We start from the raw sequence: 115343 nt of genomic DNA on the forward strand, positions 1-115343 counted from the left end.
TATTATTTTGCCATTAGGTGTACAACTTCCCCAGCGAGTGGGCATCTGCCTTATGACAACTGAAGATGGACTTACATTATATTTATTAAATCGTTCGATCAATGGTTTAGCTATTTCATGAAATTTTTGAACAGCGTGAGTAAGGTACCAGTCAGTTAATAATTGGGATGCTTTCTCCGGTTTTTCGCAGTAAATATTAATAAACTTCCCTTTTAGTGAAACTGAGGGTAAGATTTCTTTATGCAGCAGTAAACGATATTGACGTCCTAAATATAGATGCGTTTCTCCACCGACGTACCTTCGAACGGGCATTTTGGGGTAATACGCAAGGAACGCGCGCTTTTGCTTTAATATCCAGGGTGCTTTCTTTTTAATTATAGCTGCCACCTTTTCTAATGAGGCGTCAATTGGCGATTTAACTAACACCTCCATATCCGGTGTAACCGTAATGCCTAAGCTTTTACGATCAACATAAAACAATGAATATTCAATTCGCTCAGATCCAAAATCAATATAATGCTTCACTACCCTTTATATTTAATTTTTGCAACTTTAATGCTATCGGTAACCATATGGTCTATTTGATCGAAATCCAAATTTAAATCATATTTGCTCTTAATGTCAAATAATAAATCGTCAATAGAAATTTTTATTCGCCCTTCTATATCCAGATTGTTCATCCAATCAACAACCGGTCGGTCTTGGTCAAAAGCATTTTCCTTAATTGCAGTATCAATAGCTAAAGCAATCTCTGCGGCAATATCTATCCAGTTGGCTTTAGTTTCTAAGGCGTCCTTTAATTCTTCTGTCGCTAAGTTGTAAAATGCAGTTAATGTATCATTCCCACTTACAGCCGTTGGCACATTATCTTTTTTGCCATTTAAAAAGTTATCCTCATATTCCTTAGCCCTGGCTAAATACTCCGCTTCGGTAATTCGCTGTTGATGATATGCATCTATAGTTTCCCTAATCAGTTGAGATAGGCGTTTGAAGAAAACGGGATCTTCATTCATTTTAACATTTATTGCTTTCAGTGTTCTGCTGGCTATGTGATCGGCTTTAGCAGCACTTCCTATAAGCTTTTCTACCTCTTCTTCTCGTTTTTCCTTATCAAAAATGTTTACCAATTCAGTAATCTTTAGCACCTCTCCGTCTGTGGTAATATGTTTGTCTATCAGCTTTTGGACCTGTGCTTCATATTGTCGATAATCTAAGTCATCGAAGTATCTTCGCTGGACAGATACCCTTAAGGCTAAAAAGAATTTAGCATCCGACTTGTATTTTTCAACTTGCTTTTCAGCTGTTGCGTTGATAAAGTCAATGCTGGAAAGTGCCAGCTTTAACAAACGGGCAAAAACCGATAGCTTTTCATAAAAGTTATGCCGTTTGGCTTCATCTGACAATAGCTCTTCATAGGCAGGTTCGTCGTATTTATTTTTTATTTCCTTAAAAATATCCCACAACTCGGAATGAGCCTGAGGTAATTTCTCTACTTCCTTAGCTATGGTTGTTAATGTGCCGGCCAAATCACCCTCTTCGAAAGTGTCTTCATCGCCCGAATACATTTTCAATGCGCCGTCCAGGTTTTCGAGATTGCCATAGTAGTCTATAATGTAACCGTAATCTTTACCCTCGGCTAAACGGTTTACACGTGCTATCGCTTGTAATAAAGTATGCTCTTTTAAATTACGTGTTAAATAAAGCACCTGGTTAACAGGCGCATCAAAACCAGTTAACAACTTGTCTACTACTATTATAATTTCTGGCGTTTCCTGGTATTTAAAGGAATTTATTATGGCTGTTTCATAATTATCTTGCTTGCCATATTTATCTATCATTGCTTTCCAAAAAGCCTTAACTATGTCGTCAGATTCCTCAAAAGCATCTTCATCGCCTTCGCGAGTATCAGGAGCTGATATTAAAAGTTCTACTGACACTTTACCGATTTCCTTTAATAAGTTGCGGTACCTTACGGCTGATAGTTTATTTGGAGCAACCAATTGCCCCTTAAATCCCGTGCCTTTAATATTATCGGCAAAATGCCTTGAAATATCCCAAGCCGTACTTTCAATAAAATTTAAAGATTGAACGATTTTATTTTTGGCGGAAAACTTCTTTTTAAGGTTGGTTTTGCCGTATTCAGATAATGGCTCTGACACCAAATTGAAATAATTATCCATTGGCTTTTCATTCACATCCATCATAATGTGCCTGCCCTCGTATAACAAGGGCACCACGGCTTTATCTTCTACTGCATCCTGAATAGAGTATACGTCTATTAATCCACCAAATTTATTAGCAGTGCTCTTTTCCTTTTTCATTAAAGGGGTTCCAGTAAAGGCAATGAAACACGCATTGGGAAAAATCTTTTGCATTTTCACATTGAAGGTTCCGTATTGGCTGCGGTGGCCTTCATCAACCAAAACAAAAATATCAGGTGACATAAAAGGAGCATCTGCGTGTTTAACGGCAGATTCAAACTTATGGATCAAAGTTGTAATGATCACATCTGAAGCGCTATCCAGCAACTCCAACAAATGCCGGCCTGTAGATGCATTTTCAACTTCTTTGTGGCATTTTTCAAATGTCCGTGTAATCTGATCGTCCAGGTCTGCGCGATCTGTTACTAAAATTATTTTTGGATTTTTTATTGCCGGATTTAAAGCGATAAGCTGAGCAAGCATAACCATGGTTAAAGACTTTCCACTTCCCTGGGTATGCCATATAACACCTCCGGCTCGCTTACCATCAGCTTGTACTTTGGTTATTTTTTGCAATGTGTTTTTAACTGCAAAATATTGCTGGTAACGGCAAAGCTTCTTTTCGCCATTATCATAGACGATAAAATTGTATATTAAATCCAGTAGACGTAAAGGCTGGCATAAATTGTAAATAAGCTTATCCTGCTCTGTAACAGTAAGATTTTCCTTTTCTAACTGGTTGAAAAATTGAAGGACATATTTAAATCGTTCTCTGAAAAGAACCGTTCTGTCATTGTTAGGCAGTGACGCGTCTTTTAGTTGCTGTAATATTTTGTAGTAATTTTCTTCTTGTTCCTTATTACGAAACTGCTCCTTCCAAACACTCCAAAACTCTTTTTTTGTACCTGTTGTAGCATAACGGGCTTCATTAACAGCTGTGCTTATAACGATGTTCGAATATTCATACAGCGCCCGGATGCCGTCAGCCTGTTGATTACGCAAGTGCTGTTCTATTGCCAAATCAGCAGGGTGTTTAAGTTTGGGGCTTTTGCATTCAATGACTACCATTGGGATGCCGTTGATGAACAACACAACATCAGGCCTGTAAGTATCTGCACGTTCTGATCGCAATACTGCAAACTCCTCCGTAACATGAAAAATATTGTTGGCGGGGGTTTCCCAATCAATATATTTTAGCGAGAAACTGCCTTTATCACCTAACACTGCTTGATCAAAGCTTTTGCCTAAAGTTATCAAATCATAAAATGCCTGATTAGCATTTATGAATCCTTCCTGAACGGGCAAATCTCTGATGGCAAGTACCGCTGCACTCAAATTAGCTTCACTAAACTCAAATTCTTTCCCTTTATAGGTAATATGATTAATTTCACTTAACTTTTTCTTTAAAACACCCTCCAGTAATACGTTACCTACACGGCCACTACGCAATTCCAAAGCTTCATCTGGCGTTAGAAAACGGTAGCCCATTTTAATTAGCAATTGCAAAGCCGGTATTTGCGATATATGATCTTCTATAAATGAGGGTGTTTCCATATCTATTTTTGTTTAGACAAATTCATTAGATTGCTGATCTCATAATCAGTAGCGATCGGGATTGTACCTGCCCAATTGTTAATGTCATCTTCCAATGCTTTTATACGGTCGGGATTATCGGTAATGTCTAATCTTTCCATTAACACACTTAAATAGTCGGAGGACGCTTTTGCAGTTTCGGATTTAATTGCATTTGCGCATTTAATGGCGTGTATAACCGAAATTCTTCTAGCTAAAAATATTCTTTCCATAATAACAGTTAATTAATTTTTTACCCTTATTTCACCTGTTAGTAATTTTTGCATCAAGCCTTTCTTTTCTAACTGAAGTTGCGCAAGCTTTTTCTCGTAAAGATTGACCTCATACACTGCTTTTTCAATTATTTCTGCAATTGCTTTTTGTTCTCCCACATCGGGATATGGTAGTTTCAATAGTGAGAAATCCTCATAACTTACTTGCTTTCCATCGCGGATGCCAATAACGGCGACCGCCAAATGACCAATAAAGTCATATGACTTGAAGTAATGTTTATAGAATTCGTCAACAATTGGGAGAATAGGTTTTAATACGGTATAAGCAGGACTAACTAACCCTCGATAATTTGAATATTCAATTCCGCCTTGAAAAGAACGTAAGCTAATAACGAAGTCACTTTTGTTCACAAGTTTAAAAGATCCGGTGTCACCACTCGGCATAGTTACCCTGGCTTCCAACATATTTCGAGGAATTATGCCAAACTCTTGGGTTGCAGATAGTAGTTGTTCCGCGCCATTATTTTTATTAGATACGCTCTTAAAAATAAGATTAGCATTTAATTTGATCCACTCTCGATTTTCGAAACCTAATAGTCGTTTTTTGCCCGTAAATAGTACTTGTATCAATCCTTTGTTGCGTCGTTTTAAAAGATTGATAAGATGTTGGATTCGAGTAATTCCCTCATCCCAGGTGCTAAGTATTGTTGCTATTTTTTTTTGCTCAAAAATAGTTGGCAATGGTATTAGACTACTTTTAACAGTATCTGTGTCAAGCCCAAATCTTGTGATGCCATTAGCTCTCTTTTGAAAATAATGGTTGACATTATATGAACTTAAGGCGAATGATAAGAATAGCCCGTCTAATATGCCTTGGGTTGGACGTATTAATGCCAAGTGATAGCCGCAAATTAGATCTGGTATATCTTCGAGCACGAAAGTACTAATCGCAATATCTCTTTTGTCTTCGGAATCTTTTGTAATTATAACATCCCCTTTTTTAACTTTAAATTTTTCGTATTCGGTTTCATTTACCGTTCCCCGAGAAAAAGTCATTTCAGAAAAAATATAATTATTATAATATACATCTTTGTAATTACAGAGGAAAACTTCCCTTTCTCCTTCAATAATGTGTTTATCGACGTTACTAAATACTGTCAAAGAAATAGACCGTAGTTCTTTTAGCTTCCATTCCTTCGGTATAAAACCTAGAGGAGTATGCTTATAACCCACCTTATTCTCATATATCTCAGTCATATTAAAAGCCTAATTCTTTTAGATAAATGTCCATTTGTTGTTCGATTAACGAGAGGTCACTTTTAAGGCGTACAATTTCAGCTTGAGTTGTGGAGACATCTATCACATCTTCTTCTTCAAATGTGTCCACATATCGAGGTATATTGAGATTATAATCATTTCCCTCTATCTCTTTCACTGAAGCTCGGTATGCATATCTTTCTTTAAGCACAACACCTTCATCGCCTTTTAGCGGGGCTTCACTCTTAAAGCTTTCGTAGGCTTCGACAATTTGTTGTATGTTTTCAGTTGTTAATCGATTCTGATTTTTACCGGCTTCATAGTTTTGGCTGGAATCAATAAACAACACATCCTTATTTTCGCCTTTCCCTTTGTTAAAAATCAAAATAGCTGCAGGTATGCCTGTGCCGAAGAATAAATTAGCTGGCAGCCCTATTACAGCTTCCAATAAGTTTTCTCTGATCAGGCTCTCACGTATTTTACCTTCGCTGCTGCCGCGGAATAGTACACCATGCGGTACAATTACGCCTACCTTACCAGTATCCTCATAAGTAGTTTCAATCATGTGGGTGATAAAAGCATAATCCCCTTTGCTTTTTGGGGGAATTCCTCGGTGAAAACGATTATATTGATCGCCTGCTGCGGTTTCAGCACCCCATTTATCCAAACTAAATGGCGGATTCGCTACCACAATATTATACTTCATTAATTGGTCGCTCTCCAATAGCCGGGGATTATTTAAGGTGTCGCCCCATTCAATAGTTGCATTATCCATTTCATGAAGGAACATATTCATCCGTGCAAGCGCCCAGGTGCTGCCATTATTTTCCTGCCCATATAATGAGAAATTGTTACTCCCTACTTCTCTTGCAACTTTAATTAGGAGCGAGCCCGAACCGCAGGCAGGATCGCAAATGCGATTCCCCGATTGCGGATCCATCAATTTGGCCAAAAGTGTCGAAACTTCACCGGGCGTATAAAATTCGCCCGCTTTTTTACCGGCCTCACTCGCAAACTTTGATATCAGAAATTCATAGGCGTCACCAATAATATCATTCCCTTCTAAATGGGAGGGTTGAAGATCGAGTTCACGAAAATCTACTAATAAGTTTTTCAGTCGCCTGTTGCGGTCTTTTGTTTCACCAAGATTTGATTCGCTGTTGAAATTGATATTCCGGAACACCCGTGCCAGCTTTATACGATTCGCATCTTCCAATTTCTGTAATGCAATATCAATGAGTTCACCCAAGTTTGTCGCGTTTCGCTGCTCAAACAAATAATCAAATGTGCCTTCATCAGGCACTTGGAAACGTTCATGGCGTAAGGCGCGTTCAATGCGTACTTCATCATTTCCGTATTTTTCATTATAGGCAGCTTTTTTATCTTTCCATACATCTGTAATATATTTTACAAATAGCATGGTTAATATGTAGTCCTTATACTGTGTAGGATCAATTGTTCCACGAAAAGTATCGCAAGCCTTCCATACTATATTATTGATTTCCTTTTGAGTTAATTTCTTTTCCATCGTTATTTTATAAGTTTTGAGATAATACCTGTATACAAGTTCTGCTTTTGACTGATTAATTGATTGGTTAATTTCATTTCCTGCTGATGCAATTTGGACAGATTTGCAATTGCCAACTGTTCTTTAATAGGTAATAGTGGGACTTTGAATGCCCCGAGCTCGGATTTTCGAATAGAAAATATACTGGTGCCGGCGCTCATTTGGTTAAAGGTGCTTTTACTTTGTTGAAGATTTAGTATTACAGCTAAATATTGCGGATCGATCTTAGCTCTGTCTGTTCGAAGCACATAAAAAATGGAAGAAGCAATTGCTGGCCCCACTCCAGCACTATAGCACCAGGCAAATAATCTGCTTCCTTTACCAACAAATAAAACATCTCCGTCCATTAATAAATACCCATTTGTTCTTTCATCTGTAGATACAAAGTCCGTCGCATTATACAGTATCTGTCCTTCATCATTAAATTGCCGTATTTGCAGGTATGGTATAGTGCCCCCTTGAGATGGTTGCAAATATGGTCCAAAGCTAATATTACATATATCTTTTAATTCAATTGTCATTTTGTAGAGCAATTCGGATTATTCATATTTTGTTAATTCTTCACAAGTATATAAATATTTTTGTAGAGTAATTCAAATTTAATAAAAAATAATTATGTTTGCATATTGATTGTTGTTTGGCAGTAAGCTAATGCTATGAATGGTGTAATTATAGAAGCTAAATATTAATTTATTAAATGAAGGGAAGCACGAAACAAAAAGAATAAAAAAACGGATGATGCTGATAGCTGGTCATCCGTTTATCGAAAATTTTCAAAAATAACGTCCGGCAAGACAATTAGATAAGGGTTCGTGACCCTTGCAGAAAGATTTTCGTTTTTCAAAAATAGTGATTTTTTATCACAGATAGTTATTAGGTTGAGGTTACCTGCTATAAGCAATAGCCATTTTACTAAAACTTAATAAACAAAACGATGTCAAGACATAGAGTTAGTTGTATTAATAAACGTGGAGGGCATTATAACCCCCATGAAAGAATTTCCCATATTGGTGGTGTTAATGAAAATGGCACCCGTTGGAAATTAACTGAGGACGAGGCTATAAAAGCTATCGAAGACAAAAAGTATGAATTTTACGTATCGGTAAATGGCCGGTCAGTAAATGTAATTGTTGCTGTGCACAATGGCCGGAAATATTTGAAAACGGAAACCGATGGCTACAGCCCAGATAACTTGTTAAGTCTTCCCGAATGTCCGTAATTTATCAAGGAGCCCGAAATTTCGGGCTCCTTTTTTAGTTATCTACTTATACCTTGTCTTTTTCGCCTCTTAGCATCATCCTCATCTTCAGATCCAAAAGCATAACCCATCCCGGAGAGCAAATCGAACCAGCTCGTTGTATTCGGAATTAATACTTTACTTTCATCAAGTTCGCTTGAATATGATTGGTGAGTAGCTTCAGGGGCTTGACCAGCAGCATTAATAGCCGCTCGTAATTGATTTGCCAAGGTATTTTGCTCAATGGTATCATTAAGATTTTTATAGCTGCAACTGCGGTCAATGGCTGAACCTTTCGTTTTTATCTCTCGCTGGCTGAAAGAAACACCTTGAATCTCCTTTGTGCCACTTTTATATTTAAATTCAATTCCAATTCCATTTTGTGCTAAAAGCGTTTCCATCTGTGTCCAGTTGCTGGCCTTTTTAGCAGCTGCTATTATGGCGTCATATAGCTGGTATCGTATTTGCTCTTTCCCCTTAAGCCGGTCGCGATGAACTTCTCTCTTGCTTTCTCCAAAATGGAACCCGTATTTTAAAGTAAGCTCCTTACAAATTTTGACATTCTGTTTGTAATTATTACTGTCGGATATGGTTTTACCTTGATTGTTTACCCTATTATAAACAATATGTATATGCGGATGTTCGCGGTCGGTATGCAGTACAGTAATATACTGGGTATCATTAATTCTCATTTTTTGAAGATATTCTTTCGCGAGATTAGTCACCAGATCGGTATTTAATTTATCAATATCTTCTTTGCTCCAGCTTAATATTAAATGGCCAACGGCTTTGCCAAGATTGGGGTTCATTTTCCGCTGAATGTTTAGGTCCTGAATAATCGTATCTATGCTGAAACTTCTAATTCCCTCGGCATCGAGCACAAATGCTTTATCCCTGTTTAGTAAATAACGAATGCATCCGCCAAAACTTTTACCACTGATCTGCTTCCCTACCATCTTTAAATAGTTTTTCGATAATTAACGCAACCTTTTCCAATAACATAATACAGGCTTGAGCCATATATTGCAATCCTTTACTATGTGCCAGTTTTGTTAGTTGATTCAGATTATTTGCCATTCCGGACAGCATCCGTAGGTACCTGGTTTCTTCAGCCGAAAGACGTGGAACGACCTTAGCTTTTTTCGCCGCAATGCGAAACCATTCACTTGGATTGAGCCCGGCTTTTTCAGCTTTAGCTTCTATCTCTTTTTTTTCAGCCGGGAAAAGCCTGACAGCGATTAGCTCATTTCTAATGATTGTTTTAGGTGGTCGCCCACCCTTATGCTTTATATTTTTCTTTACTATTGCGACCTCACTTTTCATTTTATGTCTTAAAATTCTATTACCTCATGCAACCAGCGGGCGCAGGAGGCGAGTTTTTCCTGGCGAATGCCAGGAAAGTTTCCGTTGCACGGAAACATTAACTCGCTACCTTTCTTTTTCATTAGCTTTTGCGGGGTTAAACATTTCCTTTTATCCTTTTGGCACCATCAAAAATGTATATAGTTCTATTGGAATTTGTTCTTGATGAATAAGTTCTTGAAGAGCCAGATCACTCTGAACAAGCTCTCTACATTATGTCTTTAGTCCAGTAAATAAGACTACCGATTTTAGGATGATGACTTGGCTGATAAACAAGAAATCCAAAAGCATGCAATTCGCTTATACACTTATGGTAGGTTGATATTGATGCAATTTTACTTAGAGACATCAATTCTCGTCGATTAACAGAGAAAGGGACATTAGAATTTCCTTTTTGCCAGCACTGGTATACCGCTGCAAATAGGCTAATGTGACTTGTGAGTATTTTGTTATTACTTGCTGCCTTCGAAAAGAAATTGGAGAGAGAATATTCCTGTTCCATTATTTAACATCCTTTCCATCATTTAGCAACTTATATATCTCTTCGGATTTATAATACATTATGCCGCCAATTTTCGTGTACTTCAAAGTGCCGTTAATACGTAAATTTTGTAACGTGCCAGGAGATATAGTTAACAATTTCCGGACTTCGCTGCTTTTCAACCACTGTTTTCCTTGCCGGTGTTCAGGTTGTATGATGGATTTAATTTCATTAATCAATTCACTTTTAAAATCCCTTAAAACTTCTTTTGTAATTAATTCGTTTGCTGTCATTGGTATAGTTTTTAAATAAATATTAAGCCTCATTATTTAACCGTTCAGATAATCGGGGACTTTTCCTAAATTTATATGAACGGTAAATGAGGATCGCTAAAAGCAAATGTAAAATTATGTTTTGACAATATAAAATATATCAAAACATATTAATATCTTTGACATTCGGAATCAGAAGTCATTACAAAGTGATTTAGTTAGAATTGATAAGAATTGATTTATTAGTCTCGGTTAACTAAAAATGGATAGTATCAAAAGCTATTAAATAGTATCTAAAAATATTTCAAAAAAAAAGTGAAAATAAGTTTCAAGACATACCTAAATAGTCGACTAAAACAGGTTGATTTCCACGGCCAACTTACTCATCCATTATACATACAGGTGACTTATGAACGAAGGACTATCTTTTTTAAAAGTTATTATTTTGAATTATTCTCTAAACCACGATATGCCATGAAAATGCCAGATGGTAGCGTTAAAGGGCCGGATTTAAAACAAATTATTGAGAAGGAAGAGGAGGTTATCTCTTTTGTAATTGAAAAACTTAAGGATGGATTTTCATTAGAGGCATTTAAAAAACTTTATACTCATTTCAGCGCGGATCTTTGCGATGTAACTGAATTTGACTTTATTACTTATCTGTACTTATTTTTTGACGATAAGCAGATGCCGCACATGGCCGAACTAATAAAATGGGGTACGTTACATCTGGTAGCTTATGATCTCATTATGGACTTTCAAAAAACACTTAAGGAATCTTTATTTCACGAAGTTATTGAGCAGTCCTTTCACAAAGCACCACCATATCTGCAACTATATAGCTTTATAATGCATACAAAAAAAGGGGCGATTCGATCTCTTACTGCTATGGAATGGGATAACATTGAAACCATTCGGTCTTTCAAAAAATATTCGGAGCATCATTTTCCTAATTTAGAATCCACCACGTTAATTGCCCAGGTAAACAACTGGCCAAAGTATAGAAGAAAGGTTTTTTAATTGCTTAGTAGCTACGATATATATCTAAAGTCTAATCGCTTAGTAACCTGGTTGTTTATAACAATCTCAAAATGGTAGGCAGGTATTCAATATCACTCTCCTGTATAGGTTTCCATCATGAGCCATTGGAAAACTTTTTACATTGACCAAGACTTTAGCGGTAAACTATCCCCCATTGATAAAGAAGGAAAACGATTAACCCGTCTTTATTATTTCCTTGTGCTTTTACAAACTGCTGTGTCTTTATATTCTCTAAAGACCACCAGCTTATTCCGTACTTTGGCTATCGCCCGGATATCGCTGTCCTGAGACACCATAAAGCCTATGTTTCCGGGGTGATGATAATGTTAGGCGAACATGGATTGATGACGTGTCCCGAAGAGGTGCGGGTCGCTAACCTGGCGGAAGACATTTTAAACGGAGTCGATGATTTATAAAGACAATGATGGATACCTAATCTGCCAAGTTTAAAAGCGCATTAATCTCTATTCGGAAAATAGTTTTTTTAAGAAGATTTGCGTCTCTTATATTCATAATTCCTGCTTCTTAAACCCAGCCAATATTTATATAATTGGGCGAAGTAGAAGATATTCTCACTTGGCTTTATATTTTCATGGATAATTCCATTAGATATTAAAATAGCTTTTAAATCATCGACATTTTTACTTTCCAATTGATTCCCATATTCCTCCAAAATTGCCTCCAACAATTCCTGCAATTCAGATTTGGTTAAAAAGATCTGTTTGAACCGATCTCCTTTTTCTCTAAGATAGTTAAAAATCAAACCAAGATCTTGATTAAAGTCTTCCCTAATCAAGTCATTAAAATGTTGTACTACTGCGTTATCCCTATTTTCCCTTGAAGCATAATATTGATACTTAATTATTGGTGGAATTTCTTTGCTTTGATCAAAGATAGCATCGTCAATTGATCCGTTAATCAAATTTATGAAGGGCCTTAAACTAATAGACTGCTGATCTGCATTTGTTAAATTAAAATAAAACCAGTCAAAAGTTTTTCCAAGTATTCCACCTGAATTGCTTTTTACCTCTTTTCCAAAAAAGGTGGACATGAAGGGTTCAATCTCATTTCGTAATAGCTTTAGCTGATAATTGTTTTTTGAAAGATATTTGGGAGTATTCTTAAAAAAATTGTCCTCATATCGGCTACTCAATTCCATTAGTTCAAACAAGGCGTTGTATGAATTCTGATTTGTGAATACCAATTTGAAAAAATACGAATAAACTTCTTCACGGGACCACTCAATATTAATTATATTATTCTCTAACCTGGTCGTATTAGTACCTGTCAGTCGATTATATAAGTCAGTTCGAATAAATATTTTAGCGGCGATGCTTTTAAACCTATTCAAACTATCCCACCAGTAATCGATTAGCGGCGATACAGCTTCCCGCCAATAAGCTGGCTTAATCAAATTATCTAATTGGTCATAAAGCACAAACGCGATTTTTTTCTTTTCAGTAAGAAACAAATCCAAGCTCACCAAGTCTTTTTCAATGAGTGCTAGTTTATCTTGATCAAAAATCAATTCTTCAAAACGTTGCTTTGTTTCAATCGCAGTTTCATATGGTTTTATGTATGAATGAAGAGTTGATTTTTTCGAGTAACCAAGTCTTTTATCGGCATCTAAGAAAATGGAATTCCAAGTATAAACCAACCAAAAGTTCTTAAAATAATAAGACTTATCCTGGATTTTTGAAAGTTGAATTTGATCAAAATCAAATGATTTTGGCTCACCTTTTCCTTTTAATGAAATTATATCAATAAACTCAAAGTCTTGCTGATCATTTCTATGAGCCAATCTTAATAGCTCATTTTTAACGGACACCAATTTAGGATCTCTTAATGCTTTATACAGATATGTTTTACCAGTTCCTTTAAACCCTTGAATCAGAAATTTATTTTTTTCAAATAATTGATTCATCTGTTCCCTATAAAAAAATGTATTGGGATTTATGTCTGCATCCTCAGCAAACAAGACAGGATTGCCATTTTCATTCCTTAGTGACGATCTTAAATTTTTTAAAATGATATTTTTTAGCTCAACTGTTTTTCTCGTATGTTTTACCTCGGGATTTATGAATATTTTGCTGATGGCCTTTGACTCATTTATTGCTGCAAAAATAGCATTAAAATCCCAGAGAGTTTTGGATTTGATTAATGTTAAATGATTGGCAAAGTCAGATGATTTATCGAAAGTATTATTAATTCCTAATTTTTCAAGGCCGGAATTCCTGCTTAATTTATAAAAAGACGGGATCTTTGCTTCTTCTGTTGACGTAATATTTTTGTATTTTCTTTCCTGCAAAAATTGAACATATTGGCCAATTTCTGCTACAAAAGCGTTATGGAAATATTCATTTTCTTTAGGGTTTTTTGGAAGAATTGAGTTAACTAATAATAACTCTGTTTCGTTGTTTACCTCTATATTCAACTCGTAAAACCTGTCTAAAAGGAACCGTAATCCTGGCTTTGTCTGCTCACTACTTCCAAAAAACCCAACGATCAAATTAGAAAGTATCAGCGCTGTTATACCGAAAATATCATTAAACCCAGTTCTTGAATCGATTAAAATAACATCTGGCTTAATTTCATCTTTTATCTTTTGAAATAATGCGGTGAAACCCTCAATTAAGCTAGCCTCATTGGCTAAATCCAATCTCGATAGGCCTTCCAAATACTGGTCTCGGTGCGTAACATAGCCGTCAGCATCTGTTATAGAGGTATCACTTAAGTTTCCGGCAGGAATTATAAAAATATTCTTCAATGCCACCGTGGATTTATGTCGGGGAGAAACAACGTAATCCTTGATGTCAACATTCTTTTTGAAACTGTAATCAACCAAAAATTCAACGACACCATTTTTTTCTCCGGACTTTAAAATATTGTTGTTAGCAAGATCAAAAAAGTTTAGATAACCTGGTGCTTCAAGATCACAGTCTATGATCACCACTTTTTTATTTTTGTGTATTGCTAAATCTAAAGCATAAGACGTCAATGTAGTTGTTCTTCCCATTCCACCTTTGTAAGAATAAAAAGCCACAACCGGTATAGGAAATTTTCTATTTACTTCATAAAATGTATTAGGCTTTTTATCTAAAAGACTGGTGAAGCGGTATTTTAATCCGTAATCAATTAGGTTTTGATCATTAAATGATTCTGTCAGATATGAGTATTGTTGGATCTCACTTTTTTGAAATTGTCTGAAATTAACATTATAGTCAAAGTATTTCTTTTCCAGTGATTTAATAAGTAACTCCGATTCGGTTACGATATAAACATCAATCTCGAGATTTAGACGAATAAAAATTCTAAAGTCTTGCAGCTGAACATTCTTTTTTAATTCGAGATCTTTCTTAAGCTTTTCAGCTACTTCTAATATTTTAATCATCCTACAAGTTTCATTAACCCGTTATAAACTAAATCGGTGGCATCAACAAATTTGGTCACATTTGCCAAATTTATGGGAACCGTTGAATAATTGGCAGCTACCTTATGATATCTTACTTCGACGGTCCAAGCCATAAAAAGTTTCAAGACAGTTGGATCAATAGCTACACTTCTATCGATAAGGGGTATACCGGAACTGGGTAGGGCTTTTGTTAATACTTGAATATTTCTTTGGAATTGGTGTAAAGAAATACAGTAATTATAGGTTCCTCCCGTTTTTCTTTGACAATTAGGAAAAAAACTGAGATCACACTTATTGCTGAAAGAATGATCTGTTTCCTGGACTGATGGTAGTTTCCATTTGAAATGCTTGTAAATCGCGTAATTTATTATGCCTTCCAAGGTATATCCTGAAAGGTAAAAAACATTGCTTAATACCGAACTTACCTTTAGGTCCTTTATTATTAAGGCATTGGGATCTTTCGCTGCTGTAAAAATACTTATTGAATCTAATATGGACTGGCAGGTTGAAAGATGTTTATATGATGCAAGCTGGTAATCTCTGTAGTCCATTTAAGTTTGATAGGTTTAATTATTGCAATTTACATTTTTTACAAAGATTACATAATAAATTGGAATCGACAGATCCTTACCTCTGTAAAAGAATAGTGAAGTGATGTTATTTTTCCGTAATCATTTAATACAATTTGCTATTTCAATTAAGACACCTGCCGGTTGTTTCTATTTCATTTATATTTTAAGAGAAAACTTTAAAAACCGGGCGAATAAAATTGCATCAAAACATACTTTTTCATAACTTTGATGTAACCCATTTGCATTCAATTAGTTGCAAAAAATAGGTGAGCATCTGGTGAGCACCAGGTTTTTAGAAAGTAAAAACATTGATTTTCAAAGATATAGGGGTATGGTTCGAGTCCCGTCCATTCCGCTAAAAAGACCTCAAGTCTTTTAAAACGCTTAAATCATCTGGTTTAAGCGTTTTTTTTGCTCAAAAAATTCGATAACACTAGTGCCGCTCATTATTTATTAACGCTATTTTTTACAAAGGCTCGGATATCTTTCCGCCAAATGCACGTTATCGCAGCTAACGGTGGGCAGTAGAGATGGGCTTATTAACCCCCGAGGCAAAATCTTAGATCTGCTTAGGCGTCTAGTACTGGTAATGTAAAGTAAAATTCTGACCCCGAGGCATCGCTATTTACGCCTACCGTTCCCCCGTGCCGTCTGATGATCTCTGCCGAGATATACAATCCTAACCCCAGGCCTGAAAAGTTTTTTGACGATTCCTGCACCCGATAAAACCTGTCAAATACGTACTGCTGCTTGTCGATTGGTATACCGATACAAAAATCCCTCACCGAGAACTTAACGGTGTTATCGTTTATATCGCTTCTGATGATGACTTTTTCGGCTCCTGGCGAGTATTTGATCGCGTTGGATAAAAAATTATTGATAACCTGTTCCACGCGGTGCTGTTCGCCATTTATTTTGGCAGGAACGTTATGGGCTATAATAATTTGATGAGTTTGTGTGGTAACCTGTACTTGTGCCACTACCTCTTCGATGAGATTTTTTGAATCTATCTCAGCAAAATGGTAGACCATTTGACCAGCATGAATCTTACTTACATCAAGCAGGTCATTAATTAGGGCGGTTAGTTTGCCTAACTGTTTATTGGCTTTAAGAATAAAATCTCCGGCGGTTGTGTTTTCCTGCGGGGGAATCAATTTTTGAAGAATCTGAAGATATGCTTTGGTTATAGTAATGGGCGTTTTGAGTTCGTGGCTGGCGACATTCATAAACTCATCCTTCTTTTGCATTAATTCTTCGATCGCCTTTTTGTCTTTCTTTTGTTCAACGAGGGCATCTTTTAAATGCACCCGCATAATATCAATGGTCGCCGCTAATTTTTCCGCTTTGGTCACTGCTTTATCAGCAAGGTCGATCCGGGCCTGAGTGCTAAATTCAACAAGCTCCCTGGTAAATAGATTTATCAGGATCGGTAAAATTTCTATCAACGGTCTGATTTGCTCGTGTGTTGGCGTTCCGCCCAGGAAAACGATTACTGACTGTTCGGGGCCCAAAATACCGACAGACTCCTGTAAGGTATTAGCATCAGGAAAAGGTAACAAGCCCTGGTGGTGCCCGTTTTTAGAACATCCTAACGTGAAATCCTGCCAAAACTTGCCATTTGGTAAAGTTTGTGGAAAACCTGGCGCAGGCAGCAGTATCCCGATTTCACGATCGACAATAAATACAAACAAATGCAGGCAACCAAAAAAGTGTGCTAACTTGTTTGCTGCCTGAAACCGGTTAGCCGGGTTATTTAAGCCAGCGACAAGTGGTGACAACATTTAATCGGGAATTACACAAACCACCGCGGTACAATTCTGAAAGCCGCTAAATTGTCCGTTTACTCTTGCCACTTGCCCATAGGTATTGCATCCCGCGTAACTTGCCCCTTGTAGCGTCTCGGTAACCTTTTCCAGCTCGAAATCGAACTCTTTCCCCATTCGCAGCCTTGTGGCTACACAGTCAAAAAATAAGGCTACGTTTGGCTTATGATCGCCCAGTTGTTTTATCGCGCCCGTGGCAGCCTGGATAGCCGCTTGTTTTGAGCAGTCGTTATCTGTTTCCATAAAACTAACGTACGCGCCTGTTGGAATATCGCTCGCCATGGCAATGGAACCATCGGGAAGAACAGCTAACGGCACTCTAAGTTTATATTCACCGGCAACCACTATCCCAATAATATTGTGCAGGAAAAAAGAAATAGGCTCATCAGCATTGAAATTTTGCCCGGTGATATCTGTGTGGTCTTTAAATAATTCTACGGCGGAACGACCGTTTAAACTAACAAGCTTCATTCCCTCGGTCGCTGTCACACGCATCTTGGAACCAACAGGTTTCCAGCCATGGGCAGCTCCAACACCAATAGGCTTGTTTGACAATATTTCTAATATAACTGCAGCATCGGTGTAGGCAACCGTGTCATAAAAAACATGGGTCTTCTGAAAATTTGCGTTGTCGCCCGCGCCGCCACCAAAAAATTGGTATTTACCCATCGTCTTTTCAGTTAACAACTCTATCAGTTCATCGGTAAAACCCGATAACGCATCGGCAAATAGCATTGCAGAATAATATTGATATTGATATTCCTGCACCGGGGACAAGACATTTAATAACTCATTAGCTACTTTGTCGCGGCTTGTTGTAATAGTTTCTCCAATGCCGGCCCTGAATTGCAGCTCAGTAGAATACAAGGCTATTGCACAAGCGGAATCAGTGCCGAAATCATCTGAGGTAAACTCGCCGGCTGAAGAACTGCCCACCAGGATTCCCGGGGTGCAGGTTTCCTTTATAGAATGTAGTAACGCAGTATAATCATACACTGAGGAGGCAAAAACAATCACCACATTTGGTGTTTTGTCAATAAGTTTTTCGATAATCTTTTCTCCAAGCTCTTTTCCGGCAGCGCTGCCTTCGTTTTGTTGGGTGAAAACAATTGCGGATTTAGTCATTGTTTTTTAAAATCTGGTTTTGAAAGTATTTAATTAATACAAACATCTATCGGTTTTGATTTAAAAAGCTATGAAAAATTGTATAGCACTATATCTGCCATAAGCTGGTTAACTGTTTCCGGGGTCAGGCCAAGTGCGTCGAACATCTCTTGTATTTTATTGATATTATTTTTGAAAAGTTGAATTGCGGTGCCAAGTCCGCAAAATGGGTTGCGTTATTATTTAATATTCCTAAATTGGTTAAGAATTAATCCCATTATGAGCGATCACCGTGTTATTGTTACCTAGCCTAATGTTTGATCGAAATATGACTTACACTTTCAGAAAAGCAGAATTATCAGACATTATGCCGATATGGGATATACTCCAATCAGCTATTCAACGCAGAAAGAATGACGGAAGCGAACAATGGCAGGACGGTTATCCTAATAAAGAAATCATAACAACGGATATTGAACGCGGCGAGGGCTTCGTTTTGTTGGATGACGAAATGGTTATAGGTTATACTGCTATTATAGCTAATAATGAGCCGGCATATGATGATATTAAAAGCGAGTGGTTAACCAGCGGAGATTATGTGGTGGTGCATCGCGTAGCTCTTTCTGAAAACTATTTGGGTAAAGGCCTTGCCAAAAAAATTCTCGGTTTTGTTGAAGAGGTTGCTATAAGTCTTGGCATTCACAGTATAAAAGCTGATACTAATTTCGACAATATAGCTATGCTGAATATATTTGAAAAGCTAGGCTACGTTTACTGTGGCGAGGTGTTTTTTCGGGGTAGTGCGCGTAAAGCTTTTGAGAAAGTCTTATAAAAGCAAGGCCCGAATTAACGATTCGGCCTTCCTGAATATCATACCTGTTTAAACTTCTTATAGTCATCCTTTGATCTGGCCGGATCATAATTTACTCCCGGAGTTAACCAGTGCAGTAATAAAACCCTAGAGTATCTGAAATTGAAAGGCGACAATATTACGGATATGCCAAGCAACGCAGCAACGTATAACCATGGGTTTTTGCTGCCAGTTAAAATGTACAGGCCTACTGCCATCGTTACCATTTGCGCTATGTTAAAGGCGTAGCTTACAAACATGGCTACATAAAAATATCCCGGCTCAATCTCAAACGTAAACCCGCAGTGCGAACATTGTGTGTTCATTTTCTGCGAAGAAAATCCGTACATGCTGTTTGCAAACAGATCGCCTCGGCGGCATTTTGGGCATTTTGCATTTATGATGGCTGAAGCTGAAGAGAGTTGCATGGCGTGATTATTATAGATGAACTATTCGTGGCTATTGGTTGTTTTTCTAAATTCTTCGGGCGTAAGGCCTGCCTGCTTTTTAAAAAACTTGGTGAAGTAGGAATTGTCTGCAAAATTTAGCTGACCAGCTATTTCTGATATAGACAGGTCGTTATTAATTAGCAGGCGCTTGGCCTCAAGGGCTATGCGGTTTCGTATCACCTCGCCTGCCGAAATACCGAGCACGTCATTACACAATGCATTTAAGTGATTGGGGGTAATGTAAAGTAACCCGGCATAGTCCTTTGGTAGCTTTAAGGTGGCGTAGTTTTTTTCTATCAGTTTTTGAAAACCGCGCAGCAACGTATAGTTATATGACGACACAGTGGCGCTATCAGCATGCTGACCCAAGCGCGCAATGCTGACGAAAATCTGTAACATAATAGCCCGTACCATGTCCAGCTCAAATGGTTTAGGCTGTTCTGTTTCCGCAATTAGCTCTTCAAACAAAAGGGTCAATTTGACCTGTAAATCGGCAGGGATATCAATTACCGCTTCATTGACTATACCCCTGAAAAACGGCAGCTCCTCAAGATAGTTAGCTTTTAATAGAAACGATTGAAATAAGGGTACCGAAAAGTTAATGATATACCCGTCAACATCCCCCTTAAAGGCCCAGTTGTGTACCTGGCCGGGGATCATAAAATAAATTTGGTTCGACTTAACGGGCACTTGCTGAAAGTCGATCGTCTGCGAGCCATTACCCTTGGTAAAATAAACCAAATGATAAAACGAATGCTTGTGCGGCAGATGCAAATTACGGTGGCTTTTTAGGTACGGCGCAAAACGGCTTATCAGCAAATCTTCCCTTTTTTGGGTGAGGCTGCAAATATCATATATAGGTATTACCGCTTTCATTAACACAAAGGTAAGCGCTAATTACCAGCTTTAATGGTATAGTTTGGGGCGCTTGTGGTATTTGTTACCGATTGAGCAATTTATGTGCAATTGCCAATCAACTAAAACATTTTTTGGTTGAGAGAGATTATAATAGTCCATTTAAAATATATGTCAAACCTTAGTAACCGTATAAAAGCCTTTAATGAACCCCTGTTGCCTGATATGGTGCAGTTAAAATATGCCGCTATGGCTCAAAACGCCTTTAGGTTTTATAGGGGAACTTGCCATTTGTTTTATGAGGATCTAGCTACTGCGGAAGGTGTACCGCTTACCCCATTGGCCTGGATATGCGGCGACCTGCACCTGGAAAACTTCGGGAGCTACAAAGGCGATAATAAGCTTGTATATTTTGACCTGAATGATTTTGATGAAGGCCTATTGGCCCCGGCCAGTTATGAACTTATGCGCATGCTCACCAGTATTTTTATCGCGTTCGACTGTTTTAAAATAGGCCACAACAAGGCTATGCGGATGGCGCAGTTGTATTTAAAGACATATTCGGCCACCCTGGCCAACGCTAAAGCCATCAGCCTTGATCCGCGCACGGCAAAGGGGGTTGTATGCGGTTTTTTAAACGCAGTTGAGAAACGCACTTACGGCGATATTATGAAAAAGCGCACTGTAAATAAAAAGGACAAGATCATTCTATCGCTTGAGGATGAGCGGCATTTTAAGGTAGACAAAAAGTTAAAGCAAGAACTAAAGGCACATATCAACGACTGGATTATTAACAGTAGCGATGGCCCTTATAATTACAAAGTTAAAAGCATTGTTTACAGATTGGCCGGCACCGGCAGCCTGGGCTTAAAGCGGTACCTGTTTTTATTAAAAAGTACCAATACTAAAAATAAGTATCTGTTTGTTGATATGAAGCAAAGCCGCGCATCGTCTGTATTGCCCTATACCACGGTGCAACAGCTTAGCTGGCCTACCGAGGCCGAACGGATCATTGCAGTCCAGCATCGTCTGCAAAACGTATCGGCCGCATTGCTGAGCTCCACAACGTTCAGGGAACAAGCTTACGTGATACAAGAGTTGCAACCCGTTAAAGACACCATAAAATTTAAGTTGCTCAAAAGCCATTATCGCAAAATTTACCAGGTGATAGACGACATGGCCGCTATTACGGCATCGGCACAGCTGCGCAGTGGTGGCATGCAAGGATCTGCTAACATTGACGACTTAACTGCTTTTGGTAATGACAAGGGTTGGCAGGAACATTTGATAAATTATGCCTTAAAATATGCCGATAAGGTTAAACAAAACTATGGGCAATATTTGATTGATTACAAAGAGGGCGTGTTTAAAGCGGATAATAACAAGCGTTCATCCGTTAATAGTTAAGTAGATAATTATTGCCGATTAATTAGAACTAAAGCACTCAATGTGCGTTAAATAAAAAAAGCTATCTCATGAAAAATCCATTTGTAAAAGAAAAAAATAACGCGCTGATTGCCGGTATCATTATAGGATCTGTAGCTGCTGCGGCAATAACTTGTTTGTTTGTAACAGAAAAAGGCGCTTCAGTGCGCCAGGAACTTGGGGGCACCTTGTCTCGCCTCCACGACAAAATATTTGGTGGCGGCGCACAACAAAACGGAGAGGCAGAGGAAGACCATCATCAGGATTATTTGAAAAAGCCGCACAAAACCCCAAAGACAGATCGCGAGGCCTTGCTGAAAGACCACATACTTACAGATAGCGGTGCACACGAATAAACGGGTTAAGGTTGTTTGTTCTGCTTTTGTGGCCGTCTGCTCATAGTTTAACTAACATAAGGGGCCTTGGCGGCAACAGCCACGCATTTGCTCCACTCCAGCAACTCAAACATTAAGATAGGGGTGTGTACGTCCATGCACGTACACACCCCCTATCTTAATAACAAGGTTTTATCGCTCTAGTTTGGCCACCCTGGTAGGCGTATCTTTACCCGACACGATTCCTCTTGAGCTTAACGCAATCGCTTTTATGGTAGCAACTATGTTTGAAACATCAAGGCTGCTAAACTCATCCTTCACAGAGTGATATAGTTTATCCGTATCTATTTGATCTGTAGATATAGAGTGAGCCGGCACACCTAAACGGGCCAGCGTAGCGTTGTCACTACGGTAAAAAAGTTGCTGCTCCGGATAGGGATCAGGGTGAAATTTAAAGGCCGTACCCTCCAGATTTTTTTGGAGGATGGCACCGAAGTCGGACCGTTCAAAGCCGGTAATAAAAGCAGAGTTTTGTCCAAATTTGGATGCCTTACCAATCATCTCAATATTAAACATGGCTACGGTTTGATCGGCGCTTAAATTTTTTGAGAAGTACTGCGATCCGTAGCCACCTATCTCTTCTGCTGTAAAGGCTACAAATATTAAGGTGCGCTCGTTATTGTTTAAACGCTTAAAATACCTGGCCAAAGCTATTACAGCGGTAGTGCCTGTAGCATCGTCATCCGCGCCATTAGCAATACTGTCACCATCCATGGAGTTGATGATGCCTAAGTGGTCATAATGCCCCGAGAAGACCACATATTCATTAGCCTTGCTTTTGCCGGGTAACATGCCAGCGACGTTGCTTAACGACATCTCCTCAGTTTTAGTTTCATAGGCGATGCTAAGCGATTTTACTGCATCAGTTTTCAGCAAAACATATACAACCGGCGCTTGCGGCTTTACCTCCGCGTCTTTAAATGCAGGCCTGCCGCCTTTAGCGAATGATTTTAATCGCGCAAAGAATGCAGCATGTTTGGGGTCAACAATTACCAACTGTTTTTTTCCTGCAGTAGCAAATTTTCTATACTCAGTTTGCAAGTCAGCATCTGCCGATACCATAGCTATTTCAGTATCACTTAAACGACTCCAATTGAATGGTGTGTTGGCTATTACAGCCACCTGGTCATCGGCCATGCTTGCACCGTTGATAACCACCTCGCGCGCTACACCGCTGGTTTTAACCATACTGAAAGATTGCTTAAAGCCGGTGCTACCCACCAATGGTTTTAGGCCGATGGTATTAAACTCATTGTCTATAAACTTCGCGGCTTTTTCAATGCCAGGGGTAAATGTGCCGCGGCCCTGCATGTCATCGGCCGATAGGGTTTTAATAATACGCTCTACGTCGTCTCGTTGTATCAGGCGGTCCACATCCTGCGCAAAGCCGCAGGTGGCGGTTGCTACTAAAGCAATAGCGGTTATAATTCTTTTCATTGGTTTACTTAACTTTTGATGATAGCCAGTTGTTTCTAAATGTTATTTGTTCGGCGGTTAATGCTTTGCCGGCTTTTTCTGCGCTTACCACTTCAAACGCAGGGCTTTCTTCAACGGTAAGCTTAGTTGTATGTGTCCCGGTGCGGTTAGTATAAATTAGGGTGATCTGGTCGCCCGGTTTTTTTGTGTTAATGATATTGGTGAATGACACCCCGTCGATTACATCTGTACCATCAGCTTTGATGATCATATCGCCGGCATCGATACCAGCCTTATAAACCGGCGAGCCAATAATGGTACTGGTGACAACAGGAAAGCCCTTATCGCCAACGGTGCCTACCAAGCCCGAACGGTTACGTATCACCTGAGTTGACATTCCAATCCACGGTTTACCAGGGGCTGCTTTACGCAACACAAAACCAGCTTTTTCTAATAAAGAGGCGTAGTCGCTTTTCTCAATTCCGTTCACATATTTCTCAAAAAACTCAGTCGCAAATTTTGGATTGGTCAACTTACCCAGCACATTTTGCAGGTCTTTAAGGGTATATGGTTTCATGGCCTTGCCGTGGGCTTGCCACATCGCACGCATATAATCGTCCAGTGTTGCGTTAAAATCGCTACGCAGGCGCAGATCAAGTGCCAGCGCAATTGCGGCGCCATAATTATAATAGGTCAAAAAGTTATTAGCGTAATTAACCGCGTCGACCGATACACCGGCGTCAACGAATACCGCCTTACGGCTCATTTCGGTAGCGGGGTATTTTGAAGCCCCGGGGATGGTTAGTACCGAACTTACCAGGTAAGCAATAGTGCCTTGGTACCTGTCCAGCGTATGGAAATTTGAACGTTTTAATATCAACTCGCCATAGTATTGGGTAAAGCCCTCGGCAAACCAAAGCTCATTGCTCATGTTGGCGTGCGCGAAATTGAAAGGCTCTAATGATTTTGGCCGGATACGCTCCACATTCCAGGCATGAAAGAACTCGTGCGAGAAAGTGCCTAAAACGTCGAGCTCATTACCGGCTATTTTATCTATGCCGTCAACTATAATGGTTGAGTTGCGATGCTCCATGCCATCGCCCGAGTTGGTTGGGTATACATCATTTATAAAAGTGTACTCGCCATAGTCAAAGATTGGTAGGTCACCAAAGACAGCCTTATGTTCCTGCACCACTTTTTGCACCATTGTACCAAAGCTATTCACCACCGATTGGTCATCATTAGAATGGACAGATACATTGATACGCTGCTTTTTGCCATCGGTGTTAGCCACTTCCCAACTTGCTGTTTTTGATGCCGAAAGCTCTGTAGGGCTGTCCATCATATATTGAAAATCGGGGGCGCTGTAAACATTGGCATTTTCGTGTTTAAGTTGGGTAATAACTTTCCAGCCATATTTCTCTAAATCATTAAACTCAAACATAACAGGGCGGCTTTCTGCTCCCTCAAGCCACATAAAGGTAGCCGGCATGTTGAGGTGTGCATGGCTGGGGTCTATGCCGGCGTAGGTGCCGTCGGTCCAGTTAGCAAACAGGGTATAACTAACTTTAAAAGTTGAGGTATGAAAAGGAATTTCATATACATCGCCCTCTATTTGTGTAACGGTTAACGGTTTGCCATCAACGTTAATGGCTTTGACATTATAAACGTTTTTACCAAACTCATGTGTCGCGTACCTGCCTGGCGACGAGCGGCTCATACGAAAACGCAGGGGTCCGGTAGGCGCTTTCGAAATAGAAATCATAACCTCAGCTTCGTGATGTACGGCGTTTGGAAATGATATTGAATAAAATAGCGGTCTTGAAGGGGGTTGCTTAGCTTGCCCCATAGCAGAAATTGAAAATAAAAAAGCAGCCGCAACGCTTAGTATAATGTTTTTCATGATATCAATTAATTGTGCTCAAATTACAACTAATTGATAGGATTAACAAAATGGCCTGAACAAAGCCCGCTGAGGCATATTAGGCTTAATCATAGCGATGCTTATCCCGGTCGTTATCTCCGCGATTGGCCAGCGTGCGCCGCCTTCGTTTAATATCCTCGTCAAGGTGCTCGTCATAAATACCGTCTATAACAGACATGTCGCGTTGTTTGTCTTTATCAGCATAGTAAACGTTAGCCTCCTGTGTTTTAGCTATAGCCACATCATAAGGCCCTTTTGGCGACATTAACTTAACAAATACCGGCAGGCACTCAAACAGTATAAACAGGTAGCCAATAAATGATATGGCCAGGTAGGTATCCAGATCGCGGGTGCCATTCTCATTATATGTTAGTTGGCCGAGCGCCCAATTACGGTCGGCAAAACCAGCTACGCTTGCAAGGCTGTCCAGTTGCTTTTGGCTAAACATCTTTACATCGTTAACCCCCTCAAAATCTTTGCGTTTGCTAAGGTATTGGTCCATTTTCTCGGCCTTGTCCGTCACCAGTTTAAGGCGATCCTGCTTTTCTTGCAATACGGTTTGTTTTTGCTTGGCGTAAGTACCATAGCCTACCACGCCGGACGTCTGACTGTTTTTTTCGCCAAAAACTTCTTCGTTAAGCTGGGTGCGAGACCGGTTGATATCCTTTTCCAGCGAGTCTTTTTCTTGTTTTAAAGCGACTGTATTTGCAAGCTCGGCCGTATACTTCTCGTTATAAGTTTTTTGCAGGGTGTCGATTTTGCTGTGCTGCCCTTTCAGGTAAGCGGTTTTTAATTTCTGGCGAATTTCTTTATCAAAGATTTTTAACTCCAGGGGGCGAGATATAACAATGCCAATCATTATAGCCAGCAAAATACGGGGCGATGCCTGTATGACCTGCTGCATGGTGGTGCCTTCCTTGTCAATGCTGGATACGATGTACCTATCCATATTAAAAATAGCGGTACCCCATAGCAAACCAAACAATAGGGCAAATACTACAGCGTAAGCATCGCCGTTAAATACAAAGTACATGGCATATCCGCCTGATAGGGCGGCGAACAACGCGGTAAAAAATATAGTGGCCCCAATGCCCACATATTTATTATGTTCAATAGGATACTTTTTTAGGGTATCAATATGCGCGCCCGAGCAAAACCAAAAAAACCGGGTAACTTTATCCATTTAAGAGTGTTGTTTACTAAAACATATATGAAACGCACTTAGGCATTTATTGTTACAAAATTACGACGTAATTATTTATCCATAAAAACTACATTTGATTTGTTAAATAACTTTTACAACCATGCAAGAAATAACCGTACAGGAACTTAAAGAAAAATTAGACAGCGGCGAAGACTTTCAGCTAATTGACGTTAGGGAGGACTTTGAATACGAAACGTCAAACATTGGCGGCCAGCTTATACCACTGGGTGGCATTTTAATTGAGGCTGATAAAATTAGCAAAGACAAACCGGTAGTGGTAATGTGCCGCAGTGGCAAACGCAGTGCGGCAGCCATTATGCAGTTAGAGCAATTGGGTTACGGTAACCTTTCAAACCTGCAGGGTGGTATTTTAGCCTGGGCTGCAGAGATTGATCCGGATATTCAAGTTTACTAAGCGATGGGTAAAAACATAGCCTTAAGTACCTTTTATAACCTGTGCATTATTTTATGTGGCGTGTTGGCTTATAATGGTTTTACAACTAACCATTACTCGTACATATTGGGAGCCGTTTTTTGTGGTGTTATATTTATTATATTAAAAATTAGGCTGTTAAAACAGGTACGCAAAACGTATAGAGGCGATTAAGGAATACTTTACTAGATGAAGAAGGCAAGATGAGCAAATTTACCATACCCGATAACGCCGTTTATATGTGCACCGGCAGCAAGTGCAGCAAACGTGGTGGTAAAGATGCTTACAAGGCGGCCAAATCTTTTTTAAAATATCAGCCCGGGAAAAACGACGTTGAACTGATACGTACGGAATGTACAGACAGGTGTGATTATGCTCCCGTTTGCGCTATACAACCGGGTAATATCTGGCTAAAGGAGTATAAACAAAAGGACTTATTAAAGGTACTTTCTGAAATCATTAATCCGCTTTAATCGCTAAAAATCATATAAAAGCAAAGGCCCTACTGTAAAGTAGGGCCTTGCTTTTATAAGCTATCTTGGTGGGCGGCGTTGACTACGCTTCAGCGTCGTATTTGATATCTTTAACGTGTTTGTCAATTTGCCATCTTCCGATACCTTCTTCGCCAATAACGTCAAACAATTCAAGCGCGCGACGTGCTTTGTATTCTTCTTCGCGTTGCTCTTTCAAGAACCAGTTTAAAAATTCCATCGTCACAAAGTCTTGCTCTTTTAGGCAAGACGCGTAAATATTTTTGATTGATTGCGTTACATTGATCTCTTGTTCCAGCGCTTCTTCAAAAACTTCTCTAAAACCTATAAACTCTTGTTTTATGCCGTTTGCATCCGGGGATACCGCGTTGCCGCCCATATCTAAAACATACTTAAAGAATTTAAGCTGATGCTGTCTTTCTTCTTCGGCTTGTTTAAAAAAGTAGTCGGCCGAGTAATCATAACCGTTACGGTTACACCACGATGCCATTGATAAATATACTGACGAAGAAAATGCTTCCATTTTGATCTGCCTGTTAAGCAGCACTTCGATATTTTCAGAAATAAGGGTTTTTACCCTAACCAGATCTCTCATGATAATCTTGATTAATTACAATAATTGATTTATTGTATATCAAAACTAGTGCTAAGGTTTGTTAATAGCTAAAATATGTCTAATATGAAATGAGTCTAAATCAGGCAGGTAGGCGGTGTAACCTGTCGTAAATGATCTGGTTAAGTTCAAGCATTACAAAAGTGCCTTGTAAAAGCTCTTTCATAGCTATAACTTCCATCAAATTTAAAACATAGCAATGGGCACTGGCACAAATAAAAACGATCTCCACATCCGGCGATTGTGTACTGTCGAGCAGACGCTGCTCAATATCTATTTTGTAAATAGCCTTGCGCAGTTTTAGCAGGTTGCGGTAGTCAAAACGAGCGGAATTACCTGCAAAGTCAACATACCAGCATTTTTCTGCATCGTTTTGATAAACGGCACCACGGGTGGTTTTAAAAACCTCTGTAGTAAGTGTTGGCGCTAGCTTAGTTATTTGCATCTGTGGCACAAAAATGCGCGTTATTTAGAACAAATCCAAATATTGTTTTTAACTATTCTAAATAGCAATGTTGGTTTTTTAAACATTTAATGATGATTTATGTTATTAACAATAACTAAACCTAAGATACTCAACCGTTTTACCAACCGACTGAAATATTTGCCCGGTTAATATTTTTTCTAACAGCGAAAATAGCAGCGACCATCTTGCTTTTTAATTTAAAACCTTTAGATAACGCTATTACTGACTTACTCTAAGGAACGATGCGAAGACATGATAAAATAGCCTCTGCTGCCGCGCAATCAACTACAGATTACGACGCGCGCTTCCGGAAGCTAATGGCACATAGTTATGCCGGGGTAATTTTTTTAGATAAAGATTTGGGCGTGATTTATCGCAATGTGCCGGTAATTGTTGCGCAAATAAACTGCGGACCATCAACAAAAAACTACACTATTTATCATATTGGCGATGCCCGGCTGCTTGACAAGCTTAACCCCAGCCGTCACATTAACCTGTTCATTTTACACGTACAAAATGATATTGATGTGTTTAAATCGGTAGCCCGCGTAAAGCCGGATGTTACTATTTATGACCACGTAATGGAACTTGGCCACGCCGTAAATAAATGGCGCTGGAGCTACCAGTTTACCTACAACAAGATAAAAGATTTAGACCCGGCCAAAAGCTGGGTGCTTACCTGGGGCGAGCGGGTGATGGTGGGTAAATAGTTAAAATTCGTACCTTCGGGTATTAAAATGCTATGGCTATGGAGCAAACCGATATTAAAGAAATCGTCAAAGAATCATTAGATCTTTTAAAGGAGAAAATTGTAGTAGCCTTTGCTAATGATGACACAGAGGATGTAGAAAAGGAGATAAACGCTTCTACCGACGCTATAGCAAAAATGATAGCCAATTTAGAAGGGCTTGCTTTTGATGCCGGCCGTATGCAGGAAGACGACGGTTCATTCTCTTTTAATGATTTCAACGATTTTCAAAACTCCTGATCCCTTATATCTTTTTAAACAGAAGTATTTCGCCCAAAGATCTTTGTACATTAAATCTCCGTACATGGTAATAAATCCAGATGATTAACTCCTGTTTATATAAGGCTACCGTAATGCACCATCGGTTTTCGCCAAAGGTGCACCGTTTCAATTACGATGTCTTTATGTTTTATCTTGATCTGGATGAGATAGACACCTTGTCTAAAAAGCTGCGCCTGATGAGCCGAAACCGGTTCAACCTGTTTAATTTTAGGGATAAAGACCATCTGCAACTACCCAAAGAAAACCCCGACACGTCTAAAAACATTCGTCAGCATATAACAGATTATCTGCACCAAAATAGTGTTGATATTGGCAATGGGCGCATCATGGTGCTTACCAACTTATGTACGCTTGGTTATCAGTTTAATCCCGTGTCATTTTATTACTGTTATGATGAGCAGGACAATGTAGTATGCTCCATAGTAGAGGTCTGCAATACATTTAGAGAAATGAAACCCTATTTTTTGGGGGCCAGCACCCGGCACGGCCATGAATTTAAACTGAATACTGCCAAGTATTTTTATGTATCGCCATTTATTGCGATGGACACCAATTTCGACTTCAACCTTCAAATTCCTGGCGAAAATCTGCAGGTAAGGATTGATGATTACGATAAAGATGGTCAGCGTTTTTTTGTTAGCACTCTGAGTGGTAAACGAAAAACCTTAAATGATGCCAACCTGCTTCTATATTTCATTAGCTTTCCGCTTATAACACTGAAGGTGATTGGGTTGATACATTGGCAGGCTTTAAAGCTCTGGCTTAAAAAGATTCCCTATCATAATAAGGATGCCAATCAAGATTTGCAGCAAGACGTTTTAAGGCCTTATCGCCCCTAGGTCACAGCTCCCTGAAAACCTAACGTCCTATATTTTCCGTAAGTGTTTCATAACCGAATATTATAGAAGATGCTTAATACACTTTCCCTCGTCAAATCAAATAATTTGTATCAAGACTTGGTATTAAAGTACCTGTCGAAAATGGATAAAGGATCGTTATGCCTTACCCTTACCGACGGCTACCAAATTACCATAGGGACAGGCGAAGGTGGCATATCGGCCAACATTAATATCAATAGCGATGAATTTTATAAACGTATCATTCTGTTTGGTGATATTGGCTTTGGCGAAGCTTATACCGATGGCCTTTGGGATACCAACAATATCACGGATGTAATTAAGTGGGTGTTGCTTAATATTGATAAGGCTCCGGGGGTATCGGGTAGCAAAACCCAAACCTTAAGCCTTAATTTGTTTAAATGGTTTAACAAAGTGTATCATTTCAACCGTGAAAATACTGTAGATGGATCGCGGAAAAACATTGCAGAACATTATGATCTGAACAACGATTTCTTCGCCAGCTTTCTAGACCCCACAATGACTTATAGCAGTGCCTACTTTTATAAAGACGGCTTGTCTTTACAAGATGCGCAACTGGCAAAGTACGAAAGGCTTTGCCGCCAGCTACACCTAAAAGCTACCGACCATGTGTTAGAGATTGGTAGCGGCTGGGGTGGTAATGCCATTTACATGGCTAAAACATATGGTTGCAGGGTAACATCGCTTACCATATCGGCAGAACAACATAAACTTGCTGTTGAACGGGTGGAAGCTGAAGGACTGAGCGACCGTGTGAGCATTGAGCTGCGCGATTACCGCACTTTACAAGGGCAGTATGATAAGATCGTATCGGTAGAGATGCTCGAAGCCGTTGGTCATAAATACCTTGATGTTTACTTTAAAAAGTGCCATGACTTGCTGAAAGTAAACGGCTTGCTGGCTTTACAGGTGATCACATCGCCGGACTCGCGCTATGATAGCCTGCGTAAGGGGGTAGATTGGATCCAGAAGCATATTTTCCCCGGCTCGCTATTGCCGTCGGTAGCTGCCATAAACGGCGCTGTAAATCGCACCGGGGATATGACGATGATAGACCTGAAAGATATTGGCACTGATTATGCCAAGACGCTCAAGCTATGGTATGATCAGTTTAACGCTAACCTGACGGAAGTTAGGTCCCTTGGTTTTGATGATGTTTTTATCCGCAAATGGAACTATTACCTGTGCTATTGCGAAGCCGCTTTTGCTATGCGTAATATAAATACCATGCAGTTAGTTTACTCGAAGCCGAATAATACGTCTTTTTAAATACGTGCGGCAATAATAATTACTTTGTCCTAACCTCTTTAAACCTGCTGAATATTAACAGTGCTAATAAGCAAAGGACACAACCGCATATTCCATTTAAGCGCAGGCCGTAGTCATTGCCGGGGTCTTTGCCATAAACGGTTAAAAAAGCGAAGAGGGCAATACCCATGGTTTGACCCAGTTTTACAAACAGGTATTTAACCGCAAAAAACATTCCTTCATGATTTTCGCCCGTTTCGTCTGCGTCACGTTGCGCAATTTCTGCCAGTATAGCGTTAGGTAATATCCCTAATGATGCCAATGGAAAAGCCGCAGTTAAAACCAGGATATAAACCTGGGTATTTGCAGACAGCGGTAACTTACCTAAGAAAAATATCGCTACAAATATTAAACTCAATAGCCCGAAAGAAAACATTACAATTGGCTTCTTGCCAATCTTCCGGGACAGGTAGTTGATCAGGGGATAAAACACCAGTGAGAACAGCACCATTGTACCCATCAATACCCCTCCCTTTGATTCGGGCAAATGCAGCAGCACCGTAACAAAATACAACAGTCCGCTTGATATAATGCTTAGCGCCATATAGTACGAAAAATCTGACACCAGGTAATACTTAAAATTACGATTGCTGAACGTTTTACGTATGGCCGGCAACAATGGCAGGTGCGATGGTTTGCCACTGGAGTATTTTTTCTCGTTAATAAATACGGCTGGGATCAACATAAATAAACCTGCTAAAATGCTCATGCCCCAAATGGTGTATTGCACAGCCCAGGTGCGCTCGGTAACACCAAAGTTTTGCTGTACCACATCAGCAAAATTGTTAATAAGGGCCGAAAAAATGATGCCTATGATAAACCCAACCTGCTGAAATGAAGACAGTTTAACCTTTGCGGCTGCAGTGCCTGCAAGTTCTGGCAGCAAGGCATTGTAAGGTATAATGTAAGTTGTTGCCCCCATAAAAAAGCAGACCATATTTACGGTTAGCCAAATAGCATTGTACATACTCTCGCCCCTTACCAGGGGATAAAAAGTAAGGCAAAAAAAGAGCACAGCCGGTATAATGGCCAGTTTCATAAATGGAATACGGCGGCCTTGAGGGTGCGTACTTTTATCGCTTAATGAAGCAATGATTGGGTCGTATATAGCATCAACAAATCTGCCCGAGGCAGCTATAAGTGACAGGATATTAAATAAGCCAAATACCAACAATTGTGGCACAAACGGAATGAGCCCTGAGTTTGAAGGTGGCAAATAAAAGTACGGTAGCATCACAATGATGGTATTTGTCATCATGCTCCAGCCTATCATCCCGCAGGTATAAGCCAGCTGTTTTCTTAACGGAAAATTTACAACAGGCATCTCATTGCAATATGCTAATATTAACTATAGATAATGAATTTAAAATGAAATGTGTTACCACAACAACAGTAACGGACACAGACCAATAGGTCAGAAATTGAAATCAGCCTAGTCATCGCCGGTTTTTAAAAATTCTTATGTATTATATTTGATCATACCTATTTATAAACCAAACCTTTAAGTCTAATTGCAATGAAAACTAAACTGATCTGTTGTATTGCCATTTTGCTGCAGCTGAACCTAGCCAGCGCGCAAAATACGGTTACCCTAACAGGCAAACTTATAAATTTTGGAAACCAGGTAACAGTTTCTGATATGTCTGATTTTCAGTACCTGGAAGTGCCAACCAATGAACGGGTTATCATACCTGAAAGTGGCGGTAAGTTTGCCATCACTTTTAACCTTGCTGCGCCTAACTATTTCCGCGTGGGCCGCAATATTTTATACCTGTCGCCGGGTGATAAGATGGAGGTATTTATAGACTATAACGACAGTAAAAAAGCCATCTTTAACGGCACCGGTCAGGAGGCTAACAGATACCTGGCAGAAACGCCCCTCCCTAAAATGGGATCGTACGTTAATGGCGGTGCTATTATACAATATGAGGTTAAAGAAACGTTGGACAAGATCACTCAAATAGGTAGCTACAGATCAAATCAGTTAGCAGCGGTGAAGAATGTAACGCCTGAGTTTAAGCGGTTGGAAGAAGCGCGTATAAAAGCAGACGTGATCAACAGTTTCAATTATGTTGGCATTTATGCAAAGTATAAGCAGGAATTAAGCTACGCGCCTGGTATTTATGGCCAAATGTTTAATGCCGTGGCAAAACAAGAAAAGCGTAAATACCAGCAGAACTTTGTTGACGCCTCATTTATGAAACTGGCGGTGTACCGCGACATTGCCGAAGAGATGGTGAAAGACGAAGCGGAAAATGCTGATGTGGTAAAAATCAAAGAATGGTATAAAGCATCGGCACTGGTTGATAAGATGAAACGCGAAAACGACAAAGCAAAGTTAGCAGCGTATGCAAGCCAGGCCGACGATATTAACGATCCTCGATATAAAGCTGCATTAAAAACATATGCGCAAAGCCTGCTAAAATTTGGCAAGGGCGACACGGCTGTGGACTTTGCGGCGATAGATATGGATGGTAAAAAAGTTAACCTGGCCGATTTGAAAGGTAAAATTATTTACGTGGATATTTGGGCCACCTGGTGTATACCCTGCCTGCAGGAAATGCCAGCTCTTGAACTGGTTAAAAAGAAATATGCCGATAATCCAAACGTAATTTTTGTATCGCTATCTATTGATGATGATAACGACTTGGCTAAATGGAAAAAGAATGTAAGCAGCCGCAAAGCAAATGGCTACCAGTGGCAAATAAACAGGGTTAAGCTAAAAGCTTACAATGTTACCGAAATACCAAGGGCCTTGTTGATAGACAAAGATCTTAAAATGCTAAACATGACGGCGCCAATGCCATCATCAAAAGACCTATCAGCAACTATTGATGGCTTGTTGGCTAAGTAACTATAATCCTAGATAATAATCGTACCCTTTCTCGGCCCAATAATCGCGGGGGCGGCTGCTGGCAAAGGTAATGCTGCCTATTCGCTTTAAGTTTTTAACCCCATACTTAACCGGGATGATTAGCCTTAACGGCGCGCCATGGTTTACAGGTATAGGCTTGCCATTCATCTCATAAGCCAATATGGTTTGGGGGTGCATGGCGCTATCCATATCAAGGCCTACAAAGTATTTCTTATCGGGTGTTTCCATACCTACGTATTGTAGTTTGGCCTCCCGATCAAGATTAAAATGTTTTACAAAATCAACAAATCGCAACCCGCCCCAGTATTGTATCTGGTCCCAACCCTCCACGCATTTAAAATCAAAAACTATCTCGGTTTTGGGCAAGGCTTTTATCGCGTCTATGCTGATAAGCAATTGCTGGCCGTTGCTCTTGCAAATTTCCAGTTTCCAGGTGGGCAGGTCAATGCCGCTTTCCAAACCCACATCGCTATTTTGCCGCACTATTTTGGCAGCCATTGATTTTGGGTAGGTTTTAACCAAATGCTTTTCGCTGTAAAAAAGCCGGCGCATTGCCAACTCGGTTTTATTAAGTGCGCGCCGCAGCGGTACCCGAGCACCGCCTGTTATAGTTTTACCTTCTGTTGGCGCGTTGTAAAGCCATTTATACCCCAGTGCTGCGCCGGTTGCCAAAGCGCCAAATACCCCAAATGAAATAAACGTGCGCCGGTTTATTTTTTGCTGTATGGTAAGCGGCTGCTTAACTTTTTTCCTGGTCATGGGCTTTTTTTATGGTTGGCTTTGAGTTATCGTCTATCACCTCGAAACCGGTAACGGCCGAACTGAAATTCTTCCATCCCGCGAGGGTAACTTGTACAATATGGATCACAAAAAAGAATACATAGCCCAACGTTAGCGCAAAGTGCAGCACTCTTGTTAGATGATAGCCACCACATAACCACACCAAATAATTAAACTGCGCCGGTTTGTAAATGGCAATACCCGTAATGGCCGACCCGATACCCATGATAATAATAGCCGTGTAAGCGATGCGTTGCGCGGCGTTATATTTTTTTTGAGGTGGTGCCATTTTGCGGATATGCAAATCATGCAATAAAACCAGCCAGGCTTCTTTAAATGATTTTTTTTGAGGGACAAGCTCCCGCCATTCGCCCGAAACCAGCGTGTAGCCTACGTAAAAGATACCGTTAAGGATAAAGAACCACATAAACAGAAAGTGAAATGCCATGCCCTCCGGCAAACGATGCACCAGGTTAAAAGTTTTATAAAAACCTTCCGGGAAAAACTTAAAACAGGTATGACCCAACAGCGTGATCTTATATTCGTCGTTGGCCCAATAAATAAGCATGCCGCTCCATATCATGATAATGAGTATGGGGAAGTTTACCCAATGGCACCACCGCATGGCTAACGAATGTTTTTCTTTGATCTGTTTCATCGGTTATCTAAACTCGGAAACTAAGGGCGATCTTGCAGCCCCAATAACTTCTCCGGTATTTGTATTTTGTAACAGGCCAATCACTTCCCAGTTTTTTGGGGTAAAACCTGTTGGCAGCGTGATGTCTTTAATCCCGCTGCCGCCATCGGTTAAAATAACAGTTTGCAATTGCCTTACAATTTGCACGTGGGCCAGACTGCGCCCTTTATTCTCGCCGGCTTTAACGTTGCTAACCGCTGTTTTTTCAATAAGGGCTAATAACAGAACGCTGTTTTTGCCATTGTCTTTAGCCTGATAATTTACAGTTGCTTTGTCGTTATCAAGCTTAACGTCTGTAAGGGTTATTTGAGCTGATGGTGTCTGTTGTAGCGTAGCTTTTATAGCATTACGCAATGTGCCAGCCTGCGAGCCAACAAATTCTTTCTTGCCATTTACTACAATTTGGGGGGTATACACTTGTGGTAGTTTCAAGTATTTAGCGTAATCATATTGCCGGGTGCTGTAAGCAGCATCGCTAAACACATCGCGCCAACCTAAACGGTTCCAGTAATCTACATGAAAAGCCAAAATGTATACTTGTTGGCTTTTATATTCTTTTTGAATTTGAGCCACAAGGGCGTCTGCAGGCGGGCAGCTTGAGCAACCCTCAGAGGTGTAAAGCTCAATTACCACAAATCCTTTGGCTGGGAATGCCTGTTTTACAGCAGCAAAGGCAACAATAGCAAATGCCACCAACGTTACACCTGTAGCGGCCAAAAACATCTTCACCTTATTCATTTTAATGCAAGTTATTGATTTATATACGATTGGTCGGATATGAATCGCTATCCTTACAATAAATTTAATAATTTTAATTGACCTTACCTCTTCTGTAAGGTTTAGGCCCAACGTACGACAAAGAAACAAATTACACCAGCAATTTAATGTTAGCTACCCCACTACTAAATCCGCACAAATGGGTTGAAAACCATGCCGACTATTTATACGCTTACGCTATAAGTCGCGTGAACGACGAAGAGCAGGCCCGCGACCTGGTGCAGGATGTTTTTTTGGCGGCACTGCAACGGGCAGATAAATTTGAAGGCAAAAGCACCGAACGTACCTGGCTTACTGCTATACTTAAGAATAAGATCATAGACGTGTATCGCAAAAAGTCATCTGCCCTTAATAAGCCGGAGGATATAGTGGAGGAACAAGTACGACAGGATTTTTTTGCCGAGGATGGGCATTGGCGGGAGGACACTTATCCCAGGGAGTTTGTTGCCGAGCAACAGGATGCCTTGCACGATAAAGAGTTTAACAGCGTACTACAGCAATGCATGCAAAAATTGCCGGCGCTTTGGCTGGCTGTTTTCACCATGAAGCATATGGAAGACCAGGCAAGCAATGTAATTTGTACCGAACTTAAATTATCCGACTCGAATTTTTGGGTCATCATTCACCGTGCTAAACTTAACCTGAGGGCCTGCCTTCAAAAAAACTGGATTTGATATGGGAACGTTAAAAAAAATCAGATATAACTGTAAGGGCGCTACACTTTTAATCGAGAGAAAACTGATCACTGGCCTTACCTTGCGCCAGAAAGCAGAGCTGCGGATCCACCTTTATGGATGCTCCGTTTGTCGAGTTTTTGAAAAGCAAAGCCGGCTAATCAACATCATGGTGCAGCAGCTTTTTAAAAGCAATAGTAGTAACTTCCATTTAGAAGAAGGGTTTAAACATAAGCTGCAAAACCGCATTGAAGAGGAGCTCAATAAAAATTGATAACGCTGTAAGGTTACAGCAACGCCGGCGACTAAGCCATAAACGACAAACCCACAACATGAAAACTACAACCAACATTATGAAAAGATTTTTGCTGATAGCGCTATTTACTTTAAGCGCGACTGCTTTATTTGCACAGGCAGGCCTTAAAGCCGGCGACAAAGCTCCAGCTTTTGTTGCAAAAGACAACACAGGCAAAGAGCTTGACCTGAAGAAACTATTAAAATCAAACAAGTCTGTAGTGCTTTTCTTTTACCGCGGCCAATGGTGCCCGTATTGCAATAAGCATATCCAGCAACTGCAGGATTCATTACAACTACTGACTGCAAAAGGCGCCTATGTAATTGGTGTAACGCCCGAAACGGATGAGAACATTGCTAAAACAGTAGGCAAAACCAAAGCATCGTTTTCTATGGTGTCAGACAAAGGCTACGCCATCATGAAAGCTTACGATGTTAATTACGTGATGGAGCAGGCACAGGTTAACAAGTACAAAGGCTACGGTATTGATCTGGAAGCCAACAACGGCAATACAGACCACATGCTGCCTGTACCGGCAACCTATGTTATAGGTAAAGACGGAAAACTTACCTATGTACATTTCAACAAAGATTACAGTAAACGTGCCTCTATAAAAACGTTGTTAAGCGTTTTGTAAACAGGTATAAACCCCCTGCATTTTGGTGTTTTGACGGCAGGCGAATCTATGCATTCATAAGTCGGCCCTCAAAACAAACTCGTCTGCTTGCCTCCTTTAGGCGTAAATAGGGTATAATCATATTCAGGCATTTCGCGGCCAGCTAAAAAGCGAACGCAGGCCATATGGTACAGTTGATGGATTGACTTGGCAATGGGCCCGTCCCCGCTCATGCGGCGGCCAAAATCGCTGTCATTAAGGTTGCCTGCATGGCAACTGCGTATCATGTTTAAAACCTTCTCGGCACGGTCGGGATATGCCTTGTGTATCCAGTCGGTAAATATTTCGGCCACACTGCCGTTTAAGCGCACCATAGTAAAGCCTGCAGCTAGTGCCCCGCGGTCGGCTGCCGCTTTTATAATATTAGGGAGCTCGTTGCTGTTTAGGCCCGGGATGATAGGTGCAGCCATTACCCTAACAGGTACACCTATATCTGACAGCTTTTGTATTACTGCCAGTCTGCCGGTGGCAGTAACGGTACGCGGCTCAAGCTTTTGACGTATCGATTCATTTAGTGAAGTGATAGATATATTAACATGGATAAGGTTAAGCTTTGCCAACTCGCCAATTATATCCATATCGCGTAAAATCACATTGTTTTTGGTTATGATACTTACCGGGTTTTTGTACTTCAAAAAAATCTCGAGCATGCCCCGGGTTATCTTTAACCGCCGTTCTACCGGCTGATAACAATCAGTATTTCCTGACAGCATGATAGTTACCGGCTGATAGTTCCGCCGGTTTAAATAGCGCTCCAACAATTCGGGCGCGTTACGTTTTACAATGATCTTACGTTCAAAATCAAGCCCGGCACTAAAGCCATAGTATTCGTGCGAGTTACGGGCGTAGCAATAGATGCAACCATGCTCGCATCCCTGGTACGGGTTTATGGAAAACATGTTGCTCAGGTCCGGACTGTTAGACTGGCTGACGATTTTTTTGGGCGATTCTTCGAACAATTGCGTGGCCGAGTTTTCCAACAGGGGTTCATCTAATCCCTCAATATGGTCCAGCACATATTTGCGCTTTAAAAACTTGTTATCGGTATTAACCTGCGCTCCCCGCCCCTTAAAAAAATCCGGATTTTCCTGATGTGCCATGGCATCAAAATTACTAATATTTTTAGCAAATTAAATTGATGTTGTTAGATTTTATTGCCAATAACACAATACCAAAAATTATGTGTTAATTGCTCTAATGCGCCGCTTTTTACAACGTCTACTTACCAAACCTGTCATCCGGCTGGCTAACAAATGGTCGTCGCGGCCGGATAGGCTGCGGGTGGATAAGGCCCTTACCGATCTGTATATTGACATTATTACGCAGCCTGGCAAACGCGGCTTGGTTGTTCCGTTTAATGCGGATAAGGATAAGTTTATTTTACTGTCAGATCAGCACAAAGGCTCACGTGATGGCGGCGACATATTCAGAAGATCTGTAAATAATTACCTGGCAGCTTTAGAGCATTATAATAACGAGGGCTACACCTACATTAACCTGGGCGATAGCGAAGAGCTTTGGGGAAACATTTTTCAGACTATTAAAAGGCATAACAAAAACACATTCGAAGCTGAGAAGAAATTTTTGGCCCGAAAGGCTTTCATCAAAATTTTTGGCAATCACGACCTGTATTGGGACAACGACCCATTGGCTATTGTGAGTTTATTACAAATTTATGGCGAGCAGATAAAAGTTTATGAGGGTGCGGTGCTGCAAACTACCGTTAAGGGTAAAGACATCAGCATATTTTTAACCCATGGACACCAGGGCGATCTGCAAAGCGACGGAAATTGGTTCAGCAAATGGTTTGTGTCTGGTGTTTGGGGGCCATTGCAGTCATATTTGCACATTAACCCCAATACGCCGGCCTATAACGACCAGCTAAAAACGGACCACAACCGGTTGATGTACGAGTGGAGCTCGAAACGCAAGGATACCATACTGATTACCGGGCACACTCATCAGCCCGTGTTTAAATCTATGACAGAGTTGGAGTCTATGTATGAAAAGCTGAGCCGCGCCACTGCCGAGGAAGCTATACCGTTACAAGAGAAAATTGGCCGACTGCATTTGCAAGACGGTAAATCGCCTGATTTTAAAGGCTACCTTGATACCTATTTTAATACGGGCTGTTGTTGTTTTGACGATGGCGACATCACCGGCATTGAGATAGATCAAGGTTGCATGCGGCTTATTAAATGGACCAAAAAGGCAGGTAACCGCCAGCGCGTTGTGCTAGACGAAAGTAAACTTGCTGATTTGAAGTTATAAGCGCCGCTTAACGTTTTCACAATGCTTAATTTCGACGCGAATACCTACACTAAATATGAAAAAGTACATTTCTAAATTCCATTACCTTACTCAGGATCTAACTGACCGCAGCCACATCGAGCAAGCCCAAATGGCTTGCGAAGCAGGCGCTAATTGGATACAATACCGATGTTTAACTAAAACAGACGAGGAGCTAATTGCCGAAATAAATGAGTTAGCTATTATCTGCGACGATTGGGGTAGTACCCTCATCATCACCAATCATTATCACTTATTAGATAAGGTAGATGTGCAAGGCGTACATATAGAAGATATGGATACTGACCTGGCATCAATCCGCGCTACAATAGGCGAGGATAAAACGCTTGGCGCATCGGCGACGAATATAAAAAGCCTGTTGTCTTTGCAGGCTTTAGCAGTCGCTGATTACTGTGGATACGGCCCGTTTGCACATACCGAAACTAAGCTTAATGACAAACCTTTGTTAGGCTTAGAAGGTTATGAATTGTTACAAAGACACCGAGTGGAGATACCTTTAATAGCAATAGGTGGCATACAAATAAGCGATGTTGAGCTGTTAATGAAAACGGGGATCTACGGGGTCGCCGTATCATCGGCGGTCAACAAATCTGATGACCCGGCATCGGCAGTTAAAACTATTTATAAAAAGATATATTAAGCCCTCAATTACTAATCTTTAATCTCCAATTTTAAAAGCCATGTCATCACACCACATCGTTCGCGAAAAACAGGAGCCGGCGCTATTAGTGCTTGGGTTGGATGGTTTTGATGAAGAACAGCTGGGCCAATTGCTGGAGTGGAGCCCGACACTAATGGCGCCCCCCCTAATTGCCGAACAGCTAAACTCGCTAGGTATTAAAATAGATTGGGTAATTACCGACGAAGCAGACGGTAACCTGCAATCGGACATTAAGCATTTGCCGGTTGGCACTGATTCCTTTGCCGCGGCAGCATTAAAACATTTGATAACGCAGGGCTACCCTGCTGTCAACGTTGTTACAGATGAGTTTGATCTAACCGATTATTTGCTGTTTGCTGACCAAATAAACCTGGTAATATTTCATCAGCATGAAAAGATTTACGGCATTGCGCCTGGCTTTAGCAAATGGAAACCTGGCGGAGAAGGGATAAGGTTGCTATCATTGCCTGAAAATTTAAATACAACAGGCCTAAAACGAGTTGATGAATTAACTTATATCACTGCGGCAGATGGCTTTTTTACGTTAGATTTTGTTGCGCCATTGCTGTTTATTGCCGAGCAGCTATAGTAAAAGTAAGCAATTGTTAGCTGCAAATATTTACTTTTTAGCCGTAGCGTTATATTAAACCTTTTAAACTTGTAATCGTCTAAAAAACAACAGGCGACTTGTTTGCCCTGCCAATTATACCAAAAACATGAAAAAGACATATAAAGCATTAACACAAGTTGCCCTCGGCTCGCTATTGTGCTTAGGGTTGGCTCCGTCTGCCGGTGCGCAGCAACGCGGAGGTCAATATTCTACCGGGGGAGGCAACAGCGGCGGAAGCGGAGGTGGTACAGTGCAACCTCAACGTAGTTCGCCACCACCGGCGGCGGCACCTGCCCCACAACCGCAAGTTCAGCGTGCGCCGGCGCCATCATATTCACCACCTGCTCAGGTCCAACAAAGTGCACCGGCGCCGCAAACGCAACGCGGTGCCCCGCAGTCGTATTCTTCGCCGGCCCAACAGCCATCGGTACAAAGGGGTAATCCGCAAGGGAACAATAGCAGTCAACAACAGAACAATAATTTTAACGGACAACTAAGGCCAAATGCTACCGGTAATGCCGCTACAACTCAACGTGGTGGCCAATACCGTTCACCGTTAACCTTTAAACCAAATAATCCGGGCAATACAGCCCGCTTGTATCCAAACGGTAGCCAGCGGGGTAACAATGCGAATAATGGTTTTAATTTCCGCAGGGACAATAATACCAGCTACCGTAGTTATCCTGGCTTGCGTTATGGCCGTAACTACGTATCCCCAAGGCCGCGCGGGTTTTTCTATAACAACCGTGGTTATTACAATACCTACTACACGCCGCAACTGGGCTTTAGCATAAACACACTGCCGTATGGTTATTATCCGTTTTATTACGGCTCAGACCAATACTATTATAACGATGGTTTATACTATACCCAGCAAGACGATAGTTATACCGTTGTCGAGCCGCCTATAGGGGCTTCAATAACCAAGTTGCCGTCTAAAGCGCAGTCAATTATGATAAACGGTATGCAGTATTATGAGCATAACGGCGTCTATTATCAGCCCGTAAAGCGCGATGACGGCAAAACGGTTTACCAAATTGTTGGCAGAGACGGCGAGCTAAACACAGGCGAGGATACCGGCATTGCCCCCGAAGACCTGCCACAAGTTGGCGACATGGTTGACCACCTGCCCGAAGGTTTTAAAATATTGCGATTAAACGGTCAGCGATTTTATGTGTCTCAAGAAGGTTACTACTTCCAGGACGCGCGCGATACCAATGGCGACCCGGTATTTAAAATTGTAGGTACACCGTATGATACGATAGAAAATTAAAAGCGACAGACTATATAGTAAGAGGGCGGGGGCGTAAAGTTTCTGCCCTTTTTATTGTTAATAACCAGTATTTCTAAACCTTTCTATCTGATTATCAGCCATTAGTCGTATTTTTTATTTTTTATTTTGAAAAATAAAATAGGCATCCTATATTTGCAGTCCCAAAAGCAAGGGAGCTTAGCTCAGCTGGTTCAGAGCATCTGCCTTACAAGCAGAGGGTCACTGGTTCGAACCCAGTAGCTCCCACACTTTTAAAAGCCCTTAGATTAGATTCTAAGGGCTTTTTTGTTGAGATATCGTTTCTTCATCCATAAACAGTGCTACCTTAAGCTAATCTGTTTGCACAAACAAGTGCCAATAACAAACCCTACTATGGTAACTTATAAGATTTTACTGGATACCCGTCGTCCAAAATCAGACGGGACTTACGCAGTCACTATCAGAATCACCCATTCTCGGAAGTCCACAACATTAATTCGGGAATATTCATTAAAGAGGAAACTTGGATCAGTGAAAAAAGCATGGTTAGCTCCGCTCACCCCAATGCAACGCTACTAAATAAAACTATTACGGAGGCCTATCTTAAAGTTCAGAAAGCAGTAATTGAACTCGAATCTGAACTTAGTTTTGACAGCCTGAAAGAATGCCTCCTTGAAAAACAATCAACACAATCCAAATTCAAACCCTTAACTGTTAAAATGTTTGCTGACCAATTGGTTGAAGACATGCTATCGGTCAATTAAGCTGGCGACGCAATTGTCTACCGAACCGCAGTTAATCGTTTTACTTCATACGTTGACAACCCAAAGTTAAGGTTTATAGATATAGATAATAAACCACTGGAAGGCTTTAAAAACAAACTCCTACTAGATGGAATAAAACTGAATTCCATCAGTAACTACTTTCGAACCCTAAGGGCTATTTACAATAGAGCAATTAAAGCGAAACTAGTTGAAAGGTCTGTCTATCCGTTTTTGGATGTCACCGTCAAAACGGAACGTACAGCTAAGCGCGCTATAACCGCTAGCGACTTGACGTCAATCGCGAAGTTCAATCTTAAACCGAATACAAAATTGTGGCACGCAAGAAACTACTTTTTACTTAGCTTTACTTTGATTGGAGCTTCATTTAATGACTTGGCTTATTTAACATCCGACAACCTCCATAAAGGCCGGCTAACTTACAGAAGAAGAAAAACTGGTAAAGAGTTAACAATTAAGTTACTTCCTTACACGGAAAAGCTACTAGCATATTATACTGGCTCTAACTCAAAATATCTTCTACCAGTTGTGTCACAAGTCGTAATTGAAGACAGCATGAAAGCTAAAGCGTTAATATCCCAATGGATCCAAACCACTAACAAATGGCTGCGAAAGTTAGTTGGAGATTGTGAGTTAGATTGTGATGTGACTACCTACTTAGCTCGGCATACATGGGCTACCACAGCCAAACGATTGGGTTACTCAATTGAAATTATAGCCGAAGCTATGGGTCATGACCACGGTAATAAAATCACGAACATCTACCCTTGACAGCTTTGATCAGACCGTAATCGATGAGGTTGATGAGAAAGTGATTAAAGTACTACAATAGTGTTAGCGGGATAGCAATGTCCCGCTTTTACTTATAATCGCATATGCCAACCTTTACACTTGCTCCAAACTTGCTTTTACTTAATAGTTGGAAAATCTTACAGAAAGTCGTATAAATGTAATTTCAAAACCGGATACGGTTGGCGGCAAACTTGAGAGTTTACAACTTGAGGATATTTTTAATAGTTCTATGACTTATTTAGAGCGATTGTAGACCGTAAAATGGAACGCTTAACTCATCTCTAACGAATATCCCTGTTGAACTATAAAAGGTCGCCAAAAATCAAGATAATTGTCCCAGTCATGACAACCAAAGGGTAAATTGTTAGCGTTAAGTTCAGCAAATTTGAAAGGTGGTACTTCAAATGCGAATCTCAGACCAACTTCCAAAGGTGGTATGCTGAGTATTCGTCTCTCCCGGTTTACTTCTATACTCCAGAATACATCTTCATTGTAATAGTTGTTTGGGTTGGCAAGATAAAGGTTTATGACCGGTTGCATTGAAATGCATATATCATAAAACGCTTTTACTCTTCGTAATGAAAAGCCACCGTTACCGACCTTATTATTTAACTGATATTGATTTGGCCGATTATTATCTGTATTGCTAAAATATTCCAGCATGTAGTCTTTAAAATTTCTCAAAGCTCGCTCTACTTGATTTTTGTGATAGCTCTTCTTAATCCACGGTGAACCTATGTAATCAAATCCCTGTTTGCACCAAAAAGTTAATTCATCTTTAAATACAAAACAATCAGCTTGATAAATTAAAATGTACTTAAAGTCCAAAAACTTATGATAAAAATCAGAAGACATCATCAAATTATTATAGCCTGCTATGCTCTCGAAATATTTGTTATCGAAAGTAACCGCCTGGGCAAATGCAATAATATCATCTAACTTAGGTAAGGATAGAGTATGAGGCGATACCGCAATGATTGGATAATTAGATAATACTTTGCCACACTGTGTCAGAGCAATTTTCTCATGCTTGGTTAATTCTGTCTTGTAAAACGGAATAATAACCGCCACTTCGTTATTGCTCATAGCCTTGATTTATTATTAAATGTCATAGACGTTAAGGACTATTATTTTAAACAATCTTCATAAAGTTTCAAATACGACTTGGCAGCGTTTTGCCATGTGAATTTGTCAGCCTGGGCAATCATTTCGTCTGTCCGATCATTGATCTCAAAGTCAGCCATACCCTCATTAAAAACTTTTTGCATATCACGAGGTTCAAAACTGTTAAAATAATAGGCCGCGTCGCCACCAACTTCTGGCAGAGATGTGTATTTAGACAAAAATATCGGTTTGCCAAAATGTAATGCTTCGATTACAGGTAATCCAAAGCCTTCTGCAATTGATGGAAACAAAAAAGCTGTACAATTTTTGAAATACCAAGCCTTATCATCCTCTGTAATCGGGCCTATAATACGTACCCTATCAAGGCAACCCCATTTTTTTGATTCTTCTAAAATTTTTTGTTTATGAGGAGTTTCTATACCGGCGATAATCAATTCATAGGTATTGCCATGCAACAAGGCCGGCAATAAATGAAAACCTTTTTGAACAGAAAGAAGACCAACAGTGAATAGAAAATGAGCGTTAGGTATAATAGTTGGCGTGTGGTTATCTGGAACAGTTAATTTATCTGCTCCATTGTAGATAACCGTAATTTTATCTTTTGCTTCAGGGAAGTAATGGCAGATGTCATTCGCTACAAACTTGGAGATAGCTACTATCTTGTCACAATAATCAATTCTTTTCTTTAGTCTTTTTAAATAGATCCCGATTCGGTGCGGCTTACTGTATTTTAAATGCACTTTGTTCATATCATGAACAGTCATTATTTTTTTTGCATTAACCTTCCATGGCTTTAAACGGCAGGTTTGATCAGAAAAATGAACTAGGTCAAACTTTGTACGTTTTGTAAAAAATATTTTGTCAAAAAACGACAAATATAGGATTGCTAATTTTCCAACAAACTTATACGAAGTATTTCTGAAAAGATAATAGGTCAAATCGAATTTATCTTTGTTCTCCTCAATTAATGCATTCCCTAAGCCTTTTCCAAAGTAAAAATAACCACAGTTGGTATCTTTCATTGAATCTAAGGTTACTAAAATACGTGGTTTAAACATAAAAAAGGTTTCTTGTTTTGTGGCCTCCGTCGCCTTCAGAACTACAAAGGTAAAGATTCTGAACTGTCAAAACTACTTCCTAGCCGCTAGTCAATGTAATTTATAGTTTAACGCAACGGCGTTCAGTAAACTAAAAAAAAGTGAACAAAACGAATGTTCTTTTTCCGCTGATAATTTTTTTTTGGGTTAAATATCATTGTTATTGTAGTTAATACTTTAATGACGGAATTAATCCTAAACATCGTAGCATGATAAAAACTTTGTTACCCAAATAAAAAAAACAAACATAACAACCTTAATATTTTACTTAATCAAACACCTTGTATGAAAAAACATTACTACTAATTTTTGCAATCATTGGTGCATCAATTTCAACAACATTTTCTCAATCATTTTCCGGAAGTTATACCGTGGTTGATGGGGATGAATTGACGTTAGAAGCCGTTGGCGAGGCTCTCTATCCATATGTAGGTTCTAATCCAACTTATGGCTTTACGTACATTCAAAGCGGAAGCATTTCAAGTTTAGTAGCTCCCACACTTTAAAGCCTCACAGAAATGTGAGGCTTTTTTATTTATGGCTTATGCCACCTCATGTACATTGCTACTAAGGTTCAAATTCAAAACCATCGTTTGAGTTATCATTGCGCTTAGCACCACCTTTTATAGCGTTCTCGCTAGACAATTTGTACCGTTCTCTAAGCGTAACAAGCGCGTTGCAGCATTATCATCCGCTTTTGTGCTAGTATATTAAATTCATTAGCTGCATTTAACCACTCAAATTTCCGTCGATTTTCTTGCGGTGGTAAAAGTTAACTTTCTTCGATAATTTTTCCATAGGTTTATATTAATTATAATAAGCGTTAAGCAAGTAAACCTGCTATCCTTCATCTAATTTTTGATAAATAAACATGTGCTGTTATGCATTTAAAAAAAATGCATACGTCCTGGCGACTAGTGGGTATGCTACGACCCAATGAACTTGTGGCAAAAAACTATTAACAAATTGACAATAATTGAGTATGAACAGAAGAAAAGCGGTTAAAGGGTTATTGGTTTTTGCGGGAGGGCTTACGTTTTTGCCATCTATGCTTTACGGTAATGCAGCTACGTACGCTACCTTATATAAAAATTTTACACTCACCTATCTGCAACACGACGGTTTGGCTGCAATAGTTAGCGCAATTATACCTGCAACAAATACCCCTGGTGCTAAAGAGCTTGGCGTGCATTTATGGATACTAAAGATGTTGGACGATTGCTATGATCAGCGCACACGCGACACTTTTTTTTCAGGCCTGGAAAAAATAGACTATAAGGCGGCAAATCTTGCTGAAGTTTTACTCCAGGTTGACTCAAAAGAGAACAAACTTGGTGCAGACGCACAAACCTTTTTTAGGCTGACCAAAAAGTTGACAATTAAAGGGTATATGAATTCTGAATATGTAATGACCAAACTATTGGTTTATGAGTTAGTTCCGGGCAGGTGGCACGGGAAAGTGCCGGTTAAAAGTTAATAAAATCGTTATGGCCAATTTATCAATCGATAGTATAAAAGACCGAACCTTTGACGCAATAGTAATTGGTTCTGGCATTAGCGGCGGCTGGGCCGCTAAAGAGTTAACCGGAAAAGGCTTAAAAACGCTGGTACTTGAACGTGGTCGCGACGTTCGCCATTTGCTGGATTATCCAACCACCAATATGTTTCCCTGGGAATTTGAACACCGGCTGCAAATGCCGCTTGCAATTACACAGGCAAATCCAGTTGTTAGCAGGTGTTACGCATTTAACGAAGACTCGAAACATTTTTTTGCAAAAGATACGGAGCATCCATACACACAAAAAAAACCTTTTGACTGGATACGGGGAAACCAGGTTGGCGGCAAATCATTATTATGGGCCAGGCATACGCAGCGATGGAGTGATTTTGATTTTGAAGGCCCGGCCAGAGATGGGTTTGCTGTCGATTGGCCAATTCGTTATAAAGATATTGCGCCCTGGTATAGTTATGTTGAAAAGTTTGCAGGCATTTCAGGCAACCGCGACGGATTGCCCCAGTTGCCTGATGGAGAGTTTTTGCCTGCATTTGAACTTTCGGTGATGGAACAGTATTTTAAGGAGCAATTAAAGAAAACGTACCCGGACCGACATGTAATTGCCGCCCGAATGGCACATCTTTCGGCACCGCAGCAAATTCACTTTGATCAGGGTAGGGGCAAATGCCAAAACAGGATATTGTGCCAACGTGGATGTCCGTTTGGGGGCTATTTCAGCAGTAATTCATCCACGCTTCCCTGGGCTCAAAAAACAGGCAAACTTACCCTTCGTCCATTTTCTTTAGTGCAGTCGGTGATGTATGACGAAGCTACCCGCAAGGCCAGCGGCGTACGGATAGTAGATTCAAATACCGGCCAAACTATTGAATACTTTGCCCGCATTATTTTTGTAAACGCATCTGCGTTAAGCACTAACCATATTTTGCTTAATTCGAAATCAAGTAGCTATCCTGACGGACTAGGCAATGTAAATGGGTTGATGGGTAAATATGTAGCGTTTCATAACTATCGTGGAAAAATAAGCGCCGAAGCTGATATGCTTCATCAGTTTACCACAGATGGTCGCAAACCAGGGTCTGGTTACATCCCCCGGTTTAGAAATTTGGTTAAACAAGACACGGATTTTTTACGTGGTTACGCGGCGGGTTTTGCTGCATCGCGCAGGCCCGATCAACAAACCTCAGGGTTAGGATCATCGCTAAAAAATCAACTCTTAAATACTCGCCTGGGTAACTGGGAGGTTAACTCACACATGATGGGTGAAACCATACCCAAAGAGAGCAGCCGGGTAAGTCTTGATGCCGAAAAGAAAGATGCTTGGGGAATGCCGTTATTGGAGATTTCTATGGGTTATGATGACAATGACGAAAAGATGCTTGCAGACTTCTTTACACAATTTACAGAAATGTATAAACTTGCTGGCTTTACGAACATTAAGACACGCGACACCAAACAGGCTCCCGGACTTGATATTCACGAAATGGGCGGGATTCGCATGGGGCTGGATCCTAAAACATCGTTGTTAAATCAATGGAACCAGATGCACGAAGTGAAAAATGTGTTTATAACAGACGGAGCTTGCATGACATCAACATCTACACAAAACCCATCGCTAACTTATATGGCGCTTACGGCAAGGGCAGCGAACTACGCGGTGGAACAATTGAAAAAAGGGGCGCTTTAAGGTTCAGCGCTATAAATTACTTACACCAAAATCCGATTATGACAACTGATAATATACACCGCAGATCTTTTTTAAAACAGTCAGGAATGCTTACTGCCGGCCTGTTACTTGGTCCAGCAATACTTAAAGCGGGCAAACCTAATCCGGTTATTTTTATCGTATCTGGCTGGCAGGATATTAATATTGGCGATATTGCACATACTCCCGGACTAATAGCGCTGTTGAAAAAACAAATGCCTGGGGCCTCCATTGTCCTTTGGAAACGCAAGGCAAGTAAACCGGTAGAAGACATGCTTGCTCATGCGTTTCCTGATGTGAAGATTTTACTAAGTGGTTTGGATGCTGACCTGTTGCCGGTTAAAGAAGAGGTACGTAGCATGTTTAAAGAAGCTGATTTCTTTATCCACGGTTCCGGGCCTAATCTTGTCGCCGCAGATTACCTTACCGCCTGGCATAAACATACCGGTAAGCCATTTGGTGTGTTTGGTATCACGTTGGAAAAACCTACGCCTGATAATATTACACTGCTGCGCAATGCATCATTTATTTTTACCAGGGAAACAGCGTCCATAAAAGTACTGCGGGGTGCCGGACTGGACGGAACCATTGCTTTTGCCCCTGATGCGACTTTTGCTTTAACTATTCATGACCAGGCTAAAGCGTTGCCCTTTTTACAAGAAAATAAACTGGAAGATAAAAAATTCATTTGTGTTGTACCGCGCTTACGGCGCACCCCTTACTACAAACAACCAGGCCGTACAGATTATACACCGCAACGGATAGCGGATACCGAGGCATTAAATGATAAGAACAAAGAACGCGACCACGCCAAATTAAGAGAGGCCATAATTGCCTATGTGCGTAAAACCGGCAATAAAGTGCTGGTTTGCCCAGAAATGACCTATCAAGTAGATATAATGGATGAGTTGCTGATTAATCCCCTTCCGGATGATGTTAAGCCTTTTGTGTTAAAACGCGGTTATTGGATGCCGGATGAAGCGGCATCGGTATATGCCAAAGCTTATGCTGTGTTGAGTTTCGAATGCCATTCGCCCATTATAGCGGCAGCTAATGGCACCCCCTGTTTTTACTTGCGTCAGCCGGAAGACACCATCAAAGGTCAAATGTATTATGATCTTGGCTTAACATCATGGGTGTTTGAAATTGAGAAAGTAACAGGTGCTGATATATCAAACCAACTTATGGCTGTTGTAAACAATTACCCCAAAGCTTTAAAGGATTTATCAGAAGCGATGGCTAGGGTTAATAAGCAGTATACCGATGCTTTTAAAATAGTTAAAAAAGAGTTGGATTATAAATAAGTGGAAGTCCACGTTTGCAAGAGTTTTGACTTAAATAATATTACTTCAATTGTAGTGTGTACAACTGGTCCAGATACCTTGCTTTACCGGAGGCGTGGCAAAAGGAACGGAATATTACCAAATCAAATCCCTTTAATCAGTAAGCCGCAGGTACACACGATAGCTATAGTATCATGTAGGTTAATGATACAGCTTTGATAAATAATGGACTACCTAATATTAAGCGCTTGTTGAACCGCTGTAAGGTTTTTCATGTCAACATTTTTTGACTGTAATAACTGAACAGAGGAGGAGGTAAGAATTACTATCCTGACATCTATACCGTTGTCTATAACACTTCTTGCAACATTGGTTGATTGGCCCGTAATATCCATAACGCCTTTATTGATTGTAGTACTGTAAACATAGAAATACGAGTCCATGCCGTTAGCTATATAAGCGTTACCGATTAAAAATATCTCATTACCATATCCGCTGTCACTAACATAACGCCAGGAAGCCGTTGGTGAGTTTGACGCTTTTATATAGTAAAATGCTACGCTTTCATCGCCCATTTGCGCAAATTTATCTCCCAGTATTATTTGTGTTTGTATAAGGTATTGTTCAGAATTTGGGTTTCCGTTAGTAGTTACGGTATTAAACTTATGGCCTTTGATTAAGTAGGTTTTTGCACCGCTTGATGTTGAGCCGGCGAAATTTACTGCAGCGCCCCAGCCATTTATCGTTTTTGGGCCATACATATCCGCGGTTGGGATATTTATATAGTAATCTCCAATTACACCCAGGCTTGCAGCCGGTACGCCGACGCCGCTTAACAACTGTGATCCATTTTTACCGTCGATGCCATTGCTACCCGCCGCACCGGTAGCACCCGTCGCGCCAGTAGCACCCGTCGCGCCAGCCGGTCCAGCAGCACCAGTAGCACCCGTTGCACCAGCAGGTCCAGCAGCACCAGTAGGCCCAGTAGCACCAGCAGGACCCGTTGCACCAGCAGGTCCAGTAGTACCAGCAGGACCAGTAGCACCGGCAGGCCCAGTTGCTCCGGCAGCGCCCGTTGCACCATTAGCACCGTTTAAACCATTAGGCACTTCGGTAACGTTGTTACCATTCATGCCTTTAACGTTAATGGGTAGTCCCCAGCCACTATTCAGCTTTGGGCCATAAAGTTCGGATGTTGCCAAGTTCAGATAAAAGTCGCCTAAATTACCTAAAGCCGTAACCGGCGTTGTTGTACCAGAGAGGATGGATTTACCATCTAAACCGGCAACCCCTTGTACGCCCTGCGCGCCCGGCGTTCCCTGGATGCCTTGCAATCCATTATCGCCTTTTTTACAAGCAGTAAAACTTATTACTACAACTACACAAATCAGAGCGCAGGTTTTTATATGTAAATCTAATCTCATTATAATCAATAGTTAAACTTTGTCTTATTACGAGCTATTAATTTAAAAGTTACGAAACAGATGATTTTTTAAGTTTATTATGATTTTCATAATTGGACAGGCTTTAATGGGAAATTATCCTTTATAATTGAAGATTCATATATTACTATTTGAACCAAATTTGCAGATTGGATTGATGTGCGAAATCCAATTAATAACAAAGGGAGATTTAGCAATACGCTGTGCTTGCGTACAGTACTCGGCGTGAATACGCAAATGTGGTGAGAAGAGCCATAAGGCGGCAATTGATTGTGAGACGCTAAAAAGGCATTTGCGTAAAATATAATAAAACGGGACATTCTGCATGCAGCGTATAAACGAATTCGCTTGGCTGAGTGGGTAGACCTATACTTGTTAAATCACTTTCCTATAAATATTATTCCGCCTTCAGTGGTAAGCTAAAACTAAATGTTGCCCCTTTACTTAAGGTGCTTTCTACCCATATGTGTCCGTTATGCTGCTTAATAATTTCGGAACAAATAGATAATCCTATACCAAAGCCATTGATATGATTTGTTATCTCCTCCACTCTAAAAAATCGATCAAATATTATCTCCAGGTTTTCTTCTGCTAATCCAATCCCGTGGTCAGTTACCTGTACAATTAAAAACTCCTCTTTTATATAGCTCGAGATTTCAATTGTGGTTCCGGGTTCAGAGTATTTTTCTGCATTACTAATCAAATTATTTACTACTTGCTCAATACGAGACGAATCAATTTCTAAAATTACATCGGTGGATTTAACTAGTATTATAGTATGCTTCGGAATAATTTGGCGGGAAGAATCAATAATTTCACTTAAAAATTTACCAAACTCGATAGGCTGTTTGTTTATTCTTAATTTCCCGGTTTCAATTTTCGAAAGATCCATTAACTCAGAAATAAGATGAGTTATTTTATTTGTATGCGCATCAATTTTAGACAGATAAGGCTTTATTTTATCATAGGCATTAACTTCGCTGACTTTGTGTGCAATTTGTGCATATCCTTTTATTGCCGTCAATGGTGTTTTAAGCTCGTGGCTGGCCACCGTTAAAAAATTGGTTTTTCGCTCATCTAATAATTGTGATTGCGTCAGCTCAGTTTCCCTGCGAATGGCTAACGCTTCTAACTCTTTCTTTTCAGTTACGTCGTTAATAAAAGCTATAAACATCCACTCATTTCCAAACTTGATATTTGAAATACTTAGGGTCACCGGGAACTCATTTCCACTTTTATGAAGTGCGCTTATTTCAATGGTTTTATTTAAGACAGGTCCAACGCCGGTTTTAATGAAATGCTTCATCCCTTGCAGATGGGCCTCACGATATCTATAGGGTATTATTAGCTCGCTTAGGGGCATACCCCTGGCCTCGTCAAAAGTATATCCCAGTATAGCTTCTGACTTGAGATTCCATTCTTCTATAATTTGACTTTCATTGATCACTATTATACCAACTGGGGCATATTTAAAAAAGCCGTGTATTCGGTTCTTTATTTGTTCCTGCTGTTGCGCAATAATTTCATGTGCAGTTATATTCTTTAATACAGCACGGGTATAAGGTCGCTCTTTGTTATTATCTATTATACTGATCTGCCCCTTTAAGATAATCGATCGCCCGTCTTTTGATATCATTTCAAACCTGATATCATCTGAGTTATAGCCATTTATAACTGAGCGCCTATTTTTTTGATATAAATCACGATAGTCGGCTTTAATAAATTGATATATTGACTGAAGCTTTACTTCTTCTAATGAGTAGCCTAGATTAAGCAGCCAGGAGGGATTAACAGTAATTATCCTTCCCTCCATATCCAGGATATGAATTAAGTCGCTGGTGTGTTCGAAAAGGTCTCTAAAGTATAACTCTGGTCTAATTTCAGTCATCGGCTATAAAGGACATACTAACTAAATATGAAACGTGCCCATTTTGTTTTTCTAAGAATATGTCTGGCCCACATCTGCGGCAATAACGGATAAGGCCACACTTTTAATAGCTCCACAGAAATAAGTTTTTGTTTTAGCTTACTTCGCAAGACAGTTAGGGTTGCGTAGCCATTTGATAGCGGCTATTATTGTATAACCAATTAAACTTCGGCTTCTGCTATGAGAAATTACTTGAAAGGCCTTTGCCTTTACTTCTGTATTTTTTGTTCATTGGCAATGGGCGCCATGGCACAGGTTAAAGTTGTCAATTTAAAATGCGATTATCTGGTTAATCCCATTGCTATTGAAACTTCTCATCCGTTGTTAAGTTGGCAGCTGACGTCGCCACAATTGGCTAACAAACAAAAAGCCTATCGCGTAATAGCGGCCAGTAGTTCGGCATTGGTGGCGCAGGGTAAGGGTGATTATTGGAACAGTGGTAAAGTAAAATCGGCAAACTCAATACAGGTTATTTACAGGGGTAAAGCGCTAAATTCAAAGCAGCGGGTTTACTGGGCCGTGATGATTTGGGATGAAAAGGATAAGCCATCCGGCTGGAGCGCTACCGCATCTTGGGGAACCGGGCTGTTGCACGGAACCGACTGGAAAGCTAAGTGGATAGGGCAAATGACTGATGTAAATGTCGACAAAGCCATAACCTACCCGGCACCATATTTTCGCAAAGATTTCATTACGGGCAAAAAGATAAAGCAAGCCACAGCTTATGTGAGCGGATTGGGTTTTTATGAATTATACATCAATGGCAAAAAAATAGGCGATCAGGTGCTTGCACCAGCCGTAACCAACTACGACACACGACCGCTAAAAAAGCTGCTTTATCCGTATGATGATCAGTCGACGAAAAGGGTGCTTTATAATACGTTTGATGTTACTGCCAATATTGCCCAAAATAAAAACACCATTGGTATGTTGTTGGGTAATGGTTGGTATAACCAGCGCGATAGAACCGTTGAGGGCAACATGTGGTATGATATGCCTAAGCTGATTTTTCAATTAGAGATTACATATACAGATGGCAGCAAGCGTGTAATCGTCTCTGATAATAGTTGGAAGACTACCACCGGTCCACTACTGAAAGACGGTATTTTTAGCGGCGAGAAATATGATGCGCGACTAGCTTTAGGTAATTGGGACAAACCCGGTTATAACGACACCAACTGGCAATCTGCCCTATTAGTACGCCCACCTTTGGGCGCGCTGTATCCGCAAACTGCCCCTTTTGATAAGGTAACCCGCACTCTTAAGCCCGTTTTTGATGGTAAGGTAAAAGACTCGGTTTATCAATATCACCTGGCCGAAACGGTATCCGGCTGGGCGGCTATCCGTGTAAGTGGTAAGGCCGGTAGCCGGGTTAAGCTCAGGTATGTGAGTGAAGAAGGCGAAGACTATGGGCAGGTTGATACCTACACGCTCAAAGGCACCGGCACAGAAACCTGGGAGCCTAAGTTTACCTGGCATGCGTTCAGAAAGATTGAGGTTACCAGTGCCAATGTAGCGCTAACTGCCGAGAGTATAACGGTTAAAGATGTACATACAGATGTTGCAGCAAATGGCAACTTTGAGTCTTCGGACCCGCTATTGAACAAGATCAACACGGCCTATTTGAAAACCCAGCTGGCTAACCTTCACGGCAGCATCAGCAGTGACTGCCCGCATCGCGAACGGTTGGGCTATACGGGTGATGGCCAGGTAGCTATGGAGAGTGCCCTGCTGTCATTTGACATGCCACAGTTTTACCGTAAGTGGTTTGACGATATAGACGATGCCCGTAACCATAAAACAGGCTTTGTAACCCACACAGCCCCTTTTGGCGGTGGTGGCGGCGGCCCTGCATGGGGATCGGCATATGTGATAATGCCTTGGTTATATTACAATTATTATGGTGATACCGAAGTGCTTTTGCGGCATTACGAGGGTATGAAAAGGTGGGTAGAATACCTGCACACCCGTACAGACAGTCGCGGATTGATCACCCGCGAAGAACCCAAAGGCTGGTGCCTGGGCGATTGGTGCACCCCTGAAAATATAAAACTGCCCGAGCCATTGGTTAATACCGCCTACTTTTATCACTGCGCTGAAACTATGAGTAAAATAGCAGATTTACTGGGTAAAACAGCAGATAAACAATGGTTTGAGAACAGTAAAAGCCAAGTAAAATCAGACTTTAATAAGGCTTATTTTAATGCGGATAAAAAAACCTATTGGGAAGGACGGCAGGGGGCTGATGTGTTTGCACTAGCCTTTGGTTTGGTACCCGATGGGGAGAAGGCTGCCGTTTTTAATACCCTGCTGAAACACCTTGAAAAACTCGACTATCATTTTGACACGGGCATTTTGGCCACACCTTTATTGCTAAAGGTGCTATCAGAAAACAACCGCGATGACGTTGCCCTAAAGCTAATGACCCAAAAAGACAGGCCAGGTTTTGGTTACTTGCTTGATGATAAGAACAGCACGCTTTGGGAAGAGTGGAACGGTGGCGGATCGCACGCGCACCCGATGTTTGGTAGCGTGGTGAGCTGGTTGTACTCGGCACTTGGCGGCATTACGCCGGGCAGTGCTGGTTGGCAGCATTTTACCATCGCCCCAAAACCGGTTGGCGATTTGCAATATTGTAAAATCAGCTATAACAGCCTATTTGGTAAGATCAGGTCTGAATGGAAAAAGATTCCTAACGGCGGTTTGGATATGCTGATCGAAATACCTGCCAATACATCGGCAACCTTTGTTGTGCCGTATGGTAAAACGGTTATAAAGGACTCAACAGGCAAAAACTTCAACACCAAAAAGGTAAATTATCAAACAGTTATTGAGTTTTCGTCTGGAGTGTATAAATTTGAGCTATAATTCAGTGTTGATCAGCTGAGTGAATACTTAGACCATACAAGCTAAAAGATTATATGCACACGCTGAGACAGTTGCAAAATGGCGAATTAAAGGGAATCACCGCACTTGAATTGACGGAAAAGCTTACCTATTTCCCACAAGAGATATTTGACCTTGCGGATTCGTTAGAATATTTGGATCTGTCAGGCAATCGGCTAACTACTTTTCCGCCAGATTTCGGGCGGCTTAAAAAACTCAAGATTGTGTTTTGCTCGGGCAATCTTTTTAACACCTTGCCCGAAGTATTAGCCGATTGCCCCCTGCTTGAGCTTGCCGGGTTTAAAAACAATCAAATAACAACCATACCTCCAAAAGCGCTTAATGCCAACCTTAAATGGCTTATCCTAACTAACAATAAGGTTAATGCCCTGCCGCCAGAAATTGGCAACTGCCACCAGCTGCAAAAACTGATGCTGGCCGGCAATAAGTTAACCCTATTGCCCCAGGAGCTTAGCCAGTGCAAAAATTTGGGATTGTTACGCGTATCTGCCAACAACTTAACAGATTTGCCTCAATGGCTTTTTACTATGCCTAACCTGGCATGGTTGGCTTTTGCCGGCAATTCATTTAACCCTGAACCGCAATTGCCACCGTTAAACCTGTTAGATTGGAAAAGCTTTAACATTATCTCACTTATCGGTGAAGGCGCTTCCGGGATGGTTTATAAGGCGGTTGACACCAACGGAAAGCAAGTAGCCATTAAGGTTTTTAAAGGAGATGTAACCAGCGATGGGTTTCCTGAAGATGAAATAGCGGTTTGCCTCATGACCGGAACACACAAAGGCTTGGTTAACTTAGTGGGCCAAATCACCGGGCATCCAGAGGGAAAGAAAGGTTTGGTTATGGATTTGATAGCGCCGGGCTTTTATAACCTGGGCATGCCACCGAGCCTTGAAAGCTGCACGCGCGATATATTCAGACCAGATTTGGTATTGACATCAAATGCCGTAATTAATATTGCAGGCACCATAGCAGCCGTGGCGGGGCAAATACACGCTAATGGCATAATGCACAGTGATATGTATGCGCACAATGTACTTACCGATGATGACGGTAACGCCTTCTTCAGCGATTTTGGCGCTTCATGCTTTTATGATAAAAATGATCTCACTGCAGCCCCCTGGCTTGAGCGGATAGAGGTTAGAGCTTTTGGCTATCTGCTTGAAGACTTGATAAAACTTTGCCCTGATGAAAACCATGCGTTGCAAGTTTTAAGAAAATTGAGGGATGAGTGTCTTGCAACCGCCGTTTTAGAGCGGCCTAATTTCGAACAGATCAACCAAATTTTGTCTTAGACAGGCGTTACGGTAAACATTGTAAATAGTAAGATAATAATTACGGCTTCTATTGTGAAATTAAGTAGATATAATAAAAACGGCCCGTAAGTGAGCCGCTTTTATATTTGCAATTACAGCGTTTTAATCAGGTCTTGCGCCATTTTAACGTATTCGTCATTTTTGGCTTCGGTAGCGGTGGCTATCGTTTTTTCGGCAGCAGCTTTCGCGCCGGTTTCATAGCCGGCCTTTTTATAAATACGGGCCTTTAGCATATACATAAAAAAGGCTTTAGCATTGGCCGGGTCAGCGGTAGCCAGGTCAATCCATTCTTTTGCTTTGGCAATATCTTTACCATTGTCATAGTAGTATTGCGCGGCTGCGTAATAAGGCTTGTTGTCTTTACTAAATACATCAGTGATCTGTTTCATCACCTTAGCGTCGGTATCAATGCTTATGGGCAGGCTCACCATGGTGTTATCCCACATTAACTGTACATCGCAGCTTGTGCCGGTAATGTTGCCAAAGTTGATGCTTAATGTTTCTACTTTATTACCCAATTTAACCGGGGTAGCTTTTACTCTCACCACGTCGTTAGCTTGCTTATATTGGTCTGGCTGGGTAACGGTCACATCTTTAGTGATGATCAGTGTCCACTCCGTAGCTCCGGGGATGCTCAAGAATCCATATTTGCCTGCTTTTAACAGTACGCCGCCAATCGTAACATCATCGGTAAATTTAAGGGTTGTAGCGTTGTTGGCGCCTGTACGCCACACCTTACCAAACGGCGCAAGCTCTACACCCAGTTTGCGGCCTTTAAGCGCCGGGCGGCTATAACTTAACTCTATAGTACCAACGCTAAAGTTTTGCGTAATAGTTTGTGTAGGCGATGCCTGCGGCGTAACAAGCGATTGTGCTTGCGTGCACACAGTAGCCATCATTAAAAAGGCAATTAGGATAATACGTTTCATTTTATCTCTTTGGTTTAGAGCAAATGTAATCTAAAGATGATTAGCGTCCAAGGGTAGCATTGATCTTAGGCCGATAGAGATGCTACGCTAATTAAACGTTACCGTATGCTTTCCTTTTAGTTGCTGGTTCTTTAAAGTCAAGGTAACCCGGCTAAGACTGCCTGCCCACGATTGAGCTAAGCGCGCGTCGTCGACCGGCCGCAATTCAACTTTATAATCAAACACAGCCGGGTTGTAAGTCAGCATAACGGTTTGACCGGTAGGATTAGTTAATTTCAAGCTGCCTTTATGTTCTTCGGTAATGGTCCCATAAACCAAAAAGTTAAGGCCGCTTGGGGCAATCAGTTGTTTCAGGTAATAAACCTCGGTAAGGGTAAGCGTGCCTTTAGCGGGTATAAAGTTAAAGGTGCGCTGCCAGCTGTTTACCTGCGCCTTTGCAGGATACGCCGCTGCAATATCCATGCTTAACGACTGTTGGGTTTTGGTAGTCTTGTAGCTTACGTCGTTCGCCTTGAAACGTAGTCCATTTTGCTGGTCGGCACCATTTAAGGTTGGGCAGTTATGCCATCCCGATTGCATGAACCATAAGCTATACCGGTCTTTGCCAAACGTTTGCCTGGTATAAGTACCTACACCGGCGTCAATTACCACCGGCAAACCGTCTTTGTATACAATAAAGTTGCCTACATCATTATGGTTGTGGCTCTCGTTATTATTACCGCCCTTTGCTGCAAAATAAAGTCCTTTGGGTGTCCCCGCAGTTTGCCGTAATGCAAGTACCTGCAAATTAGGTAGCCAGCTTTGCTGCACTTGCGGAGCTTTAGGTGTGGTGCTATTTAACACGGCGTTAGCAGATAGCCCACCTAAAAACAGGCTGATGTCGCCAAGGTTATAGCCAACGGCGCCGCTATTTTTATGGCGGCTGTAGGCCGCAAACTGCAACAGCTGCGGGTCATTAAACAGCTTGCCAAATAGATAAATTTTTAAAGGGTCCTGAGCAGATAGCGCGCCTGCATCAGCAAAGTTTACATAGTAGTTTTGGTCGATATGTACTTTGTAAATGTAGCTGCCAATATTATGAATCAGCTGGTTCTTTGAAAAATCAAGCCGCTGATTGGTAAACGTACTCAGCAGATCGAGAAATTGAATAAGCGAACCGCCTGCAATGGCCCAGTACGATGGCCCTTCGTCGCAACCACCGTCAGCCGGATAGTCGTTTAAAAAGAAGTCAATACTTCTAATGGTTTTATCAACGGTGGCGTCGCGCCTGCCTTTATCATCCTGTGCCAAAAGCGCGGTGTTCAACACGTTGGTATTGATAAACGTGTTCCAATTATTCATTTTACCCCCTTTAAAACCCATCCATGATAGATCATTCCGGGTTAAAAAAGGCTCAAATATTCGTTTATTTAATTCAAAATCTATCCGCTTAATCAACAATGGCGAATAAGCATTCAGTTGGTCTTTTAACAGGTACTTTGTATTTGCCAGCAGGTTTGCCGTTTGGCTGGCAAAAAGATCAAGCACGGGGTCTTCCGTATCAGGCAAGCCTGTCCCGGCATTCTGATACCCTTTCATGTGTGCGGGCAGTGCCCAGGTGCTCTCTTCTAAAATGGCTCCCAATCCATTTACCATTTCGGGCAGGTAACGGCCCTTTTGTTCGGTGATCTCGCCTATCAGCAAGGCGGTGAAACGGTTTCGTCTCGCAAAATATTTGTTCTCGTAATTAACGCGATTGCCGGTTTGTTTAAACTCGTTAAATACGCTTAATGGCAAAATCTCCCAGGGTGCATTCACTTGCTTATCCGCCTGGGCAATGATTAGCGACTTTGATTCACCCGGAATAGCTTTTATTAATTCTGTAATTTGTTTTAATTGCGCGGCCTTTATAGAGTCTACCGCGTTAAGCGAGGCGTTTTTACCCTGCTCGCTAAATTTTTTATAAAAGTAACCCTTGGTTTGTGCTACGGATGCAGTAGTTATTGCACAAAGTAAAACAGCTATAAAGACACGTTTATGCATCATTTGTAATAATTGTATGGGTTAATAAAACCGCTTTGCCTATTGCTGAAATATTTCGGGGTACTTTCTGATAAAGTAAACCGGCGTACAGCTCCAGGCGTGGCAATAACTATTTATGGGAGCAAAATTATAAGGCGATTTTAGCTCGTCCGCAGGGTCGTAAACTTCCCAAAATGTGTCTGCGCCCTTTTTGATCATACCGCCCCAGTAGCTAGTAAGCGCTTCTTTAGCTTCGGCTTTAAGCCCGCTTTCAATCAGGGCCGCTACATAGTAATGGTACATATATGGCGCGCCGGGCTTTACTGCACTTTTCATGGCGGGCAAGGCTTTCAACGCGCGTTGCGCTTCGGTCTTTGATGCAACACCGCTCAATATCATCCAGGACTGGCCGCCGTAGGATACCTGCCGGTTAGCGCCACTGACAAAGAGCCCAAGCTTTTATCGTATAAATTTTTATAAGCCGCGGCTTTCAATTTTTTAGAAAGCGCAGGTACATCGGTAATCTCGCTCTCTTTGCCTAAAAGTTTGGCCAAAGCATAGGTTTGGTTAAGCGCGGAAATAGACGCGCCCTGCAGCGGCGCCTGTTTATCCAGCCCGTCTTTCCAATCGAAGAACACCCACCACTCTTTACCCGCTTTCTGGTAGTCCATCATGCCATCGGCTCCGGCAAAATGCTTTACAATATCCAATTGCTTTTTGGCAACGGGCCACAGGTCAAGGCCGGTTTGCTTGTCGCCTGTCGCCTCTACATACTCTTTAAGGGCCACGTTGTACAGGTAGCAATAATCGAGCAGGCGGGTTTGGTGGGCGTGCGGGGTAGGCTGCTCAAACAGGTCGGCATTTAAAATACCGTCAGGGTTTGATAAGCCAGCCAACAAATACAGGCAGCGTTTGGTGAGGTCGTGATTTTTAAACGAATAAATATTAGCAAGCGACTCCAGGTACAGATCGCCTATCCATAAGCGTTGGTCGCGTTTTGGGCCGTCCTCGTACACTGTTTGCATACATTCTTTAAGGGTAGTTAAACCAACGCGGTCAATATCTTTTATTAATGGCGATGCCGTAGCTGCCAATGGCGGCGGTGTTGCCGTAACCGAGGTTTGGGCCTTAAACTGAATGTCTGCAAAACCAAACTCGTGGCTGTTAGACGATCCTATAAAATCTATCTTGACATACCTGAATGCTACCCGACGTGGGATGGTGATAGTGGCCGGTAATACGGTTACGGTAACCACTTCGTCTTGCAGCCAGGCGCGGCTCAGACTGCCGGGATATGGGTCAAACGGTGTCGCCAGTTCGGCAGGCACCTCGCCAAAGGTGAGCTTTAAGCGCAGCGGCGCATCCATCGCATTTCTGCGGGTGGCAAGGGTGAAAGTGCAATAACCGGTAAGGTGCTCGCCAAAGTCGACTACGATGCCGCTATTTTTGCGGTTGAACGACGCTTTATACAGCTGATCCACACTGCCGGCTTTAACCGCCTTCCATCCCTGAAAAGCTGCTGCGTCTTTCTCTAACTTAACAATGCCGACAGGTTGTTTAATGGTTTGCGTTAGTACGGGTTTATATTGTTCGGCTTTTTCAAGCCAGGCTTTGCGGTATGGGGCATAAATATCTTGTGCGTGGGTACGCAAGGATAAAAGCGCTAACGTGCCGATTAATGCAACTGCCGTTTTACGTAAATTTGTGATCATAGATTATTTGAATACGGAGGAAGCCTTTTATAAGGCTAACGCAATATAATCTATATTTACATAACGTATGCAAACCGATACCGAAACCTTTTACCCTAAAAACCGCCGCGAGTGGCGCAAATGGCTCGAAAAAAATCACGCGACTAAACAGTCGGTATGGGTGGTGATGTATAAGAAAGCTTCAGAGAAACCATCTATCAGCTGGACTGATGCAGTGGATGAGGCAATTTGTTTTGGGTGGATTGATAGCCTGAAAAAATCGGTTGACAGCGAGTCTTCCGTTCAGTTTTTTAGCCGGCGGAAACCTAAGAGCGCATGGTCAAAGATCAATAAAGACAAAGTGGAAAAGCTTACTAACGAAGGACTGATAACCCCTGCCGGGCAAACCACGATTGATATCGCGAAGCAAAATGGCAGCTGGGCATTATTAGATGAAGTGGAACTACTCGTCATTCCTGACGACCTGCAAGCGGCATTTAAAAGGCATCCAGGTAGCCGGGACTTCTTTATGAGCCTGAGCAAATCGATCAAAAAAATGATGCTGCAATGGGTAGCCTTTGCCAAACTACCGGAAACGCGGGAAAATCGGATTAATGAAATTGCCGAACTTGCGGGGCTTGGTAAAAAGCCTAAGCAGTTTTAGGAGCTAAACAATAAAGGTGTGGGGCAATAACAGTGCGAAGTTAAATATTCGCTTAGGGAGGGGAAGGGTTGAGAACTAAGCGCTCAATTGTTTGAAACCAAGTAGTCGCCTTGTGGCGCCAACCAGCTCATCAATATCAAAAGGTTTGGCAATAAACTCATCACAGCCAAACTGCATAAAATCAAAATCCGGTTGTGCAAATGCCGAGAAAATGATCACAGGTGTGTTCTTAAAAGATGGATGGGCCTTTAACTTGCGGCAAATCTCGCCACCGTTACCGTTAGACAGGCGGTAATCCAAAATAATGGTATCGGGACGAAACTCCTCGGCCATTGGTATAAAATTGGTACAGGTGTTTGTAGTCTGTACTTCAAATCGCTCCATTATAAACAGAGCTTCAACCACCAGGAGTATCTCCTGATCGTCGTCTAGCAACAAGATCTTTTTCATGACGCTTTCGGTATGGCGATTAGCTCGAAGAAGCTGAAAGCGATGAAGTCGTTCGAAGAACCGGGATGTTAGGGCCCCCTTCGCAAATAGACCGTTTACAGTTGATCAAACCATACAATTTAAAGTTCGAAAACTTAAGTGACAAATCCTAACGATTGGTTAATTATTTTCTTTTAAAGAAATGTTAAGAAAGCGGGTAACTGTGAAAATCAGGCCAAATCCCTATTATATCGGTTGCGATAATCTAAGGGAGAAAGACCAGTAATTTTCCTAAACACCTCCCTAAAAGCTTTTAAATCGGCGTAGCCAACTTCATACATCACTTGGTTAATAGTCTTTCGGCTGGTTTCAAACGCCCGCTTAGCTGCCTCGACTCTAACCCTTTGCGCATATTCGGCCGGTGTATTACCAGTTGCTTTAATAAAACGACGGTCGAAATTACGCCTGCCAATGGCAAACCTGGATGCCAGGTCTTCTATTGATAACTTTTCTTCCAATTTATCTTCTAATACAGTCTGCGCTTTTTTAATCAGTTCGTCGCTATGCAAACGCTGCCCTTTAAAAATTATAAAGGCCGACTGGCTCTGCCTATCCATATCAATCTGGAACACCTTGGCGCAAAAAATAGCGGTCTCACGGTCGTAATACTTCTCAACCAGGTATAAAATAAGGTTTAAGAAAGAGTAAGCGCCGCCATTGGTATAAATGCCCTGTTCGTCGGTAATGGTTTGATCGGTTTGCAGGTTTATTTTTGGATACAACTGCTTGAGCTTATCGGCGGCCGACCAATGTGTAGAACAACTTTTACCATCTAACAAACCTGCCGCGGCCAGCAAGTAGGCGCCGGTACATACGCTGGCTACACAGGCGCCATTTCGGTATTGGCTACCCAGCCAGTCAATCAACTCGCCATTGGCTTCTATGGCTTGTTCATAGTTATGGTTGAGCGATGGCACAACCACCAGATCGGTCTTGTTGATATTTGCAATATGCTGGTGCGGCCTGGCGGTAAATAACCCACCATGAAAATCAACCTCGTCGGACAGACCTGCCAACTCAATCTGAAATACTTCTTTTTTGCCCCGCTCTTTTTGGTAAGCATTGGCGCGGCTAAATATCTTATAGGCGCCTACAATGCTACTCAAATTGTTGTCGCCGTTAGGAACAACGATGGTGAGATGTTTCATGTGTATAAAGATAAGGTATTGTGTATGTCTAAATCAACCCTTCATGTTGTCTAAATAACACCCTGCCAAGGAGTTTTTAGTCGTGTAAGTTTGTATATGAAAAATACAATTACCGGGCTGCTTACCATACTGATAAGCTTTAGCGTCTATGCGCAGCAAATAAAACCAACAGCAATGACAACTAAAGAAAGAGAATATGCGATGCGTTTTTTAAAGGAAACAGAAACTGCAGTTTACAGCTCGGTAAAGAGCTTAACAGATAAACAGTTAAATTTTAAGGCTGCGGCTGATAAGTGGAGCGTAGCTGAGTGCGTTAAACACATTGCCGCAGCAGAAACAAACCTTTGGACCATGGTTGATGCCTCATTAAAACAAACAGCCAATCCGGAGCAGCGGACCGGTATCAAATTCAGTGATGAGGATCTGGTTAAAGCGGTGGAGGACCGTACCCATAAATCGAAAACCTTTGAGGCGTTGGAGCCGGCAAATTCACCCTATAAAACGGTAGATGAAGCCTTAGCCGCCTTTAAGCAAAACCGCGCAAAGTTGATAGCTTTTATGCAGACTACCAAAGCAGATCTGCGTAATCATATATCGGTTTTGCCAATTGGTACGTATGATGCTTATCAGTTTGTACTGCTTATTTCGGCTCATACTAATCGTCATACCCAACAAATACAGGAGGTTAAAGCAAATGCAGGATTTTAATATAATATTTACCGTCGACCAAACGCCCACAGAGGTGTTTGAGGCTGTAACCAACGTGCGCGGATGGTGGTCTGAAAGCCTTGAAGGCCAATCGGCCCGGGTAGGCGATGAATTTATTTACCGCCATGGCGATGTGCATTACAGTAGCCATCGGCTTACCCAGGTAGTGCTTAATCAAAAAGTAGTATGGCTAACTACCGACGGCAGCATTAACTTTGTTGACGATAAAACTGAGTGGACCGACACAGAAGTTGTTTTTGAAATAACAGAAGGCGAAAAGGGAACAACGCTTGAATTTACGCACAAAGGCTTAACGCCTTCACTCGCTTGTTACCAAGCCTGCAGCGGTGGTTGGAGTCATTATATGGACAGCTTGCATAAATTAATTACAACGGGCGTTGGCCAGCCGGATAAATAGTGGCGGGTTGGCGTGTCGCATGGGCGCGCTCTATTAGGTACTGATTGCTATTTTAAAACAACTCCACCAAACGCTCCATAGCCATGCCGCGCGAGCCTTTGATCAATATGGTCGCACCGTTTATGTTATGCGATCGCAGGCCTTCTATGGCCTCGTCGGTGGTAGCGTAGGTTGTTGCTGTGCCCTGAAAGGTGCCGCTTTTTAATAGCTGTGGCGCTTTAGAAAACTCCTGCCCAATAAATATGCGTTCGTCTACCGCTGTTTCTAATGCTTTTTGCATTACGGCGGTGTGTTCCGAAGCAGCTTCGGCACCCATTTCAAACATGTCGCCCAGTATCAGTACTTTTTTATCAGCAGTAATTTTACCCACGTTTTCAATGGCTACTATCATGCTGCTGGGGTTGGCATTATAGTAATCGCAAATCAGGGTATTGTTTTGGGTGCGCACAATTTGCGAGCGGTTATTCTTTGGCTGGTAACCCTTGATACCCGCATTGACCTGCGCGGCCGAAAGTTTAAAATACACCCCGAGGCTTATGGCTGCCAAAATGTTATCTAAATTATAGGCACCGGTAAGCTGGGTTTTAACCGCATGGCTCTCACCGGAAGTATTGTTGGTCCATTCTAATGATAGCAACGGCGCGTTTTCGGTGATCTCCCCACTTATTAAATCCTCAATTGCATCGCCATAAAAAATAGCGGGTGTGGCAAACTTGCGCTTGCCGTACATTTCCATTAGTAATGGATTATTGCTGTTGATGAACGCCACACCACCGCTGGTTGCCAAAAAATCGTACAATTCGCCTTTGGCTATTTTAACGCCCTCAATGCTGCCAAAACCTTCCAGGTGTGCCTTGCCTACATTGGTGATTAAGCCGTGCGTCGGTTGGGCTATGCTGCTCAACAATTCAATTTCTTTAACGTGGTTTGCACCCATCTCTATCACCGCCATTTGGTGCGATGCGTTGATGCTCAAAACGGTTAGCGGGACGCCTATATGGTTGTTAAGATTGCCTTGGGTGGCCAGTGTATTAAACTGTTGCGATACTACAGCGTTGATCAACTCTTTAGTCGTTGTTTTGCCGTTAGTGCCGGTGAGGCCAATAACGGGAATAGTTAACTGTCTGCGATGATGACGGGCCAAATCTTGTAACGCAATGAGCACATCTGCCACCACAATACACCGGTCATTCAATTGGTAAGCAGGGTTATCAATAACGGCGTAAGCCGCGCCGGCCGCTACGGCTTGCTCTGAAAATGTATTAGCATCAAACTTATCGCCTTTTAAAGCAAAAAACAGGCTGCCGGGCGCTATTTTGCGGGTATCTGTACTAATGACAGGGTGATTAAGGTAGTGTTGATATAGCTGTTCGGTGGTTATCATAATTGTAAACATTGTATGTCATTACGAAGAAAGAGCAATCGCACGCTGCAAAAGTCGCGATTGCCATGCTACGCCCGCAATGACAATGTGTTAAGATCAAAGTTATTCATTTCTATTTATCCAAGCCAATACAGCTTTAATTTCGCTATAGCTAAAATCAGCGCCTAATATTTCTTTCAGGGGTGCCAGGCGTTCTGCACCGTAAGTTTCAATAGCATCTTTAATAAACGAGATCTTTGCTTGCGGCACCATTTCTAGAACATCCAGCTCGCCGGTTTGTACAAAGTAGCTCAAATGGCTCTCTACCGTAGTGGTTGACAAGCCACGCTGAGTAGCAATTTCCGCAATGGTTTTGTCTTTTTTATACAGATCAAGGCTTGCGCGGCGGGTGTCATTACTGCGCGGCGTGCTTACGCGTTCTGTTCGTGGCTTACGCTCACGCTTTTTACTTTTTTGGTCTATTTTTGAATTTAGGCCACGCTCTGCAGCGTAGGTACTGATGTGGGCCACAAACTCACGTCCGTATCGCGCCAGCTTAATGTCGCCGAAGCCTGATATAGAACGCAGCTCGTCCAGGCTTTGTGGCAGGTAAGTAGCCATCTCCATCAAAGTAGCGTCAGACAAGATATTGTACGCAGGCACATTCTCCAGTTCGGCCATGTGGCGGCGCGTATTTTTTAGTACGCTAAACAAATCGTTTTCAAATGGCAGTTCTTCGGTTTCGCGCTCTTCTATGGTTTGGGTAGCTATCAGATCAACCTTCTGCAGCCCTTTTAAAACCGCGTTGCTTTTATCCGTCAGCTGCAAAACCGGGTATTCGCCGTCAGAGAATTTTAGATAATTAAGCGCCACCAGCTCGCGCAGGTACCGTTGCCAGTCGGCTTTGCTTATATCGCTGCCCACGCCAAACGTTTTAAGCTCTTTATGTTCCTGCCGTATCTTTTCGCTCTTTGACCCCCGAAGCACATCTATAACATAGCCTGAGCCAAAGCGTCCGTTTAAACGGGTCACTGCCGACAGCGCCTTTTGAGCTATCAGCGTCCCATCAAACTTGGTGATCTCGCTCAAACACACATCGCATGATCCGCAATGGTCCGGGGCTTGCTCATCAAAATAATTCAGCAAAAACTTACGGCGGCAGGTAGGCAGCTGGCAATACCTGGACATGTCGTCCAGCTTGCTTAGCATAACACGGGTTTGCTCCGGGTCGCCGTCAATACTTACAAAACCTTTCAGCTTAATGGCGTCGCCGGGCGAATAGAATAGCAGCGCCGACGATGACAACCCATCGCGCCCGGCACGACCGGTTTCCTGGTAATATCCTTCAATGTTTTTAGGCAAATCCATGTGCACCACGTAGCGCACGTTAGATTTATTGATACCCATACCAAAGGCAATGGTTGCCACCATGATCTTTACGTCATCGCGCAAAAAAGCTTCCTGGTTGCGGGCTTTTAATGCGCCATCTAAACCTGCGTGGTAAGGTTCGGCTAAATAGCCCTGGGCTTTAAGGTCCTGCGCCAGTGTGTCTACCGATTTACGCGATAGGCAATAAATAATGCCCGACTCGTCTTTCTTATTTTCTAAAAAGGTAAGTAACTGGCTAAAGCTATTTTGCTTGGCATTTACCCGGTAAGTAATATTGGCGCGGTTAAACGACGATATATACACCGCCGGATCTTTAAGATTTAGCTTTTCAAGAATGTCCTTTTGCGTCAGTTTGTCTGCGGTAGCCGTAAGCGCTATTACCGGTATGTTAGGGAAATGCCTTTTTAGTTCGGCCAGCATCAAATATTCCGGCCTGAAATCGTGCCCCCAATGCGATATACAGTGTGCTTCGTCAATAGCTATCTGGGCTACCGGCACGGGTAGCGCCCTTAAAAACACAACCAGTTTGTTGCCTGTGCCAAACAAACGCTCGGGCGCCAGGTATAATAACTTTATATGGTTGCTGTTTAGCTGCGCGATGATATGACTTTGCTCGGCTGGATTTTGCGACGAGTTTAAAAATGCCGCCGGTATGCCCGCTACATTCAGGCTGTCTACCTGGTCTTTCATTAATGCTATTAGGGGCGATATCACTATGGTTAGCCCATCTAATAACACAGCGGGTAGCTGATAGCAGAGTGACTTACCGCCACCGGTTGGCATTAGCGCCATAACATCGCCGCCGCTTAAAACACGGTTTACAATGGCCTCTTGCTCATGCCTGAAAGTGTTATAACCGAAATATTTTTGGAGGGCCTGCAGCGGTGTCATCATTTTTTAGCGAAAGCGATGAAGGTAGTAAAATGACGCGTTAAGGCTATGATAATTTTGTCAAAATTCATATGCTACCACGTTTATAGGCAGGGTAAAGTAAAAACGGCTTCCTTCGCCTATCTTGCTTTCAACGCCAATGGTGCCTCCGTTTTTTTCGACAAAATCTTTGCAAAGCAGTAAGCCCAGGCCGGTGCCCTGCTCGTTTATGGTGCCGCGTGTGGTAAAGTTATTGTTGCCAAAAAGCCTTTCTATGTTTTCGGCACCTATACCTACCCCGGTGTCGGCTACCAAAATGGTTGCAATATTACTTTTGATATCTGCGCTGATGGCTATTTTGTCGCCTGCTGTGCAAAATTTAATAGCGTTTGATACCAGGTTGCGCAAAACGGCTTGTATCATGTCCATATCAGCATAAACTATGGTAGCCAGCTGTATATTACTTTGAAGCGATATGCCCTTATCCGCCGCCGCTTGCCCAAAGCTGTTTAGCACATAAACCGCGTTATCCTTAATGTCAAATTGTATGGCGTTAATTACGGTGCCTTCCAGCTGGCTTTTTGACCATTGCAGCAAATTCTCTACCAGGCCAGATGTGTAGCCTATATTTTCGGACAGTGTTGGCAGGTAACTTTTAAATTCGTGCTCAGAGACCATGCCGTCGCTGGCCATTTTCAAAATATCCATCAAGCTTAGTAAAGGCGATCTTAAATCGTGAGATATAATGGAAAACAGGCGATCCTTTAACTGGTTAAGTTCCTTCAGTTTATACTCGGTTTGCTTGCGCTCGGTAATGTCTCTAAACAGCATGATCTTGCCGCTGTAAACGGTTTTGTTTTCAAATAAGGATGTCAGTGTGACAGAGAAATACCTCCCGTCTTCCAGCTGTATCGCTACCCGGCCATTCTCATGGTTATAACATACCGTATTATTCAAGTCGGCAAAACCGGGGAAAAGATGCGCCGTAGTTTTACCTATAACCTGATCAATGTTAGCCCCAATAATCTGGCGCATAGGCGGGTTAATGTCAACCACGCGGTCGCGCGCGTCGAGTACCAAAACGCCCTCTTGCAAAGCATCGAATATCTTGCCGCGTGCTATGGGCACAATGTCAAACAGCTTAAAACCCAATAAACCTATGGCGATGAATAGCGATAGGGCCATAAACGCGAAAGGTGTAAGGTCAAGGTGCCCAAACGGCCTGATAACAAACAGATAAGCAATATTAACCAGCCAGGGTATCATGGCTCCAATTAAAATAATGCGGTTCTGCTTTTTAATAAATTCATCGGCTTTTTTAAATCGCGACGCGATCAGAAGCAATCCTCCACCCAGCAAAATGTAAAAATAAGCGGTGTGGATGCGGTACCAGATCCCTACATGATGACTAAGCAATGGAAAAGGCCCGCTATTGTCTACCGCTACAGAACTATAGTGCAAGTGGTGCAGCGGGTTTGTCCACACCATTAACACGGTGATAACACCTATGCTGAATATTAATACCCGGGTTAGCGGAGTAAGCCAGCTCTCTTTTCCCACAAACCCAATAACAAATATGGCCCATAAGGGCGGTAATAAGCCTATACCTAAGTATTCAATATTAATCCAAAACAGCATTTGTTGCAGGGTGTTGGAAGATAATTCGCAGCCGTAGGTGATGGCCCAAAGGGCAATAAATACCATTACGTAACCAAACCAACGCACCGCGCCGCCGGTTTTTTTAAATACCATCCACGCTATACCCAAAGTGATAAGACCACTCAGAATAAGCGTTATGGCGAATACATTGTTAGGGAAATGCATAGTGAAGCCTTACGGTCTTTCAATTAAATAAGGTTGGTACAACCTTTACGAATATAATGATATTGTAAGTTAGGTTAGATTATAATTAATAACAGTTTGTGATTAACGACCTGTTTAAAACTAGCTGTTATAAATAATTCAGGATAACTCTTTCATCAGCTTATCAAACGCCTCTTTAAGTTCGGCAAGCTCTGTTTCAACTTTGCTTAATCGTGCCTCTAAAGCGGTGTCAGCGCGGCCACCGCTTGCAGGTTGCTCATCGTAGTCATCCTCACCTACTTCAGGCTCGCCGGCAAGCAGGTGGGCGTAGCGGGCTTCTTTTTGGCCGGGGCGCTTTGGTAGCTGCTTTACGTAAGGCATATCGCCACCGGCTAATTTTTCTAAAACTTCCTGCACCTCTTCAATGGTATCAAACTCCCATAAACGGCCGGCATTGGTGTTTAGCTCTCCCGGTGTTTGTGGGCCGCGCAATATCAGCAGACACATTATTGCCAGTTCTGATGGTATCAGCGGGAAAACAATGGCGAAATTGTGCTTGTATTTTATGGCACGGCTTGAGCCGCCGGTAGCGGTTGATATCAGTCCGCGCTTTTTTAAAGTATTAAGCGCTTGTGCCACCGTATCATCATCATACTGCACAACGGGCTTACGCGATGTTTTTTGATTGCAGGCCGCGGCAAGCCCATTTATCGTCATCGGGTAATAATCGGGCGTAGCCTTGCTCTTCTCCATTAGCGATCCAAGTACCCGCAGTTCGGTTGCATCAAGTATAGGTAGGGTTTGTGGTGTGTCCATCAAGTTTAATAACGTTTAGTTTAATCAGGTAGCTAAAGAAACGTTATTAACATCAAATTACAAAGCGTTTGCCGCGCTATTATTATATAACCTGGCTAATGCTGTAATCTTTACCATTAAGGTTAAACTTGGTACCGGCTTTAAGCCCGCGCATTTTTATGCCTATGGGCGATGCCAGCGAAACGGCGAAGTACGACACTTCGTCAACCACCAAAGCACCAGCGCTGATACCGATGTAAAAATTGCCATTATTAGTAAGCACAATGGCGCCATTGTCAACCTGGTTGGCCACAACATTGGGGTTAATAGTGTTTAAAGCTATTTTAAGTTTGTTAGCCTCGGCAAGCTGGGCCATGTTGCGGTTGGTTTCTTGCTGGGCCATTTCGCGGCCGGTTTCATATTTATCGCCTGCGCTGCTTTTTGTATCATCTTGTTGGGCGCGTTGCGCCTCGTCAATAGCTTGTTGTGCGGCGTCCATGCGCGTTTGCACATAGTTAAGGCATTGCTGATATAGTTTTTGCTTTGTAGGGTTCACGGATGTAAAGGTAAAAATAAGGACAAAATAAAAGCCCCCGTACACTCGCTGTTTGGGGGCTTTCAACCTAAACCTTATCACATTGTAAGCGTGAACTTACAGATAATACACAAAGAACGTAATTTTTTGTCAGATGGTTGTATATACATCCACTTTTTTTTTCTTAGATAGTGTTATTGTTACAATAAGGCTCTTGGTTGTTACAATAAGTAGCTCTTTACTAAAAGACTAAGGTTCTTATTTGGATTTATTTTAAATAAGCTATACATTTGAGCAATTAAGATACAAAAATGAGGCTATCGCAACTTGAAGTAGGACAAACGGGGATTGTAAAAGAATTTACCGATTTGGAAATGTCTGTTAAGTTAATGGAGATGGGGTGCCTGCCAGGCGAAGAGGTTAGAGTTGACCGTATAGCGCCACTTGGCGATCCGATTGCCATCAGAGTTTCAGGCTATCAGTTAAGCCTGCGCAAACGAGAAGCATCAACTATAATTTTGCATACCCAGTAAATAATTGAAAGCTGATATAAGAATTGCACTAGTTGGTAACCCCAACACCGGTAAATCTACCCTGTTTAATGTTCTTACAGGGCTAAACCAAAAGATAGGAAATTTTCCCGGTGTTACTGTTGATAAAAAGGTTGGTTACTATAAACTGCCTGACGGCCGCATTGCCGAGGTTGTTGACTTGCCGGGCACTTACAGCTTATATCCTAAAAGCCAGGACGAATCAATCGTTTTTTCTGTATTAGCCGACAGGGCTAACGATCTAAATCCTGATCTGGTCATCGTCATTGTAGACGCCTCAAACCTTAAAAGAAATTTACTGCTTTATACCCAGGTTGCCGATTTAAAGATACCGGTAATAGTGGCGCTTAATATGATGGACCTGGCCAACAAGGCGGGCATTGTTATTGATATTGAACTGTTTTCAACAAAAATTGGTGTGCCGGTAGTGCCTATAGCGGCACGTAAAGTTGAAGGTATTAATGAGCTTAAAACAGCTATCGCGCATGCTAATAAAATAGCGATGCAGCAAGACAGTATTGATGTTGCAGCTATAGCGCCCCAGTTGATTGAAGCCATAACCAAGGAGTTTAATATAGATTGCCCATACTACGCGCTCCAGTTGGCGCATCAGCATGAAACGCTGACATTTTTAACACCTGAACAGTCTGACCGTATAGAACAGCTAGAGCTGGAGCACGGTTTCCACTCGCAGAAAGCGCAGGGCAGCGAAACCATTGCCCGTTACAGCGCAATCAACGACTTACTATACGATACGGTTAAAAAGCCCGATACTGCGCACGATGAAACAGTAAGCAACAAGATAGACAAGGTGCTAACGCACAAGTTTTTTGGCTTTGTTATATTTTTTGCCATACTGATGTTTATGTTCCAGTCTATTTTTGCCTGGGCATCATACCCTGCCGATTTAATTGACGGCCTGTTTGTGTGGATGCAGAACACTTTGCACAGCCAACTGCCCGAGGGCCCATTGGTTGATCTTTTGGCTGATGGTATTGTAGCCGGTTTAGCTGGCGTAATGGTGTTCATCCCGCAGATAGCTATCCTTTTTGCCTTTATATCCATATTAGAAGATACCGGCTACATGTCGCGTGTTACGTTTATGATGGATAAGCTGATGCGCAAGGTTGGGTTAAACGGTAAATCGGTGGTGCCGCTAATTGGCGGCTTTGCCTGTGCGGTGCCATCAATTATGAGTACCCGTACTATCGAGAACTGGAAAGACCGCATGATTACCATTATGGTAACCCCATTGGTGGCTTGTTCTGCCCGTTTACCGGTGTACACTTTGCTGATCGCCCTGGTAGTGCCCGATAAAAACGTTTGGTGGATATTTAACCTGCAAGGACTGGCGCTAACGGCCATGTACGTATTAAGCCTGGTAAGCGCCATTATAGTGGCCTGGGTATTTAAGGTTGTTTTAAAGGCCCGCGAGCGTGGCTACTTTATTATGGAGCTGCCGGTTTACCGCATGCCAAGATGGGGTAATGTGGCTTACTCTATGTATGACCGTTCAAAATCGTTTGTATTGCAGGCAGGTAAGGTCATCATAGCGGTATCTATTATTTTATGGGTGATGGCATCATACGGGCCGGGCGACCGCTTTGCGAAGATAGACGCCAAGTATCATCAAACGCAATACACTAAAACTATTGATGCCGAGCAGTTGCAGCGCAATGTAGCCACAGAAAAACTGGAAGCATCGTACGCTGGTGTACTGGGCCATTTTATTGAGCCGGCTATCCGCCCGCTAGGTTTCGACTGGAAGATAGGCATAGCCCTGATCACGTCGTTTGCAGCCCGCGAGGTGTTTGTGGGTACCATGGCTACCATTTACAGTGTTAACGGGGATACCGACGATACCCAATCATTGCAGGGAAAAATGCGGAGCGCTAAAAACACACAAACCGGCCAGCCCGTTTTTACAGTTGCGGTAGCGTTTTCTTTAATGATATTTTACGCCTTCGCGATGCAGTGCATTAGCACCGTTGCCATAGTTTACCGCGAAACCAAAAGCTGGAAATGGCCCACCATACAGTTTGTGTATATGACAGCCCTGGCCTACGCGGCGAGCTTTGTAGTGTATCAGCTGCTTAAGTAATCCCTTTATTTTCTGTTTGTTATTGCTAAAATAATACATATGTAGTATTGAGCTATTATTGTTTTGTGGTGATCTTCGTCGCATGAAAATCCTAACAAAATCACTTTATTTTTTCCTGGCAATTGCAGCGACTCTGGGAGCCTGCAAAAAGGACGACGTTAAAACCCAATCATCAACAACCGGTGCATCAGCAAAAGTAAACGCTAATCTGTACGGCTTTGACGGCGGCAGCTCCGGCAAATTCGTATCTACTAAAGCAGCCATTACGCAGGCATCGGCAGGCGGTATTTCAACTTTTGCCGTTACAGCAATCCGCGATGGCGGTAATGAGAGCATAAATATTGTTGTGCTTAAAAAGATCACTGCAACCGGTAAAATCAGTTTTGCAGGTGATATTACTAATGGCGGTATTACGATCATGAAAGATTACACTAAAGTATCAGACAGAACCTTGAGCTACACAACCGACCAAAACAGCAGCACCGGTGCAAAAGGTGGCGGCGAAATAAATATAACTAAACTTGATGGCAACACCGTTGAAGGAACTTTTTACGCAATAGCTTACAACAGCGCCGGTAAAGAGTCTTTTATTGAGCAGGGCACATTTAGCGGTACTATAGTACAGTAATTAAATTAACAAAACAGAAAGGCCAAAGCGAAACCACTCGTTTTGGCCTTTTGCATTAAAGGCCGAAACCACTATCTTTGATACAGAGGTAGAAATTGGATAAAGTAAAAGTTTTAGAGAAGTATCTTCCGCCGGATGCCGCGCCGTTGATAGGCCGGTGGATAGATTACTTTAAATGCGAGTTTAAGATCTCGCGCAATCGCGGCAGTAAATTTGGCGACTATCGTGCCCCATTTGATGGCAAAGGCCACCGCATATCGGTCAACTACGACCTTAACCCCTACGCTTTTTTGGTAACCACCGTGCATGAGTTTGCGCACCTGCACACCTGGAACGAGCACAAGCAAAAAGCCAAGCCGCATGGCACCGAGTGGAAAAACAACTTCAAAAAAATGATGCAGCCATTTTTTGAGAAGGATGTGTTCCCGCCGGACGTTAAGCATGCTATTGTTACGTATCTGAATAACCCTGCCGCATCAAGCTGCTCAGACTTAAACCTGTACCGCTCATTACGTAAGTATGATGCTGTTAAAGAGGATATCCATACCGTTGAAAAACTGCCCATGCTGGCTGTTTTTAAACTAAAGGACGGCCGTGTTTTCCGCAAGGAGGAGAAGCTGCGTAAGCGTTATAAATGCACCGAGCTTAAAACCAGGCGCGTGTACTTGTTTAGCCCCGTTGCCGAGGTAGAGCTGGTGCAGACCGACAATAATAACGCGGCCTAAAAACTGATAAGTACCAATTCCTCGTAGATGTTGTTAACTTCACCTATTATGAAAAAACATCTGTTATTTATTGCCCTATTAGCGTTAGTTTTTAGCGTCTCGCGTGCACAAACCAGTCCTCAGCGGTTAACCGTTGGCGATGCTGTCCCTAAATTTTCTTTACTGGATCAAAATGGCAAAACCTTTAACATTGCCGACCATATAGGCAAGCAGTTGCTGGTGATCTATTTTTATCCGAAAGACGAAAGTATGGTCTGCACCAAAGAGGCCTGTGCTTTCCGTGATAGCTTTGACGATTTTACCAAGGCAGGTGCGGCCGTGATAGGCATTAATGGCGGCACCGTTGCCAGCCACAAAGCGTTTGCCGACAAATATAAACTGCAATTTACTTTATTAAGCGACCCCGGCAACAAAGTGTACACCCAGTTTGGGGTAAAAGGCAAGTTGTTTTTAAGTGGCCGTCAAACTTTTATCATCGACAAAACAGGTAAGGTTGTTTATCAATATGATTCGATGATGGAAGGCAAACAACACGCTATAGACGCGTTGGCTTATGTGAGATCGCAGGTAAAAAAGTAAAATAAACGAACAAGAGCAATGGCCGTGCGATTCCCTCCCTCGGGAGGGCGGAGGGAGGGGTTTCTTCCCCAGACATGGTGCAGAAACCCCTCCCCGCCACTACACTGCCAAACGCACCCCTCCCGAGGGAGGGAATTTAAAATTATGATAACATTCCTCAAAATACTCTTTTCAATCGTCTTTGTATGGGTATGCTACGTGGTTATAACTACCTGCCTGCAAAGCAACCTGTTTACCGAGTGGGATTTCCTGGGATCTATCCCATGGATGCGGGCCACACTTTGGGATTTTTATGCCAACGTGCTGGTAATTTATGTTTGGGTTTACTATAAAGAAAAGCACATCGCCCTAAAAGTATTATGGTTGATATTGTTGGTTACGCTGGGTAGCATTGCCAGTTGCGCGTATGTGCTGGTACAACTATTCAGACTAAAGCCCAATGAAGGGCTAAAGGAACTATTTGCTAAACAAAATGGATAATACCACGCTGCCCGGTTTAATTGGCTATAGCTTAATAGCCTGCTGTGTTATTATGGCGCTGGTTTGGCTATGGTCTTACAAAATCAAAAATGCCGGGGTAGTTGATATTTTCTGGTCGTATAACTTTCCGGTTATTGCTATAATATTATACCTTTTTGCGCCGGGTTTTGAGCCGCGCAAGTTGCTTATTTGCAGCATGGTGGTAGTGGCAGGCCTTAGGTTAGGCACACACCTGGCTTTGCGGGTATTAAAGCATCTGCATGAGGAAGAGCCGCGCTACGCCCACATCCGCAAGGAATGGGGTAAAAATGCCGAACGTAAAATGTTTGGGTTTTTCCAGATGCAGGCTGTATCTAATGTGTTGCTGGCTATCCCGTTTTTTATCATCGCCTTAAATACAAGCCCTGACCTAAGCTGGATAGAATTTACCGGCGTGGTGTTATGGATCATCAGCGTAATGGGCGAAGCTATTGCCGACACGCAATTATCAAACTTTAAACGCCAATCCGCCAATAAAGGCAAAGTATGCGACACCGGGCTATGGGGTTACTCGCGCCACCCAAATTACTTTTTCGAATGGCTAATGTGGGTTTCATATTTTGTTTTCGCACTCGGCTCGCCTTATGGATATTTGGCAATGATTAGTCCGGCGATAATTTTATACCTGCTGACAAAAGTCACCGGCATACCTACAACCGAGGCACAGTCATTACGCAGCAAGGGCGAAGCGTTTAAAAAATACCAGGATAAGGTGAGTGTGTTTGTCCCTTGGTTTAAAAGAAATAATGCACATACGTAGAGACGCAATGCTTTGCGTCTCTCTATGCACAAATTAACAATCTCAAATCCACAAGCTACCTTACGCCGTATCTCTCTAAAAAATACAAACACCCAAACCCCCAATGTGGTACGATAAACTAATAGAACAAGATAAAGTCCCTGATTTTTTATTGCGCAAAGGCATTCGCAAACTACTGCAACAACGTCTTGATGATGAGAATAAAGGCAATGTAGAATTACAGCAAGCGCACCTGATGGACCTTATTGCCGAACTTAAAGCATCGCCTATTGCAGTCAACACTGCCGATGCTAACCAACAACACTATGAGGTGCCTACACAGTTTTATCAATACTGCCTGGGTAAAAATTTAAAGTATTCATCGGGCTACTGGAAAGACGGTGTTACCGATATTGATACCTCAGAAAACGACATGCTGGAGCTAACCTGCCAACGCGCCGGGTTAACCGACGGGCAGGATGTGTTGGAGCTTGGCTGCGGCTGGGGTTCGTTATCGCTGTTTATGGCGGCCAAATATCCTAACAGCCGGTTTAAGGTGTTATCAAACTCGCGCACGCAAAAGGTTTATATTGATGAGCAGGCAAAGCAACGCGGCATTGCTAATTTAACGGTACTGACATCAGACATTAACGTGTTTAACATTGATGATAAATTTGACCGTGTGGTATCTGTAGAGATGTTTGAGCACATGCGTAATTATCAATTACTGATGGCCAGGGTAGCATCGTTTTTAAAGCCGGACGGTAAACTGTGGATCCATATATTTACGCATAAAGAATACGCCTACAAGTTTGAGGTAGTGGATGACACCGACTGGATGAGCAAATACTTTTTTACCGGTGGCATTATGCCAAGCGATGACCTGATGTCGTACTTTAACGATGATTTGGTGGTTGAAAAGCACTGGCACGTTAACGGTACCCATTATGGAAAAACATCCGAAGCGTGGCTGGCAAATATGGACAGCCACAAGGCCGAAATTATGCCCCTGTTTGAGCAAACCTATGGTAAAGACCAAGCCGTTAAATGGTGGGTATACTGGCGCTTATTTTATATGGCCTGTGCGGAACTTTGGAACTTTAACAACGGTAACGAGTGGATAGTAAGTCACTACCTTTTTCATAAAACGGGTGCATGAGCAGGCTGATTTTAATCATCATATTCTTTCTAATTTCATTACTGGCGGTGTTCCCTGCGCCGGCCTATTACTTTTGGCTGCTGGCCATATTGGTAACCGAATTTCCGCTGCTGTTTGTGGCTATTATGGTGGCGCTTTTGCTGGCCGGCTTAAAGTTTCAAAAATACCAGGTGGCTTGCTTGATAACCGGGGTAGCCGCTATTTTGTTGTACCTGTCGCCTATTTACCGGGCTGCAGCCATTGGCCGCGCTCTTAAAGCCGACATGACTACCGCCTTTGGCACGACCAGCGAAATTACCGGCGAACCGTTTTCTATCATGAAACTGTTTAAGGCAACAGCAGACGTAGCTTACAAAACACACACATACATTACTTATGCTGATACCGCATTGACGCTTAACTATTACCCAAGTCAGCTTGATGGTAAAAAGCCTTGCGTAATCGTCGTCCACGGGGGCTCATGGGCCGGTGGCGATAAGGATCAATTGCCCGGGCTAAACAGTTATTTGGCCCGCAAAGGCTATAATGTAGCGTCTATAGACTACCGAATGGCGCCAAAATATACCAACCCCGCACCGGTGTTAGACATTAAAGAGGCGTTGAAATACCTCACCACCCATGCAGACGAACTAAAAATAGACACCAACAACTTTGTACTGTTGGGCCGGTCTGCCGGGGCACAGATAGCGCTGTTGGCAGCCTATACCTTAAAAGACAACCGCATTAAAGGCATAATAGACTATTACGGCCCTGCCGACATGGTTTGGGGATACTCCATCCCCGGCAACCCATGGATCATGGATTCGCGGGCGGTAATGGAGGCTTATTTGGGAGGAGGGTATGATAAAGTGCCCGAAAATTATAAAGCCAGCTCGCCATTAGAATTTGCTGGCCGCGATGCTATACCCACCCTTATTATCCATGGGAGAAACGATGTGCTGGTTGCCTACGAACACAGCCGCCGCCTTGACCTCAAGCTTGAGGAATATAATATTAAGCACTATTGGCTAAGGCTGCCCTGGGCCACACACGGCTTCGATTTCATATTGAACGGACCGGGTGGTCAGCTAGCCACCTACGCTGTCGAAAGTTTTTTAAAATCAACAACTCAACAGCACAGCCCGCCAACCCCTAAAGGCAAGTAACATGCAAGAAGACGCTATGAAGAATCAAACTGACAATAATTCCTCCTTTAGGGGGTTGGGGGGCGCAAGCGAGCGTGTAGCCATCATCGGCACCGGTATTGCCGGTATGGGGTGCGCCCACTTTTTGCATAAAGCGGCCAACCTCACCATTTATGAGCAAAGCGATTACGTAGGCGGCCACACTAATACGGTAACGCTAGATGAGGATGGCAAGCCTATATATGTAGATACCGGCTTTATGGTATTTAATTATAAAACTTACCCTAACCTGTGCCGACTGTTTAAAGAGTTAAACGCCCCGGTTAAAAAAACGGAGATGTCTTTCAGTGTGCAGTACAAGCCAACGGGCTTAGAGTATAGCGGCAGCAGCGTTAACCACCTCTTCGCGCAGCGCAAAAACATATTTAACATTGGCTATATAAAAATGCTCATGCAGATTGGCCGGTTTAACAAAGAGAGTATAAAAATTCTTGATGACCCTAAATATGCCGACTATTCTATAGGTCAATACATAAAGGAGTTTAATTTTGGCGAGGACATGCTGTGGAAGTACCTGGTACCCATGAGCTCGGCAGTATGGTCTACTCCTATGGAGCAGATGCTTGATTTCCCGGCGGTGACTTTGATCCGCTTTTTTTTGAACCATGGCTTTTTAGGCTTAGACAGCCAGCACCAATGGTATACACTGCACAACGGCAGCCAAAGCTACCGCGAGCTGCTTATTAAACCGTTTAAGGATAAAATTAAACTAAACGCCAAGGCCACTAAAGTTTGGCGCGAGGGTGATAAGGTGATGGTACAGTCAGCCGACGGCACAACAGCCTCATTTGACAAAGTGATTATAGCCACGCACGGCGACCAGGCGCTGGAATTGTTGGGCCAGCCGACAGAAGATGAGGAACGCTTACTATCCACCTTTAAATATCAATACAACAAAGCCATACTGCATACCGACGAAAGCATTATGCCTAAAACCAGGCTGGCCTGGAGTAGCTGGAACTACAGCATCCGCGAGCGCAACGGCAAACTAAGCCCTACAACTATTTATTGGATGAACGAGCTGCAAGGTGTGTCAGACAAGAAAAACTATTTTGTGTCAATCAACTCGCACGATGACATCGACCCCAAAAAGATCATCAAAGAAATAGATTATGAACATCCGCTGTTTGATGTGCCCGCCATGAATGCCCAGGCCGAGCTGCACAAACTAAACCAGGACGGCCCCATCTATTTTTGTGGCAGTTATTTTAAATACGGTTTTCATGAAGATGCCTTTACCAGCGCGGTTAATTTAAGCTCGCACTTGCTGGGTAAGCCGGTTTATGGGGATGAGATTGTGGAGGAGCCGAAGTAAACGATCGCAAGCGGAGGTGTAATACCAACAGTTCCTACCTATCCGCCACACATCTAAATCCCAAATGCTCCATGCCGCTATCCTCCGTGCTTTTCATGCGGCGGGCAACACGGTAACCTGAGCAATAACTGTCGTTACATAAAAATGAGCCACCACGGATGACGCGTTTTTGAGCATAGGGTTCATCAGGGTCGAAGCTTTTGGCGGCGCCTTGTGGGTCGGTTACTCCAGCCGGGCGGTTTATAGTTTGATAGTAAGTGTTGTTGTAATAGTCGCTGCACCACTCCCACACATTGCCGGCCATATCATATAGGCCATAACCGTTAGCTTTAAATGATGCAGTAGGTGAGGCGCCAAAAAACTTATCGCGCAATGTATTCTTCGCCGGGAAATCGCCTTGCCATGAGTTGGCCTTAGCTGCACCCTGGTCTACCGCCTCATTGCCCCATGGATAAATATTGTTTTGTAAGCCACCACGTGCGGCCCATTCCCATTCTGCCTCCGTTGGCAGGCGCTTGCCGGCCCATTTGCAATAGGCTTGTGCATCAAACCATGATATATGCACCACCGGGTAATTTTCTTTGTCTTTGATAGAGCTTTTTGGTCCCTGCGGATGTTTCCAGTCGGCGCCTTTTTCCCAGGCCCACCACTGGCTGTAGTCATTCAGGTTTACAGCTTGGCCCGGCTGCTTAAATATTAGCGATGCGGCAACCAATAAACTTTCGTCAGGCTTTGGAGTACCCGGAGGTACTTGTTTTTTTAACTCTTCCCAATCGGGTTTGCGCTCGGCGGTGGTGATGTAATTGGTAGCTTTTACAAATTCTGCGAACTGGGCATTGGTTACCTCGGTAACGTCCATCCAAAAGCCGGTTACTGTTACTTTGTGTTTAGGATATTCGTCTGGGCTGGCCTGTTTGTTGTCGCCACCCATAGCAAAGCCACCACCTTTAATAAACACCATGTCTTTATGGCTTTTATTGTTCATTTCAGGCATATTGCCCGCCGGGCCTTTAAGCCCCGGGAAACGTGCCGGGAGGTTAGACTCGCAGCAAAGGGCCGACTTCTTTTTAGTCGTATCAACCTGAACTGCCGCGGCTTTTTTATCGCTTTTTTGTTTACACGATGTTACCGTGGCCGACAACGCCATCGCCGTAAATAATAAAAATGCTCCCCCTCTAAAATCCATATTCAATTACTGTATGATTATTATTTGCGACCAGGTTTTGGTAATACATTGTGGGTGGTAGCCCATTTTTGCCAAAGGCCGTCCAATTCTTTTACCTTACCAGGATTTTGATCCTTTACGTCGTTGGTTTCGCTGCGGTCTTCGGCTAAATTGTATAAATGCCAGTTACGGTCGGCACCCGATACCAGTTTCCAATCGCCCGAGCGTGCGTAACGTGCCTGGAAATGCTCATTGAATATTACCTCATGGCCCGGCACAGCTTTGCCACTAAACGACGGTACTAAGCTAACACCAGATGTTGGGGTAATGGCTTTACCTTTATAAGTGGTTGGGTATTTAGCGCCGGCCACCTCGTTAAACGTGGTCATAAAATCCATTACGTGGCCAACCTGGCTGCTAAAGCCCCCTTTTTTTGCGGTGATACCTTTGGGCCAGTAAACAATCATTGGGGTACGTAAACCGCCTTCGTATGATTCTTGTTTCCATAAGCGGTATGGCGTGTTGGCCACATTAGCCCAACGCTGGCCGATAGATGAGTAAACGGTCTCGGGGCCGGGCATTACGTCCTTTTTAAGCGAGTAGCTTATCGGGCGGCCGTCGCGTGTTTCGTTAGGGCGGTCAAAACCCGCGCCGTAAGCCGGCGCATTTTCTGCACTGGCGCCATTGTCTGACAGGAACACGATCAGCGTATTATCCAGCTGTCCGTTCTTTTTCAAGGCAGCAATCAAACGGCCAATACCCTGGTCCATACAATCAATCATAGCAGCGTGTACCGCCATGGCTTCGGCATCCCAGGCCTTATCAGGGTTGTCTTCCCACTTCAGGTTGTCGTTCCAACGTGGCGACAGTTTAGTGGTTTTAGGGTCTATCAAACCCATTTTAACCATACGGTTATAGCGCGCTTCGCGGATAGCATCCCAGCCGCCTTTGTAAGTGTCTTTGTATTTAGCTATGTCGGCAGGTTTAGCGTGCAGCGGCCAATGCGGCGCGTTATGCGCTACATACATAAAGAAAGGCTTGTTTGATTTAGCGTAGCCGTTAACATAAGCCACAGCGGTATCGCTAATAGCATCGGTTTGGTAATAACCTTTGGGTACGCTGGTAATAGGTTTGGTGCCGCTAACTAAACTAAATGGGTCAAAAAAGTCAACCACGCCCCATATCGTACCAAAGTATTTATCAAAACCACGGCTGGTTGGGTATTGTGCTATGGGTGAAAATTCTGGGTATTCTTTATGGTGATTCAACCACTCTAACTGCTCTTTAGCTGTTGGGCGACCTTCGGTGTTTGACACATGCCATTTACCGGCCATAGCCGTATTGTATCCTGCGGTTTTCAGCACTTCGGCAATAGTTACCGCGTTATCGGTGATATGGCCCAGGTAGCCCGGTCCGTCTTCCGCATCGGTCATTTTACCTATGCCCGCCTGGTGGTTATATAAACCCGTAAGCAACGATGCGCGGGTTGGGCAACAGCGCGAGGTATTATAAAACTGCTTAAAACGAATACCGTTATTAGCCAAAAAATCAATATTAGGCGTTTTAACCTCGCCGCCATAGCAGCCAACGTCAGAGTAACCCAAATCATCAGCCATAATCAGGATAATATTAGGGCGCTGTGGCGCAGGGTTGGCTTTTGGTTTCGGCTTGGTGATGGTCCACGCGGCAAACGCGACAATAGTTACACCGGCTATAGGTAATAGTGCTAGCAGTTTTTTAGTCATAACTTGGTATATCAGGCTACTAATTTATTGTTTTATTATTAAAGTCGTTATATATCAATCCTCTTCCTTATTCTTCGGCTGCCTGGTTAAAGCTTCCATTTCTGTTTGCGGGCCTTTATCGTTTTGCTGCTTCATAAAAGCGGCCAGCTTAGCCTTTAGGGTAGCTTTGGTGGTAGCAAGCTTTGGGTCGGCGGCAAGGTTTTTTAGATTAAACGGGTCGTTCACCACATCATACAATTCCTCTTCGGCCCTTGTCTGGTAGGCTTCAGCACGCGCAGGATTAATCTGGCGCCACTCTTTAAAGAAGGGCGAGCCAGTAACCACGTTTTTAAATTTTTCGGTAAAATTGAAGTTGTTGATATACAGATACTGCTTATCGCGCGCCGAACGACTGCCATAAGCATCGCTACCCTGATTAATACCGCGGGTGGTGTGTTCGCCGTAAACATAATCATGCCCCTGGCTAGATTTCCCCATCAACACATCTTTAAAACTGATACCGTCGAAACCCATATTGCCGTTACCGTCTTTTGAGCCGGTGTTAATTTTTGTGGGGTCGCCACCGGCAATATCTATCAGGGTTGGGATAATGTCAACATACTCCAGCATTGCTGCATTGCGTGTGCCGGCCTTTATTTTGCCCGGCCATTTGGTGATAAAACCTGCATGAAGACCCTGATCATATAAAGTCCATTTAGAGAAAGGGAAAGAATTACCCTGCTCGGTAGCGAACATAATAATAGTGTTATCCTCCTGCCCGGTACGTTTGATGATGTCTAAGGTAACGCCGATAAGGCTATCCAGGTAGGTTATTTCGGCAAAGTATTTTGCCATTTGCCGGCGGGTTATTTTGGTATCAACCATATTTGGGCCAAGCTTAATCTTATCCGGATTGTAAGCTGCCTGGTTTCCGCGTGTCCACGGCGAATGCGGCTGGTTGCTGGTAAACATTAAAAAGAAAGGTTTACCGGTATTCGCTTTCAGATACGTTTCGGCTTTGCTCAGGTCAACATCCACGCCCTCGCCGCCGTCATGATCGCGTCCGCCCAAAAAATCAAATGGGTATGATGCCTCGGGCGCGTAATGTTTTTTGCCGATGATGGCCGCATTATAACCCAACTGTTTCATGTACAAAGGCAAAGTTTTAATGCCGTTATAGATCATGGTGTGGTTTGGGTAAGCGCCACTGCGCACGGGGCCTAAACCGGTTAAGATAGATTGCCGTGTTGGCGAGCATACCGGCACCATATTATACATATTGTCTAAGCAAACGCCTTCTTTAGCAAGCCTGTCCATGTTAGGCGTATGCACCTGCGTGCTGCCAAAGGGGCCAATATCGCGCATGCTCAAATCATCGCCCATAATAAAAACGATGTTGGGTTTGCGGGCCTGCGGAATATTGGTTGGCCCGGCCTTCGGAGCTTTAAGTGCCAACAATAAACCGGCACCTGCTACGGTTGCAGCTAACGCTATAACTTTTATAGCTCCTTTACTTTTGATCATACTCATCATACTATTTTAAGTGAGGGATGGTTTGCCACCATGTCATCAGTTTGCTTTTTAACTCGCCGGTCTTTTTAGGCTCATTAGCCGCCAGGTTGGTTTGTTCTTTTTTATCTTTCAGGATATTGTACAGCTGTATGTCGGTACCATCGCTGTTCATCAACAGTTTCCACTCGCCCGATCGTACGGCCAGGTTAGGGCTTTTGTCGGCTACAATGCGCGGATAATTAAAGCCGATGGCATTGCGGCCATATTCCCAAAACTGATCTTTGCCTCTTAAAGACGGTTTGCCCAAAAATGTGGCGCCGCGGTCTATGCCATCGCCTTTATAAGTAGCAGGCAATTTAATGCCGGCAAATTTGGTAAGCGTAGGCAGCAAATCGGTAGCGCTAATTTCTGATGTTTCATCGGTAGTGCCCGCAGGGATATGACCCGGCCATTGCACAATGAATGGCATCCGGGTGCCGCCCTCATACAGTGATAGCTTAGAACCACGTAAGCCCATGGCGCGGCTGCCTTTAAAGCTTGGCAACGGGCCGTTATCGCTGGTGAAAATAACAATGGTGTTTTTATCCAGCCCCCGCGCTTTCAAGCCATCTAACAGGCGGCCAATTTGTACGTCGTACTCTTTTAACACGCCTTTAAAGGCAGCCTGCTCTTCGGGGTTCATTGGGTATTGGCCGGTGTATTCGGTTTCTTTGCGGGGCACCCATGGCGTATGCACATCATCAGGCCAAAGGTTTATAAAGCAAGGCTTTCCTTTATTGTTATCCATAAAGGCCAGTGTTTTGTCCACAAAGTATTTGGTACGATCCCAGCGCTTAATACTATCCTTGTCAGACCATATCCAGTTGGTGGCTGTCAGTAGCGGATCAGCATCCGGGCTTTCATAGGTGCTGTTGTGCGCATCAAAGCCATACTTTTCAAAACCTGGTGCGTTGGTAACGTCGCGGCCGCCGCCCATGTGCCACTTGCCAAAGTGGCCCGTGGCATACCCTGCAGCTTTAAAAAATTTAGCCATGCTTGGGGCCGACGGATCGAGGTAGTCGGCCTGCTCGGCGTTTTTGTTATGTTTTTTATTATCCAGAAAAGATGAGAAATTCCAACGGGCAGGATTCATACCCGTAAGCATCCCGGCACGGGATGGCGAACAGATGGGCGCCGCGCTGTAGTACTGCATAAATTTGCGCCCGTTTTGCGCCATGCGGTCTATATTAGGCGTAGGCACAAAGTTGCCGCCAAAACAGCCCACATCGCTGTAGCCCATATCATCTGTTAAAATGATGATGATGTTGGGCGGGGTAGCGTTTTGAGTAACAGTCGTCGGTTTTTCTTTCCACGCCAACAATGTTGCCGCAAAAAAGAGTGAAAAAACTGCAAAAAGCTGGTATTTTCTCATGGTTTACTGTAATTGGTGGTGATAAAAATACTAAACTCTGCCATTATTTGTACGTAATGTATCTGATACAATTTAATCAAGGAGAAAACCAAAGATTTGTTGAAACATTTGGCAGATTTTGAATTGTTGTTTGTTATTTTCAAAAAAAACTGTCAAATTAATTAGCCATAAAATTAAAAATGCCCCGTGAGAAAATTAATCGGCTAATATTTTGTCTAATTGGTAGTTGGTTTTATATTATCCTAATAAATCATTATAAATTATATCAAATTTGGACTAAAAAGATTGTCTATTTGAAATATTTATAAAAATCTATGATAAAAATCAGATTTTAATTATCTATAATTGTATCATTAACTGATTTTATTATTCTTTCATGAAGAAAGTAACCATACTTGATAACGAAAAAGGTTGTTTTTTGTGTCAGAACTGCATCAAGGAATGGATTCCTGCAGTTTTGGCTCACAAAAAGAACTACAAAGTGAAAAAGGGAGAGGTTATTTTTAAAGAAGGTGACCCGGTAAAGGGTATCTTTTTTGTAAACACCGGCATTGTTAAAGTGCACAAACGGTGGGGTGCAGACAAAGAGCTCATTTTGCGTTTCGCTAGCGAGGGGTTAGTCTTTGGCCATAGGGCCTTGGGAGGTAATGGAGTGTATACCATATCGGCTACAGCTTTGCAGGCCGGGACTATAAGCTATGTCGATATGGAATTTTTTGAAGCTACGCTAAAGGTAAACGCTGATTTTATCTACAAAATGCTATTGTTTTTTGCAGAGGAGCTGCGCGTGTCTGAGCGTAAAATGCGCAATTTGGCACACATGCCTGTTAAAGGCCGTGTAGCCGAGGCGCTGCTGATGCTGAAAGAGCAGTTTGGCCTGACCAAAGAGGGCTTTATAAACATTGAACTAAGCCGCCAGGATCTGGCATCCTTCTCTGGCGCTACCTACGAAACCGTTTTCCGGGTTATTAACGAATTGATCCAGGAAGGATTATTGATTTTGTCGGGCAAAAGTATCTCTATCGCTAACGAGCAAAAATTGTCACGCCTTACAGAAGATATTTTTTAAGCCAAACTGGTAACCGAGCCTATAATAATAATAGCCGGGTGAGTTAACTGTTTGCTTGCAGCCAGTTCCGGTAAATCTTTCACCGGCCCTTTAATAGATTTTTGTTGCGGTGTAGAGGCATGCTGTATAATGGCTGCAGGTGTATCCCCTTTGCCGGCATCGCGGTAAGTTGCAGCTATAGATTCGATCTGTTTCATCCCCATATAAATCACAACGGTGGCATTACTTTGCATAGCCAGGCGTAAGTCGCCGGATAGTGATCCGTCTTTTTTGGTGCCTGTAACTACCCATATGCCTTCGCTTATGGCGCGGTGGGTTAGCGGGATATCCTCTAATCCCGAAGCCTGCATGCTGGTAATCCCCGGGATATAATGCGTGCGGATGCCATGCTGCCTTGCAAACAATATTTCTTCAAACCCACGACCAAAAATGAATGGGTCCCCGCCTTTTAAGCGTACCACCATGCCTTTCGTAAAAGCAAAGTGTTTTATCAGATCATGGATTTCCTCTTGCGTGGTATATTTTCCATAGGGTTGCTTTCCTACATAAATATGCTCGCAATCGGGCGGGGTTAAATCAAGCAGCTCGCGGTTTGCCAAATTATCGTACAACACCACTTTGGCCTGCTGCAAAATTTTATAGCCCTTAACGGTTATCAGCTCCGGGTCGCCGGGGCCTGCCCCTAATACATATAACTCTGGGGTATCACTCATTATCTGTTCGTTCTTAAAAAATTCATCAACTTAACCGCTTCTGCAGCCGGTTTAACGTCATGCACCCTCAAAATATCAGCGCCTTTGCCTAAAGCAACCGTGTTTAAAACCGTAGTGCCATTAAGCGCATCATCCGGCTTAATATCTAACAAATTATAAATCATTTTTTTACGGGACACGCCGGTAAGTATAGGTAAGCCCAATTGGGTAAACTCATCCATGCGGTTTAGTAAAGCATAACCGTGCTCCGGTTTTTTAGCAAAGCCAAAACCGGGGTCTAAAATCACATCTTTTACGCCTAACTTCTTCAACCTGGCGTATCGTTCTACAAAATAATCAAAAACCTCTGTAAATACATCATCATAAACGGCTAAACTACTCATGGTTTTAGGGTTGCCTTTCATATGCATCAATATGTACGGCACCTGTAAACGGGCTACGGTGGTAAACATATCTTCATCAAGCTGTCCGCCGGATATATCATTAATAATGTGCGCGCCGGCTTTTACCGCAGCTTCTGCAACCGATGCACGAAATGTGTCTACAGACAAAACAGCATCGGGAAAGCGGTTTGCCAATGCCGTTATAACGGGTAACAGGCGGTCGGTTTCTTCTTGTGCAGATACATCCTGCGCTCCCGGGCGGGATGAATAAGCACCCAAATCGAGTATGGCCGCACCCTCTGCCAACATATTTTCGGCCTGCTTAAGTGCATCATTAATAGCAGGTTGGCGGCTGAGTGCGTAAAAAGAGTCGGGCGTAAGATTGATAATACCCATCACTTTGGGTGTGGATAAATCTATAGGCTTACCCTTCGCATTGAGCGTCGTCTTTTTATTAAAAACTGTATCTTTAGCCATTGATTATGATGGGTAAAGTTAGCCTTACTCTGCAAAAAAACATAATAAACTATAATTAGATGCGTGGCACCGTTAAGGAGCACAAAGGGAATAGATGGCCCTGCAACCACACATATTTAATTAAACCCCATCTCTGTTAATTTTTATCTTGAACAATACCTCCGCCGAATACGACGCCGTAATTAATGTTTGCAAAGGCCTTTTCATGAAAAAGACCCACGACTATGGCACCGCCTGGCGCATCCTTCGCCTGGAATCCATCACTGATCAAATTTTTATAAAAGCGCAACGCATCCGTACGCTCGAAGAAAAAAAGGTATCAAAAGTGGGCGATGATATTACAGGCGAGTACATTGGTATTGTTAATTATTGCATTATTGCCATGATGCAGCTTGACTGCACAGCTGATACGCCAAGTGAACTGGCGCCCGAAATTGTAGCCCCGATGTTTGAAGAAAAGGTGAGAGAAACCAAGGACCTGATGTTTGCCAAAAACCACGACTACGGCGAAGCCTGGCGCGATATGCGGATCAGCTCATTAACCGACCTGATACTGATGAAACTACTGCGCGTTAAGCAAATAGAAGATAATAAAGGGCAAACCCTGGCATCAGAGGGGGTGAGTGCAAACTACCAGGATATGTTGAATTACTCGGTTTTTGCGCTGATTAAACTGGGGGTGCAATAATGAAAAGTGGATTAATATGGTTCTGTCGAATTGCTGTAGGACTACTGTTTATATTTTCGGGATTGATAAAAGCGAATGATCCGTTGGGGTTTTCTTATAAGCTTGAAGAGTATTTCGAGGTATTTCACATCACATTTTTAAATAACTGGGCATTGGGGTTCGCGATACTGCTTTGCGCGCTAGAAATGATTTTAGGATTTGCCTTGTTGATAGGCGTGTATGCTAAAAGGGTTATATGGGGATTGCTGGCCATTATTATATTCTTTGCCTTCCTAACCTTTTACTCGGCCTTTTTTAAGGTGGTTCAAACCTGCGGCTGCTTTGGCGACGCTATACCGTTAACTCCGTGGCAATCGTTCGGTAAAGATGTGGTTTTACTGTTGCTGATATTGGTTATCTTCAAAAATCAGGATGTTGTAAAGCCGGTGTTCCGTCGCAAAGTCGGCGAGCGTCTATTTATCGTGTCGGTAGTAATATCGGTAAGCTTTGGTTTTTATACATACAGCTTTTTACCGGTGGTTGATTTTTTACCTTATAAAGTAGGCGTTAACATCCCCAATGAAATGAAGACCCCGCCCGGCGCTATGCCCGATGAGTTTGAGCTTACCTATAAACTTAAAAACAAAAAGACCGGCGAAGATAAGACCATGACAGATAAGGAATACCTTAAAACCGAGATATGGAAAGATGCCAACTGGGAGATAGTTGGTAACCCTGAAAGTCGCCTGGTTAAAAAGGGCTTTACACCTAAAATTATAGACCTTGCCATACAGGATGCACAACGCAATAATTATAATAACGAACTGCTGAGCAGCCCGTTTTATAGCCTGGTTATAGTTGCTTATGACCTGAAGAAAACCAACGCGGCTGCTCTTAATCGGTTAAATGCCCTGGCAGCTAACCTGACGCAAAACTTTAATACCCGCACCATTTTACTTACCGCCGCCGCGCCTGCGGATGCCGTTGCCTTTGCCAAAAAACATCAACTGGTGAACGAGGTGTTTTATGCTGATGCGGTACCGCTTAAATCAATGGTTAGGGCCAACCCCGGCGTTATGCTGTTAAAAAACGGTACTATCGTAAACAAATGGCATTTTCACAATGTGCCTGACTATGATGACTTAGTTAAAGATTATTTTGGTAAGCAATAAGGAGCGACTAGTCATGAAATATGTATTGATACTAATGCTTCTTGGGGGGAGCCAATCCTTTGCACAACAAAACGCTACAAAATTATATGATCAGTTTGCGGGGGATGTACGCGATAAAATACTGTATCCAATAGAACTAGAACGGTTAAAAAAGCCTGTAGCTTGTCTGATACGTGTACTAGTAGATCCTGGAAAGAACGTTTTGGAAATGGATATGTCAGACAGTGCCGATTCAACGCTAAAGGCTCAGTTTGTCAAAGTCAAGGATAAATTAAATTCAAAATTCCTTTCAAACTATTTGAGGTACGATTACCGATCGAGCAGCATTCACACTTTTGTTATACCTTTTTCATTGTCTATCCACTCTATTGGTACTGGCGAGCGGCAAGCACCTGTACAAGCGATAGAAATAAATGACGTACGAAAGTACACGCAATTTGATGGTAAAGAGCTTACCGGCGAAGTAATTTTCCTGCCGCAAATATTTAGGGAGCAAAGCGTCGCTCAACGATAGTAATGTAGATGCTAAATAATCCGACACTGCTACTTTAGCGTTTATAAAATTTAACAGAGGTTGATTATGTTTGAGTGTCAAGAAAAGTCATAAAATGAAAATATTTATTATAGGGTTTATGGGTTGCGGCAAAACCACCTGGGGCCGCAAATTGGCTAACCACCTGGGCTTTGAGTTTATGGATCTTGACCATGTTTTTGAAGCCAAAGCCGGAATGCCTATCACCGAATATTTTACCGCTAACGGTCAGGATGCTTTCAGAGAGATGGAGTCGTCTATTTTAAAAGAAACCGACTATCCTGAAAATGTGGTAGTATCAACCGGTGGAGGATTGCCCTGCTTTTTTGATAACATGACCTGGATGAATGCCAATGGCCAATCGTTATACATCAAGCTATCGCCCAAAACACTTGCCGAGCGCTTAGACAAAGGCAAAACCACACGCCCCCTTATTTTAGGTAAACATGGCGAAGAACTGGTAGCTTTTATTGCAGAAAAATTAGCCGAACGCGAAGGATTTTATGAGCAGGCCACGCACGTGGTTAACGGCATAGACATGTCTGTAGAGATGTTAGCCGATATGGTTAAGAAAGATTAAGCAAACTCGCTGTCCGTCCGAAATTGTATAGGACATGAATAACACAGGCCGGACAAAATGGCTTTTATAAGGGCGATAAAATGCCTATAATTGATGCTGCAAAATACAGTAGCAGTAAACAAGTATCCTACTAAAATGAAATACGCTTTTTTAAGGTTTATAGGCACATTACAGATCAGGTATAATTTTAACGTTTTAAAGAAACGTAAGTTAACTATTGGCTCGTCGAAAATTAAGCTGGGCAAAGAGTGGATCCTATCGGAATACGAAGCCCTGGATGCCAGCAAAGCGTCGGACTGGCAGCGCCTTTTTGGCGACGAGCGTGTGAGCAACATACTGGCTGAGCATGTTTGGGAGCATATCCCGGATGAAGAGACCCGCCTGTCAAACCAAAACTGTTATGATTACCTGCAGAAGGGTGGCCGATTACGCATAGCGGTGCCCGATGGCAATAATCCGGATAAAGAATATATTGAATGGGTACGGGTAGGCGGCTCAGGCATTGGTGCCGATGACCATAAGATATTATATACCTACGACGTAATGAAAAGCCGCCTGGAGAAAGCCGGTTTCCGGGTTGAGCTATTGGAGTATTGGGATGAGAACGGCAAGTTCAACTACGTCGATTGGTCGCTTCATGGTGGCATGATCCACCGCTCGCGCAGATACGACCCACGTAATCAGGATGGCAAACTAGGTTATACTTCTTTGATTGTTGATGCGGTGAAGGATTAATTTTATATAAGATAATATAAATAAAATGCCCGTCCCAACAACTGTGGGGTCGGGCATTTTTTGTAGAGACGCAATGCTTTGCGTCTCCCGGCGGAACAGGATTACCAATTATTTCCGTTTACCCGTCATCGGTACCTCGCGAGACATCTCCAGGATATCTACCGGTTGCGAGAAATCCCCTAACAGGTGCTGTACAAAGTAGTCGGCTTTTTTCCAGAAAAAGTATTCCGTCATGTCGCCGTAAGCGTGGCGCTGAGCGGGTAGTAACACATAGTCAAAACGTTTATTAGCTTTTATCAGCGCGTTAATTACGCGGATGGTATTAGCAGGGTTTACGTTATTGTCAATATCCCCGGTTGACAGCATCAGGTGGCCTTTAAGGTTTTTGGCGATGTCCGGGTTTTTGTCAATGGTGTATTGAAAAGTGGTATCGCCTTTGGCAGATATTACTTCTTTAACACCATTATGCTTCTCGCTCCACCAACGGTTATACACGGCATTATCATGGTTGCCCGACTCAGACACAGCAGCCTTAAAGAAATCAGGATAAACAAACATCGCGGCAGCACTCATAAAACCACCACCCGAGTGACCGGTAATGCCTACCCTGGTAATGTCAATAAACGGGTAGCGGTCTGCCAGTTGCTCCACAGCGGCTTTTTTGTCAGCCAAGCCGTAATCGCGCAGGTTGCCGTAGCCAAAGTTGTGGTACCATTTTGAACGGTCAGGGCTGCCACCGCGGTTACCTACGCTGATGACAATAAAACCTAACTGCGCCAAACGGTCGACATAGTTCATGCTGGTAGAGAAGGCGAAGTTGATTGCCTCTGTCTGCGGACCCGGGTATACGTACTCAATAATAGGGTATTTCTTAGCCGGGTCAAAATCATAAGGCTTGTACATAACGCCGTACAGGTCGGTTATGCCATCATCGGCTTTGATCTTGTACGGCTCAGGGTATTTATAACCCGCAGCCATTAAGCGCGACAGATCAGTAGTTTCCAGATCCATGATCTTGCGGCCATTATTGTCATACAATACCGATTTTGGACCTGCATTAACCCTCGAGAAGTTGTCTACAAAATAGCTTGGCGCATCGTTAAGGCTGCTGCTGTGGGTAAAGTTGCCCGGGTTAAGCAGTTTAAGGCCGCTACCATCAAGGTTAATGCGGTACAGGTGCGCGTAATATGGGTTCTCGCCAGCCTCGCGGCCCGAGGCGGTGAAGTATAGCACACGCGCTTTCTCGTCTATCTTCACAATTTCATTGCAGTGGAAAGAGCCTTTGGTTATCTGGTTCTTTAGCTTGCCGGCTTCGTCATACAGGTAAAAATGTGCCCAGCCATCGCGCTCGCTCCATTCAACCAGCTCCTTGCCGCCATTGATCAGGCCCGGGGTGCCAATCTCTACGTAGGTGTTCATGCGCTCCTGGGCTTGTATGTTTACTTTGCCAGTTAGTATGTCATAGCTGCAAATGTCAATACGTTTTAAGTCGCGTGCGGTGCGGTAAAAGTAAAATTTACTGTTAGTGCCCAGCCAAATGCTTGGTCTAAACTCATCGTCGCGCTGTTTTTGTAGCTGTGGGGCACCCCACACGCCCAGCTCCTGGTCTTTATACAGGTTGGTGACTAACTTTTTATAGGTCTTTGGGCCAAACTCAAACAGGTACATCTCGCGCAGCGGCGAGTCCTTTTCGCCCGGCAAGTGGTATTTATAGGTCTCCAGGGTTGGGCGGGGTTCGGCAATGCTGTTAATTACCCACAAGTCTTTCACCTTGCGTTCATCGGTACGTTGCAGTATAAAGTATTTCGAGTCGGGCGACCATTGTACGCCGGCCGGCCGGCGCTTTTTACGGGCCTTTACTTTATCGCCATCCGTCTCATCATCGCCACGGCCACTGCCGAAAGCATAGAACTCGACACCTTCTTTAGTTAGCGGATGGTCTACAATAGTGCTGTCGTTCTCGTCTTTTACAGCTTTTTTGTAGTTGTCTTTATCCATCCAATACAGGTTAAAGTTGCGCGAGAAGATGATAGCCGAACTATCCGGCGCTATAGACGCCCAGGTTGGTTTAGGCTTTACTTTGTTAAAATCTACCAGCTCGGCCAGTTTACCGGTGGTAAGGTTGTAGGTAAAGTAAAAAGTCTTTTTCTCCAGCGAGTCGGCGGCTTTTTTGTCTTTGCGGTCTTTTTTAACCACGTCTATGGTGCTTTTCAGCTCAAACTGTATCGACTTTTCGTCTTTAGTAAACTTTAGGTTTTCTATCGGCAGATGCTGGGCATCAAACGGGTCCCTGATAATCAGGGTGATTTCGGCTGCCAGTTTCTCGTTGTCGAAGATCTTCTTTTTTGAGTGTTGGGCAGGGTCAACCAGGTACCAGTTACGCATTTCGGTATTTTCATAAGTATACCAAAACCGGTTTGATTGTTTAAGCCAATGGGCATCAACCGAGGCGGTGCCTACCATCTTGCGGAGCTTATCTACCGAAAATTTGGAAGCCAGTTGGTAATTGCCTTTAGCGGGGGCAGCATCTGCAGCGGGGGCCTGCGCATTGGCACACGCGGCCGATGCTACAAGTAAGCATAACAAGTAAAATTTCTTCATACAGTGAGTTAGCGTTGAGTTCAGTCAAATTTTGCAGCCCTAATGTAAATAAAAGATAGGTAAACAAAAAACCACCCTTGGCGGGGTGGTTTCATAAGTGCTGATATAATTAAAAATGTTACATGCCGAAGGCTTTTTTAAGCTGGCTAACCGCATATTTCTCGGCATCCATGGCTTGGGGTACTACGGCACCCATGCCAAAAAACTCGTGGGTAACACCATCATAGTTCTTTAGGTCGACGGTGACACCGGCGGCTTTTAACTTATCGGCCAGCATCATCCCCTCAGACTGCAGCGGATCAATCTCGGCAGTAATAATGGTCGTCATGGGCAAACCTTTAAGGTTGGCGGCAATCAAGTTAATGCGCGGGTCTTTACCCTCGCCCATGTTGTTTAGGTAGTTTTTAACAAACCACATCATCATAGGTTTATCCAAAGGTTTTGCAGCCGCATTTTTTAGGTACGATGGTGTGTTCATGTCAGAACCCGCTACCGGGTATACCGCCAATATTGCTGTAGGTAACATAAAACCTTTGTCGCGTGCTTTAATGGCTGTGTTTATGGCCAGGTTACCACCTGCGCTCTCGCCGGCTACGGCAATCTTTTTGGCGTCGCCTTTAATAGATGCTGCGTTATTTACCACCCACTCGTAAGCAGTATAAGCATCGTTGTGCGCGGTAGGGAATTTATTCTCGGGAGCCAAACGATACGCTACCGATACCACGATGGCTTCGGTATGGTGGGCCAGTACGTTTGCCGATGCATCATAAACGTCTAAATTAGCTATCACGAAGCCTCCGCCATGGTAATAAACAATTACGGGGTAGGCAGCCTTGCCGGTTTTGGGAGTGTATATTCTTACATGCACCATACCGCCGGCTACAGCAATATCTTTACCCATGGTATCAACATTAAATACCGGTTTGGCAATCCCGTTTTCGGCCATCAGGTCCATCACCGCATCTGTTGGCGTGTGGTTTTTACGGGCCTGTTGGGCACTTAACTCAGGGATGGGTTTATCGCCATAGCTGGCTAGTTTTTCAATAACGGCTTGCATCTCGGGCTTTATGCTTGGTGCCCAGGCCGGCGCAGGGCCCGCAGGCTTAATGGCTTTCATGCCGGTGTCGGTAACGGTCGATTCTGTAGTAACCACAGTACTATCTGTACCGTTGGTAGTTGTTTTGCTTTGGCAGGCCGACAGCAGTAGCGCAGCCCCGGCAGCAATAGTTAAAATACCTGTTTTCATGATGTAAATGGATGTGTTTTAATGCGTTAGTTTTAGTTACAGCGTGATAGGGCAAAAGGGATACCATAAACACCCATTAATCCCCCCAGTTGTGACAAGTTGTTGATAAACGCGACGCATTCCGAAATTTATTCCCTCCTCTCTGCCCGTCATTTGAGGACGAAGCAATCTCTACATAGGACATTCCACGAATCGCAACACGATAAACGCAAATTCCCCGGCTAATCCTAAAAACGCGAAGCTTTTGGGATTTCATACCCTCCTCTCCCCCCCGTCATTGCGAGGAACGAAGCAATCTCTACTTAGGACGATCAGCACCCGCAACAAAGACAAACACAAAGTCGCCAGCTCGTCTGTAATTTGATGCTTTCAAACTCGTGCCAGTTGGGGGAGAGCGTAATGGTTGAAGGGGGCGGGGAATAGGCGGGTCAGATACCAACGGTCGGCTTAGGAGTATTCGCCGTCTGTAAAGCCAATTTTACTTTCCTTTGATGAAATTATTTCGTGCCTTTTGCAGCTTTTTTTTAGTCGCTTCCCAAACGTCTTTCAAGTTTCTTGACATCTTCAGATGGCGGGAGTGCCTCTGGCCTCACGCCTCTTTTTAACAACATTTCTCTAACCGCTTTATTATTGTCTACGTGTTCTTGCGATATTTGATTTTGTCTGTTTAAGTCTTTCTCAATTACGTTATGACTGGTAAGTTCATTTGCAAAATCCTTCGCTTTGATGGTAAGCGTTGGCAAAAAATCAGCCAATGGCTTTGTAGCCGGAACACCTAATTTTTTCTTCATTGCGTTAGTGTTAAAGCCACCAAAAAGCGCCTGATCGCCCATTGAGCGTATTGCCGCAAACCCGGCGTTGTCAACTCCACGTTCATATAATATCCCAGATAGTATTTTTTCAGATTTGGTGAGCTTTTCACGAGCGGTAACCCTGTCAACATCTATCAGCCGTTGTTCAATAATTTCCTGTTTACGTGTTTGTACTGCGAAGTATGTTTGTGCGAATGCAATTGGGGGTTTTGCGGAGTCTCCGTTTTGAGCTATTAAATAACACGCATATCTTGTTAAAGCAATGTCGTCTACCTCTCGTTGGGCACCGCTGCCAACTGAAACCATTTTCGTGACATCACGAAAATGGTCCTCTATACTTGATCCGGCATTTTCACAAGCTTTTTTTGCTTTACCAATGGCGTTGGTAAAATTCTCCCAGCGCTGATAACTTAATATTTCCTGCAATTCTCTCGCACTCCAACATTCCACATTATTGTAAATATAACATGCCTGTTCAAATCTGCCGAACAGCTCAACAATTAGTTCTTTCTTCATTGACTTAAATTAAAGAAGCAATTTACTATTTAAGGCGACCTAATTGGTCGGTGTGGAAAAGTTGCCGGCTCGTTGGTTAACTCGACGCTTTCCAACTCATGCCAGGTGGGGTCGTCGCTAGGGTTGAAGGTGGCGGGGAACAGGTCTGGCACTTGCCATTGGTTGGCGTAGAAGTATTCGCCATCTATTAGTTTGGAGCTAACGTATGATTCTGCTTCCTTAAGGCTGATTTCTTTAGGATTGGTGAAGACCACATAGCCATGGGTTTTGTAGTTGGCGCTGTCGCGATACAGGTAGGAGAGTTTGATGTTGGGCATAGCGTGATAATTTAGCCTACTCCATAAATCCGATTTCAACTTTCAGTGTCATAAACTGCTCATCGTTCTTTGTAATGACAGTGCCAAAACTATATCGTCCAGAATTTGGGGTTACGATCTTGGCCGTTTGTAGTAAATATTCTTCAAATAGATTAGGACTATATGGAGAATACACAGCGCGCCCATCTTTATCAAATACATTCCAATCATTAATACTGCTGCCTTTTAAAGTGTGTGTAAAGCCTAATACAATTTCTGACAAAAAGCTCTTTATTTTACGTTCGTAAAACTTGTGCCCCAACGATTGATTGTACTGCAATGGGTTCAATGCTATTAGTTGTTTTAGTATATCAGCCATATTTAACACACCATTGCAGTAATAATATATTACAGCATACGCAAGAATTTCTGGCAGGAAGGAATCAACCATTATCAAGTTGTTCTTCAAGTCGAGGTTGGTATAGTAAACATATTGTAAATGGTAGCCTCCAGTACATAAGCCTTTTATACGGTGTTTAATCGATCTCATGTCGTTGATTTTGCTTATCGCCGAAGCGCAAAGACTATTTCCAGTCACTTTATAAGTAACAGTTATTGCCTTTTTGACTTTTGATAGGATTACTGTTTTACTCACGTTCTTAGTTGACGCCTACTGTTGCAGTATAAAATTAATACCGGGCATTAGCTAAGATAAGTTGGCGGTTTTGAATACGCAATCGGATATAAGTGAACTTTATACTTTCAATTTTCAAAAGTGTACTAAATCTTTTGCGATCACCGCATCATAACGTTTCATAAACACTTTATTGTAGTAAACTTCGGGCAGATATTTTGAATCGTGTATATATTCCTTAATTGCCTGGTTTTTGGATACAGCTCGCGTATTTCCTACATGAGATCCGTCTTTATAAATAGCGTATAGCTTTAATCTATGAGTTTCCATAATACTATAAATATACAAAAATGACACTTATAGTCCGTTGACTTATAGTCAACATTGTATGAAATTGCTGCAATGAGCATCAAGGTTAATGTTGGGTTAAGAATTCGAGAATTAAGAAACCAAATAGGGATCTCACAGGAAGCTTTAGCTAATAAAGCTGAAATTGATAGAACCTATGTAACGGATGTCGAAAACGGTAGACGCAACATCTCTATAGAGAACTTAGAGAAGCTTGTGGAAGCACTCGGTGTTCACTTTAAAGATTTTTTTGACGCTCCTAATTTCAATAAATAATGGGAGCGTTCTATTCAAATACTATAGAAGGCTTTTTAGAAGAAGATTCTAAATCTATCATTGGCTCACTTGCTACACAATCTGGTTTAGCGGGTTTCTATCAGTTGTTACATTCTCAGACACTTTCTTGGGAGAGAGAAATTTCTGTTCTAAAATCCTCGCTTAAGTCGGCTATAAATGAAAGATCGGAAATTGCTGGCTTTGGCATTTTGTTAGAGTATCCAATTGCAAGGCGAGCAAAGCGGATCGATGTTGTAATAGTTGGAAACAACTTGATCATCGTTATTGAGTTTAAAGTTGGACAATCTCAATATCTGAACAATGATAAAGACCAAGTTTTAGATTACTGTTTAGATCTGAGAGACTTCCATTTTGAATCGAGAAATAAAATTATCGTTCCAGTTTTATTGGCAACAGATGGCGTAGCAATCGAGAGCTTAAAACCTGAGCACTTAGATTTAGTTAGAGAGTTGCGATTTGCCAACGCTAAAAATTTTACGGATGTAATCATTAAAATAGTCGAAAAAGGTGAAGACGTCAATAACAGTATTGATTTTAAACAATGGAATGATAGCGATTACGCCCCAACACCAACAATAATAGAAGCTGCACAAACCCTCTACGCCGGCAAATCTGTTGCAGAAATTGCTCAGTCACATGCGAGGAAAAAGAATTTAAAGCAGACCTCCGATGCCGTCGTTAACGCTATTAAGGCAGCCAAAGCGAACAATGAAAAAATAATATGTTTCATAACGGGAGTGCCCGGCGCTGGAAAAACACTAGCTGGTTTGAATATTGCACACGATAAAGCTTTTCAAGATCATGAAAAATCATTGGCGACGTTTTTATCCGGAAATGGCCCATTAATAAAAGTGTTGAGAGAGGCATTATCGCGTGATGCTTATAAAAAGCTTAAAAGATCGGAGACTTCTGCTAAGAAAAAAGAGAGCGATAGGATAATTTCATTTATCGAAAATGTACATAGATTTTTGGATCATTACTTTTCGGAAAAGGATAGAATACCAAATAACAAAATAGTAATTTTTGATGAAGCGCAACGCGCTTGGAATGCAGAACACTCTATGAGGAAATTCCAACGGAATTTTTCGGAAGCTGAAATGATGCTCGAAATAATGAGTAGACATAAAGATTGGTCTGTTATAGTAGCGTTGGTTGGCGGCGGCCAAGAAATTAATACAGGAGAAGCTGGACTGCCCGAATGGGGTAAAATCCTTGAACAAAAGTTTGAAGACTGGAAAGTGTATATATCACCCCAATTGAAAACGGGTAACCACAGTACAGGTAATCTTACACTTTTTGAACGAAGTCCTACAAACATGTCTATTATCGAAGATAAAGATCTGCACCTTGAGGTCTCTATCCGATCTTACAAAGCAGAGAAGTTATCACATTGGGTGAGTTTGCTTTTAACAAATCAATGTGATGAGGCAAAAGCTGTATTTGAAACAGAGCTCTCTAAATACAATATATTTATTACCAGAAACATAGACGAAGCGAAAAAATGGTTACGATCTAAATGTAAAGGAACCCGCAGAATGGGTTTAGTTGCAAGTTCTGGAGGTAGAAGGTTGCGGCCTTACGGTTTGGATGTAAAAGTACCGCTTGAAGAGGCAGAATGGTTTTTAAATGACAAGAACGATGTGCGGTCATCGTATTACTTAGAGATCCCAGCTACGGAATTTGGCATACAAGGGTTAGAATTAGATTGGGTTGGCTTGTGTTGGGATTTAGATTTGAGACGAGATAAAGATGGTTGGGACTTTAATGCTTTTAAAGGCACTAAATGGCAAAAGGTCAATAACTTAAATATGCAGAGCTTTATTATTAATAAATATCGTGTTCTGTTAACTAGAGCTAGAGAAGGCATGGTGATATTTATCCCTCCCGGCGATAAAGACGATCCTACAAGAAACCCAGAAACATATAATGCGATAGCGGATTATTTAATAGCTTGTGGAGTTATTCCTTTGTAGTTCGTCCGCCTCTAAAAACAGATGCTTACACTGCGCATCCATACATTGGTTAACCACCATTTGTAAATTAGTGTGGTAGAAACTAGCTATTAAATCAGTTCGTGTTCCACAATAAGGACAGGTGGTAGGTTGGTCTGTCATTAAAAAAATCATCATGAAAAATAGATAATCGTTTCAATAGCCACAATCGGATATAAGTGAACTTGCCCTAGATGCAAACAAGGGCGATAAGTAACTAGGCTATTGATTATCCTAAAAGCGATGCCTAGTTCATGAACGACTTAAATGATACTTGGGTAGCAACGGACTAATTGCCTTTCACCGGTAATCATCAAAGCCTAGACTTTACCATTGTTACCGCATTATACTCCGAAAACACATGCTTTATCAACCCCAAAAGGCACCATTATATCCTCATTTGGTAGTGTATCACCTGGAAAGTGGTAGCCAATAAACGTATAAAAATCCCAACCAACACCCTATAATTGGGCACGAAACTAATAGCGGGTGGCCATAAATTTGGAAACAAAGTCTTGAACCCTAGAGTTTCAAGTGCCTCAGAAAGAGCTTATTATAAAAACCCAGCGTTAAAATGGGTGAAAATCTGTTTCATTATTCAAAAAACAGCGCAATTTCAATAGTCTAATTATCAGCAAGTTAATCAAAAGTCTTGTTTCATTTTGTTTCACTCGTTTTTCACAAATCTCTGGTTAAAAGGATGTTAACTCGAAATCTTGTTTCACTTGTTTCATCTGTGTCACACACGCGTGAAACAACGAGACAGTTACTCCGCCACCGCTTTCTCTACCCTTATCCCTACATCACTTACTTCGCGCAGGGGGTTGTCGCGCATGTTTTGCTCTATAGTGAACGTATAGGTGCCCGCGGCAGGGAACTTGTAGTTGCGTTTAAAGGCGGTTTGGTAGCTATATATATTGCCAGATCCTTCGCCCAGCCATTCGCCGTCGGGGTTAGCCAGTCGCACTTCGTAGCGGGTGCCAATGGTGCTCAGCTTGGTAGCGGCGTTAGCCGGGTTGGTTTGTTGCACCAGCACAAACATATTGCTGTACTTGTAGTCGCCGGTTACACGCAGGTTGAGGTACAGGTTGTACGGTGCCTGCGCGTCGGTTATGTTTACGATATACTTGAGCTTATTGGTGTAGGCCCAGTTGCGGTTGCTTATTTGGGTGTTGGTGTCAATAACCGCGTTGGGGTCTGTACAGCCCGCGCCTGCCAGCATGATTGCAGCCAGCAGGGCGAGTGTGATATAATTTAAAGCATTCTTCATGACCTTTGTATATAGCAGCCCACACGGGGCCTATGCCGTTGGTGGGGTTTGCTGACTGCCGCCACCACCTTCGCCACCTATACCTTCGCCGCCTGCACCGCCGCGGTTACCTTCGCCACGGTTGCGGTTTCTGTTACGGTTGTTGCGGTTACGGCTATTGCCGGCGCTACCCTCTGGCCGCGGCCCTTGCGGGCGTTGCTGCTGTGGGTTGGCTGCACCTTCTGGTCGCGGGCCTTGCTGGCGCTGCGGGTTGTTGCCGCTACCACCTTCGGGCCTTGGTCCTTGCGGGCGCTGGTTGCTACCCTCGGGCCGCGCACTCTGTGGCCGCTGCTGATTACCACCTTCGGGCCGTGGGCGCTGTTGCTGCCGGCCACCTGCATTAGGTTGCCCGCCTGCGTCGGCCTGGCGCGGTTGGTTGTTGTTTGAAGTGCCGCCGTTCGGGTTATTAGGGTTGGGCTTGCTTCGGGTATTGCCATTACGGCTCTTCTTGTTCTTGTTACGATCGTCCAGACGGGTCAGGCTATCCTGACCTACTACGTTCTCGTAGTCAGGCGCCTTTTCGATCTCTTCTTCCAGCTCTACAAACTCCACCAAATCATCGGGCAATACGCCGTCGCGGTTCATTTGCTGCACCTCTTTAACACGCGCCAGTGGCACCGGGATCCAGGCTTCTTCGCCCGCGAAACTGAACCACATCTGCTTTTTAAAGATGTCGGTCTTTTGCAGGCGCGCATCGCCACGGCCGGTTTTAAGGTAGTTTACATTATCGGGGATGTGCTTTAACGCATCCATATAAGTATCCAGCTCGTAGTTTAAGCAGCACTTTAGTTTGCCGCATTGCCCGGCCAGTTTCAAGGTATTAAGCGACAGGTTTTGATACCGCGCTGCGGATGTTGACACGGTTTTAAAGTCTGTTAACCAAGTTGAACAGCAAAGCTCGCGACCGCATGAGCCTATACCACCCAAGCGGCTGGCTTCCTGGCGCATGCCTATCTGTCGCATCTCGATACGGATGCGGAAGTTCTCGGCCATTTTCTTGATCAGCTCGCGGAAATCTACGCGACCCTCGGCCGTATAATAGAATGTCGCTTTGCTTTTGTCGGCTTGGTAGTCTACGTCGCTTAGCTTCATAGACAGGTTAAGGCTCAGCGCCAGTTTGCGTGCGCTGTGCATGGTTTCCCACTCCATATCCTTGGCGGCTTTCCACTTGTCTACATCGGCAGCGGTAGCGCGGCGATAGATCTTTTTCAGCACATCCTCCTCCTTAACGCGACGCTTGGTCATTTGCATGCGCACCAATTCGCCGGTTAACGATACGTGGCCAATGTCATAACCACCGGTAGCGGCTTCAACAACTACCAGGTCGCCGTTTTCAAGGTAAACGTTATCTATATTTTGATAGAACTCTTTACGCGAGCCCTTAAATTTAATCTCTATGATTGAGAACGGCTTATAATTTACCGGCAGGTCCATGTGCGACAACCAGTCGTACACGTCCAGTTTACTGCAACCGCCCGTTTGGCATGAGCCATTACTTTTGCAGCCAGCCGGCGAGCATCCGCCCCCCGTTGAACAACTTCCACATCCCATAATTTAGTTCGATATATATTGATTCCCTTGCGGGCTTGTTTTCAGTTTCAAAAAACTCATAATTTGTAAAGATACATCTAAAAATAAAATTTTAGGGTTTGCATTTCTTTCTACGTGATAATGTGCCTTTTCCAGCTCTGAGGTGATAGCCTCATTCATGTCAAGGTTCATTATAGCGGTGAGTTTTTGGGCGGTCTCCAGTTCGGTAGCGGGCAGGTGCACCAGTTCGCCGGCACCGGCTATCAGCAGACAGCACTCGCGGATAAAGCTTATGCCATAGCGGATAAAGTTTTTCTGATTTTCTCGCCCCATCTTAGCTAGTCCGTCAACAAATGCTACCAGCTCTATACCTTTATTACCAAAACATAAACGCAGCCATTGCACAAATAGCGTATGATAACTTTTGTTATCCTGCTGTAACATTAACAGCGCGTCGGTTAAGTTGCCGTTGCTCAGATAGGCAATTTCGGCGGCTGCGCTTTCTGTTTGGTGCCGATGGTTGATCAGTTCGGCTTTAATATCCTCGTAGGTCAACGCAGGCACTTTTATCAATTGGGTACGTGACAAGATGGTATTCAGGATCTGATCCTGATTTTGAGCCACCAGCAAAAAAAGCGTGTTAGGCTGAGGCTCTTCAATGATTTTTAGTAAGGCGTTGCCTTCTTTATCCAAATATTCTGGCAGCCACAGGATGATGATTTTATACTCAGACTCAAACGGTTTAAAGCTCAGTTTTTTGATGATTTGGTGGCACTCGGCAATGTTAATGTTGGCTTGCTTATTCTCGGCTTCCAAATATCCGCGCCAAATGTCGAGGTTTAGATAAGGCCAGGCTAAGAAAGCATCGCGCCATTGTTCAATAAAAGTAACAGCCGTGTCGTCTTTATGCTTGGCGAAGAACGGGTACGAAAAGTGCAGGTCAGGGTGAGCCAGTTTTTGATACTTGCGACATGAAGAACATTCGCCGCATGAGTCGTCAGCCTGCTTATCCAGGCACGACAAATATTGCGCATAAGCAATTGCTAACGCCAAACTCCCTGATCCCTCAGGCCCTAAAAATAGCTGCGCATGGCTAACCCGGTTCTCTGTCACCGAATTAATTAAGCGCTGCTTTATGGCGGCCTGCCCCACTATTTGTTTAAATTGCATTGGTGCAAATTAGCAATTTGAGATGAGATGTAGGGATATCAGCACAGAAAACTGTAAAGAATAGTTGCCATGATGAACCAAAAGCTTTCTTGAAATGATTCAGACGTCCGGCAGATGATGCCACAGGTTGCGGACGAACACTCTCACTAATGATTTCTCCATTCCGCCGCAAACTTAACCTTTCAGCTTTCACATCAAAACGTTACTTTTGCAAACTTTACAAAATAGGTTACTATGTTAAGAACACATACTTGCGGCGAATTAAATATCAGCCATTTAGGGCAGAAGGTTGATTTATGCGGATGGGTACAGAAATCGCGTGATTTAGGCGGCACTACTTTTATTGATGTGCGCGACCGTTATGGTTTGACACAGTTGGTGCTAAATACTGATAATGATGATACTTTGCGCGAAACCAGCCGCGGCTTGGGCAGAGAGTTTGTAATTAAGGTTACCGGTACTGTTATTGAGCGTACTAACAAAAACCCTAAGCTATCTACAGGCGATATTGAAATTGCTGTTGAAGCTATAGAAGTGTTGAACGCGGCTAAAATTCCGCCATTTTTAATTGAAGACGATACCGATGGCGGCGAAGAGCTGCGTGCCAGGTACCGTTACCTTGATTTGCGCCGTAACCCGATACGTAACAACCTGGTATTGCGTCATAAAATGGCTCAAGAAGTACGTAAATATCTTGATGGACTTGACTTTATTGAGGTTGAAACCCCGGTGCTGATTAAATCAACGCCCGAAGGAGCGCGAGATTTTGTGGTGCCAAGCCGCATGAACCCGGGCGAGTTTTACGCCTTGCCGCAATCGCCGCAAACATTTAAGCAGTTGCTGATGGTAAGCGGCTTTGACCGTTATTTTCAGATTGTTAAATGTTTCCGTGATGAGGATCTGCGTGCCGACCGTCAGCCTGAGTTTACGCAGATTGACTGCGAAATGGCTTTCATTACGCAGGAAGATATATTGAACATATTTGAAGGCTTAACCCGCCACCTGTTCAAAACCATTAAAGGTGTCGAGTTTGAAAACTTCCCGCGCATGCAATATGCTGATGCGATGCGTTTATATGGGTCAGACAAACCGGATATCCGTTTCGGGATGCAGTTTGTTGAACTGAATGACATTGTAAAAGGCAAAGGCCTGGGCCTTTTTGATAATGCAGAGTTGGTTGTTGGTATTAATGCCAAAGGTTGTGCCGACTATACCCGCAAGCAAATTGATGAGCTTACTGACTTTTTAAAACGCCCGCAAATTGGCGCTACCGGCATGATCTATTGCCGTTATAGTACTGACGGCACTCTCAAATCATCAGTAGATAAGTTTTATAACGAGGATGACCTGACTAATTGGGCAGCTGCATTTAATGCCGAGCAGGGCGATTTGATGCTGGTACTAGCCGGACAGACAGACAAAGTGCGCAAGCAATTAAACGAGTTGCGTTTAGAGATGGGCAGCCGTTTGGGCTTACGCGACAAAAATACTTTCGCGCCATTATGGGTGCTTGATTTCCCGTTATTGGAGTGGGACGAGGAGAGCGGACGTTACCACGCTATGCACCATCCGTTCACCTCGCCAAAGCCGGAGGATATTGATAAACTGGATACTGCGCCGGGCGATGTACGTGCAAACGCGTATGATTTAGTACTGAATGGTACGGAGATTGGTGGTGGTTCTATAAGGATCCACGACCGTGCTTTGCAGTCGTTAATGTTTAAGCATTTAGGTTTTAGCGCCGAAGAAGCTCAAAAACAATTTGGCTTTTTAATGGAGGCGTTTGAGTATGGTGCACCGCCGCATGGTGGTATTGCGTTTGGCTTTGACAGATTGTGCTCTATATTTGCCGGGCTGGATTCTATCCGCGATGTGATGGCTTTCCCGAAAAACAACTCGGGTCGCGATGTGATGATCGATTCACCGTCGACTATTGCAGATGCTCAGTTGAATGAATTGAAAATAAAGACTGCCCTATAACAGCGGGCTTATAATAGTTTTTAGCCTTAGCCGTTAAGCTAATTAACGGCTAAGCAGCATTTGTTTTTCGGCAAATGCTAAAAAGTGTTAAAATTTAAAGCTATCACATATTTTTAAGTATTGTTGCAAGAGAAAATATCCGCATGAAAAAATACCTTACGTTGCTTTGCCTTTTAGTTATCGGTTTATCGTCATGCCAAAAAGTTTACACCAGTAAACTTAAGGTTACCCAGGCCGAAATAGATGACCAAAAAATACAGGATTATATAGCAGCTAATAACATCACCGGCGCTGTTAAAGATCCAACCGGTATTTATTACAAGATCTTAATCCCGGGTACTACACCAAACCCTGTAAGCAACTCAATAGTGAAAGTTACTTATGCGCTTACGTTCTTAAACGGCGTTACCATTGGTAATGTTGAAGGACAGACCGCGCAGCTAACCACTTTTATTAGAGGTGTGCAAATAGCGCTACCAAAAATGGGCACCGGTGGCCGTATGTTGTTACTTGTACCATCGGGCCTTGCCTATGGAGCGGTGGGTAGCAGTAATATACCAGAAAACTCTATACTTAATTATACGCTCGATTTAAACGGGATAGCTAACTAGCGTTAATACGTGCGCATACTTAAAATGAAAATCATTAACATGAAAAAATACTTTTTACTATTCTGCATACTCACTCTTGCGCTTTCGTCCTGCAGAAAAAAGATAGACGATACGGTATTTGATGCTGCGGCCCAGGCTGTTGTTGATGATCAAATTTTGCTAGATTATTTTTTGCTGAATGGTATCCCCAAACCGGTCAAAGATCCATCGGGTCTGTATTATACCATAGTTGATCCGGGTACCGGGCCAAAACCAACTGTTAGCTCTAATATCACCGTTGAATATCATGTATACAATACTGATAACACAGAGGTAGATCAATCGGCAAGCCATTACTTTGCGCCATTAGACGGCTTAATAGATGCTTGGCGCATCGCGATACCTAAAATTGGTAAGAGTGGTACCATATTATTATACGCGCCATCTGGTCTGGCTTACGGCCCACAGGGTAACGGTAACATAGGCGCTAACAAGGTGCTATTGTTTAAAATAACACTACAGGGCTTTAATAATTAGCCCACAGCTGGTTAGTTTATCTTCTTAAAAATATAGGGGTCGGTTTCAACAAAATCGGCCACTTTTATTTTAACCCCAGTCACTTTGTTGCCCTGAACAGTAAAGGGAAACACCGTTTTGCCATATATCGGGTCTGAAAAATTCGCAAAGAACCTATTACCGCCTAAAGGCTGCAATTTTACAAACATGCGGTTATGATGCTCAAAGCGCGCTTCCAGATCATTGTTCTCTCCGCGAATTATCTCCAGGTTGCCGTATAGCTCATGATGATATTTACCTGTATAGCTATTTATGGCCATTGCCGGGCGTAAATTTAATAGCACACTATCCTTTAGTTTTTTAACAACCCGCTGTTCATCGGCAGCGTTTTTTTTAAAATTGGCCAGGTAGGTTTCACTGTAGTTGCGGAATGGTTGCTTAAAGTAGGCATCCATAATTTCCCAGCGCAAAGCTTCATACAGCGCGTTTTGATCTGTATTTGTTAAAATGATGATGCCCAAATTATCTTGCGGCACAAGGGTTACAGAGGATACAAACCCCGTTACCCCACCATCATGCATAATGATGCGGTGCCCCGAATAATCTTGTAGAAACCAGCCTAAGCCGTAAAGCTCATAGTTAGTTTCGCCGTTTAAATGACGTTTGCTGGCAACAAAATCTTGGGGCTTGCGGGTTTCTAAAATAGCGCCTTCGGGTATCACCTGCTTTACACCGACTTTACCATTATTGAGCTGGGCCAAAACCCACTTACTCATATCGCTTATAGATGATGATATGCTCATGGCCGCTGCCATGCCATCCATTTGCGCATAAGGCACGGCGCTTAGCCGCTCATCAATCAAAGTATGGGGGACAGCCTTGTTGAATGATTTTGGAAGATCGGCTGATAATGCCAATGTATTGCTCATGCCCAGCGGGGCAAATATTTTCTCTTTTAAGTAAGCTTCCCAGCTTTTATCCGCTACTTTGGGTATTACCTCGCCTGCAGTTAAAAATGCAGCATTGGTATAGCCCCATTTGGTGCGAAATGGATAAGTCGCTTTTAAGCCGCCTAGCTTGTCGATAATCTGGGCGCGAGTTAGTTTGCTGTTGTAAAAGGCGAAGTCGCCCTGGAAGGTTTTAAAGCCCAAACGATGGCAAAGCAGGTCGCGCAAGGTAGTCTGTTCGGCAGCCAATTTATTTTCAAGCTTAAAGTTGGGCAGATATTTGGTAACGTGGTCATCCAGGGATAGTTTTTTATCCTCCTGCAGCATAGCAAGGGCGGTAGCCGTAAAAGCCTTGGTGTTACTGCCTATCATAAACAAGGTGCTCTCGTCAACCTTTTGATCGGGTAATCCAAGCTCTTTTATGCCATAGCCTTTCATTAACACAATACGGTTATCTTTAACAATACAAACCGCCACCCCCGGTATGCGCCAGTTGGTTAAGGCCCGGTTAATGTATTGATCAAGGCTATCAGGTATAAACCTTGATCGGTTTACATTTTGGGCATTACTTAAGTTTGATAAAAAGAGGCAGGTAAATACGGCAGCAAGAAACCTTTTCATGATAAATGACGGGATATATTAACAGCTACTAATTTAAACGAAAAATTGTGTCAGAGATTATTTTTCTATAATTTACCTTTCCAAAATAACATAGTCGATATTTACCAAATAACAATAAAGCCCCGCTGATTGCTCAGACGGGGCTCATGTTTTACTATATTGATTGTTTAATTGGGGGCTAATATGTAATGTCAGTACTGTCCATATCTTCGGTCGACTTTGTAACATGCTTTGGGAAGCTATCCTGTTCAAAGTCAGTTTTACGGCCTAACATCGTAAAGTTTTCGGCAACTACTTCGGTAGTATATTTTTTAATACCTTCTTTATCCTCAAAACTGCGGGTGCGCAATTTGCCTTCGATATATACCAGCTTGCCTTTTTGTAAAAATTTAGCAGCTACATCTGCCAGGCTGCGCCATAATACAATGTTGTGCCACTCGGTTTGTTCAACCTTTTTTCCATCCTTACCAAATGTCTCTGAGGTAGCCAGGGGAAAACTCGCGACAGAAACACCTCCTTCTAGTTGGCGCACCTCAGGGTCTTTACCTAAGTGGCCAACAAGTATCACTTTATTTATTCCAGACATAGTTTAAATTGTACGGGATAAAAGTAAATATTTATTTCTAATTTAAAAAATTATCTAAGAATATAAAAAGGGGTTTGGGTAAGGGGTGTTTTTGTAGATTCTCTACTTTTACGAAAACCCAATTCGGACTCATTTTTACAGGTTTGTAGGTCAATGTAATAAACCTTATGTATAAATGCTGATGTGTTAATATGTGTTTCGTCACTTCACTCGCCGTGCTGATCTTAACATCATGTCCGAAGTTTTCAGTACTCGTGGGAATAACAAGTAGCTCATCAAGCGACAATAATTCGGAGGTTTCTACCATCGGCAGGTCATACATATTAGCCCATATATCGCCTTCGCCGCGTTTATTCATTAATATCTCATCCCCATTTGTAAATAAAAAGTAATTAATAAAGCGCTGTTTTATACTCAATTTTTTGAGTTTAACGGGTAGCGCAGCGGTAGCATTATACTTAAAGGCATAACACGCCAATCGTATAGGACATATGCCGCAGGCCGGGTTCTTAGGTTTGCACAGCATAGCCCCAAACTCCATTATAGCCTGGTTATGCACCGCCGGCTTTTTCTTATTAAGAAAATCGGTCGCTGTGGCCTGAAAGATCTTTTTACCCCCCGTGCTGTTAATAGGCTCGGCAATGCCAAAGTATCGCGCCAACACCCTGTAAACATTTCCGTCGACAACAGCCCGTAGTTCATTGGCAGCAAACGACGCGATAGCCGCCGCGGTATACTCGCCTATACCTTTAAGTTTTATCAATTCATCATAAGTAGTGGGGAAAGTGCCGCCATATTCGTCGCGTACCATTCTGGCCGTCTTTAACATGTTTCGCCCGCGAGAATAATAGCCAAGCCCTTGCCATAAGCGTAATACCTCGTCCTCATCAGCAGCGGCAAAATCATTAACGGTTGGATATTTTTCTGCAAAGCGATTAAAATAAGGCAAGCCCTGCCCTACCCTGGTTTGCTGTAATATTACTTCAGATAGCCAAATAATATAGGCGTCAGTAGTATGCCGCCAGGGCAAGTCGCGCTTGTTTTCGAGGTACCATTTTATAAGCTCGTCAGAAAAATCCATGAGCATCAAATTTAGGCGATTAATGGCTTAACTATATGGTGTTTGTAAAGATAATGTAGTACTTTTTAAGCTATATAAAAAAAACTCAGTAATAATTTCGCCTTTTAGGAATAAAGCGATACTTTTGCAACCCCAAATAAGTTAAGTAATTACAAAATTAATAAAGGAAAATCAGATATGACTAAAGCAGAAATTATAACTGAAATCTCGTCTAAAACAGGAATTGAGAAGGTTGATGTACAGGAAACAGTAGAGGCGTTTTTTAAGGTTATTAAGAACTCTATGGTTGGCGGCGAGAACGTTTACGTGAGAGGGTTTGGAAGTTTTGTGGTAAAAAAGAGAGCTAAAAAAACTGCACGTAACATCTCCAAAAATACTGCTATAATCATCCCTGAGCATTTTGTACCTAGCTTTAAACCGGCTAAAACTTTTGTTGAGAAAGTTAAAACGGGTAACAAAACC

Annotated in this window: 111 protein-coding genes and 1 tRNA gene (2 of these 112 running past the window's edge); 54 read left to right on the forward strand and 58 right to left on the reverse strand. The window is 42.6% G+C overall.

Translation table 11 applies throughout. From position 1 onward, the window contains the following. The 6 genes in view from ACFSYC_RS02675 to ACFSYC_RS02700 are tightly spaced (at most 12 nt apart) and all read right to left on the reverse strand, a layout consistent with a single transcriptional unit that may run on beyond the window. Window positions 1-525, reverse strand: the 5' portion of a protein-coding gene (locus tag ACFSYC_RS02675) for a M48 family metallopeptidase (protein WP_377123244.1). It extends 171 nt beyond the left edge of the window; only the first 525 of its 696 coding nucleotides appear in the window; the start codon lies at window positions 523-525; the stop codon falls past the left edge of the window. After that, window positions 525-3755 (reverse strand): type I restriction endonuclease subunit R, encoded by a 3231-nt coding sequence (locus ACFSYC_RS02680; RefSeq protein ID WP_377123246.1) that lies wholly within the window; start codon window positions 3753-3755, stop codon window positions 525-527. Before ACFSYC_RS02680 ends, ACFSYC_RS02675 begins: the two co-directional genes overlap by 1 nt. 2 nt (window positions 3756-3757) lie before the next feature. After that, complete coding sequence (locus ACFSYC_RS02685) at window positions 3758-4006, reverse strand: hypothetical protein (RefSeq protein WP_377123248.1); 249 nt, start codon at window positions 4004-4006, stop codon at window positions 3758-3760. A 12-nt stretch (window positions 4007-4018) separates the two neighbouring features. Continuing rightward, window positions 4019-5263: a restriction endonuclease subunit S gene (locus tag ACFSYC_RS02690; RefSeq protein ID WP_377123250.1), complete on the reverse strand. Its 1245-nt coding sequence runs from the start codon at window positions 5261-5263 to the stop codon at window positions 4019-4021. Window position 5264: 1 nt separating this feature from the next. Next, window positions 5265-6791 (reverse strand): type I restriction-modification system subunit M, encoded by a 1527-nt coding sequence (locus tag ACFSYC_RS02695; protein ID WP_377123252.1) that lies wholly within the window; start codon window positions 6789-6791, stop codon window positions 5265-5267. A 2-nt stretch (window positions 6792-6793) separates the two neighbouring features. Beyond that, window positions 6794-7351, reverse strand: coding sequence for a restriction endonuclease subunit S (locus ACFSYC_RS02700; RefSeq protein WP_377123254.1), 558 nt, complete (start codon window positions 7349-7351; stop codon window positions 6794-6796). 413 nt (window positions 7352-7764) lie between these two features. Here ACFSYC_RS02700 and ACFSYC_RS02705 point away from each other — a divergent pair, with 413 nt between their 5' ends. Further along, window positions 7765-8049 (forward strand): DUF3892 domain-containing protein, encoded by a 285-nt coding sequence (locus ACFSYC_RS02705; RefSeq protein WP_377123256.1) that lies wholly within the window; start codon window positions 7765-7767, stop codon window positions 8047-8049. 38 nt (window positions 8050-8087) lie between these two features. On the opposite strand, the gene ACFSYC_RS02710 is transcribed toward ACFSYC_RS02705, so the two are convergent. The 3 genes from ACFSYC_RS02710 to ACFSYC_RS02720 form a co-directional block, all read right to left on the reverse strand. Beyond that, complete coding sequence (locus ACFSYC_RS02710; RefSeq protein ID WP_377123258.1) at window positions 8088-9023, reverse strand: relaxase/mobilization nuclease domain-containing protein; 936 nt, start codon at window positions 9021-9023, stop codon at window positions 8088-8090. Then, the gene (locus ACFSYC_RS02715) at window positions 8998-9390 is read right to left on the reverse strand and encodes a plasmid mobilization protein (RefSeq protein WP_377123260.1); all 393 of its coding nucleotides are present in this window, start codon (window positions 9388-9390) and stop codon (window positions 8998-9000) included. Before ACFSYC_RS02715 ends, ACFSYC_RS02710 begins: the two co-directional genes overlap by 26 nt. Before the next feature lie 540 nt (window positions 9391-9930). Then, complete coding sequence (locus ACFSYC_RS02720; protein ID WP_377123262.1) at window positions 9931-10203, reverse strand: helix-turn-helix domain-containing protein; 273 nt, start codon at window positions 10201-10203, stop codon at window positions 9931-9933. A 453-nt stretch (window positions 10204-10656) separates the two neighbouring features. Here ACFSYC_RS02720 and ACFSYC_RS02725 point away from each other — a divergent pair, with 453 nt between their 5' ends. Further along, window positions 10657-11202 carry a hypothetical protein gene (locus tag ACFSYC_RS02725; RefSeq protein ID WP_377123264.1) on the forward strand — a complete coding sequence of 182 codons (546 nt, stop codon included), beginning with the start codon at window positions 10657-10659 and terminating at the stop codon, window positions 11200-11202. A 505-nt stretch (window positions 11203-11707) separates the two neighbouring features. Here ACFSYC_RS02725 and ACFSYC_RS02730 read toward each other — a convergent pair. From ACFSYC_RS02730 to ACFSYC_RS02745, 4 genes are all read right to left on the reverse strand, one after another. Next, window positions 11708-14614, reverse strand: coding sequence for a KGGVGR-motif variant AAA ATPase (locus tag ACFSYC_RS02730; RefSeq protein ID WP_377123266.1), 2907 nt, complete (start codon window positions 14612-14614; stop codon window positions 11708-11710). After that, window positions 14611-15186, reverse strand: coding sequence for a hypothetical protein (locus ACFSYC_RS02735; RefSeq protein WP_377123268.1), 576 nt, complete (start codon window positions 15184-15186; stop codon window positions 14611-14613). Before ACFSYC_RS02735 ends, ACFSYC_RS02730 begins: the two co-directional genes overlap by 4 nt. Window positions 15187-15776: 590 nt before the next feature. Beyond that, a complete protein-coding gene (locus tag ACFSYC_RS02740) occupies window positions 15777-16988 on the reverse strand; it encodes a sensor histidine kinase (RefSeq protein WP_377123270.1) in 1212 nt (403 codons plus the stop codon). Next, window positions 16989-18155: an FIST signal transduction protein gene (locus tag ACFSYC_RS02745; protein ID WP_377123272.1), complete on the reverse strand. Its 1167-nt coding sequence runs from the start codon at window positions 18153-18155 to the stop codon at window positions 16989-16991. It abuts the gene before it with no gap. A gap of 292 nt (window positions 18156-18447) precedes the next feature. On the opposite strand from ACFSYC_RS02745, the gene ACFSYC_RS02750 reads away from it, so the two are divergent. After that, complete coding sequence (locus tag ACFSYC_RS02750) at window positions 18448-18966, forward strand: GNAT family N-acetyltransferase (RefSeq protein ID WP_377123274.1); 519 nt, start codon at window positions 18448-18450, stop codon at window positions 18964-18966. A 38-nt stretch (window positions 18967-19004) separates the two neighbouring features. On the opposite strand, the gene ACFSYC_RS02755 is transcribed toward ACFSYC_RS02750, so the two are convergent. After that, window positions 19005-19412, reverse strand: a complete 408-nt coding sequence (locus tag ACFSYC_RS02755) for a DUF983 domain-containing protein (protein WP_377123276.1) — start codon at window positions 19410-19412, stop codon at window positions 19005-19007. A 21-nt stretch (window positions 19413-19433) separates the two neighbouring features. Beyond that, on the reverse strand, window positions 19434-20309 hold the full coding sequence (locus tag ACFSYC_RS02760) for an AraC family transcriptional regulator (protein ID WP_377123278.1): 876 nt from the start codon (window positions 20307-20309) through the stop codon (window positions 19434-19436). A 150-nt stretch (window positions 20310-20459) separates the two neighbouring features. Here ACFSYC_RS02760 and ACFSYC_RS02765 point away from each other — a divergent pair, with 150 nt between their 5' ends. Both ACFSYC_RS02765 and ACFSYC_RS02770 read left to right on the forward strand, forming a co-directional pair. Continuing rightward, complete coding sequence (locus ACFSYC_RS02765; RefSeq protein WP_377123280.1) at window positions 20460-21695, forward strand: DUF2252 domain-containing protein; 1236 nt, start codon at window positions 20460-20462, stop codon at window positions 21693-21695. Between the two features lie 68 nt (window positions 21696-21763). Next, complete coding sequence (locus ACFSYC_RS02770; protein WP_377123282.1) at window positions 21764-22069, forward strand: YtxH domain-containing protein; 306 nt, start codon at window positions 21764-21766, stop codon at window positions 22067-22069. Window positions 22070-22240: 171 nt separating this feature from the next. On the opposite strand, the gene ACFSYC_RS02775 is transcribed toward ACFSYC_RS02770, so the two are convergent. The 3 genes from ACFSYC_RS02775 to ACFSYC_RS02785 form a co-directional block, all read right to left on the reverse strand. Next, window positions 22241-23545, reverse strand: coding sequence for a M20/M25/M40 family metallo-hydrolase (locus ACFSYC_RS02775; RefSeq protein ID WP_377123284.1), 1305 nt, complete (start codon window positions 23543-23545; stop codon window positions 22241-22243). A 4-nt stretch (window positions 23546-23549) separates the two neighbouring features. Beyond that, a complete protein-coding gene (locus ACFSYC_RS02780; RefSeq protein ID WP_377123286.1) occupies window positions 23550-25427 on the reverse strand; it encodes a M61 family metallopeptidase in 1878 nt (625 codons plus the stop codon). 85 nt (window positions 25428-25512) lie between these two features. Further along, window positions 25513-26631: a DUF4407 domain-containing protein gene (locus ACFSYC_RS02785; RefSeq protein ID WP_377123288.1), complete on the reverse strand. Its 1119-nt coding sequence runs from the start codon at window positions 26629-26631 to the stop codon at window positions 25513-25515. A 121-nt stretch (window positions 26632-26752) separates the two neighbouring features. Between ACFSYC_RS02785 and ACFSYC_RS02790 the strand changes: the two genes are divergently transcribed. The 3 genes from ACFSYC_RS02790 to ACFSYC_RS02800 are packed head-to-tail and all read left to right on the forward strand — an operon-like array spanning window position 26753 to window position 27558. Continuing rightward, complete coding sequence (locus tag ACFSYC_RS02790; RefSeq protein ID WP_377123290.1) at window positions 26753-27067, forward strand: rhodanese-like domain-containing protein; 315 nt, start codon at window positions 26753-26755, stop codon at window positions 27065-27067. Between the two features lie 3 nt (window positions 27068-27070). Continuing rightward, window positions 27071-27259 (forward strand): DUF6358 family protein, encoded by a 189-nt coding sequence (locus ACFSYC_RS02795; protein ID WP_377123292.1) that lies wholly within the window; start codon window positions 27071-27073, stop codon window positions 27257-27259. Window positions 27260-27288: 29 nt separating this feature from the next. Continuing rightward, window positions 27289-27558 carry a (2Fe-2S) ferredoxin domain-containing protein gene (locus ACFSYC_RS02800; protein ID WP_377123294.1) on the forward strand — a complete coding sequence of 90 codons (270 nt, stop codon included), beginning with the start codon at window positions 27289-27291 and terminating at the stop codon, window positions 27556-27558. A gap of 82 nt (window positions 27559-27640) precedes the next feature. On the opposite strand, the gene ACFSYC_RS02805 is transcribed toward ACFSYC_RS02800, so the two are convergent. Both ACFSYC_RS02805 and ACFSYC_RS02810 read right to left on the reverse strand, forming a co-directional pair. After that, window positions 27641-28171 carry a ferritin gene (locus tag ACFSYC_RS02805; RefSeq protein ID WP_377123296.1) on the reverse strand — a complete coding sequence of 177 codons (531 nt, stop codon included), beginning with the start codon at window positions 28169-28171 and terminating at the stop codon, window positions 27641-27643. 100 nt (window positions 28172-28271) lie between these two features. After that, a complete protein-coding gene (locus ACFSYC_RS02810) occupies window positions 28272-28634 on the reverse strand; it encodes a hypothetical protein (RefSeq protein WP_377123298.1) in 363 nt (120 codons plus the stop codon). 263 nt (window positions 28635-28897) lie between these two features. Between ACFSYC_RS02810 and ACFSYC_RS02815 the strand changes: the two genes are divergently transcribed. The 4 genes from ACFSYC_RS02815 (at window position 28898) to ACFSYC_RS02830 (ending at window position 31832) form a co-directional block, all read left to right on the forward strand. Next, a complete protein-coding gene (locus ACFSYC_RS02815; RefSeq protein ID WP_377123300.1) occupies window positions 28898-29365 on the forward strand; it encodes a hypothetical protein in 468 nt (155 codons plus the stop codon). A gap of 38 nt (window positions 29366-29403) precedes the next feature. Continuing rightward, window positions 29404-29643, forward strand: a complete 240-nt coding sequence (locus ACFSYC_RS02820; protein WP_377123302.1) for a hypothetical protein — start codon at window positions 29404-29406, stop codon at window positions 29641-29643. 80 nt (window positions 29644-29723) lie between these two features. Next, a complete protein-coding gene (locus ACFSYC_RS02825; protein ID WP_377123304.1) occupies window positions 29724-30524 on the forward strand; it encodes a DUF1365 domain-containing protein in 801 nt (266 codons plus the stop codon). Window positions 30525-30593: 69 nt separating this feature from the next. Next, window positions 30594-31832, forward strand: a complete 1239-nt coding sequence (locus tag ACFSYC_RS02830) for a class I SAM-dependent methyltransferase (protein WP_377123306.1) — start codon at window positions 30594-30596, stop codon at window positions 31830-31832. Window positions 31833-31851: 19 nt separating this feature from the next. On the opposite strand, the gene ACFSYC_RS02835 is transcribed toward ACFSYC_RS02830, so the two are convergent. Continuing rightward, a complete protein-coding gene (locus tag ACFSYC_RS02835; protein ID WP_377123308.1) occupies window positions 31852-33195 on the reverse strand; it encodes an MFS transporter in 1344 nt (447 codons plus the stop codon). A 192-nt stretch (window positions 33196-33387) separates the two neighbouring features. On the opposite strand from ACFSYC_RS02835, the gene ACFSYC_RS02840 reads away from it, so the two are divergent. Beyond that, window positions 33388-34725, forward strand: a complete 1338-nt coding sequence (locus tag ACFSYC_RS02840) for a TlpA family protein disulfide reductase (RefSeq protein WP_377123310.1) — start codon at window positions 33388-33390, stop codon at window positions 34723-34725. Here ACFSYC_RS02840 and ACFSYC_RS02845 read toward each other — a convergent pair whose 3' ends face one another. From ACFSYC_RS02845 to ACFSYC_RS02855, 3 genes are read right to left on the reverse strand one after another with little or no spacing between them, the layout of a single operon-like run. Then, window positions 34726-35505 carry a molybdopterin-dependent oxidoreductase gene (locus ACFSYC_RS02845; RefSeq protein ID WP_377123312.1) on the reverse strand — a complete coding sequence of 260 codons (780 nt, stop codon included), beginning with the start codon at window positions 35503-35505 and terminating at the stop codon, window positions 34726-34728. Continuing rightward, the gene (locus ACFSYC_RS02850) at window positions 35486-36184 is read right to left on the reverse strand and encodes a cytochrome b/b6 domain-containing protein (RefSeq protein WP_377123314.1); all 699 of its coding nucleotides are present in this window, start codon (window positions 36182-36184) and stop codon (window positions 35486-35488) included. Before ACFSYC_RS02850 ends, ACFSYC_RS02845 begins: the two co-directional genes overlap by 20 nt. A gap of 3 nt (window positions 36185-36187) precedes the next feature. Beyond that, on the reverse strand, window positions 36188-36961 hold the full coding sequence (locus ACFSYC_RS02855; RefSeq protein WP_377123316.1) for a DUF1223 domain-containing protein: 774 nt from the start codon (window positions 36959-36961) through the stop codon (window positions 36188-36190). 146 nt (window positions 36962-37107) lie between these two features. Between ACFSYC_RS02855 and ACFSYC_RS02860 the strand changes: the two genes are divergently transcribed. The 3 genes from ACFSYC_RS02860 (at window position 37108) to ACFSYC_RS02870 (ending at window position 38606) form a co-directional block, all read left to right on the forward strand. Beyond that, window positions 37108-37674 (forward strand): sigma-70 family RNA polymerase sigma factor, encoded by a 567-nt coding sequence (locus tag ACFSYC_RS02860; protein ID WP_377123318.1) that lies wholly within the window; start codon window positions 37108-37110, stop codon window positions 37672-37674. A 1-nt stretch (window position 37675) separates the two neighbouring features. Further along, entirely contained in the window at window positions 37676-37948 is a 273-nt protein-coding gene (locus ACFSYC_RS02865; protein ID WP_377123320.1) for a hypothetical protein, read from the forward strand. 79 nt (window positions 37949-38027) lie between these two features. After that, window positions 38028-38606 carry a peroxiredoxin family protein gene (locus ACFSYC_RS02870; RefSeq protein WP_377123322.1) on the forward strand — a complete coding sequence of 193 codons (579 nt, stop codon included), beginning with the start codon at window positions 38028-38030 and terminating at the stop codon, window positions 38604-38606. A gap of 68 nt (window positions 38607-38674) precedes the next feature. Here the strand turns inward: ACFSYC_RS02870 and ACFSYC_RS02875 are convergent, their stop codons facing one another. After that, a complete protein-coding gene (locus tag ACFSYC_RS02875) occupies window positions 38675-39745 on the reverse strand; it encodes a PA0069 family radical SAM protein (protein ID WP_377123324.1) in 1071 nt (356 codons plus the stop codon). Between the two features lie 82 nt (window positions 39746-39827). On the opposite strand from ACFSYC_RS02875, the gene ACFSYC_RS02880 reads away from it, so the two are divergent. The 7 genes from ACFSYC_RS02880 (at window position 39828) to ACFSYC_RS02910 (ending at window position 45031) form a co-directional block, all read left to right on the forward strand. Further along, window positions 39828-40916 carry a metallophosphoesterase gene (locus ACFSYC_RS02880; RefSeq protein ID WP_377123326.1) on the forward strand — a complete coding sequence of 363 codons (1089 nt, stop codon included), beginning with the start codon at window positions 39828-39830 and terminating at the stop codon, window positions 40914-40916. Between the two features lie 55 nt (window positions 40917-40971). Further along, entirely contained in the window at window positions 40972-41595 is a 624-nt protein-coding gene (locus ACFSYC_RS02885; protein ID WP_377123328.1) for a thiamine phosphate synthase, read from the forward strand. Window positions 41596-41635: 40 nt separating this feature from the next. Further along, the gene (locus tag ACFSYC_RS02890; protein ID WP_377123330.1) at window positions 41636-42205 is read left to right on the forward strand and encodes a thiamine pyrophosphokinase; all 570 of its coding nucleotides are present in this window, start codon (window positions 41636-41638) and stop codon (window positions 42203-42205) included. Window positions 42206-42332: 127 nt separating this feature from the next. After that, window positions 42333-43499, forward strand: coding sequence for a DUF6515 family protein (locus ACFSYC_RS02895; RefSeq protein WP_377123332.1), 1167 nt, complete (start codon window positions 42333-42335; stop codon window positions 43497-43499). Window positions 43500-43670: 171 nt separating this feature from the next. Continuing rightward, window positions 43671-43745 (forward strand) — tRNA-Val (locus ACFSYC_RS02900). Between the two features lie 224 nt (window positions 43746-43969). Continuing rightward, entirely contained in the window at window positions 43970-44242 is a 273-nt protein-coding gene (locus tag ACFSYC_RS02905) for an Arm DNA-binding domain-containing protein (protein ID WP_377123631.1), read from the forward strand. A 12-nt stretch (window positions 44243-44254) separates the two neighbouring features. Then, window positions 44255-45031 carry a tyrosine-type recombinase/integrase gene (locus ACFSYC_RS02910; RefSeq protein ID WP_377123633.1) on the forward strand — a complete coding sequence of 259 codons (777 nt, stop codon included), beginning with the start codon at window positions 44255-44257 and terminating at the stop codon, window positions 45029-45031. A 291-nt stretch (window positions 45032-45322) separates the two neighbouring features. Here the strand turns inward: ACFSYC_RS02910 and ACFSYC_RS02915 are convergent, their stop codons facing one another. Both ACFSYC_RS02915 and ACFSYC_RS02920 read right to left on the reverse strand, forming a co-directional pair. Beyond that, entirely contained in the window at window positions 45323-46138 is an 816-nt protein-coding gene (locus ACFSYC_RS02915; protein WP_377123334.1) for a DUF5672 family protein, read from the reverse strand. Between the two features lie 41 nt (window positions 46139-46179). Next, on the reverse strand, window positions 46180-47199 hold the full coding sequence (locus ACFSYC_RS02920) for a glycosyltransferase family 4 protein (protein WP_377123336.1): 1020 nt from the start codon (window positions 47197-47199) through the stop codon (window positions 46180-46182). Window positions 47200-47555: 356 nt separating this feature from the next. Between ACFSYC_RS02920 and ACFSYC_RS02925 the strand changes: the two genes are divergently transcribed. The 4 genes from ACFSYC_RS02925 to ACFSYC_RS02940 all read left to right on the forward strand — a co-directional run bounded on the left by ACFSYC_RS02925 (window position 47556) and on the right by ACFSYC_RS02940 (window position 51796). After that, window positions 47556-47780: a hypothetical protein gene (locus ACFSYC_RS02925; RefSeq protein ID WP_377123338.1), complete on the forward strand. Its 225-nt coding sequence runs from the start codon at window positions 47556-47558 to the stop codon at window positions 47778-47780. 476 nt (window positions 47781-48256) lie between these two features. Continuing rightward, window positions 48257-48751 carry a gluconate 2-dehydrogenase subunit 3 family protein gene (locus ACFSYC_RS02930; protein WP_377123340.1) on the forward strand — a complete coding sequence of 165 codons (495 nt, stop codon included), beginning with the start codon at window positions 48257-48259 and terminating at the stop codon, window positions 48749-48751. A gap of 10 nt (window positions 48752-48761) precedes the next feature. After that, window positions 48762-50474 (forward strand): GMC oxidoreductase, encoded by a 1713-nt coding sequence (locus ACFSYC_RS02935; protein ID WP_377123342.1) that lies wholly within the window; start codon window positions 48762-48764, stop codon window positions 50472-50474. A 38-nt stretch (window positions 50475-50512) separates the two neighbouring features. Then, window positions 50513-51796, forward strand: a complete 1284-nt coding sequence (locus ACFSYC_RS02940) for a polysaccharide pyruvyl transferase family protein (RefSeq protein ID WP_377123344.1) — start codon at window positions 50513-50515, stop codon at window positions 51794-51796. Between the two features lie 209 nt (window positions 51797-52005). Here ACFSYC_RS02940 and ACFSYC_RS02945 read toward each other — a convergent pair whose 3' ends face one another. Both ACFSYC_RS02945 and ACFSYC_RS02950 read right to left on the reverse strand, forming a co-directional pair. Next, window positions 52006-53199, reverse strand: coding sequence for a hypothetical protein (locus tag ACFSYC_RS02945; protein WP_377123346.1), 1194 nt, complete (start codon window positions 53197-53199; stop codon window positions 52006-52008). A 415-nt stretch (window positions 53200-53614) separates the two neighbouring features. Next, window positions 53615-55105, reverse strand: a complete 1491-nt coding sequence (locus ACFSYC_RS02950; protein ID WP_377123348.1) for a sensor histidine kinase — start codon at window positions 55103-55105, stop codon at window positions 53615-53617. Window positions 55106-55324: 219 nt separating this feature from the next. Between ACFSYC_RS02950 and ACFSYC_RS02955 the strand changes: the two genes are divergently transcribed. Both ACFSYC_RS02955 and ACFSYC_RS02960 read left to right on the forward strand, forming a co-directional pair. Next, on the forward strand, window positions 55325-58012 hold the full coding sequence (locus ACFSYC_RS02955; protein WP_377123350.1) for a family 78 glycoside hydrolase catalytic domain: 2688 nt from the start codon (window positions 55325-55327) through the stop codon (window positions 58010-58012). Window positions 58013-58065: 53 nt separating this feature from the next. Then, the gene (locus ACFSYC_RS02960; RefSeq protein ID WP_377123352.1) at window positions 58066-59346 is read left to right on the forward strand and encodes a leucine-rich repeat-containing protein kinase family protein; all 1281 of its coding nucleotides are present in this window, start codon (window positions 58066-58068) and stop codon (window positions 59344-59346) included. 113 nt (window positions 59347-59459) lie between these two features. Here the strand turns inward: ACFSYC_RS02960 and ACFSYC_RS02965 are convergent, their stop codons facing one another. The 4 genes from ACFSYC_RS02965 to ACFSYC_RS02980 all read right to left on the reverse strand — a co-directional run bounded on the left by ACFSYC_RS02965 (window position 59460) and on the right by ACFSYC_RS02980 (window position 64009). Next, window positions 59460-60296: a DUF2911 domain-containing protein gene (locus tag ACFSYC_RS02965; protein ID WP_377123354.1), complete on the reverse strand. Its 837-nt coding sequence runs from the start codon at window positions 60294-60296 to the stop codon at window positions 59460-59462. Window positions 60297-60383: 87 nt separating this feature from the next. Continuing rightward, complete coding sequence (locus tag ACFSYC_RS02970; protein WP_377123356.1) at window positions 60384-62321, reverse strand: heparinase II/III domain-containing protein; 1938 nt, start codon at window positions 62319-62321, stop codon at window positions 60384-60386. Between the two features lie 36 nt (window positions 62322-62357). Beyond that, window positions 62358-62633: a hypothetical protein gene (locus tag ACFSYC_RS02975; protein WP_377123358.1), complete on the reverse strand. Its 276-nt coding sequence runs from the start codon at window positions 62631-62633 to the stop codon at window positions 62358-62360. Window positions 62634-62692: 59 nt separating this feature from the next. Further along, window positions 62693-64009 (reverse strand): alpha-L-rhamnosidase-related protein, encoded by a 1317-nt coding sequence (locus ACFSYC_RS02980; RefSeq protein ID WP_377123360.1) that lies wholly within the window; start codon window positions 64007-64009, stop codon window positions 62693-62695. Window positions 64010-64076: 67 nt separating this feature from the next. On the opposite strand from ACFSYC_RS02980, the gene ACFSYC_RS02985 reads away from it, so the two are divergent. After that, complete coding sequence (locus tag ACFSYC_RS02985) at window positions 64077-64652, forward strand: YdeI/OmpD-associated family protein (RefSeq protein ID WP_377123362.1); 576 nt, start codon at window positions 64077-64079, stop codon at window positions 64650-64652. Window positions 64653-64727: 75 nt separating this feature from the next. Here the strand turns inward: ACFSYC_RS02985 and ACFSYC_RS02990 are convergent, their stop codons facing one another. Further along, window positions 64728-65102 carry a response regulator transcription factor gene (locus tag ACFSYC_RS02990; RefSeq protein ID WP_377123364.1) on the reverse strand — a complete coding sequence of 125 codons (375 nt, stop codon included), beginning with the start codon at window positions 65100-65102 and terminating at the stop codon, window positions 64728-64730. Window positions 65103-65311: 209 nt separating this feature from the next. Continuing rightward, the gene (locus ACFSYC_RS02995; protein ID WP_377123366.1) at window positions 65312-66289 is read right to left on the reverse strand and encodes a GlxA family transcriptional regulator; all 978 of its coding nucleotides are present in this window, start codon (window positions 66287-66289) and stop codon (window positions 65312-65314) included. A 96-nt stretch (window positions 66290-66385) separates the two neighbouring features. Here ACFSYC_RS02995 and ACFSYC_RS03000 point away from each other — a divergent pair, with 96 nt between their 5' ends. After that, window positions 66386-66997, forward strand: coding sequence for a DinB family protein (locus ACFSYC_RS03000; protein WP_377123368.1), 612 nt, complete (start codon window positions 66386-66388; stop codon window positions 66995-66997). Continuing rightward, complete coding sequence (locus ACFSYC_RS03005) at window positions 66984-67415, forward strand: SRPBCC family protein (RefSeq protein ID WP_377123370.1); 432 nt, start codon at window positions 66984-66986, stop codon at window positions 67413-67415. The genes ACFSYC_RS03000 and ACFSYC_RS03005 overlap by 14 nt, the downstream gene beginning before the upstream one ends. A 52-nt stretch (window positions 67416-67467) precedes the next feature. Here ACFSYC_RS03005 and ACFSYC_RS03010 read toward each other — a convergent pair whose 3' ends face one another. The 5 genes from ACFSYC_RS03010 to ACFSYC_RS03030 all read right to left on the reverse strand — a co-directional run bounded on the left by ACFSYC_RS03010 (window position 67468) and on the right by ACFSYC_RS03030 (window position 74191). Beyond that, window positions 67468-68799: a UDP-N-acetylmuramoyl-tripeptide--D-alanyl-D-alanine ligase gene (locus ACFSYC_RS03010; RefSeq protein ID WP_377123372.1), complete on the reverse strand. Its 1332-nt coding sequence runs from the start codon at window positions 68797-68799 to the stop codon at window positions 67468-67470. Between the two features lie 102 nt (window positions 68800-68901). After that, window positions 68902-71061: a DNA helicase RecQ gene (gene recQ, locus ACFSYC_RS03015; protein WP_377123374.1), complete on the reverse strand. Its 2160-nt coding sequence runs from the start codon at window positions 71059-71061 to the stop codon at window positions 68902-68904. 57 nt (window positions 71062-71118) lie between these two features. After that, a complete protein-coding gene (locus ACFSYC_RS03020; RefSeq protein WP_377123376.1) occupies window positions 71119-72861 on the reverse strand; it encodes a sensor histidine kinase in 1743 nt (580 codons plus the stop codon). 138 nt (window positions 72862-72999) lie between these two features. Then, window positions 73000-73656: a YceH family protein gene (locus tag ACFSYC_RS03025; protein WP_377123378.1), complete on the reverse strand. Its 657-nt coding sequence runs from the start codon at window positions 73654-73656 to the stop codon at window positions 73000-73002. Between the two features lie 82 nt (window positions 73657-73738). Next, complete coding sequence (locus ACFSYC_RS03030) at window positions 73739-74191, reverse strand: 3-oxoacyl-ACP synthase (protein ID WP_377123380.1); 453 nt, start codon at window positions 74189-74191, stop codon at window positions 73739-73741. A gap of 290 nt (window positions 74192-74481) precedes the next feature. Between ACFSYC_RS03030 and ACFSYC_RS03035 the strand changes: the two genes are divergently transcribed. From ACFSYC_RS03035 to ACFSYC_RS03080, 10 genes are all read left to right on the forward strand, one after another. Next, on the forward strand, window positions 74482-74703 hold the full coding sequence (locus ACFSYC_RS03035) for a FeoA family protein (RefSeq protein ID WP_377123382.1): 222 nt from the start codon (window positions 74482-74484) through the stop codon (window positions 74701-74703). A gap of 4 nt (window positions 74704-74707) precedes the next feature. After that, complete coding sequence (gene feoB, locus ACFSYC_RS03040) at window positions 74708-76822, forward strand: ferrous iron transport protein B (protein ID WP_377123384.1); 2115 nt, start codon at window positions 74708-74710, stop codon at window positions 76820-76822. Between the two features lie 82 nt (window positions 76823-76904). Further along, window positions 76905-77450: a hypothetical protein gene (locus ACFSYC_RS03045; protein ID WP_377123386.1), complete on the forward strand. Its 546-nt coding sequence runs from the start codon at window positions 76905-76907 to the stop codon at window positions 77448-77450. Window positions 77451-77545: 95 nt separating this feature from the next. Next, window positions 77546-78175 carry a SprT-like domain-containing protein gene (locus ACFSYC_RS03050; protein WP_377123388.1) on the forward strand — a complete coding sequence of 210 codons (630 nt, stop codon included), beginning with the start codon at window positions 77546-77548 and terminating at the stop codon, window positions 78173-78175. Window positions 78176-78223: 48 nt separating this feature from the next. After that, on the forward strand, window positions 78224-78754 hold the full coding sequence (locus tag ACFSYC_RS03055) for a peroxiredoxin (RefSeq protein WP_377123390.1): 531 nt from the start codon (window positions 78224-78226) through the stop codon (window positions 78752-78754). Window positions 78755-78898: 144 nt separating this feature from the next. Further along, the gene (locus ACFSYC_RS03060; RefSeq protein WP_377123392.1) at window positions 78899-79234 is read left to right on the forward strand and encodes a DUF1475 family protein; all 336 of its coding nucleotides are present in this window, start codon (window positions 78899-78901) and stop codon (window positions 79232-79234) included. Continuing rightward, window positions 79227-80033: a DUF1295 domain-containing protein gene (locus ACFSYC_RS03065; RefSeq protein WP_377123394.1), complete on the forward strand. Its 807-nt coding sequence runs from the start codon at window positions 79227-79229 to the stop codon at window positions 80031-80033. Before ACFSYC_RS03060 ends, ACFSYC_RS03065 begins: the two co-directional genes overlap by 8 nt. A 103-nt stretch (window positions 80034-80136) precedes the next feature. Then, window positions 80137-81171, forward strand: coding sequence for an SAM-dependent methyltransferase (locus tag ACFSYC_RS03070; protein WP_377123396.1), 1035 nt, complete (start codon window positions 80137-80139; stop codon window positions 81169-81171). Then, window positions 81168-82316 carry an alpha/beta hydrolase fold domain-containing protein gene (locus ACFSYC_RS03075; RefSeq protein WP_377123398.1) on the forward strand — a complete coding sequence of 383 codons (1149 nt, stop codon included), beginning with the start codon at window positions 81168-81170 and terminating at the stop codon, window positions 82314-82316. Before ACFSYC_RS03070 ends, ACFSYC_RS03075 begins: the two co-directional genes overlap by 4 nt. Before the next feature lie 16 nt (window positions 82317-82332). Beyond that, window positions 82333-83670 (forward strand): NAD(P)/FAD-dependent oxidoreductase, encoded by a 1338-nt coding sequence (locus ACFSYC_RS03080; RefSeq protein ID WP_377123400.1) that lies wholly within the window; start codon window positions 82333-82335, stop codon window positions 83668-83670. Between the two features lie 34 nt (window positions 83671-83704). Here ACFSYC_RS03080 and ACFSYC_RS03085 read toward each other — a convergent pair whose 3' ends face one another. Genes ACFSYC_RS03085 through ACFSYC_RS03100 form a run of 4 tightly spaced genes read right to left on the reverse strand, consistent with a single transcriptional unit; the run spans window position 83705 to window position 89482 of the window. Continuing rightward, the gene (locus tag ACFSYC_RS03085; protein ID WP_377123402.1) at window positions 83705-84856 is read right to left on the reverse strand and encodes a formylglycine-generating enzyme family protein; all 1152 of its coding nucleotides are present in this window, start codon (window positions 84854-84856) and stop codon (window positions 83705-83707) included. Window positions 84857-84876: 20 nt separating this feature from the next. After that, complete coding sequence (locus tag ACFSYC_RS03090; RefSeq protein ID WP_377123404.1) at window positions 84877-86580, reverse strand: arylsulfatase; 1704 nt, start codon at window positions 86578-86580, stop codon at window positions 84877-84879. Between the two features lie 54 nt (window positions 86581-86634). Continuing rightward, entirely contained in the window at window positions 86635-88092 is a 1458-nt protein-coding gene (locus tag ACFSYC_RS03095; protein WP_377123406.1) for a sulfatase family protein, read from the reverse strand. Window position 88093: 1 nt separating this feature from the next. Beyond that, window positions 88094-89482 (reverse strand): sulfatase-like hydrolase/transferase, encoded by a 1389-nt coding sequence (locus tag ACFSYC_RS03100; protein WP_377123408.1) that lies wholly within the window; start codon window positions 89480-89482, stop codon window positions 88094-88096. A 376-nt stretch (window positions 89483-89858) separates the two neighbouring features. Here ACFSYC_RS03100 and ACFSYC_RS03105 point away from each other — a divergent pair, with 376 nt between their 5' ends. Further along, complete coding sequence (locus ACFSYC_RS03105) at window positions 89859-90551, forward strand: Crp/Fnr family transcriptional regulator (RefSeq protein WP_377123410.1); 693 nt, start codon at window positions 89859-89861, stop codon at window positions 90549-90551. Here the strand turns inward: ACFSYC_RS03105 and cobA are convergent. Together cobA and folP are read right to left on the reverse strand one after the other, a co-directional pair. Further along, a complete protein-coding gene (gene cobA / locus ACFSYC_RS03110; protein ID WP_377123412.1) occupies window positions 90548-91264 on the reverse strand; it encodes a uroporphyrinogen-III C-methyltransferase in 717 nt (238 codons plus the stop codon). The genes ACFSYC_RS03105 and cobA overlap by 4 nt on opposite strands. Continuing rightward, the gene (gene folP / locus ACFSYC_RS03115; protein ID WP_377123414.1) at window positions 91264-92124 is read right to left on the reverse strand and encodes a dihydropteroate synthase; all 861 of its coding nucleotides are present in this window, start codon (window positions 92122-92124) and stop codon (window positions 91264-91266) included. Before folP ends, cobA begins: the two co-directional genes overlap by 1 nt. 205 nt (window positions 92125-92329) lie before the next feature. Here folP and ACFSYC_RS03120 point away from each other — a divergent pair, with 205 nt between their 5' ends. From ACFSYC_RS03120 to ACFSYC_RS03140, 5 genes are all read left to right on the forward strand, one after another. Then, on the forward strand, window positions 92330-92812 hold the full coding sequence (locus ACFSYC_RS03120; protein ID WP_377123416.1) for a DUF1599 domain-containing protein: 483 nt from the start codon (window positions 92330-92332) through the stop codon (window positions 92810-92812). Beyond that, a complete protein-coding gene (locus tag ACFSYC_RS03125) occupies window positions 92812-93963 on the forward strand; it encodes a BT_3928 family protein (RefSeq protein ID WP_377123418.1) in 1152 nt (383 codons plus the stop codon). Before ACFSYC_RS03120 ends, ACFSYC_RS03125 begins: the two co-directional genes overlap by 1 nt. Before the next feature lie 13 nt (window positions 93964-93976). After that, window positions 93977-94477: a hypothetical protein gene (locus ACFSYC_RS03130; RefSeq protein WP_377123420.1), complete on the forward strand. Its 501-nt coding sequence runs from the start codon at window positions 93977-93979 to the stop codon at window positions 94475-94477. 94 nt (window positions 94478-94571) lie between these two features. Further along, window positions 94572-95075, forward strand: a complete 504-nt coding sequence (locus ACFSYC_RS03135) for a shikimate kinase (protein WP_377123422.1) — start codon at window positions 94572-94574, stop codon at window positions 95073-95075. Between the two features lie 135 nt (window positions 95076-95210). Then, entirely contained in the window at window positions 95211-95810 is a 600-nt protein-coding gene (locus ACFSYC_RS03140; RefSeq protein ID WP_377123424.1) for a hypothetical protein, read from the forward strand. Between the two features lie 108 nt (window positions 95811-95918). Here ACFSYC_RS03140 and ACFSYC_RS03145 read toward each other — a convergent pair whose 3' ends face one another. The 6 genes from ACFSYC_RS03145 to ACFSYC_RS03170 form a co-directional block, all read right to left on the reverse strand. Next, window positions 95919-98411, reverse strand: coding sequence for a S9 family peptidase (locus ACFSYC_RS03145; protein WP_377123426.1), 2493 nt, complete (start codon window positions 98409-98411; stop codon window positions 95919-95921). A gap of 118 nt (window positions 98412-98529) precedes the next feature. Then, the gene (locus ACFSYC_RS03150; RefSeq protein WP_377123428.1) at window positions 98530-99657 is read right to left on the reverse strand and encodes an alpha/beta hydrolase; all 1128 of its coding nucleotides are present in this window, start codon (window positions 99655-99657) and stop codon (window positions 98530-98532) included. A gap of 524 nt (window positions 99658-100181) precedes the next feature. Further along, a complete protein-coding gene (gene dinD, locus ACFSYC_RS03155; protein ID WP_377123430.1) occupies window positions 100182-100985 on the reverse strand; it encodes a DNA damage-inducible protein D in 804 nt (267 codons plus the stop codon). 29 nt (window positions 100986-101014) lie between these two features. Then, window positions 101015-101302 (reverse strand): hypothetical protein, encoded by a 288-nt coding sequence (locus ACFSYC_RS03160; RefSeq protein WP_377123432.1) that lies wholly within the window; start codon window positions 101300-101302, stop codon window positions 101015-101017. 16 nt (window positions 101303-101318) lie between these two features. After that, window positions 101319-101936: an HpaII family restriction endonuclease gene (locus ACFSYC_RS03165; RefSeq protein WP_377123434.1), complete on the reverse strand. Its 618-nt coding sequence runs from the start codon at window positions 101934-101936 to the stop codon at window positions 101319-101321. Window positions 101937-102050: 114 nt separating this feature from the next. Beyond that, entirely contained in the window at window positions 102051-102245 is a 195-nt protein-coding gene (locus tag ACFSYC_RS03170) for a hypothetical protein (RefSeq protein ID WP_377123436.1), read from the reverse strand. A gap of 72 nt (window positions 102246-102317) precedes the next feature. On the opposite strand from ACFSYC_RS03170, the gene ACFSYC_RS03175 reads away from it, so the two are divergent. Both ACFSYC_RS03175 and ACFSYC_RS03180 read left to right on the forward strand, forming a co-directional pair. Beyond that, window positions 102318-102539 (forward strand): helix-turn-helix domain-containing protein, encoded by a 222-nt coding sequence (locus ACFSYC_RS03175; RefSeq protein ID WP_377123438.1) that lies wholly within the window; start codon window positions 102318-102320, stop codon window positions 102537-102539. After that, the gene (locus ACFSYC_RS03180) at window positions 102539-104533 is read left to right on the forward strand and encodes a DNA/RNA helicase domain-containing protein (RefSeq protein WP_377123440.1); all 1995 of its coding nucleotides are present in this window, start codon (window positions 102539-102541) and stop codon (window positions 104531-104533) included. Before ACFSYC_RS03175 ends, ACFSYC_RS03180 begins: the two co-directional genes overlap by 1 nt. Window positions 104534-105317: 784 nt before the next feature. Here ACFSYC_RS03180 and ACFSYC_RS03185 read toward each other — a convergent pair. Genes ACFSYC_RS03185 through ACFSYC_RS03195 form a run of 3 tightly spaced genes read right to left on the reverse strand, consistent with a single transcriptional unit; the run spans window position 105318 to window position 108560 of the window. Further along, on the reverse strand, window positions 105318-105821 hold the full coding sequence (locus tag ACFSYC_RS03185; RefSeq protein WP_377123442.1) for a gliding motility lipoprotein GldH: 504 nt from the start codon (window positions 105819-105821) through the stop codon (window positions 105318-105320). Between the two features lie 30 nt (window positions 105822-105851). Then, window positions 105852-107411 carry a regulatory iron-sulfur-containing complex subunit RicT gene (gene ricT, locus ACFSYC_RS03190; protein ID WP_377123444.1) on the reverse strand — a complete coding sequence of 520 codons (1560 nt, stop codon included), beginning with the start codon at window positions 107409-107411 and terminating at the stop codon, window positions 105852-105854. 3 nt (window positions 107412-107414) lie between these two features. Beyond that, on the reverse strand, window positions 107415-108560 hold the full coding sequence (locus ACFSYC_RS03195; RefSeq protein ID WP_377123446.1) for a DNA polymerase III subunit: 1146 nt from the start codon (window positions 108558-108560) through the stop codon (window positions 107415-107417). Window positions 108561-108794: 234 nt separating this feature from the next. On the opposite strand from ACFSYC_RS03195, the gene aspS reads away from it, so the two are divergent. The 3 genes from aspS (at window position 108795) to ACFSYC_RS03210 (ending at window position 111667) form a co-directional block, all read left to right on the forward strand. Continuing rightward, window positions 108795-110540: an aspartate--tRNA ligase gene (gene aspS, locus ACFSYC_RS03200; protein WP_377123448.1), complete on the forward strand. Its 1746-nt coding sequence runs from the start codon at window positions 108795-108797 to the stop codon at window positions 110538-110540. A 143-nt stretch (window positions 110541-110683) separates the two neighbouring features. Beyond that, on the forward strand, window positions 110684-111151 hold the full coding sequence (locus tag ACFSYC_RS03205; protein ID WP_377123450.1) for an FKBP-type peptidyl-prolyl cis-trans isomerase: 468 nt from the start codon (window positions 110684-110686) through the stop codon (window positions 111149-111151). 24 nt (window positions 111152-111175) lie between these two features. Continuing rightward, the gene (locus ACFSYC_RS03210; RefSeq protein WP_377123452.1) at window positions 111176-111667 is read left to right on the forward strand and encodes an FKBP-type peptidyl-prolyl cis-trans isomerase; all 492 of its coding nucleotides are present in this window, start codon (window positions 111176-111178) and stop codon (window positions 111665-111667) included. Between the two features lie 11 nt (window positions 111668-111678). Here ACFSYC_RS03210 and ACFSYC_RS03215 read toward each other — a convergent pair whose 3' ends face one another. From ACFSYC_RS03215 to mutY, 3 genes are all read right to left on the reverse strand, one after another. Then, window positions 111679-113214 (reverse strand): serine hydrolase, encoded by a 1536-nt coding sequence (locus tag ACFSYC_RS03215; RefSeq protein WP_377123454.1) that lies wholly within the window; start codon window positions 113212-113214, stop codon window positions 111679-111681. 178 nt (window positions 113215-113392) lie between these two features. Next, window positions 113393-113800: a single-stranded DNA-binding protein gene (locus ACFSYC_RS03220; RefSeq protein WP_377123456.1), complete on the reverse strand. Its 408-nt coding sequence runs from the start codon at window positions 113798-113800 to the stop codon at window positions 113393-113395. Window positions 113801-113837: 37 nt separating this feature from the next. Then, entirely contained in the window at window positions 113838-114881 is a 1044-nt protein-coding gene (gene mutY / locus ACFSYC_RS03225) for an A/G-specific adenine glycosylase (RefSeq protein ID WP_377123458.1), read from the reverse strand. 177 nt (window positions 114882-115058) lie between these two features. Between mutY and ACFSYC_RS03230 the strand changes: the two genes are divergently transcribed. Further along, window positions 115059-115343, forward strand: partial view of an HU family DNA-binding protein gene (locus ACFSYC_RS03230; protein ID WP_377123460.1) — the 5' portion only. The gene runs 15 nt beyond the window's last position; only the first 285 of its 300 coding nucleotides appear in the window; the start codon lies at window positions 115059-115061; its stop codon lies off the right edge, out of view.

Source organism: Mucilaginibacter antarcticus, from assembly GCF_042686155.1.
Classification (GTDB): Bacteria; Bacteroidota; Bacteroidia; order Sphingobacteriales; family Sphingobacteriaceae; genus Mucilaginibacter; species Mucilaginibacter antarcticus.

Excerpts from the sequence above, each read along its gene's own strand:
- ACFSYC_RS02785 (WP_377123288.1), bottom strand. The coding sequence starts at position 26,631 with ATGGATAAAGTTACCCGGTTTTTTTGGTTTTGCTCGGGCGCGCATATT.
- ACFSYC_RS02780 (WP_377123286.1), bottom strand. The coding sequence starts at position 25,427 with ATGAAAAACATTATACTAAGCGTTGCGGCTGCTTTTTTATTTTCAATT.
- ACFSYC_RS02800 (WP_377123294.1), top strand. The coding sequence starts at position 27,289 with ATGAGCAAATTTACCATACCCGATAACGCCGTTTATATGTGCACCGGC.
- ACFSYC_RS03130 (WP_377123420.1), top strand. The coding sequence starts at position 93,977 with ATGAAATATGTATTGATACTAATGCTTCTTGGGGGGAGCCAATCCTTT.
- ACFSYC_RS02690 (WP_377123250.1), bottom strand. The coding sequence starts at position 5,263 with ATGACTGAGATATATGAGAATAAGGTGGGTTATAAGCATACTCCTCTA.
- ACFSYC_RS02870 (WP_377123322.1), top strand. The coding sequence starts at position 38,028 with ATGAAAAGATTTTTGCTGATAGCGCTATTTACTTTAAGCGCGACTGCT.
- ACFSYC_RS03025 (WP_377123378.1), bottom strand. The coding sequence starts at position 73,656 with ATGGACACACCACAAACCCTACCTATACTTGATGCAACCGAACTGCGG.
- ACFSYC_RS03185 (WP_377123442.1), bottom strand. The coding sequence starts at position 105,821 with ATGAAGAATGCTTTAAATTATATCACACTCGCCCTGCTGGCTGCAATC.
- ACFSYC_RS02890 (WP_377123330.1), top strand. The coding sequence starts at position 41,636 with ATGTCATCACACCACATCGTTCGCGAAAAACAGGAGCCGGCGCTATTA.
- ACFSYC_RS02730 (WP_377123266.1), bottom strand. The coding sequence starts at position 14,614 with ATGATTAAAATATTAGAAGTAGCTGAAAAGCTTAAGAAAGATCTCGAA.
- ACFSYC_RS02745 (WP_377123272.1), bottom strand. The coding sequence starts at position 18,155 with ATGACTAAATCCGCAATTGTTTTCACCCAACAAAACGAAGGCAGCGCT.
- ACFSYC_RS03020 (WP_377123376.1), bottom strand. The coding sequence starts at position 72,861 with ATGCATTTCCCTAACAATGTATTCGCCATAACGCTTATTCTGAGTGGT.
- ACFSYC_RS02960 (WP_377123352.1), top strand. The coding sequence starts at position 58,066 with ATGCACACGCTGAGACAGTTGCAAAATGGCGAATTAAAGGGAATCACC.
- ACFSYC_RS03175 (WP_377123438.1), top strand. The coding sequence starts at position 102,318 with ATGAGCATCAAGGTTAATGTTGGGTTAAGAATTCGAGAATTAAGAAAC.
- ACFSYC_RS02930 (WP_377123340.1), top strand. The coding sequence starts at position 48,257 with ATGAACAGAAGAAAAGCGGTTAAAGGGTTATTGGTTTTTGCGGGAGGG.
- ACFSYC_RS02700 (WP_377123254.1), bottom strand. The coding sequence starts at position 7,351 with ATGACAATTGAATTAAAAGATATATGTAATATTAGCTTTGGACCATAT.
- ACFSYC_RS02980 (WP_377123360.1), bottom strand. The coding sequence starts at position 64,009 with ATGATCACAAATTTACGTAAAACGGCAGTTGCATTAATCGGCACGTTA.
- ACFSYC_RS02735 (WP_377123268.1), bottom strand. The coding sequence starts at position 15,186 with ATGGACTACAGAGATTACCAGCTTGCATCATATAAACATCTTTCAACC.
- ACFSYC_RS03075 (WP_377123398.1), top strand. The coding sequence starts at position 81,168 with ATGAGCAGGCTGATTTTAATCATCATATTCTTTCTAATTTCATTACTG.
- ACFSYC_RS02825 (WP_377123304.1), top strand. The coding sequence starts at position 29,724 with ATGATTAACTCCTGTTTATATAAGGCTACCGTAATGCACCATCGGTTT.
- ACFSYC_RS03095 (WP_377123406.1), bottom strand. The coding sequence starts at position 88,092 with ATGATGAGTATGATCAAAAGTAAAGGAGCTATAAAAGTTATAGCGTTA.
- ACFSYC_RS02755 (WP_377123276.1), bottom strand. The coding sequence starts at position 19,412 with ATGCAACTCTCTTCAGCTTCAGCCATCATAAATGCAAAATGCCCAAAA.
- ACFSYC_RS02985 (WP_377123362.1), top strand. The coding sequence starts at position 64,077 with ATGCAAACCGATACCGAAACCTTTTACCCTAAAAACCGCCGCGAGTGG.
- ACFSYC_RS02725 (WP_377123264.1), top strand. The coding sequence starts at position 10,657 with ATGAAAATGCCAGATGGTAGCGTTAAAGGGCCGGATTTAAAACAAATT.
- ACFSYC_RS03000 (WP_377123368.1), top strand. The coding sequence starts at position 66,386 with ATGAAAAATACAATTACCGGGCTGCTTACCATACTGATAAGCTTTAGC.
- ACFSYC_RS02715 (WP_377123260.1), bottom strand. The coding sequence starts at position 9,390 with ATGAAAAGTGAGGTCGCAATAGTAAAGAAAAATATAAAGCATAAGGGT.
- ACFSYC_RS02770 (WP_377123282.1), top strand. The coding sequence starts at position 21,764 with ATGAAAAATCCATTTGTAAAAGAAAAAAATAACGCGCTGATTGCCGGT.
- ACFSYC_RS03210 (WP_377123452.1), top strand. The coding sequence starts at position 111,176 with ATGAAAATCATTAACATGAAAAAATACTTTTTACTATTCTGCATACTC.
- ACFSYC_RS02875 (WP_377123324.1), bottom strand. The coding sequence starts at position 39,745 with ATGGCACATCAGGAAAATCCGGATTTTTTTAAGGGGCGGGGAGCGCAG.
- ACFSYC_RS02705 (WP_377123256.1), top strand. The coding sequence starts at position 7,765 with ATGTCAAGACATAGAGTTAGTTGTATTAATAAACGTGGAGGGCATTAT.
- dinD (WP_377123430.1), bottom strand. The coding sequence starts at position 100,985 with ATGAAGAAAGAACTAATTGTTGAGCTGTTCGGCAGATTTGAACAGGCA.
- ACFSYC_RS03005 (WP_377123370.1), top strand. The coding sequence starts at position 66,984 with ATGCAGGATTTTAATATAATATTTACCGTCGACCAAACGCCCACAGAG.
- ACFSYC_RS02995 (WP_377123366.1), bottom strand. The coding sequence starts at position 66,289 with ATGAAACATCTCACCATCGTTGTTCCTAACGGCGACAACAATTTGAGT.
- ACFSYC_RS02680 (WP_377123246.1), bottom strand. The coding sequence starts at position 3,755 with ATGGAAACACCCTCATTTATAGAAGATCATATATCGCAAATACCGGCT.
- ACFSYC_RS03215 (WP_377123454.1), bottom strand. The coding sequence starts at position 113,214 with ATGAAAAGGTTTCTTGCTGCCGTATTTACCTGCCTCTTTTTATCAAAC.
- ACFSYC_RS03205 (WP_377123450.1), top strand. The coding sequence starts at position 110,684 with ATGAAAAAATACCTTACGTTGCTTTGCCTTTTAGTTATCGGTTTATCG.
- ACFSYC_RS03150 (WP_377123428.1), bottom strand. The coding sequence starts at position 99,657 with ATGAAAACAGGTATTTTAACTATTGCTGCCGGGGCTGCGCTACTGCTG.
- ACFSYC_RS03055 (WP_377123390.1), top strand. The coding sequence starts at position 78,224 with ATGAAAAAACATCTGTTATTTATTGCCCTATTAGCGTTAGTTTTTAGC.
- ACFSYC_RS02955 (WP_377123350.1), top strand. The coding sequence starts at position 55,325 with ATGAGAAATTACTTGAAAGGCCTTTGCCTTTACTTCTGTATTTTTTGT.
- ACFSYC_RS02895 (WP_377123332.1), top strand. The coding sequence starts at position 42,333 with ATGAAAAAGACATATAAAGCATTAACACAAGTTGCCCTCGGCTCGCTA.
- ACFSYC_RS03010 (WP_377123372.1), bottom strand. The coding sequence starts at position 68,799 with ATGATAACCACCGAACAGCTATATCAACACTACCTTAATCACCCTGTC.
- ACFSYC_RS02945 (WP_377123346.1), bottom strand. The coding sequence starts at position 53,199 with ATGAGATTAGATTTACATATAAAAACCTGCGCTCTGATTTGTGTAGTT.
- ACFSYC_RS02815 (WP_377123300.1), top strand. The coding sequence starts at position 28,898 with ATGCGAAGACATGATAAAATAGCCTCTGCTGCCGCGCAATCAACTACA.
- ACFSYC_RS02710 (WP_377123258.1), bottom strand. The coding sequence starts at position 9,023 with ATGGTAGGGAAGCAGATCAGTGGTAAAAGTTTTGGCGGATGCATTCGT.
- recQ (WP_377123374.1), bottom strand. The coding sequence starts at position 71,061 with ATGATGACACCGCTGCAGGCCCTCCAAAAATATTTCGGTTATAACACT.
- ACFSYC_RS03105 (WP_377123410.1), top strand. The coding sequence starts at position 89,859 with ATGAAGAAAGTAACCATACTTGATAACGAAAAAGGTTGTTTTTTGTGT.
- ACFSYC_RS03140 (WP_377123424.1), top strand. The coding sequence starts at position 95,211 with ATGAAATACGCTTTTTTAAGGTTTATAGGCACATTACAGATCAGGTAT.
- ACFSYC_RS02685 (WP_377123248.1), bottom strand. The coding sequence starts at position 4,006 with ATGGAAAGAATATTTTTAGCTAGAAGAATTTCGGTTATACACGCCATT.
- cobA (WP_377123412.1), bottom strand. The coding sequence starts at position 91,264 with ATGAGTGATACCCCAGAGTTATATGTATTAGGGGCAGGCCCCGGCGAC.
- ACFSYC_RS03085 (WP_377123402.1), bottom strand. The coding sequence starts at position 84,856 with ATGGATTTTAGAGGGGGAGCATTTTTATTATTTACGGCGATGGCGTTG.
- ACFSYC_RS03045 (WP_377123386.1), top strand. The coding sequence starts at position 76,905 with ATGAAAATCCTAACAAAATCACTTTATTTTTTCCTGGCAATTGCAGCG.
- ACFSYC_RS02915 (WP_377123334.1), bottom strand. The coding sequence starts at position 46,138 with ATGAGCAATAACGAAGTGGCGGTTATTATTCCGTTTTACAAGACAGAA.
- ACFSYC_RS03160 (WP_377123432.1), bottom strand. The coding sequence starts at position 101,302 with ATGCCCAACATCAAACTCTCCTACCTGTATCGCGACAGCGCCAACTAC.
- ACFSYC_RS02865 (WP_377123320.1), top strand. The coding sequence starts at position 37,676 with ATGGGAACGTTAAAAAAAATCAGATATAACTGTAAGGGCGCTACACTT.
- folP (WP_377123414.1), bottom strand. The coding sequence starts at position 92,124 with ATGGCTAAAGATACAGTTTTTAATAAAAAGACGACGCTCAATGCGAAG.
- ACFSYC_RS02850 (WP_377123314.1), bottom strand. The coding sequence starts at position 36,184 with ATGAAACAGATCAAAGAAAAACATTCGTTAGCCATGCGGTGGTGCCAT.
- ACFSYC_RS03080 (WP_377123400.1), top strand. The coding sequence starts at position 82,333 with ATGAAGAATCAAACTGACAATAATTCCTCCTTTAGGGGGTTGGGGGGC.
- ACFSYC_RS02845 (WP_377123312.1), bottom strand. The coding sequence starts at position 35,505 with ATGACCAGGAAAAAAGTTAAGCAGCCGCTTACCATACAGCAAAAAATA.
- ricT (WP_377123444.1), bottom strand. The coding sequence starts at position 107,411 with ATGGGATGTGGAAGTTGTTCAACGGGGGGCGGATGCTCGCCGGCTGGC.
- mutY (WP_377123458.1), bottom strand. The coding sequence starts at position 114,881 with ATGGATTTTTCTGACGAGCTTATAAAATGGTACCTCGAAAACAAGCGC.
- ACFSYC_RS03070 (WP_377123396.1), top strand. The coding sequence starts at position 80,137 with ATGTGGTACGATAAACTAATAGAACAAGATAAAGTCCCTGATTTTTTA.
- ACFSYC_RS03060 (WP_377123392.1), top strand. The coding sequence starts at position 78,899 with ATGATAACATTCCTCAAAATACTCTTTTCAATCGTCTTTGTATGGGTA.
- ACFSYC_RS02970 (WP_377123356.1), bottom strand. The coding sequence starts at position 62,321 with ATGATGCATAAACGTGTCTTTATAGCTGTTTTACTTTGTGCAATAACT.
- ACFSYC_RS02860 (WP_377123318.1), top strand. The coding sequence starts at position 37,108 with ATGTTAGCTACCCCACTACTAAATCCGCACAAATGGGTTGAAAACCAT.
- ACFSYC_RS03125 (WP_377123418.1), top strand. The coding sequence starts at position 92,812 with ATGAAAAGTGGATTAATATGGTTCTGTCGAATTGCTGTAGGACTACTG.
- ACFSYC_RS03170 (WP_377123436.1), bottom strand. The coding sequence starts at position 102,245 with ATGGAAACTCATAGATTAAAGCTATACGCTATTTATAAAGACGGATCT.
- ACFSYC_RS02920 (WP_377123336.1), bottom strand. The coding sequence starts at position 47,199 with ATGAAAGATACCAACTGTGGTTATTTTTACTTTGGAAAAGGCTTAGGG.
- ACFSYC_RS02885 (WP_377123328.1), top strand. The coding sequence starts at position 40,972 with ATGAAAAAGTACATTTCTAAATTCCATTACCTTACTCAGGATCTAACT.
- ACFSYC_RS03090 (WP_377123404.1), bottom strand. The coding sequence starts at position 86,580 with ATGACTAAAAAACTGCTAGCACTATTACCTATAGCCGGTGTAACTATT.
- ACFSYC_RS03035 (WP_377123382.1), top strand. The coding sequence starts at position 74,482 with ATGAGGCTATCGCAACTTGAAGTAGGACAAACGGGGATTGTAAAAGAA.
- ACFSYC_RS02975 (WP_377123358.1), bottom strand. The coding sequence starts at position 62,633 with ATGAAAAGTGCAGTAAAGCCCGGCGCGCCATATATGTACCATTACTAT.
- ACFSYC_RS03065 (WP_377123394.1), top strand. The coding sequence starts at position 79,227 with ATGGATAATACCACGCTGCCCGGTTTAATTGGCTATAGCTTAATAGCC.
- ACFSYC_RS02950 (WP_377123348.1), bottom strand. The coding sequence starts at position 55,105 with ATGACTGAAATTAGACCAGAGTTATACTTTAGAGACCTTTTCGAACAC.
- ACFSYC_RS03145 (WP_377123426.1), bottom strand. The coding sequence starts at position 98,411 with ATGAAGAAATTTTACTTGTTATGCTTACTTGTAGCATCGGCCGCGTGT.
- ACFSYC_RS02740 (WP_377123270.1), bottom strand. The coding sequence starts at position 16,988 with ATGTTGTCACCACTTGTCGCTGGCTTAAATAACCCGGCTAACCGGTTT.
- ACFSYC_RS02695 (WP_377123252.1), bottom strand. The coding sequence starts at position 6,791 with ATGGAAAAGAAATTAACTCAAAAGGAAATCAATAATATAGTATGGAAG.
- ACFSYC_RS02855 (WP_377123316.1), bottom strand. The coding sequence starts at position 36,961 with ATGAATAAGGTGAAGATGTTTTTGGCCGCTACAGGTGTAACGTTGGTG.
- ACFSYC_RS03120 (WP_377123416.1), top strand. The coding sequence starts at position 92,330 with ATGAAAAAGACCCACGACTATGGCACCGCCTGGCGCATCCTTCGCCTG.
- ACFSYC_RS03100 (WP_377123408.1), bottom strand. The coding sequence starts at position 89,482 with ATGAGAAAATACCAGCTTTTTGCAGTTTTTTCACTCTTTTTTGCGGCA.
- ACFSYC_RS02965 (WP_377123354.1), bottom strand. The coding sequence starts at position 60,296 with ATGAAACGTATTATCCTAATTGCCTTTTTAATGATGGCTACTGTGTGC.
- ACFSYC_RS02760 (WP_377123278.1), bottom strand. The coding sequence starts at position 20,309 with ATGAAAGCGGTAATACCTATATATGATATTTGCAGCCTCACCCAAAAA.
- ACFSYC_RS02765 (WP_377123280.1), top strand. The coding sequence starts at position 20,460 with ATGTCAAACCTTAGTAACCGTATAAAAGCCTTTAATGAACCCCTGTTG.
- ACFSYC_RS02750 (WP_377123274.1), top strand. The coding sequence starts at position 18,448 with ATGTTTGATCGAAATATGACTTACACTTTCAGAAAAGCAGAATTATCA.
- ACFSYC_RS02935 (WP_377123342.1), top strand. The coding sequence starts at position 48,762 with ATGGCCAATTTATCAATCGATAGTATAAAAGACCGAACCTTTGACGCA.
- ACFSYC_RS02795 (WP_377123292.1), top strand. The coding sequence starts at position 27,071 with ATGGGTAAAAACATAGCCTTAAGTACCTTTTATAACCTGTGCATTATT.
- ACFSYC_RS02810 (WP_377123298.1), bottom strand. The coding sequence starts at position 28,634 with ATGCAAATAACTAAGCTAGCGCCAACACTTACTACAGAGGTTTTTAAA.
- ACFSYC_RS02835 (WP_377123308.1), bottom strand. The coding sequence starts at position 33,195 with ATGCCTGTTGTAAATTTTCCGTTAAGAAAACAGCTGGCTTATACCTGC.
- ACFSYC_RS02830 (WP_377123306.1), top strand. The coding sequence starts at position 30,594 with ATGCTTAATACACTTTCCCTCGTCAAATCAAATAATTTGTATCAAGAC.
- ACFSYC_RS03180 (WP_377123440.1), top strand. The coding sequence starts at position 102,539 with ATGGGAGCGTTCTATTCAAATACTATAGAAGGCTTTTTAGAAGAAGAT.
- ACFSYC_RS02720 (WP_377123262.1), bottom strand. The coding sequence starts at position 10,203 with ATGACAGCAAACGAATTAATTACAAAAGAAGTTTTAAGGGATTTTAAA.
- ACFSYC_RS02840 (WP_377123310.1), top strand. The coding sequence starts at position 33,388 with ATGAAAACTAAACTGATCTGTTGTATTGCCATTTTGCTGCAGCTGAAC.
- ACFSYC_RS03220 (WP_377123456.1), bottom strand. The coding sequence starts at position 113,800 with ATGTCTGGAATAAATAAAGTGATACTTGTTGGCCACTTAGGTAAAGAC.
- ACFSYC_RS02775 (WP_377123284.1), bottom strand. The coding sequence starts at position 23,545 with ATGAAAAGAATTATAACCGCTATTGCTTTAGTAGCAACCGCCACCTGC.
- ACFSYC_RS02790 (WP_377123290.1), top strand. The coding sequence starts at position 26,753 with ATGCAAGAAATAACCGTACAGGAACTTAAAGAAAAATTAGACAGCGGC.
- ACFSYC_RS02820 (WP_377123302.1), top strand. The coding sequence starts at position 29,404 with ATGGAGCAAACCGATATTAAAGAAATCGTCAAAGAATCATTAGATCTT.
- ACFSYC_RS03135 (WP_377123422.1), top strand. The coding sequence starts at position 94,572 with ATGAAAATATTTATTATAGGGTTTATGGGTTGCGGCAAAACCACCTGG.
- ACFSYC_RS02940 (WP_377123344.1), top strand. The coding sequence starts at position 50,513 with ATGACAACTGATAATATACACCGCAGATCTTTTTTAAAACAGTCAGGA.
- ACFSYC_RS03195 (WP_377123446.1), bottom strand. The coding sequence starts at position 108,560 with ATGCAATTTAAACAAATAGTGGGGCAGGCCGCCATAAAGCAGCGCTTA.
- aspS (WP_377123448.1), top strand. The coding sequence starts at position 108,795 with ATGTTAAGAACACATACTTGCGGCGAATTAAATATCAGCCATTTAGGG.
- ACFSYC_RS02990 (WP_377123364.1), bottom strand. The coding sequence starts at position 65,102 with ATGAAAAAGATCTTGTTGCTAGACGACGATCAGGAGATACTCCTGGTG.
- ACFSYC_RS02805 (WP_377123296.1), bottom strand. The coding sequence starts at position 28,171 with ATGAGAGATCTGGTTAGGGTAAAAACCCTTATTTCTGAAAATATCGAA.